We start from the raw sequence: 112,074 nt of genomic DNA, 5'->3' as shown, positions 1-112,074 counted from the left end.
ATGTCGATTGCCGAGCTCTCCGTGACCGTGGGGCGCACCAAGAACGCTCTTCGCCCGGTCCTCCGCCATCTCGTCGAACATGAGGGGGATGCCACCGCCGCCACCCTCCGCTACGGTCCCGCCGGCGCCGAGCGAGGGGACCTTCTTGAGGAGTTGGACCAAGGCCTGATTCCGGCACCGGGACACCCCGTCGCCGATCGTGTCCTTGGTCTTCTGCCACAGCCCGCCAGGGCTGGTGACGGTGATCCGGTCAGGGTAGACGTCCACCGCCACGGCCTGTCCCAGAAACATGGGGTGGTACTCCCGATGAAGGACGGCGTTGCCAATGGCTTCGCGAAGAACTCTCTCGGGAACCTCGAGCTCGTCCCTGCGCCCGGTGTCCTCGATGACCGAGTAGGTGCGCAGGTTCTTCCGCACCGCCTGTACTGCCTCGTGGACGGCCTCGGACAGCGGCCCGGAGCATTCGACACGGTCGGAGAACCGCAGTTGTGTGGAAGCAGACGACTTCTCCACGGTCGGGTGAACACTAACGTCCACGAAGAGCTGCGGGAAGTACTGCTGCGGATATTGTCCGACGGTGAGCAACCCGGCCAGCCGGACGTTGCCGCTGCTGTCGGTGACATTGAGCCTGTTCAGCTTCCCGATGGTCGAATCGACGCCCTGCAGTGCCTTGGAACCCTCGCGGGCCGAAAGCAGCGTGCTTACCAGCGTGTCGTCGAGGTCTCTCACGCTGCACTCGGCCACCACGGCGCGGTCCGCCTCCGACGGAGTGCATGCGGTTTGCAACTCGAAGATCTCGGTTCGGCTCAGCCGAATGTCGTGATCGTCTTTCCGCTTGAAGCTTCCGGTTTCGACGCCCTTGCTCCTGATGTAACACGGCTTGGCATCGATGGAATTCTCCGCGATCTCGATCGCGAGTGCCTGGCCGCCATCCAAGGCGAACCGGCGGACTGTGTACTCCGGGGGCAGGGCAAGAAGCGCACCTCCGGAATTGCCATCCCCCATCCCGTCGATGAACTGATTGCACACGCGGTCGATCTCGAAGTCTTCGACTGCGGTGAATCCGCGGTCCTCACTGACGCCGAGAACGATGAGCCCGCCTGCCGTGTTGGCAAAGGCGCTGACCGACTTCCATACGGACGCACCGAGTGCATTTCCGGTCTCTTTGACCTCGGTGAACGCGTCGTCCGTGCCCTGGGCGCGCAGGCGTGCGATCACTGCGTCGAAGTCGGACTGATCCACAGTGTTTCCCTTCACTGTTACTCACTGCAGAACAGTGTAGAACACTGTAGAACAGTGAGGAACAGTGAACTGCAGTGAGCAACAGTGAAAGCCTCAGTGACTCCGCCTGCGGCCGCCGCATCACCCCCGGAAGGATGACCATGACTTACGGCTGGTCCGAGGCCCAAGCCGAGCAGGGCATCCTCGACGCCCTCGCCGAGCGCGAATGGGAGCACCGCTCCGGCCCGTCCCTGGCGCCCGGGTCGGGGGAGCGCGACTCGTGGCACGACATCGTCCTGCGGGGCACCCTCCTGCAGTCGCTGATCAACCTCAACCCGGACGTGCCAGAGGAGTACCTACAGCAGGCCATGGTCGAGGTGACCACCCCCAAGTCGCAGGATGCCGTCACCGAGAACCATCGGCTCCACCACATCCTGCTCGACGGCTACAAGGGCCTGACCTACATCGACGACGACGGCCGCGAGGTCGCCCCGGTCATTCGCTTCCTGTCCGCCGACGCCTCCCGCAACCGGTACCACGCCGTGGACCAGGTGACCGTCCGCAGCCGCGAACACGAACGACGATTCGACGTGGTGGCCTACGTCAACGGACTGCCGCTCGCGATTTTCGAACTCAAGAAGCCGAGCGCCAAGAACGCCACCGCCGAGCTCGCGTACAACCAGCTGCGCACCTATCTCCACGAATTCCCCATGGCGTTCCGCTTCGCCGTCGTCGTCGTCGCCACCGACGACCTCTCCGCCCGCTACGGCACGCCGTTCACCCCGTGGAACCACTTCGCGCCCTGGAACGTCGACGACGACGGCCGCCGCATCACCCCATTCACCAGCCTCGACGGCTCCGCTGAACCCATCACCGAACTCGACCTCCTCATCGACGGCGTGTTCAACGTCGAACGATTCGGCCAGCTCCACCGCGACTTCACCGCCTTCGACGCCACCGAGTCCGGGCTGGTCAAACGCATCGCCAAACCCCACCAGTACTTCGCCGTCACCAAAGCCGTCGGTGCCACCGTCCGCGCGGTGGACTCCGACGGCCGGGCCGGCGTCGTGTGGCACACCCAGGGCTCCGGCAAGTCCATGGAGATGGAGCTCTACACCGCCAAGATCATGCGGCACCCGCGACTGGCCAACCCCACGGTCATCGTCATCACCGACCGCACCGAGCTGGACTCCCAACTGTTCGACGGCTTCCAGATCTCCGACCTGCTCCCGGAGCAGCCGGTGCAGGTCCGCACCCGCGACGATCTGCGGACGCAGCTGGCGGACCGCCGCTCGGGCGGCATCTACTTCACCACCCTGCAGAAGTTCGGCCTGAGCCAAGCTGAGCGCGATTCCGGAGCAACACACCCGCTGCTCTCGGACCGGCGCAACATTGTCGTCATCGCCGACGAGGCCCACCGCAGTCACTACGACAACCTGGACGGGTACGCCGCGCACCTCAAGAGCGCGTTGCCGCACGCGACCCTCATCGCCTTCACCGGGACCCCCATCACCGAAGGGGAGCGCGACACCCGCCGCGTCTTCGGCGCCGACATCGACGTCTACGACCTGCACCGGGCGGTGGAGGACGGCGCCACGGTTCCCGTGGTCTACGAACCGCGGCTGATCAGCCTGGCCCGCCTCCCCGGCGTGGACGACGAGTCGCTCGACGACGCCGCGGAGGAGGCGCTGAGCGGCCTCGACGCCGCGGACGCCGAACGACTCCAGCGCGCGGTGGCCAAGCTCGACACCGTCTACGGCGCCCCCGAGCGGATCCGCACCCTGGCCGCCGACCTGGTGACCCACTGGGAAACCCGCCGCGACGCCATGCGGCCCTTCCTCGGTGTCCCGGGCAAGGCGATGATCGTCTGCGCCACCCGATCCATCGCCGCGAACCTGTACCAGGAGATCGTTGCCCTCCGCCCTGACTGGCACTCCGATGCCGACGACACGGGCAAGGTCAAGGTGGTCTACACCGCCGCTCCGGGCGACGAGGAGCACGTCACCAGGCATCTCCGGCGTCCGAGTGCGATCGCCGCGGTGAAGCAGCGGGTGAAGAACCCCGACGACGAGCTCGAGCTGATCATCGTCAAGGACATGATGCTCACCGGCTTCGACGCCCCGGCGCTGCACACGCTGTACGTGGACCGGCCGCTCAAGGGCGCGCTGCTCATGCAGACGCTGGCCCGCGTCAACCGAACCTTCCGCGGGAAGCAGGACGGGCTGCTCGTGGGCTACGCGCCGCTCACCGACAACCTCTCCAAGGCATTGGAGGAGTTCACCCGCGAGGCCCCGGAGGGCGGTGACCGGCTCGTCGGCCGCACCTCCGAGGAGGCCGCGCAGATCGTGCTCGACCTGCTCGCAGGCGTGCGCGAGCTCATCGGCGACGCGTGGAAGGCGCAGTGGCACGGCAACGCCAAGACCGGCTGGCGTGATGCGCTCCTCACCGTGGTCACCCGCCTGCGGTCGCCGGGCACACCGGGAAACCGCGACGACGACGACCCGGACGCGCGCCCTCTCGCCGACCGCTTCCGCGACCTGTCATCCAAACTCGCGCGGGCGTGGGCCCTGGCGGCCGGCAACGACTCACTCGAAACGGTCCGGCCCGAGGTGCGGTTCGTCGAAGAGGTCCGCGTCTGGATGCTCAAGCTCGACGCGCAACAGAAGATCGGCGCCGGAGAACTGGTCCCGGACGAGATCAAGCGCATCCTGGGCGAGCTGATCGTCGACTCCGCCGCGAGCACCGGCGTCGTGGACATCTACCGCGAGGCCGGCCTGCCCCTCCCGAGGCTCGACACGCTCACGCCGCAGTGGGTCGAGGAGGCGCAGAAGCCGTCCAAGGCGCACCTGGCGATCGAGGCGCTCAAAGCGACGTTGCTGGAGGAGGCCGCGACGGTCACGCACGGCAACGAGGTACGGCGCAGGCTGTTCTCCGAGCGCGTCAACGAGTTGATGGTGCGCTACACCAACCAGCAGCTCACCGCCGCCGAGGTGATCGCCGAGCTCGTGGAGCTCGCCAAGGAGGTCAGCGCGGAGGCCGACCGTGGACAGAGCTTCGAGCCGCCGCTGGAGAGTTTTGAACTCGCGTTCTACGACGTAGTCGCCTTGAACGAGTCCGCGGTCGACGTCCTCGGCGACGACGTGCTGGCCGAGATCGCCCGCTCGATCGTCGCCACCATGCGTCGCGACATCCGCACCGACTGGACGGTCCGTGAGGACGTCAAAGCCAAGCTCCGCGCATCGGTCAAGCGGAGCCTGCGCAAACACGGCTACCCGCCGGACCAGCAGCCCGAGGCCATCCAGCGGGTCATGCAGCAGATGGAGGCGCTCGCGCCCCGGTACGCCGAGGGCGACATTCTCTGAACGCACCCGGTGCCGCGTCGGGGCCCGTGGACGTAGTCTCTGCGCATGAGATACGCCACCTCCAAGACTGTCCGGTACTGGGCCATGCCCGCCGCGCTCGGCACGATGGGCGTGCTGCACTTCGTGGCGCCCAAGCCGTTCGACGGGCTGATCCCGCCCGAGCTCCCCGGCAGCCGCCGGGCCTGGACGTACGGCTCCGGCGTGGTCGAGCTGGCAGTGGCCGGGCTGCTGGCCAACCGCGGCACGCGCGCGCTCGGTGGTGCTGCCGCGACGGCCCTGTTCGTGGGCGTGTTTCCGGGCAACCTGCAGATGGCGCGGGCGTGGCGGGGTAAGCCGGCCTGGCCGTACCAGGTGATCGCGTGGGGGCGGCTGCCGCTGCAGATACCGATGATCATGGCCGCCGACAAGATCCGCCGCGACGCGTGAGCGACCCCGGCGCGGGCGGGCGCCGGGGCCCCGGCGTGGGTCTGGTCCTGGCGGCGGCGGGCTCGGCGATCCTGGTCGTCGGGCTGGCCGTGGTGATCCTCCTGATGGTGCGCGGCCCGGCCGGGGACGGGGCCGAAACGGTCGCCACATCGACGTCGGGGACCGCCACGACGAGCGTCGTGGACGGGCCGCCGGGATTCATCGAGGAGTGCAGCGACTCCGGCGAGGCGGTCCTGCCCCGGTCGGGTCGGGGAACCGAGGCCACCAGCTGCGCGTTCGCCGTGGCTGTGCGCGACGCCTATTTCCGCACCGCCCGCCCGGGGGATCCCGCGATGGTCGAGGCGGTCAGCCCGACGACCGGCCAGAGCTACGAGATGGGCTGTATCGACAACCACAACAGCGGGGGCATCATCTGCCGCGGGGGCGACAACGCGGTGGTCTACCTGTACTGAGCGTCAGGCCAGCCGAGCGAGGGCGTCGCGCTTGATCTCATCCGGTGCGAACGACGCCTCGACCGACGACCGTGCACACTCGGCGAGATGTGCCGACGCGATCCCCATCCGCTCCTCGGCGAGCACGTACTCGTCCACCACGTCCACGCCGAACAGCAGCGGGTCGTCGGCGCCGATCGAGCACCGCACGCCCGCCTCCAGCAGGGTCGGCAGCGGATGCTGCTCCAGCGAGGGGTACACGCCCAGGATGACGTTCGAGGTCGGGCATACGTCCAGGCAGGTCCCGGTCTCGGCGAGCAGGTCGAGCACGCGCGGGTCCTCGACGGCCCGCACCCCGTGCTGGATGCGGTCCACGCCCAGCTCGACCGCCGCCCGTACCTCCTCGGGGCCGGCCAGTTCGCCGACGTGTGGCACCACCCCGAGCCCGGCGTCGCGCGCGATCGCGAACGCCTCCGCCGCCGCGGTCACCGAGCTGTCGCGCTCGTCGTTCACCAATCCCACGGCCACCACGCCACGGTCGGCGAAGCGTGCGGCCAGGCGGGCGCCGGCGAGTGCGTGATCCGGCCCGGCGCCGCGGTCGATGCTGAGGATCGCCCCGGTCCAGACCCCGTGCCGACGCCCCGCCTCGGCGGCCGCGGGCAGGATGAACTCCAGCGCCTCCTCAGCCGTGGCGAACGCCGCCGCCTTCTCGGGGATCGACGCGTACTCGAGCGCCACCACGCCCTGCGCGGCGGCGTCGGCCACCACCTCGTCGAGTAGCCGCCCGACCCGCTCGGGCGTGTGCAACAGCCCGATCAGCACACCGTAGGCGTCGAGGAACCGCGTGAAGTCGCTGAATTCGACCAGCGGTGGCACCGCGATCCCGTCCTCGGCACACCACTGTCGCAGCGTCGTCTCGCGCATGGCGGCCTCGAGGTGGACGTGCAGGTGCGCCTTCGGTAGCGCGACGTAATGGTTCCGGAAGGGATCGGTCATCCGTCGTCCCGGAGCCCCCGCGCGTCGTCGGCGACGTCCTGGTGGGTGAGGGGATCGGAACCGTCCCAGCAGGAGATGTTCTTGGCCTGCGGCAGGTCGTCGCGGTGGAAGACAGGGTTGTGGCCGGCCGCCTTCTGCTTGAGGTAGTGGTGCAGCAGCGCCACCGAGAGGCCGCCGAGCGGGATGATCGCCACGAGGTTGATGGTGGCCATGAAGCCCATGAACAGGTCTGCCAGGCCCCACACGAGGTCGACCGAGCCGAACGCGCCGCCGATCACCGCGAGCAGCACGAGTGCGCGGAAGGCGGTGATGCTGCGGGGGCTGTCGCGCAGGAAGTTGATGTTGGCCTCGCCGTAGTACGAGTTGCCGAGGATCGAGGAGAAGGCGAGGAAGAAGATCACGACCGTGAGGAACGGGACGCCCCAGTCGCCTACCTGCGAGGCCAGGGCGTTCTGGGTGAGGGAGATGCCCTCCCTGTCGCCGCCGAACTCGGGGTCGGAGAGCAGGATGATGAACGCGGTGGCCGAGCACACCACGAGGGTGTCGAAGTAGACGCCGAGGGACTGGACGAGGCCCTGCTTGACGGGGTGGGAGACCGAGGCGGTGGCCGCGGCGTTGGGGACCGAGCCCATGCCGGCCTCGTTGGAGAAGAGGCCGCGCCGCATGCCCTGCATGATCGCCGCGCCGATGGTCGCACCGGCGACCTCCTTGAAGCCGAGCGCCTGGCCGACGATGAGGGTGACCATCTCCGGTACTTCGGTGATGTTGATGGCGACGACGACGAGGGCCACCACGACGTAGGCGGACGCCATGACGGGGACCAGGATCTCGGTGACCGCGGACAGGCGGCGTACTCCGCCGAAGATGACGAGGCCGGTGACCACGGCGAGCGCGATGCCGATGATCAGGCTCGAGGTGCCGCCGTCGAGGCTGAACTGGTTGCGGATGGACTCGGAGATCGAGTTGGCCTGCACGGCGTTGAACACGAAGCCGTAGGTGACCGTGATGATCACCGCGAAGGCCACGGCCAGCGGTTTCCAGCCCAGCCCGTCACGGATGTAGTAGGCCGGACCGCCGACGTAGGAGTCCTTGCCCCTGACCTTGTACAGCTGGCCCAGCGTCGACTCGATGAACGCCGTGGCGCCGCCGATGATCGCGATGAGCCACATCCAGAACACGGCGCCGGGGCCGCCCACGGTGATGGCGATGGCCACGCCCGCCACGTTGCCGGTGCCGACGCGGGACGCCGCGGAAATGGTGAACGCGCGGAACGCCGAGATGCCCTTCTTGCCGGTGTCGATCTCCGAGGGCTTCTCGGTGATCGTGCGCAGCATCTCCGGGAACATCCGGATCTGCACGATCAGCGTGGTGGCGGAGAAGTACAGGCCGGCGAACACCAGGAGGGCGATCACGCCGTACCAGTAGATGTCGTTGACATTCGCGACGAGGTCGGTGAGGTGGGTCACGAATCGACACTAACGGATGGTTCGCCGCGATATCCCGGGTCCGCACCCGCTTGTGGGGAGGAGGGCGCGTCGGCACGTAATCTGGGCGGGTGGCTGAAGTCGAATCGAGCGTCGGTGCTGACAGCGACCTGGCGCCCACCGCGCCGGAGGTCGCCCTGCTCTTCGAGGGTGGCGGCATGCGTGCCGTGCACACCGCCGGCGTGGTGGAGGCGCTCATCGAGGCGGAGATCCACGCCGGGCTCGTGGCGGGAATCTCGGCGGGCTCCACGCACCTGGCCAACTACCTGTCGAGGGACGCGGTGCGTGCGCGCAAGAGCTTCGTGGAGCTCGCCGGGGACCCCAACTTCGGCAACTGGCGCAGCTTCGCCCGGGGCAAGGGGCTGTTCAACGCCGAGTACATCTACGAGCAGACCGGTCTGCCGGACCAGGTCCTGCCGTTCGACTTCGACACCTTCGCGGCCAGCGGCACCGCCGCGCGGATCGGGACGTTCCGGTGCTCCGACGGCGAGACGCTGTTCTGGACCGAGGACGACGCCGCCACGATGCCGGAGTTGATGAAGATGGTGCGATCGTCCTCGACCATGCCGGTGTGGATGCCGCCGGTCCTCATCGACGGCGAGTACTACGTGGACGGCGCACTGGGGCACGACGGCGGCGTTCCGCTGTCCGCCGCTCGCGACGCCGGGTATGAGAAGTTCCTGGTGGTGCTCACCCAGCCGGAGGGCTTCCGCAAGGTGCCGCCCCGTCGTCTGACGCCGTTCTATCGGTCGTACTTCCGCCGGTTCCCCGCCGTCGGCGAGGCGCTGTTGCATCGGTGGGCGCTCTACAACGAGACGCTGGACGAGATCGACGCGCTCGAGGAGGCGGGGCAGGCCGTGGTCTTCCGCCCGGAGCAGGTGAAGATCCGCAGCTACGAGCGCAAGGTCGACCGCCTCGCCGAGGCGTACTCCCTGGGCAGGGAGCAGGCCCGGCGAGAGGTCGATCTGTGGCGGGAGTTCTGCGGGCTCTAGGACCCGAAGAGCGCCGCGCCCCCGGCGAGGGTGCTCAGGATATATGCCGGCAGGTGGAGGAATCCGTCGATCGCGGCGGAGCCGAACGGCCCCGGGGTGATCTCTGCGGACCCGCTCGCGAGACTTCCCCAGAAGTCAGAGAACATCACGTGTCCTTCCACGTTATGCCCACCCGGTGTGGGCTGCGTCACACATCCTCCTCCCGTGGGGGCGCCGTGTCCACCGGGCGAACGAACGGATCGACCGGCACTTAGGCTTGCCTCAATAGACAGACTGGTCTGTTCTAAATTATGGTCGCGGGCATGACCGACACCGCCGCCCCGTCTCGCCCCGCTCGTCCTGCGCGCGCTCCCAAGCCCAAGGGTCAGTGGAAGATCGACGGCAAGCTCACCCTGAACCACAACGAGGAGTTCAAGGCCGAGGACGACGCGCTCAATGTCAAGCAGCGCATCCTCGACGTCTACTCGCGTGAGGGGTTCGCCTCGATCCCCTCGGACGATCTGTCCGGCCGGTTCCGCTGGATGGGCCTCTACACCCAGCGCAAGCAGGGCATCTCGGGGGCACGGACCTCGAAGCTCGAAGCCGATGAGCTGCAGGACGAGTACTTCATGATGCGTGTCCGCATCGATGGTGGCGCGCTGACGACCGATCAGCTGCGCGTCGTCGCCGGCGTCTCGACCGAGTTCGCCCGCAACACCGCGGACATCTCCGACCGGCAGAACGTCCAGTATCACTGGATCCGGATCGAGGACATCCCGGAGATCTGGCGGCGCTTCGACGAGGTCGGCCTGACCACCATGGAGGCGTGCGGCGACTGCCCGCGTGTCGTGCTGGGCAGCCCGGTCGCCGGTATCGCGGCCGACGAGATCATCGACCCGACCCCGGCGATCGAGGAGATCAAGGCCAGGTACATCGGCAGCCCCGAGTTCTCCAACCTGCCGCGCAAGTACAAGTCGGCGTTCACCGGCCACCCGAGCCTGGACGTGGTCCACGAGATCAACGACATCGCCTTCGTCGGCGTGGTCCACCCCGAGCTGGGCGCCGGTTACGACCTGTGGGTCGGCGGCGGCCTGTCGACCAACCCGCAGCTCGCGCAGCGTCTCGGCACCTTCGTCCGGCCCGAGGAGGCCGTCGAGGTGTGGCACGGCGTCACCAGCGTGTTCCGTGATTACGGCTACCGCGCCCAGCGCACCCGCAACCGCCTGAAGTTCCTCATCAAGGACTGGGGCGTGGAGAAGTTCCGCCAGGTCCTCGAGGACGAGTACCTCGGACGCGCGCTCAACGATGGACCGGCCCCCGCCAAGGCAACGGCCCCCGGCGACCACATCGGCGTGTTCGAGCAGAAGGACGGCCGCTACTTCGTGGGCGCCACCACGACCGTCGGCCGCGCCGGCGGCGACGTGCTCACCAAGGTGGCCGACCTCGCCGAGGCCGCCGGGTCGCAGCGCATCCGCTTCACGCCGCACCAGGGCGTCATCGTCCTGGACGTCGAGGAGGACAAGGTCGAGGAGCTCATCGAGGGACTCGCCGCGGTCAACCTGCACGCCCGCCCCAGCTCGTTCCGCCGCTGGACCATGGCCTGCACCGGCATCGAGTACTGCAAGCTCGCCTTCGTCGACACCAAGGACTCGGCCACCGAGCTCGTCGCCGAGCTGGAGAAGCGCTTCGCGGGTGACGCCCCGTTGGAGACGCCGTTGTCGATCCACCTCAACGGCTGCCCCAACAGCTGCGCCCGCATCCAGACCGCCGACATCGGGCTCAAGGGCCAGCTGCTCGACGGCGACACACCGGGCTTCCAGGTCCACCTCGGCGGCGGCCTGGCCGCGAGCCACCGCGAGGAGGGTGGCCTCGGCCGCACCGTCCGCGGCCTGCGGGTGAAGACGTCGGACCTGGCCGACTACGTCGAGCGTGTCATCCGTAAGTACGTCGAGTCCGGTGAGTCCGGCGAGACCTTCGCCGAGTGGGCACACCGGGTGGATGAGGAGGTCCTCGTATGACCGCAGTGGGCCTGGAGCTGCTGCCCCGCAGCACCGTGCTGACCCCCGGCCCCGGCCGGAAGCGCAGCGCCGACGAGCTCAAGGCGATCGCCGAGGAGGCCTCGCGCCGCTTCGACGACCGCGGGCTCTACGGCAACCACACCGAGATCGACCCGGCCGAGGTCCTGGCCTGGGCCGGCGAGACCTTCGGAGACGCCCTGGCCGTGGCCTGCTCCATGGCCAACACGGTCGTGCCGGAGATGACCGCGCCCCACGCCCCCGGCGTGGACGTGCTGTTCCTCGACACCGGCTACCACTTCTCGGAGACCGTCGGCGTCCGCGACGCACTGGCGGCCACGCCGGGTCTCAACGTGGTGGACGTCCGTAGCCCGGCGAGCATCGCCGAGCACAAGGCCGTCCTGGGCGACAGGCCGTTCGAGACCGATCCCGAGCTTTGCTGCCGCCTGCGCAAGGTCGAGCCGCTCGACGCCGCGCTGTCCGGCTACGAGGCCTGGATCACGGGCGTCCGCCGCGTCGACACCGATCACCGTGCCGGCGCGGGCATCGTCGAGTGGGACGCCAAGCACGGCATGGTCAAGATCAACCCGCTGGTCGCGTGGACGCTCGAGCGCGTCCACAACTACGCGGACGAGCACGGCTGCCTGCTCAACCCGCTGCTCGACGACGGCTACCCGTCGATCGGCTGCGAACCGTGCACCCACCGCGTCGAGGCCGGCGCGGACCCGCGTTCGGGCCGCTGGGCGGGCTCGTCCAAGACCGAGTGCGGAATCCACCTGTGACTGCCGCCCTCGCTGTACCCACGGCCGCGCCCGCCCCGGCCCTGGACGGCCTCCCGCTCACCGTGGGGCTGGCCGGCCGCGAGGTGCTGCTCGTCGGCGCCGGGCCGGTGTCGGCCCGGCGGGCGCGGACGTTCCTCGAGGCCGGCGCCCACCTCCGGGTGGTCGCGCCGGCCCTCGCGCCCGAGATGGCGGACGTGATGGCGGGCGCGGGCGACGGCGTCGTCGTCGTTGTCAGGCCCTTCACCCCCGCCGACCTGGACACGCCCTGGATGGTGCACGTCGCCACCGGCGATGCGCAGGTCGACGCGGAGATCGCGGCGTTGTGCGAGGCGCGACGCATCTGGTGCGTGACCGCCGGCGACGCCGCGCTCGGCTCGGTGCGGGTGCCCGCGCGCACCGCGGTCGCGACCCCCGCCGGGCTGGTGCGTATCGCCGTCGACTCGGGCGATCCGCGCAGGTCGGTGCGGGTCGGCCGGCACGTCGCCCGCTCCCTGGCCACCGCGCCCGCAGGTCTGCGCGCCCGCCGCCGCCCCGAGGCCGGCTGGGTGGCACTCGTCGGTGGCTGCGGCGACGGCGACCTCCTCACCGTCCGCGCGCGTCGCCTGGTCCACGCCGCGGACGTGCTGGTCGTGGACGGTGCCGCCGACGTGGGGCTGGTGGCGGAGCTCGACGACGACGTCGAGGTGGTCGAGGTCGGCCCCGGGCTGCCCGCCGCCCGGGTGGCCGACCTGATCGCGACTCGACGTGCAGCCGGCCACGGGGTGGTGCGGATCGTCGCGGCTCCGACACTCGCGGCGGCGGCCCTGGACCTCGAGGGCGCCGGGGTCGAGTTCCAGCTCGTGCCCGGCGTGGTCTAGGCCCAGGCTGTGGTGAGCGCCGCGTCGATCCCGTCCCGGACGGCCGCGCGCACCTCGTTGACGGTGGGGGCCGCCCCCGAGTCCCACGTGATGACCGGGCCCGCTGCGGCCACGGCCCGTCTGGTGGGCAGCGTGTTGTGCTCGCGGCCGTGGTAGGACAGGCCGAGCGGCAACACGGCGACAGGCGCGCCGGCCTCGCGGACAGCCCGCACTATCAGGCCCACGCCCTTCTTCACCGACTCCAGGCGCAGGGTGCGCAGGTCGTCGGCGGAGGAGTTGGTCCCCTCGACGAACGTCAGCACCACCCCGCCCTCGACGATCCGGCTCACACACACGTCGATCAGGCGGGCCGCGGCACCGTCATAGATCTCGGACGCCGTCCCTTCGTAGTTCTTCGCGCGAAACACCGGGATGGTGCCGGTGTACTCGAACAGCGGCCGCAGCGGGCTCCGAAAGAGCGGGTCCTTGGTCAGGCCGGTGCCGGTGCACAGGAACCGGATCCGCTTGTCGAACAGGCTGGCGGCCAGCACCATCGGGTCCTGCTTGGACGGATGGTTGACGGCCACCAGCACGCCCACTCCCGCCCGGTGGAGGCGGTGGAGCTCGGCGACGGTCTCCTCGGGGATGCGGACCCGGGGACGGTAGATCGCGTCGATCACCCGCAGGAGCGGATACGTGAACCAGTCGCGCCGACGGCCGGGGCCGTAGAAGTCGTAGACGGCGTCGTAATTGGCCACGGTCACCTCGGGCCGTCGAGGCCGCCGTGCCCCGTCGGTACTCATGCCCACCAGTCTCGCCCAGCGGATGCGGAACTGCATACGGATTGCGGCATGCTCGGGGGTATGACGACGCGACCACGCCTGCTACTGGTGGCGCACGGGACCCGTTCGGCGACCGGCCGGAGGGTGGTGGGCCGACTCCTGCTCGAGGCCCGAAAGCAGCTCGACGGGGTGGATTGCCGGCTGGCCTGGGTCGACGTCCAGGCGCCCGGCCCGTCGCGGGTGTTGGCCGACGGGGTGCCGGCGGTCGTGGTCCCGGTCTTCCTGGCCCGCGGATTCCATGTCACGAACGATGTTGCGCAGGCCTGTCGGAACGCGCCGGGGCCGGTCGTCCAGACCCCGCACCTGGGCGACGAACCGGAGTTCGTGCGCGCGGTCGTGCAACGTCTCGCCGAGGCCGGCGCGGTGGGGGCGTTCGGCGCCGACGCGGTGGTGTTGGGCGCGGCGGGAAGCCGGGACGAGTCGTCGCTGGCGGAGACCCGGGAACTGGCGCAGACCCTGAGTCGGCTTCTCGGCGTTCCGGTGACGGCGGCGTTCGCGTCGACCGCGGCCCCCACCGTGGCCGATGCGGTGGCCGCGTACCGGGCGGGCGGGCACACGAGAGTGGCGGTGGCGACGCACCTCCTGGCTCCGGGATTCTTCGCGGACCGGATCGCCTCCGCCGGCGGGGACCTCACCTCTGAACCGCTCGGGGCGCATCCGGAGATCGTCGAGTTGATCGTCCGGAGATATCGGGAGTTCTCCGCACAACTGGTCCGGTGAATTGTCCCGGTAATCCCGGCCACAATCCGGGCGCGCATATCCCGGTATTGCCACGTCAATGAGATCTGCATTGAATTAGTAAGGTGCATTCGATGATGGATGGGTGCATAATGACGTCCCGAAGAGGGAAATCGGGATAGGGGAGTGTGAGATGGCGCAGCAATTTCAGGTTCAGTACATCGACGATCTGGACGGATCGGATCTCGGAAGTGTGGCCAACACCATTTCGTTCGCATTCGATGGCAGGGAGTACTCCATCGATCTGAGCGATGAGAACGCCGATAAGTTCCGCGAGGTCATGGCGCCTTATGTGGAGAATGGCCATCGGGTGACCGGGACCAAGGCCAAGCCGGCGCGCAAGTCGGCCTCGCGTTCGTCCTCCGGCGAGACCAAGGCCATTCGGGAATGGGCCCGCAGCAACGGATACGACGTATCCGACCGCGGCCGTATCCCCGCCGACATCATGGATGCCTACGCTGCCGCCAACTGAACCACGAACCGGCTGGCCCGCACTTTCCGAGAGGAAGTGCGGGCCCGCGGTCTTTTCCCGGCCACGATGATCACATCGCCACAGACCAAACGGTGTTTCAGACCACGTTCCACATCCGTGATCGCGGTGGGACAACAGCGTGATGACACAGCCGTCGACCGACACGCCACGGTGCTATGACGCCATTTCGTCGTCGTCGTCGTAATCTCACCCGGGTGACCCCCGCCTCGACCCGCGCCAGCCGCGACACCGCACCCGCCTCCACGCACGCGCAGTACGACGCCGCGCTGAGGCGGGGGATTCTCGACGAGGCCATGCACCGGCTTCGCGACGGGGGACCGGAGAACCTGGGGCTGCGGCCGCTCGCGTCGTCGCAGGGCACCTCGACCACCGCGATCTACACGATGTTCGGCGGTAAGGCCGGACTTCTCGCGGCGGTCGCCCACGAGGCCGACCGGCAGCTCGCCGGGGAACTGCGCGGCTCCCTGCGCCACGACAGCGTGGAGGGCGACATGCGGTCGCTGTGCCGCGCCTACCGGCACTGGGCGCTCGAGAACCAGGGCCTGTACGGGCTGGTCGTGGGCGAGCCGGTGCGCTCGCCGCGGCCGGGCGTCGGGGGAGGAGCGGGCGACGCCGACGCCGACCAGCAGTGGCGGGAGCCGCTACTCGAAGTGGTCGACGCCCTGGTCGACGAGGGGGTGTTCCGGACCGCTGACGTGCACGAGACCGCCACCGCGATCTGGGCGTCGCTGCACGGCGTGGTGTCGCTCGAACTGAGTGTCTGGCGCGACTCGCCGAGCGCCGAGCAGTACTTCGAGACCCAGCTCGCGGCCATCCTCCGGTCGTGGGCGGCGGGCGGTGCCGGCGAGTCGCGGCTGCGGTCGTCGGTGGCGGGGTGAGCGACGTGGCCGACAGGAGCGAGTTCGCCTTCTTCACACTCGGGGAGGGCGGCGCCTACGTCCCCACCCGCTACGCGCGCAGCGCCTGGTCGGAAGGACTGCTCAACGGGCCGTCGGTGGTGGCGGCCGCGGCGCGGTCGCTCGAGATCGAGCACGGCGTCGAGGGCTTCCAGCCGTCGCGGCTGACCGTCGACCTGTTCGCCCAGGTGCGGTTCGAATCCATGACCGTCCGCACCGAGGCGGTGCGCAGCGGCAACCGCATCGTGGTGTCGGACGCGTTCGTGGAACAGGGCGGCAAGACCGTCGCGCGCGCGACGCTCGTGCAGTTGCGCCGGGGCGAGCAGCCGCCGGGCGAGGTGTGGCTCTCGGGCCGGGAAATGGGCCCGCCGCCGGGAGTGGAGAGCGTGACGCTGGGCGCCGGGACCCGCGCATGGTTCGGCAGCGACGGGGCCGAGGAACCGTGGAGCCCCTCGATGGGCCCCCACCAGGGCGCCGGACGCAAGCGGTTCTGGATCCATCCCCTGGATGTGGTCTCGGGTCAGGACGCGACGCCGTTCCAGCGGGCCGTCACCACCGGTGAGTCCACGAGTCTCATGGCGCACTGGGGGACCGAGGGGATCGGCTTCATCAACGCTGACCTCACCGTGGCGTTGGCCCGGCTACCTCGTAGCGGCGACATCGGGATCGAGGCCGACGAGCACATCAGCGACTCCGGGGTGGCCGTCGGTACGGCGACCCTGTTCGACCGCGACGGCATGTTCGGCACCGGCACCGTCGTGGCGGTCTCCAACGCGGGCCGCCAGATCGACTTCTCCAAGCGCGGCCTGGTCAAGGGCCGGAGCGACGGCGGATCGGGTTCCGGCTCGGGTGCGGACCCGGAGAAGGGAACGCGGGTATGAGCACGGAACTGAGCCGCGAGCGGCTGTTCGACGCGATCGAGGCGCAGGCCGGGTTGGTCCGGTTCGCGCTGGAGGGCGCCGGTGGCGAGGGCGCCGACCTGTCCGCGCCCGTCGCGGCGTGCCCCGGCTGGACGGTGCACGAACTGGTGGCCCACCTGGGGACCGCCAACTGGTGGGGCGGCGCCAACGTCCGCGAGGCGGATCCCGAGGCGCGGGCCCGGGGGATGCGCGCGGTGATGGAGTCCGCACCGCCGGCCACCGAGGGAGCCGGCGCGCTAGCCCGGTGGTACGCCGGGCTCGCGGAGGGCGCCATCGAAACTTACGCCGAGACCGAGCCGGACGCGCCGGTCTGGACCTTCGCCGGGCCCGGCCGCGCGGACTACTGGCTGCGCCGGCAGCTGCACGAGACGGCGATCCACCGCTGGGATCTCGAGTGCGCGCTGTCGGGCGAGGCGGGCACGACGCCGCTGATGGACGACGTCGCCCTCGACACCATCGACGAGTTCTGCACCGCGTTGCGTCCGATCATGTCCGCCGCGCTGCCGCCGCTGCCGGTGACGATCCGCGTGCGCGCCGGTGAGCGCGAGTGGGTGCTGCCGGGTGCCGAGGGCGAGGACGGTCAGGCCGCGCCCGAGGTCGGGCTGACCGGCCCACCCGAGGCGCTGGCTCTGCTGCTGTGGGGGCGCGTGGGGCCGGAAGCGGAGGGCCTGGAGATCACCGGCGACCGCGGTGGCCTCGACGCCGCCCTGGAGGCCGGGCTCTCGATCTGATGCGCGCGGCCGTGTCGGCACTGCTGCTCGTCGCCCTCGGCGGGGCGGCCGGATCGGCGGGGCGCGCCGCGGTCACGCTCGCCCTCCCCGAGACACCGCTCGCCGCGACGCTGCTGGTCAACGTGGTGGGGGCGTTCGTGTTGGCCGCGCTGGTGGCGGTGCTGGACGGGGCGGGGCCACGACGACGAGACCGTCAGCGCCGGGCCCGGCTACTCCTCGGCACCGGCCTGTGCGGAGGGTTCACGACCTACTCGGCGGTCGCGCTCCAGACGGCCGAACTCGTACGGGATTCGGCGCCTCTCAGCGCGGCCGGGTACGCGCTGGTCACGCTCGTGCTCGGGGCACTGGCCTCGCTCGCCGGGCTCGCCGTGGCAGAGGTGGCCGTGTCGCGGCGCGACGCTGCAGAGCGGACCGCGTGAGCACCGCGGTGCTCGTCGGCTGGGCCGCGCTCGGCGGCGGGGTGGGCGCGGCCGCCCGCTACGCGGTGGACGAGTGGGTGACCGCGCGCTGGCACCGTGACTTCCCGCTGGGGATCTTCCTGGTCAACATCACCGGCTCGCTGCTGCTCGGTGTACTGGTGGGACTCACGACGCCCTCGGTCGCGTCCGCCGCCGCGCCCGCCGGGTGGGTGGCGCTGGTCGGCACCGGCGTCCTGGGCGGGTACACGACGTTCTCCACCGCGAGTCTGGATGCGGTGCGGCTGGCCCTGGCCGGCCGGGGCGTCACCGCGCTCGCCTACGCGGTGGGCACGATGCTGGCCACGATCTGCGCCGCGTTGCTGGGGTTGTGGCTCGGCGGGTTGTGAACCGCGTCCCGGTGGGCCACGGTAGGGGCATGGGGCATCGGATGTTCGTGGCGGTGCTGCCGCCGGAGGAGGTCCGCGAGCAGCTCGAGCGGTTCCTCGAGCCTCGGCCGGGTCTGACGTGGACCCCGCCGTCGCAGTGGCACCTCACCCTTACCTTCTGCCCGGATGTGGACGACTGGAGGCTCGACGAACTCACCGAGCGCCTCGGCGCCGTGGCGCGCAAGCACGAACCGTTCCGCCTGCGGCTGGCCGGGGCCGGAGCCTTCCCTTCGGTGGAGCGGGCCAAGGTGCTGTGGGCCGGCGTCGACCAGCCCGACCACAAGCCGCTCCACGCTCTCGCCGCCGGCGCACGATCGGCCGCGAACGCCTCGGGCTGTGTGCCGGACGGTGCTCGGTTCAGGCCGCACCTCACCCTGGCCAGGCTGGGCGGCCGCGACGACGCCACCGCCTGGCTGCGTGTCCTCGACACGTTCGGCAGCACCGACTGGGAGGTCACCGAGATCGCGCTCGTCGACTCGTTCCTCGGCGAGGGACCCCGCGGCCGGGCCCGCCACGAGGTGGTCGCCCGGCTACCGCTCGGTCCCGAGGATCATCGCTGGTGGGCCAGGCCTCACAGGGCAGCGCACTGACCCTCGCGCTCGCCGGCGACCTGATTGCCGCCGCCGGTCGGGACGTGGGCGTTGTCCTCGCATTCGAGATCGCCGCCGATGGTGTTGCCCTCGAAGCGCTGCGGGCCGGAATTCTGTTCCGACTCCAGGGTGCCGCCGATGCGGACGTTCTCGACGACCGCCTCGCCGCCCTGGTCGAGCTCGATCGACCCGGACACCTCACCGCCGCTGACAAGGACGAACGCGTGGCCCTCGGCCTCCACGTCCTCCGTCACCCGAACGCCCCGCAGCTCAACGCTGCCGCCGTGGTGGACGTCGAGGTCGCCGTTGACCGTGAGATCGGCCAGCAGGCAGGTCTGTCCGCTACGGACGACGATGTCACCGGTGATGTCCTGGCCGGTCCGGTCGGTGTCGCAGTTCGCGGGGTCGAAGCCGTCGGTGGCAGGCGCGTTCCCGGTCTGGGTGTTCTCGGTCGGGGTGTTCTCGGTCGGGGTGCTCCCGGTCGGAGCGGTCACGGTCGCGGTGACGGTCTGCTGCTCGGCACCGGTGGCCTGGTCGGACGCCTGGTCGTTCGAGCCGGAGGCGCAGCCGGCTGACACGAGCAGTGCGGCCACCGGCAGCGCCAGCAGGGCTCTGCGGTGTGCGGCCCGGTCGGTGCCGGGTCGGACGACACTGGGGCGGGGATGGGCGGACATCATCTCGATCACCTCGGGGCTCGGCGGGGGCTCTGTGGCCATCTGGCAGCAGGCTAGCGTGGACGCCGTGGAACTCATAGGCACTGTTGACCCGGCACATCCGCTCGTCGTCGTGGCACTCGAGCAGGAGGCCCGGCACTTCGTCACCGACTTCCCGGTCCTGGTGACGGGCGTCGGCAAGGTGCGGGCGGCACTGGCGGTCGCGAACGCCCTCGGCGGCGGCGCGCGCCCCCGCGAACTGGTCAACGTCGGGACCGCCGGCGGCCTGCACCCCGGGATGGAGGGGACGCACGAGATCGCCACCGTCTTCCAGCACGACTTCGACGACCCGGCCCTCCACGCCGTCACCGGTCGGCATGACGGGCCGCCCCTGGAACTGTCCGCGGTCAGCGCGGTTGTCCCGGCGCCGCGATCGCTGCTGCCGTCGTCTCCCGGCGGCACGACCGCGCCGGTGCTCGCGACCGGCGACCGCTTCGTGGCGGGCGGGCCGCTGCGGGATCGGCTCGTCGCGATCGCCGACCTGGTCGACATGGAGGGTTACGCCGTCGCGGCGGCGGGAACGGCCCTCGGGGTGCCGACGCGACTGGTCAAGTACGTGTCCGATCCGGCCGACGAGGGCGCCGGCGACACGTGGGTCGAAGGCGTCGACGCGTGTGCGCGCGTGCTGGCTGAATGGGTCGGAACGCGGCTCTGATAGCGCCCTCCTCCGCCCCGGTGCCCGATCTGATTCGAACACTTGCGCGATCGTGGAACGGTGGGTCCGGTCGTACGTACGTTCTACTAGTGCGCGGCGGGGGTGGCGATGTTGACGACGATGTCGGCGGGTTCGTTGTCTGCGGTTCCAGAGTCCTCCTGCTGCGAGGATCTTGCCGCTGTGAGCGAGGCGGCGCGGTCGGCGACGTTGGCGCAGAACCGGGCCGGGGCCACGCGGTTGGAGGCTGCTCATCTGTTGGTGCGGCAGATGGCTCGGGCTGCTGAGGCCGACGATTCGGGGCGGCCGGGGTATGCGCGGTTGGATCCGCAGGCGCGGGCGCGTGACCATATGGCGGCGGCGTGTCAGCTGACGTGTTGGCATGCGGGCCGGTTGGTGATGGCCGGGGTGCAGATCCACACCCGGTTGCCGCGGATGCTGTCCATGGTCGGGCGGGGGCTGGTGCCGGAGCAGTTGGCTATCGATATCGCGTGCCGGCTGGCGCAGGTGCCGGATGGGATCGTCTCTGATGTGGAGGATGCGGTCATGGCCCGCGTCGGGCACGATCTGGACGGTGGTGACCGGCCGTCGCGGTCGGCGGTGGACGCGATGATCGACCGGGCCGTGGAGCGTCTGGATCCCGGGGCGGCGCAGGACGCGGTCGATGCGGCCGCAGAGTCGCGCACGGTGCGGTTTCGCCCGGGCCGGGGTGGGATGGCCTCGATGTGGGCCACGCTGCCGATCGGGGACGCGGAGATGCTGCGCCGCAGGATCGAGACCGATGCCGCCGCGGCCGCCGCCGACGGGGTGCCGCGGCCCATGGACCAGCTACGCGCTGACGCACTGTCGGCGTTGGCGGTGTACTCCCCGGCCGGGCCTGCCGAGGTCGTTGATGGTATCGAGCTCGGCCAGGTGCAGGTCGGGGCGGACCTGCCGCGCCCGACGGTCGGTAACGCCGCCGCCGCTGGCGGTCAGGCGATCCGGATCAGTGTGATCGCCGCGGCCGCGCGGGGGCTGCCGGATCGGGTGGAGTTCGTCACCGGCGCGTACACCAGCTTCGACTGGCTGTGTCAGGAACTGCTCGAGGGCGATGACGCGCGGGTGCGGTTCGAGATCATCGACCCGGCCCCCGGCGCCCTGGACGCCCCGGAGCGGGCACTGCGGTACGTGATCTCCCCGGCGTTGGCCGAGCGGATCCGGCTACGTGATGGCACCTGCCGCCACCCGGGTTGCTCGGTTGATGCCCGGGACTGCGACATTGATCATGTGATCGCGTTCGACCGGGCCAGCCCGGAGTTGGGCGGGCCGACCCTGGAGTGGAACCTGGTGTGCCTGTGCCGCAAACACCACCGCGAGAAGACCTTCGGCACCAACTCCTACCGGCCCGGGCCCCTGGGCGAGCTGATCATCACCACCGACACCGGACACCAACACCGAACCAGACCCAAAGGCCCACTGGCCCGGGCACGCGAAGGCATCCAGGAACAAGTCGACATCATCCTGGCCGACAGACTCTTCTCACCCGACGGATACCTCACCAACCCACCCGGCACCGACAGACACGACCGACCCGCCTGAGACGTCAGCAGTCGCCGACGCCCACCCATTCCGACAGCCCGTCGGAGAACAACTGCCGCTTCCAGATCGGCACCCCGTGCTTGAGCCGTTCGATCAACTCGGAGCACGCGGCGAACGCCTCCGCGCGGTGGGGCGCAACCGCCACCACGACCACCGCGACCTCGCCGACCGGCAGGACTCCCACCCGGTGCACGGCGCCCACCCGCACCCGGCCGGCCGGCCCGCTCGTCTCGGTGGCGATCTCCTCGCACAGTCGGCCGAGGATCTTCGCGGCCGTCGGGTGCGCCGAGTACTCGATGTGCTGGACGTCGGAGCGCCCCCCGTCGTGATCGCGCACGATCCCGGAGAACGTCACCATCGCGCCGTCGGCGGTGGTCCACACCTCCTGCTCGACCGCACGCGGGTCGATCACGCCGTCGGTGATCCGGGCCAGCGGCACAGATGTGGTCATCAGTGCCCACCTCCATTCGCATGTACCTCGAGCAGGTGCTCGAGCAGGTCGTCCAGCACGGCGAGGCCATCGCGCACGCCTCCGGTCGAGCCAGGCAGGTTCACCACGAGCGTACGGCCGGCGAAGCCCACCACCCCGCGACTCATCGCGGCCGTCGGCGTGGCGGCGATGCCGCGTGCCCGCATCGCCTCGGCCACACCGGGCAGCTGCAGCGTGAGGTGGGGCGCCGTGGCCTCGGGGGTGCGGTCGTCCGGGGCCACGCCGGTGCCGCCGGTGGTCAGTAGTGCAGCCGGAGAGCGGCGGACCTGCTCGGTGACGGCCACCTCGATCTCCGCGTCGGCCACCACGTGCACCTCGACCGGGGAGAAACCGCGGTCGACCAGCCAGGACTCGATGGCGGGACCGGTGGAGTCCTCGCGCTCACCGCGCGAGGCGGCGGTGGAGGAGACGACGACGACGGCGCTCCGGTCCTCATCGATCGCGGCGGGTTCTGCCGGGTGGGCGTTCTGGTCGGTGGCGGCGTTGTCGTCGTCGGACTCCCGGGTCCAGTCGCCCCGCTTTCCACCTGATTTGGCTGCCAGTCGGACCCCGTCCATCGTGGCGAGGGGATCCACGGCCTTGACCATGTCGTGCAACGTCAGGCCCGCCACCGACACGGCCGTGAGCGCCTCCATCTCCACGCCCGTCCGGCCGGTGGTCTTGGCGGTGGCGGAGACGCGGATCTCGCCCGCGTCGGCGTCGAGGTCGAAATGCACCTTCACCGAGTTCAGCGGGATCTGGTGGCACAACGGGATCAGCTCGGAGGTCTTTTTGGCGGCGCCGATCCCGGCCAGACGCGCGGTGGCCAGCACGTCGGCCTTGCCCAGCGCGTCGCCGTCGACCATCTTCACCACCTCGGGGCGGGTGCGGAAGACGCCCTCGGCGGTGGCGGTGCGGGTGGTCACGGCCTTGTCGCCGACGTCGACCATGCGGACGCGGCCCTCGGCGTCGAGGTGGGTGAGCTGCGGGTCTGCCATGGCCTCCACGGTAGTCGTCCCGGTGCAGGTCGGGGCGGCGCGTCGGTCAGTAGACGAGCGGGGGTGCCACCGGCGGCGTTCAGGCGACCGAGGGTTTAATCGCGGGCATGGCGCAGCTCTTCGACCCGATCCGTATCCGTGACCTCGAGATCCGCAACCGTGCCTGGCTCTCGCCCATGTGCCAGTACTCGTGCGACGCCCGTGACGGCGTGCCCACCCCGTGGCACTTCGTGCACCTCGGGGCGCGGGCGCAGGGCGGGTTCGGGCTGCTGATCGCCGAGGCGTCCGCCGTGGTGCCGGAGGGGCGCATCAGCCCCGAGGACGCCGGGCTGTGGAACGACCGGCAGCGGGATGCGTGGGCGCCCATCGTGGATTTCGCCCACTCGCAGGGCGCGGCGATGGGGATCCAGCTGGCGCACGCCGGGCGGAAGGCATCGACCTACAAGGCGTTCCCCGGCCAGCCCCCCGGCTCGATGCCCGTGTCCGAGGGCGGCTGGCCCACCGTCGCGCCCTCGGCGATCCCGTTCGGCGACATGGCGACCCCCGAGGCGCTGGACGCCGCCGGCATCCGTGAGGTGGTGACGGCGTTCGCCGACGCCGCCCGGCGCGCCGACGAGGCCGGATTCGACGTGGTGGAGATCCACGCAGCCCACGGGTACCTCCTCCACGAGTTCCTCTCGCCGCTGTCCAACGAGCGGACCGACGCCTACGGCGGCTCGCGCGACAACCGGGCCCGACTGCTGTTGGAGGTCTGCGACGCCGTCCGCGAAATGTGGCCGGGCGGCAAGCCCCTGTTCGTCCGGATCTCGGCGACGGACTGGGTCGAGGGCGGCTGGAAACCGGAGGACTCGCGCTGGCTGGCGGGCCGACTGGCCGACCACGGCGTCGACCTGGTCGATGTCTCCTCCGCCGCCAACACCCCCGACCGGCCGCCCGTGCCGCTCGAGCAGGGCTACCAGGTGCCGCTGACCGAGGAGGTCCGGGCGTCCGGGGCGGTGCTGGCCGGGGCGGTGGGGCTGATCAGCGACCCGGAGTACGCCGAGAGCCTGCTGGTCGACGGCCGCGCCGACGTGGTGTTCCTCGGCCGCGTCGCCCTTCGCGAGCCGGCCTGGCCGCAGCGGGCAGCCGCCGAGCTCGGCCTGGATTGGCGCGAGGCCCCATACCCGCCGCAGTACACGCGAGGGAAGTGGGACTGAGCTACAGATCCAGCTCGATGTCCGAGGAGGCCAGCGAGTTGCAGACCGTGATCCGCTCCCGCTGCACACCGGGCTGCTCGGCGCTGGTGGTGCCGGCGAGCTTGGTGGTGACGCACGCCTTGCACAAGCCCCGCTCGCAGCCGGTGGGGACCGCGATCCCGGCGCGGTCGGCAGCCTCGAGCAGCGTGGTGCCGCCGTCGATCTCCACCGATGTCCCCGTGCGGGCGAAACTGACGGTGTAGCGGCTGCCGTCGTCGGCGGGGCGGTTCAGCTCGGGCGCGGTGAACGACTCGGCGTGGCAGCGCTCTACGGGCTGCCCCAGCTCGCGCAGCCAGCCGCGGGCCAGGTCGATCACCGCCACCGGGGCGCAGACGTAGGTCTCGCGCTCGGCCAGATCCGGCACCAGCTCGGCCAGCAGCTCCGGGCCGAGCCGGCCGGTGCGCAGGTCGTCGCGGGTGGCCGGGGCGTCGGTGAACAGGTGCAGCGTGATCCCGGCGTCGCGGGTCAGCTCGCGGAGTTCGGACTCGAAGATGATCGAGCGTTCGTCGCGGTTGAAGTACAGCAGCGTCGCGTCCGGGCCGGCCCCGCCGGGGGAGTCGGCGGCGTCGCGGGCGAGGCGGCGCAGCAGCGCGATGATCGGCGTGATGCCCACGCCGCCCGCGATGTGCAGGGTGGGGGCCGGGCGGGCAGTGACAGGCTCTGCTGGCAGCGCGAAGTCACCGGTCGACTGCGGTACACCCACCAGCGTCACGTAGTCGCCGGCACGCAGTGAGTCGGCGATCCGATTGGAGACGCGGCCATCGACCACGCGCTTGACGCAGAACTCCAGGTCGGACAGCTCGGTCTGCCCGACCGAGTCGTGGACCAGGCTGTACTGGCGGACCAGCTCGTCGTCGTCGACCATCTGGCGCACCGACACGTACGCCCCGGCGTCCCACCGCACGTCCTCCCATCCGCGCGGGCGGGCCAGGCGCACCGACAGGGCCTGCCCGTCCGCGACAGGGGTGGCCGCCACGACCCGCGTCGGCACGTTGTGGAACTGCGGCTTGTCGAGGTAGGGCGACTCGGGCAGTTTCCGGTAGCGCAGCCCCGCGGCGATGCGCCGCGCCAGGCCGGCCGGGTCGCGCAGGAGGCGGCCGGGCCGCGGGAACTCGCGCTCGCCGAACGGCACCGACAGTCCCGTGAGCGTCTTGGCGATGAGCGGCACCGTCTCCAGCAGCGGCGTCTCGTGGTAGGGCAGCCCGTGCCGCGCGGCGATCTCGCGGACCTCCGGCGCGATTGCGCGTTGCATCGACGGCGGCAGGTCGGGGAACAGGTGGTGCTCGACGTGCGTGTCCAGGCCGCCGTAGAAGATGCGAAAGTCGGGCCGGCCGGAGAACGGCACCTCCTCCTCGAGCAGCCGCGCGAGGGCGTCGTCCATCTTCGCGCTGGGCAGGAAGTTGCGGGTCGCGCGGATCTGGCGCTCGTAGTACTGGTCGGCGGTCTCGTCGGGGCCGGGGTCGGTGAACAGCTCGAGTTCGCCGGCGTGGTGCTCGATGAACACCAGGAACAGGACCGACATGTAGCCGGTCACCCCGCCGAGGTAGTTCGCGGCGAGCGTCTGCAGCGGCTTCCAGCCCGAACGGAACGGCTCGTCGACGAACCGACGCCGGGCGTCGCGGCCGGCGATCCGGGCGGGGGACCGCAGCATGTACGAGCTGAAGAGCCCGTGTCCCTCGACCTTGCGCGCGATGTTCGCCAGGAAGAACGGCGCCGCGATCGGGGCCATCGCGGCCAGTGCCGAGATCATCGCGACCTGCCCGAGGTGATGGCCGTACCAGTCCTGGCCGGCGCTGCCGCGGAACAGGCTGTACCCCAGGTCGTGGTCCTTGCCGACGATGTTGGTGTTGGGGTGGTGGCCCACGTGGTGCATGGTCTTCCACTGGTCGGTGTCGACGTTGAAGTCCCAGTGGTAGCGGTCGGAGTGATACTCGCCGCAGTCCGGCAGGTGGTCGTAGCTGCCGTGGATGATGTTGTGGCCGAGCTCGGAGAACTGCATGAGCCGGTACGCCATCTCCAGTGCGGTGGCGCGGCGGATCGCGCGCGGGCCGCCCTCGCGCAGCAGTTCGCGACGGCGGGCGTCGATCGCCTCGCCGTAGGCGGTGACGTTGCGGATGTGCGCCAGGTCCTCGGCGCCGACCGCGGCCTTGGCGCGGAGGTAGAGGGCACCGAGCTCGGCCGCGAGCCCGGTGTCGGTGGCGGTGTCAGGGGAGCCTGCGAGCGTCATGAATGTGACCGTAGCCACGCATCCGCGCCGGCGGAATGGCGCTTTCGGTCGGGAAGTTGGCACTTTCGGACATACGCACCGTCGGACAACCGGGTGTGTGGGTTGATAGGTTCGGGCGATGTCCGAGCCGTCGTTGTCGTCGTCGCGGTCGTCGTCGGGGTCGCCCGTGTGGGCCGTGCCGCGCGGCACGGAGGGCGTGCGGATCATGGTGGAAGGCGCCGTGGCGCAGGGGATGACGACGACGACGAGGTGCCTCGCCGGCACTGGAATTCAGCCGCCCGATCTCGCGGATGAGAACGCGCAGATCTGGGCACATCAGGAGTTCGCGGTGATCCGCAATCTGTTGGCCGAGCTCGGGGACCTGCCCGGGCTGGGGGCCGGCATCGGGGCGTATTCGACGATCGGACGGACCGGCGTGATCGGGTTCATGATGCTCGCCGGACCGACCGTGCGCGCGGCGCTCGAGCGGGCGATCCCCTACCTCGCGTTGTCGCCGACGCACCTGCGTTTCGCGCTGGAGGAGGCCGACGGGGTCGTGTACGCGGTCGCCGCCGACGACGAGATCCCGCCCGACGTGCGCGCCTTCGTGGTGGAACGGGACCTGGCCGGATTGGCGGCGGCGTTTCGTGGAGCGCAGATCGACCTACAGCTGGCCGGGATCGAGACCACGCTCGGGCCCGCGGGCGCGGCGCTGCTGGCGGAGGCGTGGCGGCTCGAGTCGGCGGCCGTGGCTCCGAACTGTGCGACCAACCGGCTGGTCATCCCGCGCGAGCGCCTGGACGAGCGGCTGCCGCAGGCCGACGAGAACACCGCGCGACTGTTCGAGCAGCAGTGCCGGGAGGTGCTCGACGCCCGGGTAGCCCGCGTCGGGGTGGCCGGGCAGGTGCGCAGCCGATTGCGACACGAGCGGGGTGACTGGCCGTCCATGGCGGGCGTGGCCGCTGACCTGCATTTCGACGAGCGCACGCTCCGGCGCAGGCTGACCGCGGAGGGCACGTCGTTCCGGCGACTGGTCGACGAGGTGCGGCACGGCAGGACCCTGGAACTGCTCGGCCAGGGCGCGGCGGTGGCGGAGATCGCGCGAGATCTCGGGTACTCCGAGACCGCCACCTTCACCCGGTCGTTCACCCGCTGGGAGGGCGTGCCGCCGAGCCAGGCCCGGGAGCGGGGCCTGTGACGCGGGAGGCGCGCGAGGCCTACGCGCGGCGGGCGGGGGAGTACATCGAACACCTCGGGGCCATCTCTACCGTCCACCCCGCCGACCTCGAGCTGGTGAGCCGCTGGGCGCGTCAGGTGGGCGGTCCGGTCCTCGATGCCGGGTGCGGGCCCGGGCACTGGACGGCGCATCTGGCGAGAGCGGGAGTGGACGTCCGCGGCGTCGACGGCGTCAGCGAGTTCGTGGATCACGCCCGCGCGGCTCATCCCGGGTGTCGTTTCGAGGAGGCCGACCTGGATGCGCTGCCGCTCGGGGATGCGAGTATGTCCGGAGTCCTCGCCTGGTACTCGCTCATCCACCACGAACCGGAGGGGATCGGTATACCGCTCGCTGAGGTCGCCCGGGTCCTGCGGCCGGGCGGGCAACTGCTGCTCGGGTTCTTCCACGGCGAGCCCGTCGAGCGTTTCGACCACGCGGTGACCCCCGCATATCGCTGGTCGATCGGGGCGCTGACCGAGCGGGTGCGGGCCGTGGGGTTCGATGTCGTGGAGACCGCCACGCGGACGGGCCGTGGGTACCGGCCACACGGGGCGATCGTCGCCCGCGCTGATTAGCTGCCTCATCAGGCATTTCCTGAGGAAACCGTCATCTGTGACTGGGGCCACCCGGGTCATGTAGCTTGCGTCACATCGGATCAAGGGGGAGACGAATGAGGCTCAGTGTAGGGGCGCAGGCCGTAGTGGTGGCGGTGCTCGCCATGGGGATGGCGGCGCCGGTCGCGAACGCGCAGAGTGTGCAGACCGAGTCGGTGGGCGGGGTGTGGGACTCGGTCCGGCCCGTGGTGGACCACACCGCGCCGCACGATGACCAGTCGTTCTATGAGGTTCCGGACGGAGTCGACCTCGCCTCGACGGCGCCGGGCACGGTGCTGAGGGAGCGGCAGATCAGCTATCACGTCGCCGCTCTGCCCACGCCGGTACAGGTCACCCAGATCCTCTACGCCACGACCAACGCACGTGGCGGGATCGAGGAGAACGTCACCAGTGTCATCCACCCGCCCGGACCGGCGACGGGGAACGTGGTGTCGTACCAGTCGTTCTACGACTCGCTGAACCCCCTGGACAATCCGTCACGGATGATCGCGGGTAATCGGTCCCTGGGCGGTCTCATCCCCGCGTTCGAGACCACGTTCATCGCTCCGTCACTCCTCGCCGGGCACACGGTGGTCCTGGCTGATACCCAGGGCCCGGACGCGGATTTCGCCGCGGGGCCGGGATACGGCGCGGCCACCTTGGATTCGTTGCGGGCGGCGACCGCCTCGCCGACGGCCGCCGTCGGGGCGGACTCCCGGATCGGGCTGTTCGGCTACTCCGGTGGTGCGATCGCCTCCAACTGGGCGGCCATCCTTCTCGCCGACTACGCCCCGGAGCTGCGTGACCGCATCGTGGGTGTGGCGCAGGGCGGGCTGTTCGTCAACCCGGTGACCAACCTCCGATACGCGGGCGAGGGGCCGCTGTGGAGCGGCGTGGTGGGGATGGCGCTCGTAGGGCTGTCCCGCGCCTACGAGATCGACGTGGACCAGTACCTCACCGAATACGGTCAGCGGGTACTGGCCGATGTACGAGAACTGTCCATCATCGAGGCGTTCGGGCGCTACGAGAATCTGCGGTGGTCGGACATCGTCCGGCCCGAGTACCCGACCCCGCAGGACGCGCCGGAGATCATGGAGGTCATCCGAGAGATCAACATGGGCACCCGGCCGGCGCACGCGCTGCCGATGTTCGTTTTCCAGGGGGCCGGTGGGTTCCTCGAGGGCACCCCGCCCGGTGGCCCCGGCGTGGGCGACGGCGACGGCGTGATGGTCGCGGGCGACGTGCGAACCCTGATGCGGGACTACTGCGCCGGCGGAACGCAGATCGAGTACCGCGAGTACCCCTACCTCAGTCACGTGCTCGCGGCCGTCCCGTGGGTGGTTGAGGGTCAGATGTGGCTCGAGGGTCGGTTCGCGGGCGCCCCGGTGACCAACAACTGCGAGACGATCCCGCCGGGGAACGACCTGTCAGGGAACTGATCCGGACCAGTTCCTTGTGGAAGTCAGGATCTCGGGGAAGATGAGCACGCACCGCCCTGGTCTGACCGCGGGTGCCCCTGAGACGCCAGAGCTCACTACCGAGGAGAAGTCGTTGAGTTTGTTCGAGACCCTGAAGACGCGCTGCGCCGCCGAATGGGACGCCTACACCCGGCACGACTTCGTGGAGAGGCTCGGCGCCGGCACCCTGCCGCTGCCGGTTTTCCAGGACTACCTGATCCAGGACTTCCACTTCCTCGTCCAGTTCACCCGCGCGAATGCCCTGGCCACGTACAAGAGCCGCACGCTGGCCGACCTCAAGGCCGCGCACGCCGCGACCGGCGCGATTCTCGCCGAGACCGAGCTGCACCTGACGCTCACCGAGCGCTGGGGCATTCCGCGCGCCGAGCTCGAGGCCGCAGCGGAGAAGCAGGCCACCGTCGCCTACACCCGCTACGTCCTGGACTCGGGGATGGCCGGGGACCTGCTGGACCTGAGCGTGGCGCTGGCCCCGTGCACGATCGGCTACGCCGAGATCGGCGCCAGGCTGCAGCCGCGGCTGGCCGAGCACGTCGGGCAGGGCGGCGAGCACCCGTACCGCGAGTGGATCGGCGAGTACTCCGGCGAGGAGTTCACCGCCGCGTCCCGCGCCGCGGTCGCACAGCTCGACGCGCTGGCCGAGGGCGGGCTGTCCGATCGCCGGCTGGACGAGCTCACCGAGGTGTTCCGCACGGCCACGCGCCTGGAGGCCGACTTCTGGCAGCAGGCCCTCGACAGCGCGGACTGAGCGCGGGGCCGACCGGTCAGAAGAGCTGCCGAAGGTTCGCCTTGGCCAGGTCCACCAGCTCGTCGCCGCGGCCGGACAGCACGGTGCGCAGCGAGTAGAGCGTGAATCCCTTGGCCTGGGCGGCGCTGATGGACGGCGGGATCGTGAGCTCCTGACGCTCCACCTCCACGTCGAGCAGGGCGGGCCCGTCGTGGGCGAGGAACTGCTTGACGGTCTTCGGTAGATCCTTTGACTTGTCCGCCCGGAACCCCGCGAGCCCGCAGGCCTCGGCGACCTTCGAGAAGTCGGGGTTGGACAGTTCGGTACCGAAGTTCACGAAGCCGTCGGCCTTCATCTCCACCTCCACGAAGTTGTACGAGGAGTTGTTGAACACCACGACCTTCACCGGCAGGTCGTGCTCGACGAGCGTGAGCAGCTCGCCCATCAGCATGGACAGCCCACCGTCGCCCGCGAGCGCGATCACCTGTCGGCCGGGCGAGGCGGCCTGGGCGCCGATCGACTGCGACAGCGCGTTGGCCATGGACCCGTGGGTGAACGACCCGACGATCCGTCGGCGCCCGGTCATCGTCAGATAACGGGCCGCCCAGATGACGGGGCTGCCGACGTCGGGCAGGAAGACCGCGTCGTCGTCTGCAGCCTCGTCGATCAACCGCGTCAGGTACTGCGGGTGGATGGTCCGCTTCGACGGCGTGGCGAGGTCGTCCAGCGTGCGCCGCGTCTTGGCGTAGTGCTTCGTGGCGTCGTCGAGATGCTTGCGGCCCGAGTGCGCACGCAGCTTGGGGAGCAGCGCCCGTATCGTCTCCGCGATACCGCCGACGAGCGGCACCTCGACCGGCGTGCGTCGCCCGATCCGCTCGCCCCGGATGTCGACCTGGATCACCGTGGCCTCGGGATAGAACTGCTGATAAGGCAGGTCGGACCCCAGAACCAGAAGGGTCTCGGCGGCCATCATGGCGCGGTAGCCCGAGGAGAACCCGAGCAGGCCGGTCATCCCCACGTCGTAGGGATTGTCGTGCTCCACCCATTCCTTGCCGCGCATCGCGTGGACGATCGGCGCCTTGAGCGTCTCCGCGATCTGCAGCAGTTCGTCGTGGGCGCCCGCGCAGCCGGCGCCCGCGAGGATCGTCACGTCCTCGCACCCGTCGAGGACCCGGGCGGCGCGAGCGAGATCCTCCTCGGCCGGGACCACCTCACTGGTGGTGGGGCGGACGGCGGCCACCTCGGCGGTGATCTCCTCCAACGCCACGTCACCGGGTAGGACGAGCACGGCCACCCCGCGCCTCTCGATGGCCGCACGCATCGCGATCCGCAGCAGCCGCGGCGCCTGCTCGGCCGACGAGACATGCTCCACGTAGACGCTGCACTCGCGGAACAGTTCCTGCGGATGGGTCTCCTGGAAGTAGCCCGTCCCGATCTCCTCCGACGGGATGTGCGCGGCCAGCGCGAGGACGGGGACCCCGGAGCGCTGGGCGTCGAACAGGCCGTTGATCAGGTGCAGGTTGCCCGGGCCACAGGAGCCGGCGCAGACGGTGAGGTCCCCCGTCAGCGCGGCCTCTGCGGAGGCGGCGAACGCGGCCGCCTCCTCGTGCCGGGTGATCATCCAATCCACGCCGTCGACCTCGCGGATGGCGTCAGTGACGCCGTTGAGCGAGTCGCCGGGTAGTCCGTAGACCCGCCGGACCCCCGAGGCGCTGAGCGTGTCGATGATGTGTCGAGCGACCGTGGTACGTGCCATGCCGCCGACCCTACGACCTCCGCGCGCGTGCGGACACCGATCGAGGAACGCGCGTCACGAGCCGGGCGGGCCCGTCGGTGTGGGCGCGGTCGCGGTGGTGGCGTCGTCGTCGTCGACCTCGGCGCCGGGTGCCGCGCCCTCCGTCGGTCCCTCTTCCACGAGGGTGCCGTCGTCCCACACGGCCTCGCCGCGCGCGATCATGCCGGCCTCGGTGCTGAGCGTGACCTGGGGGAGAAAGAACGCGAAGAGCAGGGCGACGGCGAGGACCGGCACCACGAACCAGAGCGCGGGAGCCAACGCATTCGCGTAGGAGTCCACGATCCCCTGGTGCAGCGGCTCGGGGAGGTTCGCCACGAAGGCCGGAGTGACGGCGCCCGGGTTCAGCCCCGAGGCGATCGCCTGCTCCGGGTTGGCGGCCACCGTGTCGGTGAGGTTCTCGATCAGCCGGCCCGTGAACAGCGAGCCGAACCAGGCGGTGCCGATCGCCGCGCCGATCTCACGGAAGTAGTTGTTCGAGCTCGTGGCCACGCCGACCTCGCGCGGATCGACCGCGTTCTGAACCGCCAGCACGATCACCTGCATGACCAGGCCCAGGCCGGCGCCGAAGAACAGCAGCAAGCCCATGATCTGCCAGATCGGGGTGGAGCCGGTCATCTGGGTCATCACCGCGACCGTGGCCGTGGTCAGCGCCATGCCGACGATCGGGTAGATGCGGTAGCGGCCCGTCTTGGTGATGGCGATACCGGAACCGATCGAGGTGGCCATGAGGCCGACCATCATGGGGATCATGAGCAGGCCCGAGCCCGCGGCCGAGGTGCCGGTGGCCATCTGCAGGAAGGTCGGGATGAAGCCGATCGCCGCGAACATGGCCACACCCAGCACGAACGCGATGGCGGTGGCCACGATGAACACGCGGCCGGTGAACAGGTGCAGCGGCAGGATCGGCTCCTCGGCGCGACGCTCGACCACCACGAGGGCGACGATGCTGGCGATGGTTCCGGCGATCATCACGATCATGCCCGGCGAGTCCCAGGCCAGCTGGTCGCCGCCGAGGTCGGTGACCAGGACCAGACCCGCGGTGCCGAGGACCATGAACAGGATGCCGAGGTAGTCCACCTTGGCCGTGCTGCGCTTGGTGGGCAGCTTCATGTACTTCCACGCCAGCGCGAACGCGATGATGCCGACCGGCACGTTGATCCAGAAGCACCACCGCCAGTGGGCGGTGTCGGTGAAGAAACCGCCGAGCAGCGGGCCGGCGACCGCCGAGATGCCGAAGACGGCGCCCATCGGGCCCATGTACTTGCCGCGCTCGGAGGCGGGCACGATGTCGGCGATGATCGCCTGAGACAGGATCATCAGGCCGCCGCCGCCCAGACCCTGGACGCCGCGCCAGGCGACGAGTTCCCAGAAGCCCGCTTCGGTGGCCGGGTCGGTGAAGAAGCCGGCCGAGCCGGAGCCGATCGACCCGAGGGTGAAGATCGCGATGGCCAGCAGGAAGAGGTTGCGACGGCCGATGAGGTCACCGAATTTGCCGTACAGCGGCATGGTGATGGCCACGGCGAGGATGTAGATCGTGATGATCCATGCCTGGTGCTGGACGCCGTTGAGCTCGCCGACGATGGTCGGCAGGGCCGGGCCCAGGATCGACTGGTCGAGGGAGGCGAGGAACATGCCCGCCATGAGGGCGCCGAAGATGATCCAGACCGAACGCGGGGTGAGCGTGATCGGGTCGTCCCCGGCAGGCGCGGGTGGCGCCGTGGAGGTGCTGGTCAAGGAAGTGGCCTTTCATCGGTGAATGCGGTGTGTAGGAGATCGAAGTAGTGGGTGACCAGCTCCGCGAGGGGGGCGTCGGTGAGCCCGGCGCGGGCACTCTGCATGGCCGTCTGGGTGAGGCCGAGCGCGACGCTCAGGCCCACGCGGGCGAGATCGCGGTCGGCCTCGGAGGCGTAGTGCGCGGTCAGTGCGGCCTCGAACTCGGCGCCGACCGCTGCCATCGACGTGTGCAGCGTTCCGAACAGGGAGGGATCGCGTTCGAGGGCTTCCCGGACGAGGTCGTCATCGGCGGAGGCGTCCGGGTCGGACTCGGACTCGCGGAGGAAGTCCAGCATGACGTCGCGGATCCGCAGGACCGGATTGGCGGCGGGGGGCGCGATGGCCTCGGTTGTGTCGGCGAAGAGGCGCAGCATCAGCCGGCGGAACCGATCGGCACCGAGGTGAACGACCGCCTCGTCCTTGGAGTCGAAGTAGTTGAAGAACGTCCGGGGTGAGACGTCGGCGCGGGCGGCGATCGACTCGACGGTCGTGGCGTGGAGGCCTTCCTCGGCGACCAGCTGCAGCGCGGCGCGGGCCAGACCGGCACGGGTGCGGGCTTTCTTCGCCTCACGCAGGCCGGTGGGCGCCGGCTCGGTGGAGGAATCCTCGGTGTTCACCAGACGATGATGCGCCACAAGTTGCAGTCTGTGCAAGTTTGCAGACAATGCAAAAGCGTGTGCTTGGTCACGCGCTTTCTGGCCGTACCGGAGTTCTGCTCCCGCCAGCCGCATGAGGCCCGCAAATCGGTCGCATTCCTGCAGGTATCGGCCGAGAGAAGGCCTGCAGGAACGCGACCGGGTTTCACGAATCGCGACGTGATCTCACGGATCGCGACCACTTGGTCGAGCGGGATAGGCAGGGCCGGAAGTGGACTGGAGCTACGCGCCCAGAATGTCGCAATATGGGTGCGCAGGTGCCGCGGAACTGCGCAAAGAGGGTGCGCGAGTCCCCTGGGTGGTCGGGCAGGGCGGACCCTACAGAGGAATCGCCTCGATCTCGGTCCCGGCGGCCAGCGAGGTCACGTCGGCGGGGATCTCCACCAGCACGTCAGCGCGGGCCATCGAGGCCACCAGGTGTGAGCCGGGGCCGGAGACCGGCTCGGCGACGGGGATGCCAGCACCGGAGTCCGGGCCGAGCGCCGCCCGCAGGAACTGGACCTTCCCGGCGGGGGAGGTGACGTCACGCGAGAGCCGGGCCCGCACGGGCTGCACCGGCGACCGGCCCACCGCCTCGAGGATGACCGGCCGCAGCAGCACCACGAACGACACCAACGCGCTCACGGGATTGCCCGGCAGGCACACCACGGGCGTGTCCCGCCACGTCGACATCCCCTGCGGGCCACCGGGCTGCATGGCGATCGGCGCGAACCGGGATCCGTCGCGTCCGTCGAGCACCTGCCGCACCACCTCGGCGTCGCCCATCGACACCGCGCCCACGGTCACCACCAGGTCCGCGTCGGAGACCGCGGAATCGAGGGCCGCGGTGAACTCGTCGCGGTCGTCGCCGCTGGTCAACGTCGCGGTCACCTCGCAACCACAGGCCTTGAGCGCGGCCGTCAGGGTCAGCGAGTTGGACTCCCAGATCTGCCCCAGCCCCAGCGGCCGCCCGGGCGCGACCAGCTCCGAACCGGTGGCCACCACCCCGACCCGGGGTCGCGGCCGCACGTCCAGCGCCGACTCCCCCAGCGAGGCCGCCGCCGCCAGGTGCCGCGCCCGGAGCTGTACGCCCGCCGGGATCACCACGTCGCCGGCACGGACGTCGTCGCCGGGACTCCGGACGAACTCGCCCCGCGCGCGAGGTGCCCGCACCAGCACCACCGAGTCGTCGTCCGGGTCCGGCGAGGTGTCCTCCACGGGAACGACACAGTCCGCACCCTCGGGGACGGGCGCCCCGGTCATGATCTTGCAGGCCTCGTCGTCGTCGACCCCTGGCCCCGGCCCCTGGCCGGCGTACACCGCCCCCACCACCCGCAAGCGCGCGGGCACGTCGGGGCTCGCCTCGGCCACATCCGCCGACCGCACCGCGTACCCGTCCATCTGCGAGTTCACGAACAACGGCAGGTCCACCGCGGCGCGCAGGTCGCGAGCCAGCACCGAATCGGGGCACGCCACCAACGGCAGTCGGGTGGACTGCGCGGCGCGGGCCAGCATCGGCGCCAAGTGCGTGCGCACGAGGTCGCGGTAGCCGTCGGGGGACGGACGCGCTGTGTCGCTGTGGGAGGAAGCCATGCCACCACGGTAACCGCGTTGTAGTGTGCCTAAGGCCCGCGCGCGGCGGTCCGCGGACGGTGAAGGGTGACGGGTGGGACGTGGCGGAGAAGAAGAACGACGGTAGGACGACGACAACGCCAGCTACGACGTCCGCCCGCACCGGCCTGTGGTCGGTCCACGGGGACGGCAAGAACATCCGTCCCGGCGAGGTCGTGGCCCCGATGGAGCGGCTGAGCTGGCCGCGCACGATCGGCATCGGCGCGCAGCACGTCGTCTCGATGTTCGGCGCGACGTTCGTGTTCCCCATCATCATGGGGCTCAACCCGCAGCTGGCGATCCTGTTCTCCGGCGTCTGTACGCTGCTGTTCCTCGCGGTGGTCAAGGGGCGGGTGCCCAGCTACCTCGGCACGTCCGTGGCGTTCGTCGGCGCGGTCGCCGCGATCCGGGCGCAGGGCGGCACCAGCGCCCAGGTGACCGGCGCGATGCTCGTGGCCGGCGCGGCGCTGCTGGTGGTGGGCCTGGTGGTGCACTTCGTGGGCGGCCGGGTGGTGACGGCCGTGCTGCCGCCGGTCGTCACAGGCGCCGTGGTGATGCTGCTCGGCTTCAACCTCGCACCCGTCGTGGCGGAGACGTACTGGCCGCAGGACCAGTGGGTCGCGTTGGTGGTGATGATCGTGTTGATCGGGATGACCGTCGGGCTCAAGGGCTTCGCGGGGCGGATCGCGATCTTTCTGGCGCTGATCTTCGGCTACGTCCTGTCCTGGGTGCTGGACGTGCTCACCGGGCCCATCACGTCGTTCAGCGCCACCGCCGGCGAGGTGGCCGAGCACCTGCGCGTGGACTGGTCCGGGGTGGCCGACGCCGCCTGGATCGGGCTGCCGCCCATGACCGACGAGGCCGCCGGCGTGGTGGGTATCCACGCGCCCGACTTCTCGCTGGCGTTCGTGCTGCTGGTGGTGCCCGGCGTGATCGCGCTGATCGCCGAGAACGCGGGGCACGTCAAGGCGATCGGCGAGATCACGCGCACCGAGACCGACGGGCTCATGGGGCGGGCGTTGGCCGCTGACGGTGCCGGCACCGTGCTGGCCACCTCGTTCGGCGGGTCGGCCACCACGACGTACGCCGAGAACATCGGCGTGATGGCCGCGACCAAGGTGTACTCCACCGCCGCCTACGTGGTGGCCGCGCTGACCGCGATCGTGCTGGGATGTTCCCCCAAGCTCGGCGCCGTGATCTCCGCGACCCCGGGCGGCGTGCTGGGCGGGATCACGGTGGTGCTCTACGGGATGATCGGCCTGCTCGGCGCCAAGATCTGGAAGGAGAACCGGGTCGACTTCGGCAATCCTCTCAACCTGGTGCCGGTGGCGGCGGGCGTGGTGATCGCCGTGGGTGACACCACGTTGCACATCACGGACTCGTTCCAGCTCGGCGGCATCGCCCTGGGCACCCTCGTCGTGGTGCTGGGCTACCACCTCGGCCGGGTGATCGCGCCGCAGCTGCGCGCACAGGCTGAACGGGACGAGACCCACGAGATGACCCTGCTCGGGCCCAACCCGGAGGTCGAGGATCCGGGTCCGGCCTAGACTGGCCGCAGCGACCGAAGATTGGAGGTGTCGCCGTGGCAGAGTCCGAGATCGGAACGCGCTCACCGCGCCCCGCCACTCCGCTGCTCGTCGACTCGTTCGGGCGAGTGGCCCGGGACCTCCGGGTCTCCCTCACCGAGAAGTGCTCGCTCCGCTGCACCTATTGCATGCCGGAGGAGGGGCTGCCCCCGATCCCCGATGAGGCGAGGATGACCACCGAGGAGGTCATCCGGTTGGTGGCCCTGGCGCACCGCGAGCTGGGCGTCCACGAGGTGCGGTTCACCGGCGGGGAGCCGCTCATGCGGCAGGACCTCGAGCGGATCATCGCCGGCACCCGCGTCGAGTGTCCGGACCTGCCGATCGCCATGACCAGCAACGGCGTGGGCCTCGAACACCGCATCGGTGGGCTCGTCGACGCCGGTTTGGACCGCATCAACATCTCGCTGGACACCGTCAACCGGGCCGAGTTCGCCGAGCTGACCCGGCGCGACAGGCTGCCGTCGGTGCTGCGCGGCGTGCGGGCGGCGGTGGCCGCGGGGCTCGACCCGGTCAAGGTCAACGCCGTGCCCATGCGGGCCACGCTGCACGGTGCGCCCGACCTGCTGGAGTGGGCGCTCGCCGAGGGCGTCCAACTGCGCTTCATCGAGGAGATGCCGCTCGACGCGGACAACACCTGGTCGCGGGTGGAGATGGTCACCGCGCAGGAGGTGCTCGACTCGCTGTCGACCCGGTACGAGTTGATCCCCGCGGGGCGCGACGACCCGTCGGCGCCGGCCGAACTGTGGGAGGTGTCCGGGCACACCGTGGGTGGCCGGCCCGCGACGGTCGGCGTGATCGCCACGGTCACCCGGAACTTCTGCGCCGCCTGCGACCGCACGCGCCTCACCGCCGAGGGCACGGTCCGGTCGTGCCTGTTCAGCGACGACGAGACGGACGTGCTCGGGGTCCTGCGCTCCGGGGCGCCGGACCGCGAGGTCGCCGACGCGTGGCGCGGTGCGATGTGGGGCAAGCAGGCCGGCCACGGGATCGGCGGCACGGCGTTCCACCGGCCGCGGCGGTCGATGGGAGCTATCGGTGGGTGACGTGTCCGAGTCAGGCGATAACATCGGCGATGTGAGCAGTAATCCGAGAGTGATCACCGTGGGCTATTACGCCGCGGCGGAAGACGCGGCGGGCACGGCACGCGAACGGCTGCACACGCACGCCGCCACTGTCGGCGAGCTGGCCCGCGAGGTCTGCGAGCGCCACGGCGAGCCGCTGGCGAGCATCGTCACCGTGTCCTCCTTCCTGGTCGGCGAGGAGACCACCCGGGACCCGCACGCCTCGATCGCCGGTGTCTCGGATGTCGACGTACTGCCGCCGTTCGCCGGGGGCTGACTCGTGCGCCAGCGCCCGGCCCTCGCCGTCCTGACCGCAGTTCTCGCCTGCTCGGGCGCCGCGGCCTGCGCGAGTGGGGGAGTCGAGGAGGAGGCCGTCACCATAGGCGTGGCGGCCGCACCGTCGCTGTCTGCGGCGTTCACGGAGATCATCAGCGTCTTCGAGGCCGACAATCCCGGGGTGCGGGTCAGCATCGAGCTGGGCAGGTCCAACGAGATCGCGAAGAGCCTCGGCTCACGTTCGGACATCAACGTGTTCGCCTCCGCGAGCGAGGAGGCCATGCAGAAGGTGGTGGCGGAGGGGGCGGCGGTGGACCCGCGCGTCTTCGCGCGCAACCACGTGGTGCTGGCGGTGCCGTCGGGCAATCCCAAGGACGTCTCCGGCCTGGGGGATCTCGACCGGGAGGGCCTGCGGGTGGGGCTCTGCGATGTGGAGGTGCCCTGCGGTCAGGCCGCCGACATCCTTCTGACGGCGGCGGGCGAGGACCCGGTCGACGTCGAACGGATCGCCGGGTCCCGGGCGCTCGCCGCCCAGCTCGCGGACAACGACGCCGACGTGGGGATCATCTACCGGACCGACGTGGCCAGCTCGCACGGCTGGGTCGAGGAGGTGGACGTCGACCCGAGGGACCGCGAACTCCAGCAGGCCTCAGGCACGACCAGCTATGTCCTGGCCAGGGTGCCCGGCGGCGAGGACGGCCAGTCCTCCGAGGTGAAGGCGGCCGCCTCGGACAGATTCGTCGAGTTGGTGCTCTCCAGTCGCGGACGCAGCGCGCTCCTCAACTCGGGGCTCGAGGCGGTCTCCGGCTGAGCCGGTATCAACGAGAACTTAGACTGGGGGCCCATGAGCACCGCTGAACCGCAGGCCGGGTCTCGGCGTAGGGGATCGTGGCACCGGCGGGCGACCCGGCCGGTCCAGTTGTGGATGATCGCCCTGGTGATCCTGGGCGTGGTCCACCGCTGGGTTCCGGCCTCCCCGTGGGTCCTCGTCCACATGTTCACGCTGGGTCTGATCACCAACTCGATCCTCGTGTGGGGGCAACACTTCACCGAGATACTGCTGCACCGGCGGCCCCCGGAGAGTGCCCGGGGCGTCCAGGTGCGCCGGATCATGGTGCTCAACGCCGGGATCGTGGTGCTGGTGGCGGGCATGATCGCCGCGTTCCCGGTGGCGATCATCGCGGGCGCGGCCGTCGTCGGCGGGGCGGTGTGCTGGTACATCGTGGACCTGGCCCGGCAGATTCGGGCCGCCGCCCCGTCCCGCTTCCGGCCCATCGTGAAGTACTACGCCATCGCGGCGGCGTTCCTTCCTGCCGGTGCGGTGGCCGGCGCGTTCATGGGGGTCGGCGTCCCCGCGGAGTGGTCCGTCCGGCTGCACGCGTTCCACCTCGCGGTCAATGTGCTGGGCTTCGTCGGCATCACCGTGCTCACCACCCTGGTGACCTTCTGGGCGACGGTCCTGCGGGCGCTCATGGCGGAGGGCCAGGACACTGCGGCCACCCAGTCACTCGTCGTGCTGTCGGTCTCCGTCGTCGCGGTGGCCGCGGCCTCGCTGGCCGGTGCGTGGATCGTCACGGCCGCGGCGATGGCCGTGTACCTGGGGGCCGTCCTCTGGCACCTCTATTATCTCGTCCGCATGGCGCGCCGGACGCCGCCGCGGGAGTTCGCGTCGATGAGCATCGGCTGCGGCCTGATCTGGTTCCCGGTCGCGGTGGGCTGGGCGGCCCTGCTGGTCGCGGCCGACCGCGTCGAGGACCTCGGCGCCGTGACCGTGCCGCTCCTGGCCGGGGCGGCCGCCCAGATCCTGTTCGGGGCGATGAGCTTCCTCATGCCCACCGTGATGCGAGGTGGTCCCGCCGCGGTGCGGGCCGGCATGATCGAGATGAACCGCCTGGCCGTGTTCCGGCTGGTGCTGGTCAACGCCGGCCTGCTTGTGTTCCTCGCCCCTGGCGGAACGAGCTGGACCCGGGTCGTGGGTTCGTCCCTGACATTCCTGGGCTTCGTCCTGTTCCTGCCGGTGATGATCCGCGCGGTCCGCGCCCAGCTGCGGGTCATCCGCGAGACCGCGGCGGCGCGCGAGGCGGGGGAGAAGCCCGCCCGGGTCAGCGCGGACACGCCCCGGCCACCGATCGCGCCGGGGAAGCAGCGCAATCTGACCGGCGCGTTGGCCGCGGTCCTGGTCGTGGTGCTCGCCACGGGTGCCGCCGTCGTCGTCGACCCCTCTTCCCCGCTGCGCCGCGGCGGCGAGGCCGTCGCCGTGACCCCCACCGGCAACACCACGTCGGTCGAGGTCACCGCGGACGGGATGCGGTTCCTTCCCGACACCGTGACGGTCCCCGCCGGGGACCGGCTGGAGATCACCCTCACCAACCGCGACGAGACCAACATCCACGACCTGTACCTGACCAACGGCGCCGACTCGGGCCGGGTCGACCCGGGCGAGACCGTCACGTTCGACGCCGGGGTGATCGGTCGCTCGATCGAGGGCTGGTGCACGATCGCCGGGCACAAGGCGATGGGCATGACGTTCAGTGTGCTGGTCGAGGGCGACGATCCGGCGGTGACCGGTGACCACGGTGACCATGTCGCCTCCGGCACGACCGGCCCGACCGACGCCATCGACGTGATGGCGCCGCCGTCGGCCGCCGTCGTGACCCGCGACCCCGCTCTGGCCGCCGCCCCGCCCGGGCGCGTCCACCGCGTCACGCTCACGGTCACCGAGACCACCGACGAGCTCGCCCCCGGGGTGGTGCGGCCCGTGTGGACCTACAACGGCGGGCTACCGGCGCCGACGCTGCGTGGCAGGGTCGGCGACGAGTTCGTGGTGACGCTGCGCAACGAGGGCACGATGGGGCACTCGATCGACTTCCATGCCGGCGACGTGAGTCCCGACGAGGTGATGCGCACGATCCCGCCCGGGGAGGAACTCGAGTACCGGTTCACCGTCAACCGTGCCGGTGCCTGGCTCTACCACTGCGCCAGCATGCCGATGACCGGACACGTCGCCGCGGGGCTGTTCGGCGCGCTCATCGTGGATCCGCCGGATCTGCCGCCGGTCGACCGTGAGTACGTGCTGGTGCAATCCGAGTCGTACCTCGGCGGGCCGGACGAGCCGTTCGACATGGACAAGATCGCCGCCCGGCAGCCGGATCTGGTGATGTTCAACGGGCACGCCACCCAGTACCGCCGCGACCCGCTCACCGCGCGCGTCGGCGACACCGTGCGGATCTGGGTGGTGGCGGCCGGGCCGAGCGACGGCACGAGTTTCCACGTGGTGGGCTCGCAGTTCGACACCGTCTACAAAGAGGGCGGTTACCTGCTGCGCGACGGCCGTGACGCGTTCGGCGGCCGCAGCGGCGGGGCGCAGGCGCTGGACCTGTCGCCCGCGCAGGGCGGGTTCGTGGAGATGACCTTCGTCGAGCCGGGCCGCTACACGTTCGTCGACCACTCCTTCGCCGACGCCGAGAAGGGCGCCACGGGCTTCATCGACGTCACCGGCTGACCCGACAGCGGCATCCGCGCTCGCGACTGCGCGGCGGCAGCATCGACCCGCGCGACGACAGCATCGATAAGCGGGTTTCGCACGTCGGCACTCGGGCGATGCGTGCGGAAGTCTCTGCTCGATGGGCGACTCGGAAGTTTCGTGCGCCGGGAATAGGCGGGGCGGGGGCGCCGGTTGTATTAGGTGATACGTCATCAAAAGTCGCAGTCGTCCGTAACGCAGGAGTTGTCATGCCCGTCTTCGTCCAGAACCCCGATCCGCGCAGCCTCGTCGAACGCCCCGCCGACCGCCTGTTGCCCGCCGATGCGCGCATGGGCGCCGTGGAACTCCTGGTCCGCGACCTCGACGCGATGATGGCCTTCTACTCCCGCGGCGTGACCCTGGACGTGCTCGAGCACGTCAGTGATACCGCGGTGCTCGGCCGGGGCGGGCAGCCGCTCGTCCGCCTGCGCCGGGCCCCCGATCTGCCGCCGCGGCGACCCGGGGAGGCGGGGCTGTTCCACACCGCCGTGCTCTTCGGGGACCGTCGGTCGCTCGCGTTCGCCGCGGCGTCGGTGGCCCGTCTCGCGCCGCGGTCGTTCACCGGTAGTTCCGACCATCTCTACAGCGAGGCCTTCTACTTCGACGACCCCGAGGGCAACGGCGTCGAGCTGTACGTGGACCGCCCCCGGGAGACCTGGCAGCGCGACGGCAACGGCCTGCTCCAGACCGCGACCAACGCCCTGGACCCCGACGCGTTCCTGCGCGCCCATCTCCCGCAGCAGCCGGTCGCGCCGCCGCCGGCCACTCTCGGGCACGTCCACCTGCAGGTCGGCGACATCGGCGTGGCGCGCGACTTCTACGTGGACGCGCTCGGCTTCGAGGTCATGAGTGACCTCGGGACGGCGCTGTTCATCGCGGCCGGCGGGTACCACCACCATGTCGCCGTCAACACCTGGGGCACTGCCGGAGCCGGGCCCCGCGCCGCTGCCCTGGGTTTGGGGCAGGTGAACATCGACCTGCCCGATGACGACGACGTCGCCGCGCTGCAGCAGCGTCTGGTCGATCATCGGATCGAGGTGCGGCACGACGGTCACACACTGCGCTTCGATGACCCGTGGGGCACCCTCATCCAGGTCGCTCCCGCGGGTGCCTGAGCTCGAACCGGCCCCGGGACAGGCGTTCTGACCTAGCGTCGGGGGAGGACTGACTCGGCGTCCGGCCGGTCGGCGGCGCAGAGAGGTGATGTCGGGTGAACGTCCATCGACGTGGTGTCGGGGTAATCGTGAGTGGCAGGGCACAGGTGGCGGCGGTACTCGCGGCGATCGTGAGCACCCTCGCGCTCGCGGTGTCCATGCTGCTGTCCGGGGCGGGGACCGCCTCGGCGCAGGAGACGGAGGAGCCGGCTCCCACGCAGGGCGTATTCGAGTTCTCCGCCGACGGGATCACATGGTCTGAGGACCCGAACGCCGTGCTGCCCCCGTTCAGCGGGGGGAACCTCTCTCCGGGAAAGGTGATCGAACGCGAGTACTTCGTCCGCAACGCCGACTCGGTGCCCGGGAGGTTCGAGACGTTCATCGGTGACTGGTCCTCGTCCGCCAACTCGCTGTTCACCGTGCAGTCGGACTTCGGGGACGATGTCGGTGTGCGCTACACGTACTACGGGGAGGACTTCCCCGAGCACACCTACGGCCCGGCGGTCGAGGTGGGCACCGTCCTGAATTCGGTGGAGCTGGCGCCGCGGGAGCAGGTGCGGATCGTCGACGGCGTGGGGCTGCACCCCGATGCGGGTAGGGAGGCCCAGGGGGCGCGTGTCTCGACGGCCATCGAGTGGCGGCTCACCGTGCCGGAGCCGCAGCCCGAGCCGGAGCCTGAGCCCGGCGAGTGCGAGGGCGGGATCCCGATGAGCGGCCTGTTCAGCGCCGCGGGCAGTACGGGCAGCGAGTCGACCGGCAGCATGGCCGGCAGCGCGGCCGGGTCCACCGCTTCGGCCTCGCTGGACGGCGGGTGCGCGGCCGAGTCGTGACCCCGGGGCGCAGCTCCGGATGCGGGTCGCGGCGCGGGGTGGGCGTCAGGCGCGTCAGCCGCGCACGGCGTGGAGTCGTTTCACCCCGGACCAGGCCATCGCGAGATAGGTCAGAGCCCACACGGCGAGCGCCACCCACATCAGTTCCCGGCCGATCCACGTCGCGAGCGGAACCCGGTCGGTGCCCCCGAGCGACATGCCCGAGGCGGCGAATATGCCCAGGGGGAAGACGATCGACCACAGCATGGGCGTGTAGCGCAGGGGCACACGCTGGAATCCGTGCCGCCACACTCCCAGCGCCACCATCACGGGCAGCAGCCATGCCGCGACGCCCCAGAACAGGACCAGCAGACCGGAGACGAGTCCGCGGACGTCGTCGACGAGGGGCGCGTCGGTCATGCCCACGATGTGCGAGCCGGCCACCACGACGAGCGCCGACAACCCCATCAGGATCCAGTACGGCGGGTCGATGTCCTCCGGTCCGACCGGCAGCATGATCAGCCGCATCATCACGAGTACGGCGGTGGCCACATAGAGGACGACGCCGACCGACCACGAGATCACCGCGACCGCGGCCAGGACGTCCTCACCGGCGGTCGCGTGGTGCTCTAGGAGCGCCGCGCCGATCGCCACGGAGTGCAGGGCCACCGACCAGAGGAACCAGGTCCCGTTCACCTCCGGCAGCACCGAGCGGGGCCCGCGCGCCAGGAGCACGAGCCACGGGATCACGTAGCCGAGCACGGTCACGGCCCCCACGCCGACGTACAGCAGGACGGTGGCCGCCGTGAGGTGTCCGTGGGCCGCGAGGGCGGCCGCGAGGACGTTGGTGCCGGCGACGAATGTGAAGAACTGGAAGGAGGCGCGGGGGTTCCGGAGGTCGACGACGACGAGGTCCGTGTACGCGCCGACCCTCCACAGGCTGAGCAGCACCAGCACGGCGTACTCGAGGGCGGTGAGGGTCAGCAATAGCTCGGCCAGGGTGTGCCAGCCGCGCTGGCCGGCGCCGATGGTGATGATGCCGGTGCCCATGACCAGCGCGAAGTACCCGGGGGACATGTGTGCTGGCGTGGGCCATCCGCCACGGTGTCGACTCCTCGGTTCCGCCCCCGTCATCCGTCCTACCTTCGCCGGAGACGGGACTGGATCATCCAGGCGAACGCGATGATCCACGCCGTGACCGCGACCCACATCCAGGCCTGACCGATCCAGGCGACGATGGGCAGCTGATCGGCGTGACCGAGGTACATGCCCGCCACTGCGTACATGCCCAGCGGGAAGACGATCGACCACCAGGTGGGCTCGAAGCGAAATGGCACGCCGCGCACGCGGTGCCGCCAGTAGCCGACCGCCACGAGGACGGGGATGAGCCAGGTGGCGAAGCACCAGAAGACCACCACGAGGCCGGCGACCAGGCCGCGTACGGCGTCGACCATCGGCGCGCTGGACATCTCCACGATGCGTGCCCCCGCGACCACGGTGATGGCCACCGCGCCCATCGACACCCAGTACGGCGGGTCGAGTTCCCGCGGGTCGAACGGGTAGACCATGAGCCGCAGCGACACGTAGACAGCGCAGGCCACGTAGAGGACGACGCCGACCGACCACGCGGCTACCGCGAGGATCGCGAGCGCGTCGCGGCCGGCCTCGAAGTGGGGTTCCAGGGTGGCCGCGCCGACCGCCACGGACTGGGCGGCCACCACCCAGATGAACCAGGTGCCGTTCGCCTCCGTCAGCACGGACCGTTCCGTGCGGGCCAGGACGGCGACCCAGGGGACGGAGTAGCCGAGGATCAGCCAGGCGAGGGTGGCGACGACCAGCAGGACCGCGGCCACAACGTAGAGACCTTGGCCGGCGAGCCCCGCCGCCAGGACATTGGTCCCGGCCACGAAGGTGAAGAACAGGAAGGCCTGGCGGGAGTCGTGGAGGTCGGCCGCGACCTCGGTGCGATAGGCGAGCAACCGCCACAGCGTGAGTACGACGAGGACGACGTACTCGACCGCCGTGAGGACGAGCAGGATCAGGGACAGCGTGTGCCACCCGCGCAGATCCGCCCCGATCGCGACGATGCCCGTCGCCATGACCATCGCGAAGTAGCCGGGGGACAGCCGCTCCGGTGTCGGGAAGCGTCGGCCGGGCGATGTCCTAGTGTCGTGCGGCACGGCTCGAACCCGACCGGGCCCGGCCCTCGCCGACCTGTCGGCTCACGTCGCCGACGTCCTCGCGCATCCAGCCGCGGCGGTAGGGGCGGTTGCCGAACTGGCCCGACGGGCGCGAGCGGTACACGACATAGGGCCGCCACAGGTACCCGACGGGCGCGGAGAACACGTGCACCAGACGGGTGAACGGCCAGATCGCGAACAGCAGGAACGCCAGGATCGCGTGGGCCTTGAACGTGAAGGGCGCGTCGGTCATGAGTACGGGGTCCGGGTGCAGCCAGAAGATGCCGCGGAACCACACGGCCAGGTCGGCGCGGTAGTTGTAGCTGCTGAGGATATTGCCGACGACCGTGTTGGCAAGTCCGAAGAGGATCGTCACGGTGAGGAAGAAGTACATCAGCTTGTCGTTGGCGGTGGTCGCGGAGAAGACGGGCCCCACCGTGCGACGGCGGTAGATGAGGATCGCCAGGCCGACGAGCGTGCAGAACCCGGCGACGACCCCCAGCGACACCGCCATCCAGTGGTAGCCGGTCTCGGTGATGCCGATCGCGTGCGTCCACGATTCCGGGATCACCAGCCCGATGAAGTGGCCCGCGACCACGGCCAGGATGCCGAAGTGGAACAGGGGGCTCCCCCACCGCAACAGGCGGGACTCGTAGAGCTGGCTCGAGCGGGTCGTCCACCCGAACTTGTCGTAGCGGTACCGCCACCAGTGGCCGACCACGAAGATCGCCAGGCACACGTACGGCAGGACCACCCACAGGACGATGTCCAGGATCGTCGCGTCGACTGTGGTCGTCTCGGTCATGGCCGGGCCCCGCTTTCCAGGTAGGACGAGGAGGTGAACGCTTCGAGCCCGACCTCTTCGTCGGGCGGCCCCTGGGCGACGAGTCGGCGGACGGCATCGCGGTCGTCGCCGCCGATCGGCGGGAGCGTGCCCGAGACCGCCTCGAGGGCGCCGGCCCAGGCGGACCCCCGGTCGGTCAGGGAGATCCTGAGCAACTCCAGACCGGGGCGGTGCCGGACGAGCAGGGCCCGGCACCGGTCGAGGTCGTGCTGGGCCCCGAACTCGAGGAGCACGCCCAGGTGGTCGGGCAGTTCCGCGGCGTCCAGCCGGGCCCCGGCCGACTTGTAGGCCTCGACGAAGTCCACCAGCGCCGTGCCGCGCTTGCGGGTGTCGCCGTAGCGGAAGTAGGTCAGGTACAGGCAGCAGCGACGACGCAGGTCGAACGTCTCGACGTACTCCTCCTGCGCCTCGCCCAGCGGCGTCGACTCGAGGTGCTCGACCAGGCCGAGCAGCGGCCGCGCGGCCTCACCCCGGTCGTCGACCAGCTCGCGGATGAGCGGCAGCCGTTCGAGGAGCTCGGGGGTCGGGTAGTCCAGCAGGAGCGAGACAGCCTGATAGAGCGAGCGGTCCTCCGGCGACCCGCGGCCGACGGCCGGGGAGGAACCGGGCATCACCGCCCTGCGGACCCGGGAGAACAGATCGGTGCCGAAGCCGGTCCCGGCGAGGAACTGCGACGCCACGGCTCAGCCCTTCTTTCCCGGGAAGAGGCCGCCGGTGCCGAGGCCGTCCCAGTTGAGCAGGTTGACCCGCCGGCCCTTGTCCGCGGGGGAGGCGATGGTGTCCGAGGTCTGGCGTTGCTTCAACGCGTGGAAACTCTCCACCGCGATGGGCAGCGCCTGATCGCCCGAGCCCTCCCCGAACGGGCCGGAGTCGCCCATCATCCCGGGGCCGCCGTTGTAGTCGAGGCTGCAGTCGGTGACCAGCTCCTCGAGGGAATGCGCCTGCTCCTGGTGGGCGGTGGGGATGACGTACCGCTCGTCGTAGTGGGCCAGGGCCAGGAGCCGGTACATGTCGTACACGTCCTCCTCGCTCATGCCCACGGCCTCACAGATCTCGCCCCGCGGCTCGCGGCCGAGGTTGATGTCACGCATGTAGGTGCGCATCGCGGCGAGTCGGTTGAGCACCGTCTGGATGGTGTCGACGTCCCCGGCGGTGAACAGCTCGGCGAGGTACTCCATGGGGATGCGCATCGTGTCGATCGCGCCGAACAGCGTGTCGGAGTCCTCCCCGTCGCCGCCGTCCGCGGCGACGCGGTCGACGATGGGCGACAGCGGCGGGACGTACCAGACCATCGGCATGGTCCGGTACTCCGGATGCAGCGGCAGGGCCACCTCGAACCGCGAGATGAGCTGCCAGATCGGCGAACGCTGCGCGCCCTCGATCCAGTCCTCCGGGATGCCCGCCTCGCGGGCGGCCTCGATGACCTCGGGGTCGTTCGGGTCGAGGAAGCACTCGCGCTGGGCGGCCAGCAGGTCATGCTCGTCCGGCACCGACGCCGCCTCGAGCACCCGGTCCGCGTCGTAGAGGACCAGGCCGATGTAGCGCAGCCGGCCGACGCAGGTCTCCGAGCACACGGTGGGGATGCCCACCTCGACGCGCGGGAAGCAGAACGTACATTTCTCGGCCTTGCCCGTGCGGTGGTTGAAGTACACCTTCTTGTACGGGCAGCCGGTCACGCACTGGCGCCAGCCGCGGCAGCGGTCCTGGTCCACCAGCACGATTCCGTCCTCGACGCGCTTGTACATCGCCCCGGAGGGGCAGGAGGACACGCACGACGGGTTGAGGCAGTGCTCGCAGATCCGCGGCAGGTAGAACATGAAGGTCTCTTCGAACTCGGCCTTGATGTCCTCGCCCACCTTGGCCAGGATCGGGTCGCCGGACATGTGGGTCGGCGACCCGCCGAGGTCGTCGTCCCAGTTGGCCGACCACGAGATCTTCATCGGCTCGCCGCTGATGAGCGAGTACGGCCGCGCGACCGGGGTGTGCTCCTGCAGCGGGGACGAGACCAGCATGTCGTAGTCGTAGGTCCACGGCTCGTAGTAGTCGTCCAGCGACGGCATGGTGGGGCTCGAGAAGATCTCCAGCAGCTTCTTCATCCGCCCGCCGGCCTTGAGGCGCAGCCTGCCGCTCCGTCCGAGCTCCCAGCCGCCCTTCCACCGCTCCTGGTCCTCGTAGGTTCGCGGATAGCCGAGGCCGGGGCGGGTCTCGACGTTGTTCCACCACACGTACTCGGTGCCGGACCGGTTGGTCCAGGCCTGCTTACAGGTCACCGAACACGTGTGGCACCCGATGCATTTGTCCAGGTTCATCACCATGGACATCTGGGCCATGACGCGCATCAGTACTGCACCTCCTGCGAGCGACGGCGGATGACCGTCACCTCGTCGCGCTGGTTTCCGGTGGGGCCGATGTAGTTCCACGCGTAGGTGAAGTGGGCGTACCCGCCGATGAGGTGGCTGGGTTTGATGAGGATCCGCGTGGCCGAGTTGTGGATACCGCCGCGCTTACCGGAGGCCTCCGCGATCGGCACGTCGACCGTGCGGTCCTGGGCGTGGTGCATGTAGACCGTGCCGGACGGCATCCGGTGCGAGACCACGGCGCGGGCGACGACGACGCCGTTACGGTTGACCGCCTCCACCCAGTCGTTGTCGACCACCCCGATCAGCTCGGCGTCCTCCCTGCTCATCCAGATGGTCGGCCCGCCGCGGGACAGGCTGAGCATGAGGAGGTTGTCCTGGTACTCCGAGTGGATGGACCACTTGTTGTGCGGGGTGAGGTAGCGGACCGTCAGCGCCGCGCCGGCGCCACCGGATCCGTCGGTGCTGCCGAGCACCGGCTCGCCGTACAGCTCGTGCATGTTGAGCGGCGGGCGGTAGACGGGGAGCTGCTCGCCCACCTCGGCCATCCAGTCGTGGTCCATGAAGAACTGCATGCGGCCGGTGAGCGTGTGCCACGGCTTGAGCCGCTCGACGTTGATGACGAACGCGCTGTACCGGCGGCCGCCGTGCTCCGAGCCGGACCACTCCGGGGAGGTGATGACCGGCTGCGGGCGGGACTGGGTGTCGGCGAAGCTGATGCGCTTGCCGGACTCACCGCGGGACAGATCGGCGAGCTCCCGGCCGGTGCGGGCCTCGAGCTGCTCGAAACCCTGGGTCGCGAGTCGCCCGTTGGTGGTCCCGGACAGGGTGAGGATGGCCTCGCACATGCGGATGTCGGTGTCCAGGCGCGGGCGGCCCCGGCCGGCGCCCGTGCGGGTCTCGCCGTTGGCCCCCCGCAGGATGCCGATCTCCTCGTCCGGCTTGAGCAGCAATCCCTTGACCGGCATCCCCGCCTTCTCGGCGAGTGGCCCGAGGGAGCCGAACTTCTCGCCGATCAGCCGGTAGTCGCGCTCGACCGTGACGATCTTGGGGAAGTTCCGCCCCGGCACCGGCTCACACGAGCCGTCCTTCCAGTCCGACACTGTGCCGCCCGGGTTGGCCAGGGCATCCGGGGTGTCGTGCGCCAGCGGGACCGCCACGACGTCGGTGCGGGTGTCGAGGTGCCCGTGGCTCAACTCCGACACCTTCTCGGCGAGCAGCCGGAAGGTGTCGAAGTCCGTCCGGGTCTCCCACGGCGGGTCGATGGCGGCGTTGAACGAGTGCACGAACGGGTGCATGTCGGTCGAGGACAGGTCGTGCTTCTCGTACCAGGTGGCCGCCGGGAACACGAGGTCCGAGAACAGCGTGGTGGAGGTCATCCGGAAGTCGAGCGTGGCGAGCAGGTCGAGCTTGCCGTCCTCCGCGTCCTCGCGCCACACCATGTCCCGACCCCGGTGCCCCTCCGGGGCCTGGTCGGCGCGCAGTGACGAGTCGGTGCCCAGCAGGTGTTGGAGGAAGTACTCGTCACCCTTGGCCGACGAGCCGAGCAGGTTCGATCGCCACACGGTGAGGACCTTGGGGGAGTTGCCGGGGCCGTCCGGGTCCTCGGCGGCGAAGCGCATCGACCCGTCCTTGATCCGGTCCACCACGTGCTCGGCCGCGGACACGCCCGCCTCGGCGACCTCATCCCCCAGGTCGAGCGGGTTGGCCGAGAAGGTCGGGAACGAGGGCATCCAGCCCAGTCGCGCCGACATCGCCACCAGATCCGGGGTGCTCATCCCGGCGAAGCGGTTCTCGCCGGTCGGGGAGGCGAGGGTGTCCGCGCCGTACGCGTCGTACTTCCACTGCCCGGTGTGCAGGTAGAAGAACGCGGTGGCGATCATCTGCCGCGGCGGCCGGGACCAGTCCAGGCCCATCGCGACCTGCTGGAACCCGGTCAGCGGGCGGACCTTCTCCTGGCCCACGTAGTGCGCCCAGCCGCCGCCGTTGACGCCCTGCGTGCCCGTGAGGATCGTCAGCGCGAGGAACGCCCGGTAGATGAGGTCGGAGTGGAACCAGTGGTTGGTGCCCGCCCCCATGAGGATCATCGAGCGCCCACCGGACTCCAGCGCGTTGCGGGCGAACTCCCGCCCGATCCGCTCGGCCTGCGCGGCCGGGACGCCGGTGTGCTCCTCCTGCCAGGCAGGTGTGTACGGCTGCGGGTCGTCGTACCCGGTCGGCCAGTCGCCCGGCAGCCCCTCCCGGCCCACGCCGAACTGCGCCATCATCAGATCGAGGACGGTCGTGACGCGGAGGTCCGTGGGGTTGTCGTCGTCGCGGCCCCTGATGGTCCGGTAGGGCACCCCACGGGTGATGGTGCCGGCGTCGCCGCGCGTGGTGTCGAAGCGCGGCAGCACCACCTCCGTGGTTCCCTCTCTCTCCTCGAGCAGGGACAGGGCCGGGTCGACCTCGCCGAGATCCAGGTTCCAGTCGCCCGCGCCCTGCTCGCCGAACCGGTGGCCCAGCGTGCCGTTCGGGACGACCGGCCGACCCGTGACCGCGTCGAGCAGGACGGTCTTGTTGGCCGCGTTCTCGCCGGGATCCTCCGCGAGCACACCCGCACCGACCATGTCCGCGGTGACGAATTTGTGCGGCAGGACCGTCCCGTCGGAGCGCGTGCGCAGCGTGACCAGGAACGGCAGGTCCGTGTACTGCTTGGCGTAGCGCTCGAACTCGGGCGTGGCCCGGCGGGCGTAGAACTCGGTGAGCACCACGTGGACCATCGCCATGGCCAGCGCACCGTCGGTGCCCGGGTGCGGGTGCAGCCACTCGTCGGCGAACTTGGTGTTGTCCGCGTAGTCGGGCGAGACCACCACGACCTTCTGGCCCTTGTAGCGGGCCTCGGTCATGAAGTGGGCGTCCGGGGTGCGGGTGACCGGGACGTTGGAACCCCACATCACGAGGTAGGAGGAGTTGAACCAGTCGGCGGACTCGGGGACGTCGGTCTGGTCGCCGAACACCTGCGGCGAGGCCACCGGCAGGTCGGCGTACCAGTCGTAGAACGAGAGCATGGAGCCGCCGAACAACTCGATGAACCGCGAGCCCGCCCCGAACGAGGCCATGGACATCGCCGGGATCGGGGAGAAGCCCGCGACCCGGTCCGGGCCGGCGGTCTTGGCGGTGTACACGTGGGCCGCGGCCGCGATCTCGACTGCGTCCTCCCAGCGGCAGCGGACCAGGCCGCCCTTGCCGCGGGCGCGCTTGTACCAGGCGGTCTTGGCGGTGTCGGAGACGATCGACCCCCAGGCGTCCACCGGGTCGGCGTGCTCGGCGCGCGCCGCCCGCCACAACTCGAGCAGGCGACCGCGGATGTACGGGTAGCGCACCCGCGTGGGCGAGTAGGTGTACCAGGAGAAGGCGGCACCGCGCGGGCAGCCGCGGGGCTCGTACCCCGGCATGTCGTCACCGATGTCCGGGTAGTCGGTCTGCTGCGCCTCCCAGGTGATGATCCCCTCTTTGACGTACACCTTCCATGAGCACGAGCCCGTGCAGTTGACGCCGTGCGTGGAGCGGACCACCTTGTCGTGGCTCCAGCGGTCGCGGTAGAACACGTCCGCCTCGCGGCCGCCCTCGATCGTCACGGTGCGCAGATCGTCGGAGGCCGTGCCGCGGCGGAAGAACCGGCCGGCCTTGAGGATGGCCTCGGAGGCGGGGCCGTCCAGGCGGGGGTCTGTGCTGGTCATGCCGGAGTCCTTTCCGTGGCGGTGGACGCGCTGCGACTGGTGCGGAGGAACCACAGCCAGGTGAGTGCCGCGGTGATGACCGAGAGGGCGAACAGCAGCAGCAGGCCGGTGCGGTAGTTGCTGTCGGCGGTCCAGAAGTAGCCGAGCAGGAGCGGCGGGACGAACCCGCCGAGCCCGCCCACGGCGCCGACGATGCCTGTGACCGACCCGACCGAGGACGGCTCGACCAGTTCGGCGACCAGGGCGAACACCGCGCCGGAGGCGACACCCAGCGAGGCGGCCATGACGAGGAACACGGCCGTGCCCACCGGGTAGAAGCTGCCGTCGTCGATCCCGATCAGGGGCATGCGCTCGGACGCGGCCGCGGCCATGAGGCCGGTGACCACGTAGCTGATGACCAGGACCCACCCGCCGTCGAACCGGTCCGCCAGCGCACCGCCGAGGGGGCGGCACGCCACGGCGACCACCACGAAGATCGCGGTGCGCAGCGCGGCGTCCTCGATGTCCAGTTCGTAGAAGTTGTGCAGGTAGGTGGGCAGGTACACGGAGAACGCCACGAACCCGCCGAAGCCCATCGCGTACATCCACGACAGTTTGAGCGTCACGGGTCGGGCGAGCGTCCTGGCGGCCTTGACCACCCAGTTGCCCTGGGCCGGTGCCCAGGCCGGCGAGTTCTGCAGCAGCATCCGGGCTGTCACGGCGTAGATCGCCAACAGGACCGCCACCAGGATGAACGGGGCCTGGTCGCCGAGAGCGTCGCGGAGCCGCAGCGTGGTGAACGCCGCGACCGCGGTGCCGCCCATGCCGGCGCCGAAGATGCCGATCGCCGTGCCGCGCCGGTTCGGCGGGAACCACGAGTTGACGGTGGGGACGCCCACCGCGAAGGAGGTGCCGCCGATCCCGAGGAAGAAGCCGCCGATGAGCAGGACGATCAGGCTGCTGTCGACGAAGCCGACGAAGAGCGTGGGGATGATCGTCAACGCCGCGACGAGCGGGAACATCGTGCGGCCGCCGAGCCGGTCGGTCAGCGCGCCCACCGGGATCCGGCCGAGCGATCCCACCACCACGGGCAGCGCCACCACCAGGGACTGCTGGAACGAGGAGAGCCCCAGGTCTTCTTTGTAGGTGGCGCCGAGGGGGCCCATGAGCGCCCACGCCCAGAAGGTGAGCAGGAACCCGGCGAAGCACAGGGCCAGGGCGAGGTTAGCCTTCTTGGGATCGATGGCGGGCGCGCCGGAGGGGTCGGTGGTCACGGGGTCGGAGCCTGAGGACACGGGTGGCCCTTTCACGTCAGAGTCTCGCGGGTCGGGCACGGACGACAGGGGAACGGGCCCGAATCCCGAGTGTGCGACAGTCCGTCACCGCGCCGTGGGCGGTTCGGCGAATGTGGCGGGGTTCGTTACCGGACAAATATTCGCCGCAGCAATGTTTTCAGCGTCAACAGAGAGTGGCTCAGACGAGCCAGTCATTGGGGGCGAACAGCTCGGCGTGGAGCCGATCCTCCGGGATGCCGGCCGCCAGGAAGGCCGGCCGTACCGCCTGCAGGAACCCGGCGGAGCCGCACAGGAAGACGTGCGCGTCGGCGGGCAGCGGCACCGCGGACAGGTCCATGAGCCCGTGGTGGACGGTGCCCGGGCCGGAAGCGGTGTCGGCGCCGTCCTCGTACCAGGAGTGCACCTCGGCGTCGGCGAGCAGGGAGGCCTCGCCGGCGACCTCGCCCGCCAGGACGTGCTGGTCGGGGGAGCGGTCCGCGTGCAGGACGAGCACGCGACGCGAGGTCTCCTCCGCGGCGAGCTGGGCGAGCATGCCGAGCATCGGCGTGATGCCGATGCCGGCCGAGCACAGCACCACCGGGGCGGAGGCGGTCTCGGCGTCGGCCTGGTCCAGGACCAGGTCGCCGAACGGGAGCGTGACCTGCAGTGTGGTACCGACCGCGGCCGTCGCGTGCAGCCAGCCGGAGACCTCGCCGGCGGGACAGCCGCCGGCGGCGGGGTCCACGCGGCGTACGCCGATCCGCCAGGTGCCGTCGCCGGAGGCGGTCGAGAGTGAGTACTGGCGCAGCTGGCGGGCGCCGTCGGGCAGCACCACGCCGACCGAGGTGTACTGGCCGGGGCGGAAGTCGGGGAGGCGTTCGCCGTCGGGCCCGGCGAGGGTGAAGACGGCGACCGAGTCCGTGACGTCCTCGCGGGCGACGACGGTGGCGGTCCGGAACACGTCACCCGGCTCGACCTGCGCCTCGGCGTACAGCCCCTTCTCGAAGTCGATGAGGACGGAGGCCATGATCCAGTAGACCTCGTCCCACGCCTCGGCGACCTCGGGGGTGACGGCGTCGCCGAGCACGCGGGCGATCGCGGCGAACAGGTTGTCGTGGACGATCTGGTACTGGTCCGGGGTGATGCCCAGGCTCGCGTGCTTGTGTCCGATGCGCGAGAGCAGGTCGACCGGGCTCTTGCCGTCCACGAGCATGGTGGCGAACGTGGCGATCGAGGCGGCCAGGGCGCGCTGCTGGGCGCCCAGCTTCTGATTGCCGCGGTTGAAGGTGTCGCGGATCAGTTCGGGGTGGTTGTCGAACATCGTCGTGTAGAACAGCGGCGTGATCTCGTCGATGTGGGCCCCGATGACCGGCAGTGTCTCGCGGATGACCGGGACGTTGTGCGGGGACAGCGCCCGGGGGCGGGCGAGGATCGACTCGAGGGAGATCAGTGACGTGGTCATGGCAGCCTTTCCGGACCGGCCCCTACGGGTGTGGAGGCGTTGAATCCGAGCCTGCCAGAATGCGACCTCGATATGCGCATTCACGCCGTGTGAGTTCGAATACCCACCTGAACTGGATATTTGTGCTCTACGTACGTAGTGCTGAGGAAGTGCACGTCAGGGGCTGTCCGCGACCGTCGGGGCGAATCTCGGCTCCAGTGTGAGCAGGATCTGCCGTGTGGGGGAGTGGACGATGTCGTTGACGGTGAGCGGATCGAGGGTGGCGAAGAATGCCTCGCGGGCCTCGGCGAAGGCCCGGCGCAGTCGGCAGTTCCCGGCGAGCGGGCAGGGCTGCTCGCCTTCGCAGTCGACCGCCTCGCCCGGGCCCTCGAGGGTGCGGAGCAGGGCGCCCACGGAGTGGTTCCGTCCGGCGTCGGTGATCCGTAGCCCTCCGCCGCGGCCGCGGCGCGAGGCGATGACCTCGAGATCCACCAGGCGGGAGACGATCTTGGCGACGTGGCTGGGGGAGGCGTTGACCGAACCGGCGATGGCGCCCGCGGTCATCCGTTCGCCGTCCCGGTCGCCCACCGCGAGCAGCATGAGGGTGCGAAGCGCGAGGTCGGAGTGGCGGGAGATGTTCACCCGTCCATGATCCCATAATGCGAATTCGGACAACGCATTTTTTGGGGTCAGATCCAGTCGATCAACTCGACCAGCTCGGCCCCGGCCCCGGCCCCGTCCTCGGGGATCAGGGCAAGCGACGGCGCCCCCACGAGATCGGCGAGGTGCGCGGTGCGGACCCGCTCGTCCACGGACCAGCCGCCGGAGCCGTCGGGTCGCGCGGGCAGGATCCGGGATCGGGTCGGGGCGGCCAGTTCCGCAAGGTCGGGGACGGGCGCGAGCACAGGCGTCCGCCGTCGACCCGTGAGGGCGTCGACCAGCGCGCGGCCGGTGGTGGCGGCAGCGCACACCGCCGCCAGCGGGTTGCCCGGCAGTCCCAGCAGCACGCCACCGCCGGGTAGCGCTGCGACGATCTGCGAGCCGCCGGGTCGGACCCGCACGCCGTCGAGCACGATCCGGGCGCCGGCCCGCTCGAGTGCCGGTCGCAGGTGGTCGGCCACCCCGCGGCCGGTGGCCCCGACGAGCACCAGCACCTCCCCGGCCCCGCGCGGCCGGTGCAGCAGCGCCTCGAATTCGGCCTCGGTGTCCGGACAGTGTTCCACCGCGGCGGTGGCGGGTCCGAAGCCGGCGCGCTCGAGCACCGCGCCGAGCAGCGGCCCGATGGTGTCGCGGATCCGCCCGTCGGGCAGCGGGGGCGGGGTGTCGGCGGGCAGTACCTCGTCGCCGGTGGTCACGACGGTCGCCCGAACCGGCCCCCGCGCCACGACCCCGGTCAGTGCCGAGGACAGCGCCGCCGAGGCCAGCGCGGCGTCGAGCGTGGCGCCCTCCGGCGCGAGGACGTGCCCGGCCGGCCAGTCCTCGCCGACCGGCCGCAGGTCGTCGATGCCCTCGGCCGCGCCCAGGGCGGTGACCAGTGCCGGTCCGCCGTCGGAAGGCGAGACCTCGACCAACTCATGGCGCAGCACCCGGTCGGCTCCGGCGGGGGCGAGCGCGCCGGTCGCGATCGGCGCCGCGCATCCGGGCTCCAGGGTCGCCGCGGAACCGTCGCCGGCCCGCCGCGCGGCCCCGGTCAGCCGCCAGTCGCCGGGCCCGGCCAGCGCGTACCCGTCCATCGCCGACACCCGCCCGCGCGGCATCGGATCGGCCGCGATCAGCGGCGCCGCCAGCACCGCGCCCACCGCGTAAAGCGGCGCCAGCCGGGCCGCCGGCACGGCATCCAGGCCCGCGGCCAGGATCGCGCCGACGTGCGCGAGCGCCACCGGCCCGCGCCCGGCCAGGTCGGCCCATGTGTCGACGTCGAGTGCTTGAGCGCCGACGGGCACGTGGACGAACCCGGCGGCGACGGTGTCGTCGTCGTCATACAGGGCGCGCACCGCTCGACCGGCCACGCCGCCCGTGGCCTCGAGCCGCGCCAGGCGCGCGGCGAGCGCGCGACGGTCCCACGCGGCGAGGAGGTACTGCTCGTGACCGGCGGCGTCCACGCCAAGCGCGGCCGACGCGCCCGACGTGCGCACGGTGTCGACGAGCGCGCGGAGGGTGCCGGAGTCGAGTTGGGGCAGGTCACAGGCCACGACGACGACGACGTCGACACCGTCCGGAAGGCACGCCAGTCCCGCGGCGATCCCCGCGACCGGTCCGGAATGGGGCGGGTCCTCGCGGGCGTCACCACCCGGTCCCACCGTGATGGCCGGCCCCGCGACGGCCCGGGCGGCGCCGAGCACGGTCTCGACCATTGGCCGACCGGCCACCGGGAGCCGGGCCTTGTCCACCCCGCCGAGCCGGCTGCCCCGGCCGCCACTGAGGATGATCGCGCCGACGGTGCCCCTCACTGCAGGCTCTCCTGTCGCCGTTCCGCCGGGGCGGCCAGGCGATCGCGCAGGAAGTCGTCGACGAGTCGCTCGACATCCGTCTCGGTGAACGGGCGCAGGCCGATGATGCGGGCCAGCACCACGGGGCCGGCGAGTTGGGCCACGGCGAGGTCGCGGTCGCCGGGGGTGAGCGTGCCGTCGGCCTCCGCGGCGGAGAGGACCTCGTGGAGGGGCGCGGCGTAGGACTCGACCACGCTGCGGCGCAGCTCGCCCACCTCGTCGTCGTCGGAGGCGCCGCGCCCCATGGCGAGCCAGCCGAGCATCGACTGTTGCATGGGCACGGTCTGGATGAGCCGGGTCAGGGCGGAGCACAGGTGGACCAGCTGCTCGCGCACCGGCAGGTCCGCCGGCGGCGGCTCAGGGGTGGGCAGCAGGCGCCGGAACGCCGCGGCGATGAGCGAGTCCGTCGAGGGGAAATTGCGGTACAGCGTGGTCCGCGCGACGCCCGACAGGCGCGTGACCGCCTCCACCGTCACCGCAGCCGCGCCGCCCGAGACGAGGAGGTCCGCGGCGGCGTCCAGGAGCTTGCCGCGCGAGCGGGCGCGTCGGGGATCGGTGGGGGAGGGCATGGTGACCATTGTGGCCCGCCGCGTCGGTCGGCTCGTGCGTTACGGTGTCCGGAAGGAAGCGATACCATCGGTAGCGTTTCCGCGACGACCCCGGGAGGGCCCGTGCTCGAACTGTCCGCAGGACGGCGGCGTTGGCTGCTGTTCGTCAGCCTCGTGGCCGTCTCGATCGTCGTGGCCACGATGTCCGCGCTCTATACCTCGCTGCCCGACATCGCGGTGGCGATCGGCGCCACCCAGGCCGAGCTCACCTGGATCGTCGACTCCTACACGCTCGCCCTGGCCGCACTCGTGCTCACCGCCGGCGCCCTCGGCGACCGATTCGGACGCCGCGCCACCCTCATCGTGGGGCTCGCCCTGTTCACGGTGTCCTCCGCGCTGCCACTCCTGCTCGACTCGCCCACGTGGCTCATCATCCTGCGCGGCGTCGCCGGGCTGGGCGCCGCGTTCGTCATGCCGTCCACGTTGTCGCTGCTCACCGCCAGTTTCCCTGTCGAGCGGCGCGGGATGGCCGTCGGCATGTGGGCGGGCTTCGCCGGGATCGGCGGCATCGTGGGTCTCGTCGGCTCCGGGCTGATGCTGCAGGTGTGGTCCTGGAAGTCGATCTTCCTCGTCTATTCCGTGATCGGCCTCCTGGTGTTGCTCGCCGCGTTCACGATCGGGGAATCGGTCGCGGCCAGGCACGGTCGGCCGGACGTCGCGGGCGCGATCTTCTCGGCCCTGGCCGTGGGCGGCGTGGTGTTCTGGCTCATCGAGGGCGCGCAGACCGGCTTCGGCGAGCCCTTCGTCGTGGTGGCCCTCGTCGTGGCCGTGGTGAGCCTCGTCGCGTTCATCAGCGTCGAGCTGCGCGCCTCGGACCCGCTCCTGGACGTGCGCTATTTCCGGCGCCGCGGCTTCTCCGCCGGGTCGGTCTCGGTGGCGCTGCAGTTCCTGGTGATCTTCGGGTTCTTCCTGCTCATCGTGCAGTACCTCCAGCTGGTACAGGGCTACGACGCGCTCGGCGCCTCGATGGCCCTGGCGCCCATGGTGGTGCCCGTGATGGTGCTGTCGGTCATCGCGCCCAGGATCACCGACGTCGTGGGACTGCGCGTCGTGTCCGTGGTGGGCGTCGGCGGGATCGCCGTGGGCATGCTCCTGCTCTCGAGGCTCACGGTGGACTCCGGGTATTGGGATGTCCTGTGGCCGCTGTGCATCGCCGCGGCCGGGCTCGGACTGTCCACCGCGCCAGCGACCTCGGCCATCGTGTCGGACATCCCCGCTGACGAGCAGGGTGTCGCGGCAGCCGTGAACGACGCGATGCGGGAGATCGGCGCGGCGATCGGCATCGCGATCGGCGGCAGCATTCTCGCCGGGCGGTACGCCTCCGACATCGTGGAGGTGCTGCCCGGCGTGCCCGAGGAGGGCCGGCCGGCGGTGGAGGGCTCGTTCGCCGGGGCCATCGAGTTCGGCAACGCAGCCGGGCCGGCCGCCCGGCCGATCGTGGACGCCGCCGCCGAGATCTTCGCCGCCGGCATCTCCGATTCGCTGGTCGCGCTGGGGCTGGTCGCGGCGGGGGCGGCGGTCCTGCTGCTGTTCGTGGCCCCGGGCCGCGGGTACGTGCCGCAGGGTGACGTGCAGCGGGCCGGTGTCGGATCTGCGCCTCGTACCTGACCATCCCGACCGACCTGGTGGACCTGACCGACGACGCCGCGCTGCGGGGGATCGCCCGCCAGTTCCCGGTCCCGATGCTCGACTACCAGGCGTCCTGAGCCCCGCGGTCGGCCCAGGGGTGCGAGGGATCCATCCGGCTGACGGACTCGCGCAGCCAGTCCCGACGGGACGCGTCCAGTAGCGGTAGATGCGTGTGCGCATCCGACACGTCCTTGTCCCGGACCTGGGCCGCCTTCATGAACAAGACGATTTCAGGCTGGAGATAGCGCAGCCCGTCGTCGTCGACCCAGGTCGCCCGCTCCAACGGCATCACCTGCTCCGGCAACTTCTTGTTGACCCACAATCCGTCGCGGAACGGAGTCAGCGGCACGTCCAGGACCCACGGGGAGCGGGCGTCCGCACGAACCCAGATCCCGCTCGCCGGTCGGATGTCGCGAAAGCGGTGGTCAAACGGCCGCAACCAGCCCGAATCCGCGTTCCATGTGGTCCACCCCCGGTTGGCGAGGAACACCCTGAGGTTCTCAGCATCGCCGGCATCGATCGAGATGTCCATGTCCTCGTGCTCGCGGGAGACTCCGGTGAACTTCTCGAGCGCCCACCCACCGACGATCCACCACGGACGGTCGAATCCGTCGAGGAAGTCCGAGATTGTCGAGGGATCGAGTGGATCCCAACCGCCATACCAACGTCGAAACTCGTCGGGTGGTAGCGGCCCGGCGTCCGAGGGCTGCGGCAGGGGAGGCGGCATTCGACGATGGTACGGCCGACCCGGCAGCTGCACCGGGTGCCGCTACGCCCCGGGCCTCGAGATCACCACGGGCATCGGGGTGCACCAGCCAGTCGCGGAGGTGGTCAGGCGCGGATGCGCTCGGAGTGGGCGTAGACGGTCGCCCTGTCGTCGCGGCTGAAGCCGGCGAGCGTCACGCGCGCGTCGACCGCGAGATCCACCGCGAGCGACGAGGGCGCGCTGACCGCGGACAGTACGGGGATCCCCGCCATCGAGGCCTTCTGTACCAGCTCGAACGACGCCCGGCCGGACACCTGGAGGACGGTGTCGCCGAGCGGAAGTCGATCCTCGCGGAGGGCCCAGCCGATCACCTTGTCGACCGCGTTGTGTCGACCCACATCCTCGCGTAGGCAGAGCAGCTCCCCGTCCGGGGTGAACAGTCCGGCCGCGTGCACTCCTCCGGTCCGGTCGAAGACACGCTGGTGTTCGCGGAGTCGCCGGGGCAGCGACAACAGGACCTCGGCCGCGACGAGCGGCTCGACCGGGCCGAGAGGAAAGTGCGTGGTGCGGCGGACCTCGTCGATCGAGTCCACGCCGCAGACACCGCACGCGCTGGTCATGGTGGTGGTTCGCGCCGACCCGGGCTCGGGCACATCGGGCGAGACGGTCAGGGAGAGCGTGTTGTAGTCCTGCTCGGAGCGCCCGCTGACGGTGGTGCAGTACTGGATCGTGGGCAGGTGCTCGCGATCCCAGATGGCGCCCTCGGAGACGAGGAGGCCGGCGGCCAGATCCATGTCGTCGCCCGGGGTCCGCATCGTGACGACGAAGGGCGCACCGCCGACACGGATCTCGAGCGGCTCCTCGACAGCGAGGGTCGCCACCTCTCGCCTGGTGTCAGCCCCGGCGATGATCCTCAGCGCGGGGTGACGAGTCGTCCGCCGTCCCATAGTCGGCCAGCCTAGCCGTCACCGCCGATCCCTTTCCCAGGTATAGCGCCGTGAGGGCCACCGTGACCAGCCAGATCAGCGGATACACGTTGGTGATCGTGGAGAAGACCACCGACGGGATATCGCCGCCGAGCATGAACAGGCCCATCCCCACCCAGCGGTCGTCGGGGAAGTTGGTGTCCGGGAAACTCTGGACCCAGTTGGCTCCCGCCGCCCACACCAGGGGCGGCAGGAGCCAGACGTACCATCGACCGGCCGAGATCGCGTAGTGCAGCGTCAAAACCAGGAGCGGGACCAGCCAGACCCAGTGGTGACCCCAGGTGAAGGGCGAGACCATGGTCATGGTCATCCCCGCCAGGGTCAGACCGAGGAGTTGATGCCCGGCGCGATGCGTCAACGCCGCGACCGTCAGGCCTACGACCGCCACGAGGACGGCGCCGATCAACCAGGCCCAGGCGGGGGCCATCTCCAGCCCGGCGATACGGGCGATGGCCCCGCGCACAGACTGGTTGGCGACCAGGGAGTCCTGCCCTATCCGTTGCGAATCGAGCAGGGTCCCCGACCAGTATCGGATGGCGTCACGGGGGATGACCAGGAAGCCGAGCGCCACGGTGCCGAGGAACGTGAGCCCGGAGACCGCGGCCATCCGCCACCGGCCGGTGAGCACCCAGTGAGCCCAGAAGAACGCCGGGGTGAGCTTGATGCCGGCGGCGATCCCCGAGCCGATGCCCGCCCAGCGGCGACCGGACCGCGAGGCGAGCTGGTCCGCCAGTACCAGCACCAGGAGTAGGACGTTGATCTGGCCGAGCCACACGGTGGTGCGCACCGGCTCCAGCGAGAGCGAGATCAGGGTCAGACACACCGCGACCTGCACGGTCACGCGGTCGGACCGGTATCCCAGGGTGCGCAGGCACATGCGGATCGCGAGGTAGAGCAGCCCCACCGTCAGCGCGGTCCAGCCGGCTTCCATCAGGCCGGGCGTGACCTGGGTCAGCGGGGTGAACAGCAGGGCCGAAAACGGTGGATACGTGAACGGCATCGGGGCGTAGAACCGCCCCGAGTCAGCGCCGGACAGCAGACCCTCATACAGCGGGATGGATCCGAGGACCGCATGCCCGCCCCATCGGTAGACGTTGACATCGAGCAGATTGCCGTAGATGCCCCACCACGGCGTCCGCTCATCCGGGAAGCGAAGCACCATGAAGACCGAGGACAGCGCCAGGATCGCCAGCGGCCCCCGGAGCCACACGGTGGTGGGTAACGAGCGCATCGGGGCTGAGCCTAGACCAGCGGTACGAGAAAATGTGGAGGGAATAATGAGGCCGTCACCGCCGGAGCGCCCCGCGCTGATGTGCGGGGCGGCGGCGTGACGGCCTCATCGGGACTGGACGGTGTAGGTTCCGCGTCCCTCCCGGGCCGGGGCCCGGGACTCAGATATAGATGGCCGGGTCGATATAGAACTGCGCCTCGCGCAGCTCCTCTTTGGTCGACCTGGCGGGCTTGGCGACGCCCGGGATGCCCACGACGATCGAGTCGGCGGGGGCGTCCTTGACCACCACGGCGTTGGCTCCGACCGACGAGTCCGCGCCGATCTCGACCGGCCCCAGGATCTTCGCCCCGGCCCCGACGGTCACGCGGTCCCCCAGCGTGGGGTGCCGCTTGACCTGCTTGAGCGAGACGCCTCCGAGGGTGACCCCGTGATAGATCATGCAGTCGTCGCCGATCTCCGCGGTTTCACCGATCACGACGCCCATGCCGTGATCGATGAAGAACCGCCGGCCGATCACCGCGCCGGGGTGGATCTCGATCCCGGTGAGGAAGCGGGCGAACTGCGACAGGACACGCGCGGCGGTGCGGCCGGCCCCGCCGGAGTGCCACATGCGGTGGGACAGTCGGTGGATCCAGATGGCGTGCAGGCCGGAGTAGACGACGGTGTTCTCGACGTCGCCCCGGGCTGCCGGGTCGTGTGCACGCGCCGCGGTGAGGTCCTCGCGCAGAGTGCGCACGAGCCCCACCGGGCGGTCGGAAGAACCTGACATCAGTCGCGGTAGTCCTCGAAGAGCATCGTCGAGACATAGCGCTCGCCGTAGTCACACACGATCACGACGATGGTCTTGCCCGCGTTCTCGGGGCGCTTGGCCACCTCGAGCGCGGCCCACACGTTGGCACCCGAGGAGATGCCGGCGAGGATGCCCTCCTCCTTGCCGAGGCGCCTGGCAACCTCCAACGAGTCCTCGAGAGTGGCGTCGATGACCTCGTCGTAGACCTCGCGGTCGAGGATCTCCGGCACGAAGTTGGCGCCCAGTCCCTGGATCTTGTGCGGGCCGGCCTTGCCCTCGGTGAGCAGCGGAGAGTCCTTGGGCTCCACGGCGACGATCTGGATGTCCGACTTCTGAGACTTCAGGTAGTTGCCGGCGCCCGAAATGGTGCCGCCGGTGCCGATACCCGCGACGAACAGGTCGATCTCACCGGCGGTGTCCTCCCAGATCTCCGGGCCCGTGGTGCGACGGTGCACGTCGACGTTGGCCGGGTTGGCGAACTGGCGGGCGAGGACAGCGTTCTCGCGGCTGTCGGCGACCTCCTGGGCCTTGGCGACGGCGCCCTTCATGCCTTCGGAACCCGGGGTGAGGATGAGCTCGGCACCGTAGGCGCGCATGATGGCGCGGCGCTCGACGGACATGGTGTCCGGCATGACGATGACGGCCTTGTAGCCGCGGGCGGCCGCGACCATGGACAGGGCGATGCCGGTGTTGCCCGAGGTGCCCTCGACGATCGTGCCGCCGGGCTTGAGGCCGCCGGAGGCGACCGCATCGTCGATGATGGCCGCGCCGATGCGGTCCTTGACGCTGCTGGCGGGGTTCGCGGACTCGAGCTTGGCCAGCACCGTGGCCTGGATGCCCTCGGTCAGGGAGTTGAGACGGACCAGCGGGGTACGGCCGATGGTCTCGGTGATGTCGGAGTAGATCTGCGCCATGATGTGTTCCGTTCTGCAGAGAATGAACCGATCTGTCTATTGCGCAGTCTACGTGATGCGGCGACAAGGCACGAGGGTGCGATCGGGAAATCCTGAGAGATTGCCACAGGCGCCGTGCCCGGTCGATAATCGACTGCGCTCCATTTCGACGTCGTCCGAAAGGCCGCAACCGGCATGCGCGAGATCACCGTCCCCACCCAGAGAACCTTCACCGGTTCCGACCTGATCCCGGTGGTGGCGCGCGGACGCGCCGCCACGAACCCACGGTCCGTCCCGTTCGAGTATCACGACGGTGACCAGTGGCGATCCGTCTCCAACGCGGAGCTCGTCGCCCGTGTGGACCGCATCGCGGCCGGGCTCGTCGCCTCCGGTGTCGAACCCGGCGACCGGGTCGCGCTCATGGCCGGGACCCGCCTCGAATGGGTCCTCGTCGACTTGGCCGTCTGGACCGCCGGGGCCATCACCGTGCCGGTCTACCCCTCGTCCTCGGCCGGGCAGCTCGAGTGGATCCTCACCGATTCCGAGGCGAAGGTGCTCGTGGCCGAAACCGACGCCCACGTCGTCGTCGTCGGCGATACCGACGTCCCCGCCACCTGTACCCGCGTGCTCTACCTCGACGACGGCGGGCTCGAGGCCCTCGAGGCCGACGGCGATCCCGTCGCGGCCGAGACCCTCGAGGCCTCGCTGGCCACCCTCGACCCCGACGCCCCCGCGTCGATCATCTACACCTCCGGCACCACCGGACGGCCCAAGGGCTGCGTGATCACCCACCGCAACCTCCTGTCGGAGTGCCACGCGCTGCTCGACCACCCCATCGGCACGATGGCGCAGCACGGCAAGAAGACGCTCATGTTCCTGCCGCTCGCCCATGTGCTCGCCCGCGCCGTGACCTACACCGTGTTCCTGGGCGAGGCCACCGTCGGGTTCTGGGACGACACCTCGACCATCCTGCCGCGCTTCGCCGACTTCCGGCCGCACATGATCCTCGGTGTCCCGCGCGTGTTCGAGAAGGTCCGCGACGGGATCGCCGCCAAGGCCGGTGCGAAGGGTCGACTGCAGAAGGAGATCTTCGGCCGCGCGGAGGCGATCGCCGTCGAGGCCAGCGAGCTGCGCGGCGGCGACGGGCTGGGCGACGCCCGCCGCCCCTCGCTGGTGCACACCATTCAGTACAAGGCTCTCGATGTGGCGGTCTACAAGGCCGTCCGTGAGGCGCTCGGAGGCCGGTGCGAGTACGCCATCTCCGGCGGCGGCGCCCTGCCCGACCGCATCTCGCATTTCTTCCGCGGACTCGGCGTGCCGATCTACGAGGGGTACGGCCTCACCGAGAGCACCGCCGCCGCCACCGTGAACGGGCCCGGTTGCCAGCGCATCGGCACCGTCGGTCGGCCGGTCGCCGGCACCAGCGTCCGGATCACCGACAGCGGGCAGGTGGAACTGGCCGGGCCGCTGATCTTCGACCACTACTGGAACAACCAGAAGGCCACCGCGGAAGCCCTCCGCGACGGCTGGTTCGGCACCGGCGACCTCGGATCGCTCGACGAGGACGGGTACCTGACGATCACCGGCCGCGCCAAGGAGATCATCGTCACCGCGGGCGGGAAGAACGTGGCCCCGGGCCCGATCGAGGACGGGATCCGGGCGCACCGCCTGGTCGGTCACGCCGTCGTGATCGGCGAGGCCCGCAAGTTCGTCTCCGCGCTGATCACGGTCGACGAGGCCGAGCTCGAGGCATGGGCCGCGGAGAACGGCCACGGTGGCAAGCCGGCCGAGGACCTGGTGACCGACCCCGCACTGCAGGCCGAGATCCAGTTCGCCGTGGACGACGCCAACCGGCAGGTCTCGCAGGCCGAGGGCGTCAAGAAGTTCACGGTCCTGCACCGGGACTTCACCGAGGAGTCGGGGGAGCTGACCGCGACGCTGAAGGTCAAGCGGCACGTGGTGGCCGAGCGCTACGCCGAGCAGATCGAGGGCATGTACGCCTGATCTGACCAAAGCGAGAGCGCCCGGGCCCTGGAAAGGGTCCGGGCGCTCCGGCGTTCGGGGGTCCTACGTGGCGTAGAGGTTCTCGATGTCGCCCGCGAACCGCTCGTGCACGACGTTGCGCTTGAGCTTCAGCGTCGGGGTGAGCTCGCCGCTCTCGACCGAGAACTCGGCCGCGAGGATCTTGAACTTACGGATGGACTCGGCGCGGGAGACGGACTTGTTGGCCCGGTCCACGGCGTCCTGCACGGCGCCCACGAGGTCGCCGTCCTGGATGAGATCGGACACCGAGCCGGTCTTGCCGTGCTTCTCGGCCCAGCCCGGGAAGGTCTCCGGGTCGATGGTGACGAGGGCCGCGATGTAGCTGCGGTTGTCGCCCACGACGACGGCCTGGCTGATCAGCGGATCGGAGGAGAGCAGGTCCTCGAGCTGCGACGGCGAGACGTTCTTCCCTCCGGCGGTGACGATCAGGTCCTTCTTCCGGCCGGTGATGGACAGGTAGCCGTCCGGGTCGAGCTCGCCGATGTCGCCGGTGTGGTACCAGTCACCGGTCCACGCGTCCTCGTTGGCCTGCGGGTTCTGCCAGTAGCCCTTGAACAGGGTCTTGGCCTTGGCCAGGACTTCGCCGTCCTCGGCGATCTGGATGGTCACACCCGGGATCGGCTTGCCGACGGTGCCGATCTTTGCCGCGTTGATCGGGTTGACGGTGAGCACGCCCGAGGACTCGGTGAGACCGTAGCCCTCGAGCAGGTCGAAGCCCGCGCCGCGGTAGAAGTGGCCGAGCCGGGCGCCCAGGGGGCCGCCGCCGGAGATGACGCGGTTGCACTCGCCGCCGAGGGCCTCGTGCAGCTTCGAGTACACGAGCTTGGCGAACAGCTTCTGCTTGAGGGCCAGGCCGGTCGACGGCTTGCCGCCGTTCTCGAGGGCCATGGAGTAGTCGATCGCGGTCTGGACGGCGGCCTTGAAGATCTTGGCCTTGGCGCCGCCCGCTGTTTCGGCCTTGGCGGCGGCGGAGTTGTAGACCTTCTCGAGCACGCGCGGGACCGAGACCAGGAAGGTCGGGTGGATCTCGGACAGGCGCTCGACGACCTTGGTCGTGTCGGGCTCGTGGGCCACGGCTACGCGCTTGTAGAAGCAGGCCACCTCGAGGATGCGGGCCAGCACGTGGGCGAGCGGGAGGAAGATCAGGGTGCGGCTGTTGGGGACGAACGCGTCCTGCAGGCGCTCCTCGACGGAGACGACGACACCGCCGAAGCCGCCGTGCACGATCTCGCAGCCCTTGGGGTTGCCGGTGGTGCCGGAGGTGTAGATGATCGCGCAGGTGTCCTCGTGGCCCGTGGACAGCGAGGCCGTTTCGAGCTCCTCGTCCGAGACGCCGGCCCCGGCCTCGCTGAGCTGGGCGATCAGGTCGTTCTCGATGACGAGGATGTCGCCCTTCCAGTCGGTCTCCGCGGTGAGCACCTCGCGCAGTTCGAGGTCCTCGACCACGGCGAGCGAGACGCCGGCGTCGGTGAGGATCCAGTTGCACTGGGCGGACGAGGAGGTCTCGTAGATCGGGACGGTGACGGCGCCGACGGCCCACGCGGCCCAGGCGATGAGCGACCACTCGTAGCGGGTGTGGCTCATGATGGCGAGGCGATCACCGGTCTTGACGCCCTTTGCGATGAGGCCCTTGGCCACGCCCTTGACCTCCTCGAGGTACTGGGCGCAGGTGACTTCCTTCCAGTCGCTGCCGACCAGCCGCAGCACGGCGACGTCGTTCGGTGCCTCCGCGGCGTTCGTGAACACGATTCGGCCGAGGTTCTGATCGGGGAAGGGCTTGGCGGGGGGCGGGCTGGCGAACTCGGTCGTCATCGCGATCCTTTAGGTCTTTGTGGCCTGTGTCACTGGCAAGTGTAGAGGCCCGCTCACGATCTGTGTCGAGCACGGTCTATCGGAAACCTTTTATGAGGCGCGCATCATGTTGTTGTGACGACGGTTACACTGGCGACATGTCCGCAGGTGTACGGCCCGCGACCGCCACGATGGTGGCCCGGTCATGGGAGCGAAGCAGGCGACTGGGGATCGATCCGGAGCGCTCGGACCCGGTCGTCGACCTCCAGGGTGCCGCGCTGTCCGCGCATCGGGACGGCAACCGGATGTCCACAGTGCTGCCGATCGTCGAGAAGGTCCTGGTCTCGGGGGTTGTGGACAGTGGCCATCTCGTGGCCGTGGCGGATGCCGACGGGCGCCTGCTGTGGATGTACGGCAATCGGGGCGTCCGGACGAGGGCCGAACGCATGGCCTTCGTGCCCGGGGCACTGTGGAGTGACGAGGTCGTGGGTGCGAACGCGCCCGGCCTGGCGCTTCGTCACGACGTCCCGGTGCGGGTCCGGGGCGAGGAGCACTACCTGGCGCCCGCCCATTCGTGGAGTTGTTCGGCGGCGCCGGTGCACGACCCGATCACCGGCCGGGTGATCGGCGGCATCGATGTCACGGGCCGGGATTCCGCTGCGTCGGACGAGATGTTGGCCCTCGTCAGGGCGACTGTGCTGCTCGTGGAGTCGGAACTGCGGGCCGTGATGTCGGGAACACTGGCGTGGACCGGGCGTATGTCCGGATCGTCGCGTCGCCTGTCCGTGCTCGGCACCTACCGGCCCACGCTGGAGGGCCACGGGCCCGTCACCGGCCGCCACGCCGAGATCCTGCTTCTGCTCGCGGCGTACCCCGAAGGTCTGTCCGGCGGGGCGCTCGCGGAACTGCTCGCGGAGGGCAGGTTGGACGAGGTGAGTGTCCGCGCGGAACTGTCCCGGCTGCGGCGCGTGCTGGGTCCGGAGTCGATCGACTCGCGGCCGTACCGGCTCGACCCGGGGCTGCTCGGCACCGATGCCCATGAGGTCGAGGACCTGCTGGGGCGCGACGTCTCGGCCGCGGTGGCCGCCTACCGCGGGCCCCTGCTCCCGGCCTCGGATGCGCCCGGGGTGGTGGAGCTGCGCGAGGAGTTACACGCCCGGGTGCGGGCGGCGGTGCTCGCGGTCGGGTCGACGGGGGACCTGAAGGACTGGGTCGCGGGACCGGGTCGCGACGATCCGGAGGCGTGGCGGGCCCTCTCCCTCGCGCCGGGAACGCCCCTGGCGAGCAGGTCGGCGGCGGCGTCGATGACCCACATTCTGGACGGACGTTTGGGAGCGTGATCCGGCGCCCGGCACGGTGAGTGCAACGTCGGTGCAACCCCGCCGGGAATAGTGTCGTGGCTCACAGTCGTCGACCGCAGGGGTCGGCGTCCCGAAGAACGCGAGAGGTGCCGACATGCCCGTCTTCTCCCAGCCCGGTTCCGCCGACGCGGTGATGTCCTACGAGAGCCGCTATGACCACTACATCGGCGGCGAGTGGGTCGCGCCTGTCAAAGGCGAGTACTTCGAGAACGTCGCCCCGCAGACCGGACAGGTCTTCTGTGAGGTCGGCCGTGGTACCGCGGAGGACATCGAGGCCGCGCTGGACGCGGCCTGGGCCGCCGCGCCGGCGTGGGGCGCGAGCTCCGCCACGGAGCGGTCGCTGGTGCTGCTCCGGATCGCAGATCGTATGGAGGCCAACCTCGAGAAGATCGCGCTCGCCGAGTCGTGGGACAACGGCAAGGCGATCCGCGAGTGCCTGGCGGCCGACATCCCGCTGGCGATCGACCACTTCCGCTACTTCGCCGGCGCGATCCGCGCCCAGGAGGGCGGCATCTCCGAGATCAACGGGGACACCGTCGCCTACCACTTCCAGGAGCCGCTCGGCGTGGTCGGCCAGATCATCCCCTGGAACTTCCCGATCCTCATGGCGGTCTGGAAGCTGGCCCCGGCCCTGGCCGCCGGCAACTGCGTGGTGCTCAAGCCGGCGGAGCAGACCCCGGCGTCGATCCTGTACCTGATGTCGATCATCGGCGACCTGCTGCCGCCGGGCGTGATCAACGTGGTCAACGGCTTCGGCACCGAGGCCGGAAAGCCGCTCGCGTCCAACCCACGCATCCGCAAGGTGGCCTTCACCGGCGAGACCACCACGGGCCGGCTGATCATGCAGTACGCGTCCGAGAACCTCATCCCGGTGACCCTCGAGCTCGGCGGCAAGAGCCCCAATATCTTCTTCGAGGACGTCATGGACTCCGACGACGATTTCCGTCAGTCCGCGCTCGAGGGCTTCGCGATGTTCGGCCTCAACCAGGGCGAGGTGTGCACGTGTCCCTCGCGCGCGCTGGTGCAGAAGTCGATCATCGATGACTTCACCGACCTCGCGATCGAGCGGGTCAGGCAGATCAAGACCGGAAATCCGCTCGACACCGAGACGATGATGGGCGCCCAGGCCTCGACCGACCAGCTCGAGAAGATCCTGTCCTACATCGACATCGGCAAGCAGGAGGGCGCCGACGTGCTCACCGGCGGCGGCCGCGCCGAGCTCGACGGCGATCTCGCCGGCGGCTTCTACGTGGAGCCGACGGTCTTCCGCGGTCACAACAAGATGCGCCTGTTCCAGGAGGAGATCTTCGGTCCCGTGCTCTCCCTGAGCTCGTTCACCGACTTCGACGACGCCATGATGATCGCCAACGACACCCTCTACGGTCTCGGCGCCGGCGTGTGGTCGCGCAACGGCACGACCGCCTACCGGGCCGGCCGCACCATCCAGGCCGGCCGGGTGTGGACCAACACCTATCACCAGTACCCGGCCCACGCGGCGTTCGGCGGCTACAAGCAGTCCGGCATCGGGCGCGAGAACCACCGGATGATGCTCGACCACTACCAGCAGACCAAGTGCCTGCTCGTGGGCTACTCGGGCAAGCCGCAGGGCTTCTTCTGATCCAGCGCTTCTTCTGAGAGGAGTCCGGCCATGGACGACGTCTGCGGATTGCCCTCGGGCGGGAGCGTGCCGATCGCGGCGCGGGCCCTCCCACCCGAGGGCGCGCCGGCCGAGCTGCCCGCGCGGGTCGTGGTCACCGAGCCGGCCGCGCAGCTGATCCGCGAGCTGGTCGAGCGCCACGGCCCGGTGATGTTCCACCAGTCCGGCGGGTGCTGCGATGGTTCGGCGCCCATGTGCTACCCGGACGGGGAGTTCCGCGTAGGTCAGCGGGATGTCCTCGTGGGGGAGGTGGACCTGGCGCAGGGCGACCGGGACGTACCGGCGGGCGACGACGACGAGGCGCGCCTGAACTCGTCGTCGTCGTCGACCCGGGTGCGCTTCTGGATCTCGGGCTCACAGTTCGACACCTGGAAACACACGCAACTGGTGCTGGACGCGGTCCCGGGCAGGGGCTCGGGGTTCAGTCTCGAGAACCCGACCGGCAAGCGGTTCCTGTCGCGGGCGCGCACGTTCGACGAGCGGGAGCTGGCACTGCTGGAGGAGTTCCCGCCGAAGCTGGGCGGCGAGCTGGAGGACTGAGAGCCCCGTGCCGCGGCCGCCGGGGGCGCACCGGCCCGGGCCGATCCGCCCGGGCCGGGCGGCTTCCGGCGGTAGAGTCCATTCATGGATACCGACCGAGTGAACGCTGCCGACCCGCTCGACGTCGATGTCGAGTTCCTCACCGCCGACCTGCGCGCCGACCTGCTGCGACGCTGGAACGACCCGCAGCGGCGCTACCACAACGAGACGCACCTGCGTGCCGTGCTCCGGGCGATCGACGCCCTCGAGGCGGACGGCGAGTCCTTCGACGGGACCGCGGTCCGCCTGGCCGCGTGGTGCCACACCGCGGAGTTCGATCCCACGGAGTCGGAGAACAACGAGAAGTCGGCGGTGTGGGTCGAGCGGCAGCTCGATCCGGCCGCGCCCGTCGAGGAGGTCGCGCGGCTCGTGCGACTGATGGGCGGGCACCGCGTGGAGGCCGGAGATCCCAACGGCTCGGTCCTGTCGGATGCCGACCTGGTCGTGCTGGGGTCGGACCCGGAGACCTATGACGCCTACACCCACGACGTGCGGCACGAGTACGCGCACGTACCGGGGGAGCGGTTCGTCGCGGGGCGGATCGCCGCGCTGGAGGGCCTGCTCGAACGCAGGTCGGTGTACCTGACCCGGGCGGGGCGCGACGCGTGGGAGCGCCAGGCGCACGCCAACCTCAATCGCGAGCTCGGGCTGCTGCGGGCGGGTCTCGGCGAGGACTGATCCCAGCCAGCGCATGGCTGCCGTCGAGAAGAGGCTTTCGTACACTCGCTTCTCGGGAAACGCGTGCAAAAGACTCTTCGCGACGAATGGCTGCGGGATCCCGGCCGCCGGTCAGACCCCGGGCGGCCGGGCTGCGTCGATGTACTCGGCCACGCCGTTGGCGACCATGATCTCGGTGATGGCCTCCGCGTCGGCCTCGCTGGGCAGCCCCCAGTCGTCCTGGTAGCCGTAGATCTCGGCGAGAGTGGTGGAGTCGCGGGTGCCGCGCGCGAGCTCCACGTCGGTCGGGCCGATCAGGGACGGATGTGGAACGCCCACTGCACCGGCGACCTTGATCAGCTCACGGCGCAGGGAACGGATGTAGTTGGCGCAGCGCTCGGCCATCGAGGTGGGATCGACGCCCCGGATGAGCCACGGGTTCTGGGTGGCCACTCCGGTCGGGCACCCGCCGGTGTGGCACTGCTGGGCCTGGATGCACCCCACCGAGAGCATCGGCTCCCGGGCCACGTTGATCATGTCGACGCCGAGCGCGAACGCGACCACGGCGTTCTCGGGGATGCCGAGCTTGCCCGAGCCCATGAACACCACGTCGTCGGTGAGCCCGGCCTCGGCGAAGATCGAGTAGACACGGGGGAATCCGAGCCGGAACGGCAGTGACACGGCGTCGGAGAACACGAGCGGGCCGGCGCCGGTCCCGCCCTCGCCGCCGTCGATGGTGATGAAGTCGACGCCACGCTCGCGAGGGATCATCGCGTCGGCCAGATCCTCCCAGAACCCCGTGTCGCCGACCGCGGACTTGATGCCCACCGGCAGCCCGGTGCGGTCGGCGATGTCCTCCACCAGGTCGAGGAGCGAGTCCACGTCGTGGAAGGCGGTGTGGCGGGACGGGCTGGCGCAGTCCTCGCCCATGGGGATCCCGCGCAGCTGCGAGACCTCCTCGGTGATCTTCGCCGCCGGCAACAGCCCGCCGAGGCCCGGCTTGGCCCCCTGGCTGAGCTTGATCTCGATCGCCCGGATGGGGTTCTTCTCCGTGACCGCGACGAGCTTGTCGATGTCGAAGCGCCCGTCGGCGTCCCGGCAGCCGAAGTACGCGGTGCCGATCTGATAGATGAGGTCGGCGCCGTTCTGGTGGTACGGGCTCAGCCCGCCCTCTCCGGTGTTGTGCAGGGCTCCGGCGAGTGCGGCCCCGCGGTTGAGCGCCTCCACCGCGGGGGCGGAGAGGGCGCCGTAGCTCATGCCGGAGATGGTCACGAAGGAGTCGGGGCGGAAGGCACGGGCGCGGCCGCGGGCCCCGCCGAGGATCTTGGCGGGCGGGGTGGGCAGGAACTCGCCGGAGTGGATGTGGGCGGACAGCGAGACGTCGCTGAAGGTCCGCTGTTTGACCAGGGGATAGCCCTCGAGGAACTCGACGTCGTTGTCCGTACCGAATCCGAAGGTGGTGGCCCGGCCCTCGGCGGACTCGTAGACCCAGTCCCGCTGGTTGCGGGTGAACGGCCGCTCCTCGTCGTTGCCCGCGACGATGTACTGCCGCAGTTCCGGTCCGATCGAGGTCAGTGCCATGCGGGCGTGGCCCAGGATCGGGAAGGTCCGCAGGATCGGATACCGCGTCTGCCGCAGGTCTGCGGCCGCGACCGCGGCCAGCGCGGCCAGCGGGGCGCCGAGGAGCCACTTGCGCAAGGGAGCCTCCTGGAGGGGGGTCCGGGAACGACGAGCCCTCATTCTGGCCCACTCGGAGGGGCCCTGTCCGGCGGCTCGCGGGACCGGCTCGGCGAGCTTCAGGGTAGGACGCGGGAGACGACCTCGGAGGAGACGGCCTCAAGCAGCGGACCGGCGTTGGCTATGGAGCGCTTGATGTCCGGCTCCTTCTCTGTGAGCGCGGCGGCGGTGACGAACCCGGCGGCGGCCACGCGGTCGGCCTCGAGATCCAGGCGGCCGCACACCGCCACGACGGGCACGCCGTGGGTGCGGCAGAGCGCGGCCACGCCCAGCGGGGTCTTGCCGTGCATGGTCTGGTCGTCCAGTCGTCCCTCGCCGGTGACCACCAGGTCCGCGGCCGAGACCACGTCCTCCAGCCCGGTGAGGGTGCCGAGCACCTCGAATCCGGGGTCGAGTGATGCCCCGAGCAGCTCGCGGGCGATGAACCCCACCCCGCCGGCGGCACCGGAGCCGGGGGCGTCCGGGTCGACGTCCAGGCCTTGGTTCCGCAGGACCTCGACCAGCCGGGCGAGCCCGGCCTCCAGGCTGTCGACCTCCTCGGGGGAGGCGCCCTTCTGCGGCGCGTAGACGCGGGCGGCGCCCAGTGGGCCGAGCAGGGGGTTGTCGACGTCGCAGGCCACGAGGACGCGGGCGGCCCGCACCGCGGGGTCGAGGCCGTCCAGGTCGACGGTCGCAAGCCGCCGGAGCGCGCCGCCGCCGTCGGGGAGCTCGTTTCCGTCTGAGTCGAGGAACCGCACGCCGAGGGCGGACAGCATGCCGGTGCCGCCGTCGGTGGAGGCGCTGCCACCGATGCCCAGGTGGATGTTGCCACGGCCGGAGCGCAGGGCTTCCAGCATGACCTCTCCGACGCCACGGCTGGACGCCTTGAGTGGTCGGGGGACGCCGCCGGGCAGTCGGAGCAGCCCGCAGGCGTCGGCCATCTCCACGAACGCGGTATCCGGGTCGATGGCGGCGAACGAGGTCTCCACGGGATCCCCGGTGGGCCCGGACGCCGTCACCGGCATCGGCCGAGCACCGCCGGCGACCATCACCTCGAGGCTGCCCCCGCCACCATCGGCGACCGGGCGTTCGACCACATCCGTGTCGGGGTGCGCACGGCGGGCGCCCTCGGCCGCGTGATGGCAGGCCTCGATAGCGGTGAGTGAGCCCTTGAAGGCTCCGCAGGCCACGACGATCGTCACCCCTGCATCATCCCCCATGCGTGTCGGCGGACACACGACGGCCCGGGATCGTGACCGAAAGTGGAGGTCGCGATCCCGGGCCGTGTGGCACCGGGGAAGTGCGGGGATGAGGTCGGCCGAACCGGCCGGTGGTCGTCTTAGACCGCGACCTCATCGGCACCGGAGCTCAGGCCGGCGAGCGAGCCGGTGTCGATCGACCCGGTCTCCTCCGCCTCGTCGTCGGTGGCCGTGGTGTCGTTCTCGGAGGACGCGGCGGAGCCGGTGTCGGCCTCGGCCGCGGTCGCGGCGGCCACGTCGGCGTTATCCTCGCTGCTGCCCGGCAGCGAGCCGGTGTCGAGCGAGCCGGTCTCCGCGGCGTCGTCGTCGGTGGCGTCCTCGTCCGCGGAGCCCGAGCCGGTGCCACCGTCGACCAGGTCGCTGCCGGTGTTCGGGGAGACGCCGAGGCTGCCGAGCTCGACCGAGCCCGGGTTCGGGGTCTCGGCGTCGAGATTGACATTGAGGGCCAGGCTGCCCGCGTCGAGTGCGAGGTCCGTGCCGAGGGCGCCCTCGAGGCTGCCGTCCTCACCAGTCAGGTCGGACAGGCTGCCCTCCTCGCCGGCGAGGTTCTCGAGGCTGGCGGTGGGGCCCTCGGGCGTGGTGGCGTCCTGCGCGGCGGCGAGGCCCGGGAATGCGATGGCGGCACCGATGCCGAACGCGCCGACGGCGGCGATCTTCGCGGTGGTCCGGTTGGTGGTCTTGCGGTGGGTGTTCGTCACTGCTGAACGTCTCCGATCTGCATTGACCACGATGTGTCTCATCGCGGGCACCCCGGCCGTGTGGCTGGGGTGCGTCGGCGACCCTACAAGTGACATCAGGCCATGTCAGCCCCCGATTTGTTCAGTGGCGCTTCAGGTAACAGTTCGGTGATGTGGTGCCTTGTAGCGTGTGCCCCAACCGGCGGCGGGAGGCGTCGCGCCTGCCTAGGGTGGGTCCATGGACACCTCCGATCGTCCGGACCGCCAGTCGTGGGGGCCTCCCGTCGTGGTGGAGACCCACGGGGCGCTCATCTTCCTCTGTGGTGACAAGGCTCACAAAGTACGCAAACCGATCGATCTGGGCTTCCTCGACAACCGCACCGTGCAGGCGCGCGCGGAGCAGAGCCACCGGGAGGTGGAACTGGGCCGTCGGCTCGCCCCGGACGTGTATCTCGGTGTGTTGCAGGTGCGCCGGCCCCGCTCGTCCGATGGGCAGGACGACAACGACGACGAGGTCATCGACCACGTCGTGGAGATGCGTCGACTCCCGGAGCGGGAGAGCCTCGCCTGGCTGGTGCGGGAGCGGGAGGCCGGCGCGTCCCGGGTCGGCGATACGGACATCGTTGGCGGCCTGGGCGAGGTGGCCCGGCAGGTCGCGCGTCTGCACGCGGACAGCCACCGCACGCCGGAGATCGACGCGGCGGGCGACCCGGGCGTGGTGGCCGGTCTGTGGACGGAGTCGCTCGAGCACCTGCGCGGACTGAGCGTGGGCGAGGACGCGCCGGGGATCGTTGACGACATCGCGGAACTCGCCGGCATCTACCTGCGTGGCCGCGGTCCGCTGCTGCGATCGCGGATCGAGGCGGGCCGGGTCGTGGACGGCCACGGGGATCTACTGGCCGCGGACGTCTATCTGACCGGCGACGGCCCGCGGATCATCGACTGCCTCGAGTTCGACGACCGGCTCCGTTTCGGGGACGCCGTGCTGGACATCGGGTTCCTGGCCATGGATCTCGACCGGTCGGGGGCGACCGACCTCGCCGTCGTCGTCCTCGAGGCCTATCGCGAGGCCTCCGGCGACGACGCGCCGGCGTCACTCGTGCACCACTACATGGCGTATCGCGCGCTCGTGCGCGCCAAGGTCGCCGCGATCCGCGCCGCGCAGACGGACTCCGGCGGCGCTGACGCCCGCCTCGCGGTGGAGTTGGCAGCCCGGGCCGTCGACGGCCTGCTGCGGGCGCGCGTGCGGCTGGTGCTGGTGGGCGGGGCCTCCGGCTCCGGTAAGTCGACGGTCGCCGCGCCCCTCGCGGCCGCGCTGAGCGCCGAGCTGGTGCGCTCGGACCTGGTGCGATCGGACGTGGCGCGACGCGAGGGCGCGGAGGGCCGCTATTCGCCGGAGGCGATCGCGGCGGTCTACGCCGAGATGCTCGACCGCGCGGCCGGCCACCTCGCGCTGGGACGCAGCGTGGTGCTGGATGCCACGTGGCTCGAGCCGCGGCGGCGGGCCGAGGCCGAGACCGTGGCCGCCGACGCCCACGCCGAGCTCGTGGAGATCTCGTGCACCGCACCCCGCGACGAGCTCGCGCGCCGGGTCACCGAGCGCGCCCGGGCGGGAACGGACCCGTCCGAGGCGACTGTCGAGGTGCTCGACGCCCAGCTCGCGGACAGGGCGCCGTGGCCCGACGCCATCGAGCTGGACACCACCGCGCTGGACGGCCGCGACGGCGACGCGGTCCGACGGTGGGCCGAGCGCGAGTTGGGTCCGCTGCCCTGGGCGTGATCCGCCGGGTCAGACGATCTGCCGCCGGTGCCCGTCAGGGGGACGGCGTTTGGCCGGGCGGGCGGGGGATGGATGTCACGAACTGCATGGACCGGTACGGCCAGCCGGCCGGCCCGGCCGCCGAATCGTGGGTGTTCCACTGGCTCACCACGACGTGCCACTGCTCCGGCGTGGAGCCCGGGATCGGGCAGCCGCAGTACAACTGGGCCACGCGGGCGGGGCCGGAGGCCGGGTCGGTGCCGTCGGACTCGTCGCCCCACGCGCTGCCCGGCAGCAGCGTGGCGTGGGCCGTCACCGAGCGGTCCAGCAGGTCCGCCCCGATCCGCGGGAACGTCAGGCAGTCGATCCGGTAGTGCTCGGCGTTGAAGTAGGTCAGGGTCCAGAAGTCCTCGCATCGCCGCAGGTACATCTCGCCGATGCGGCCCGGCAGGACGATGGTGGTGGGGTTGCCCCAGTCCCAGTGGCCGTCCTTGTAGCCGTAGGTCTGCCAGCGCCCGGTGCTCGGGTCGTCGAGGTGCTCCTCGCGGACGCGCATGAGGATGGCGCCCTTGTCGCGCTGGAAGCCCGTCGACATGACGTACACCCAGCCGTCGCCGCCCCGCTCCCACGTCCACAGCTGGCGGTGTCCGCCCTCGAGTCGGGGCGAGAACTCCGCGCCCGTCGGCTCCCACGTGCGGCCGTCATCGGTGGATCGGTGGATCTGCGTGCGGGTGACCGTGCCGAGTCCCTCGTTCACCATGACGTGCAGGTACATGGTGTCGTCGATGGTCAGCACGTCGCTCGGCAGGACGGTCGAACAGCCGCGGCCGTGCACGTAGCCGAGGAGCTGCGACGCGTAGTCGCGCGGGCCCGGGCCGGCGGCGTCCGCCCACTCGATGCCGGCGGCCGGATCGGTGGTGTCGGAGAACAGCCCGACGGGGGAGCGCCAGTCCGGGTTGCCGGGCCCGGGCCGGTCGTCGGTCGTGGGCGCGCACTGCGCGATCCCCGGATGCGGTTTGCCGACGTGCGGGGCGCCCATCCCCGCACCGGCGAAGGTGTCCCCGAACACGGCGAGCAACCGCCCGGCGGGGGTCCGGGCGACGATTCCCAGGTCTGTGCCCTCCATGCCGAACCGGGTGGTGATCCCCGGCCCGCTCAGGTCACGGACCTTGCGGGTCGCGGTCGAGGGCGCGGCGGGGGCCTGCGGCGTCTCCGTCATGGAGCAGACGCTACCGCGCCACGGCGTGACGGGGACCGACACCGGCCGAGGTCCGGCGGGGGTGGTCGGCGGGGCTGCAGGCGTCGAACGGAGACCTCCGAGGCCGGAGGCGGGGGTCGTTGTCGGGTCACAGAAATTTTCAGTGCAGTCCACACATGTCGATTGCGGAGGCGTATGGTCTTGCTCGTGACCCACCCATTCGCGCGGGCCGGGAGGGAACTCGTCCCCGGCCACTGGTTTGGCTCCGCCGCCGTGCTGGCCCTCGGGTGCGCGCTCGCTCTGACCGTCGTGGGGTTCGGGCACGGCGTCCCGCTGGCGATCGCGGTCTTCGCGGCCATTGCCGCCGTGGCGCTGTGGAATTCCCCGCTCCGGGCGACCGGGCACGTGCCACTGGATTCGGTGCGAAGCCGGGCCGATTCCAACTCCGAGAAGGCCGTCGTGGTGCTCTGGCGTCCGGGTTGCGCCTACTCGTCGGCGCTGCGCCGCCGGGCCGCCCGCGAGGGCCTCGAGGTCCATTGGGTGAACATCTGGCGCGACGAGGACGCCTACGAGCTGTGCCGCAGCATCAACCGTGGCTCCGAGGAGACACCCACGGCCATGGTGCTGGACCCCAGGGTCGGCGGCCCCGTCGTCATCCCGGCCTCGGTCCCCGGGATCCGCGAGGCCACCGTGACCCGCTCCCTCCAGTCCCGCGCGGTGCGCCGCCGCTGAGTAGGCCGGGGCGGCCGCGGCGACGGTGTCGACCACCGCAGTCGCCGCCCGTTCCCCGTTTCTCGCTGCCGGCCGCTGCCCGCCGCCCTCGGCCGTTTTGTCGCCATCAGCGTGGATCTTGTCGGCGTCACTGCGATGTTCTCGTGAAATCCTCGCAGTGAGGCCACCAAGACGCAGGGCGGCGAGCGGGCAAGCTGCTTAAGCGCTAGCTGCGAGGAGACTGACCGTGCGAGGGGGTCAGGCCCCCGCCCCGGCGACCTCGTGGCGCAGCTCGGCCCCGTCGCCGAGCTCGGCCTCAAGACGCAGCGCGGCCCCGTCGGCGACGAGGGCCGCGGTCTTGCGGTGGGCCTTGATGACCGAGGTCCCGTCGCGCAGCGGCAGCGGGATCACCTCCTCGGCCTCGACACCGGCGAGCAACAGGCGCGCGCGAATGAGCTCGGAATCGATCTCGGCACCCAGCAGCAGCGCGTTGTTCGAGATCCAGATCAGGAACAGGAAGATGATGGCGCCGGCCAGCGAGCCGTAGGTGGCGTTGTAGTTGCTGAAGTGGGATGCGTAGAAGGTGAAGCCCCAGCCGCCGGCGATGGTCACGACCAGGGCGACGATCGTGCCGGGGGACAGGTAGCGGAAACGCGGCCGGCGGACGTTCGGGGTGAGTTGGTAGAGGATCCCGATCACCAGCACCACGATGGCCACCAGCGCCGGCCACTTGAGGAATGACCACACCGTGAGCGCGAGATCACCCAGCCCGACGAATCTGAAGACGCTCTCGGCCAGCCCGCCGGTGAGGGTGAGGATGAGGGCCGCGCACGCCAGCAGCGCCACGAGAAACGCGGTGAGCAGCACGAACGCCGGTCGTCGCCACCAGAACGGGCGACCTTCCCCGACGCCGTAGATGCGGTTGAGGGCGCGGCCGAACGCGCCGACGTAACTCGAGGCGGTCCAGAGCGCGCCGAGCAGGCCGACCACCAGCGCAAAGCCGGCGGCCCTCGTGCGCACGAGGCTTTCCACGGGGCCGCGGAGGAACTCGACGGTCGCCTGCGGAACCGAATCGTTGAGCAGTTGCATCACCGCCTGGACCGTCTCGTCGCCGCGGCCGAAGACGCCGAGCAGGGAGACCAGCACGATCATCGTCGGCAGCAGCGACAGCACCGCGTGGTAGGTCAGCCCGGAGGCCATGTCCATGCAGTTGTCCGAGTTGAATTTCGGCAGGGCGCGTCTGAGCGCGTACACGGCGCCGCGGCGCGCCAGCGTGCCCGGGACCTCGGACGCCCCCTCCCTCTCCCGCAGATACCCGATGCCGCGGCGATGCAGTGTCTCGTCGCCTGCGATGAGTTCGGCCGCCCTGGCGTCGGTCACCGTCGTCCCGCCTCCCCGGTGCCGGGGCACCGCCTGCTGATCGTGGGGATCGGGCTCCGCGCCGCGGTGGGTGGCGGCCCCGATCCTCCCCACTCTGGCAGGACGACGACGACGGCGATGCCCGGTTGACGTGCACCGGCCCCGGTCGGCGGCGAACAGGTCTGGAACTGTGATCTGGATAACAGTAGGCTGAGAGGGTGAAGTCCTCCGTTCCTTTTCGCCGCCTCGCCGTGGGCCGGGTCCGTGGGGGTCCCGGGCGGGACCGCCGCGGCATTCTTCGCTGACCCGGGTCGCCGGGGACGGCCGTCGGGCCCCGGAGTACGTGCCAGCCCTGAGAGAAATCTCACAAGGTGGAATTTTTTTCCCACGTCAGGGGCGGTGGTTTGACTTGCGCGACTTGTGTGGGTAACCCCTTCTCCCCATATTATTTTCCAGCCAGAGAGCCTCGGTTCTCTGTGTGCGGGTGTTCCGACAACCACGGAGTCGACCCGTCGACAAGCGAAGGCGAACAGATGACGACGAATCCCGGCCCACAAGGCCTGTACCGCCCGGAGTACGAGCACGACGCCTGTGGCGTCGCGTTCGTGGTGGACATGTACGGACGTCAGTCCCGGGACATCGTCGAGAAGGCGATCGCCGCGCTGGTGAACCTCGAGCACCGCGGCGCCGTGGGCGCCGAGGTGAACACCGGCGACGGCACGGGCTTGTTGATCCAGATACCTGACAGGTTCCTCCGCGAGGTGTTGCGTGAGGAGCAGAACAGAGAACTACCCGAGGCCGGTGCGTATGCAACCGGCCTTTGTTTTCTCCCGCAGTCCCGGATGCTGGCCATGGACGCCATGCGGATGGTCGAGCGGATAGGCGCCGAGCAGGGCGTCAGCGTGATCGGTTGGCGCGAGGTCCCGGTCGACGACTCCTCGGTCGGTGCGATCGCCCGCGACGCGCAGCCCACGATCCACCAGATCTTCGTCAAGGCCGCCGGCCCGGACGGACGGCTGCTCACCGGGCTCGAACTCGAGCGCAAGTGCTTCGTCGTCCGGAAGCGGTGCGAGCACGAGCTGGGCAGCAAGGGCCCCGGCCGCGGCGACATCGGCTCCGAGACGGTCTACTTCCCCTCACTGAGCCCGCGGACCATCGTCTACAAGGGTATGCTCACCGAGAAGCAGCTCCCGGACTTCTACGTCGACCTCCGGGACGAGCGCGTCGAGTCGGCGCTGGGCATCGTGCACTCCCGGTTCTCCACCAACACGTTCCCGGCGTGGCCCCTGGCCCACCCGTTCCGCTACGTCGCGCACAACGGCGAGATCAACACCGCGCGCGGCAACGAGAACTGGATGCGGGCCCGCGAGTCGCTCATGTCGAGCGAGCACATCGAGGACCTGTCGGCGGCGCTGCCGATCTGCACCCCCGGCGGATCGGACACCGCCCGCTTCGACGAGGCGCTCGAGCTGCTGACCCTGGCAGGGCGGCCGCTGCCGCACGCCGTGCTCATGATGGTCCCCGAGGCCTGGGAGCGGCACGCGACCATGGACCCCGCCAAGCGGGCGTTCTACGAGTACCACGCCTCGCTCATGGAGGCCTGGGACGGACCGGCCTCGATCACCTTCACCGACGGCACCGTGATCGGCGCCGTGCTCGACCGCAACGGTCTGCGCCCCTCGCGCATCTGGGTGACCGACGACGGCCTCGTCGTGATGGCCTCCGAGGTGGGCGTGCTCGACATCCCGCAGGACAAGGTGGTCACCAAGACCCGCCTGCGGCCGGGCCGGATGTTCCTGGTCGACACCGAGCAGGGCCGGATCATCGACGACGAGGAGATCAAGACCTCCCTCGCCGCCGAGCACCCGTACCGCACCTGGCTCGACGAGGGCATCACCCGCCTCGAGGACCTGCCCGAGGTCCGACACGAGATCATGAGCCACGAGCGCGTGGTGCTGCGCCAGCGGGTCTTCGGCTACACCGAGGAGGAGCTGCGGATACTTGTCTCGCCGATGGCCGCAACGGGTGCCGAGGCGATCGGATCCATGGGTACCGACACCCCGCTGCCGGTGCTGTCCCAGCGGTCGCGGATGCTGTTCGACTTCTTCGCCCAGCGATTCGCCCAGGTCACCAACCCGCCGCTCGACGCCATCCGCGAGGAACTGGTCACCAGCTACGGCGTGACCCTGGGCCCGGAGGGCGATCTCATCAACCCGGGGCCGGACTCGTGCCGGCAGGTCCGACTGGACAACCCGATCCTCAGCAACACCGACCTCACCACGCTCATGGCGGCCGGTCGGGTCCGGCCCGGCCTGCAGTCGGTCGTCGTCCGGGGCCTGTACAACGTCGCCCACGGCGGTCGCGGCCTGCGCATCGCGCTCGACCGGATCCGCCGCGAGGTCTCCCGCGCCATCGAAGACGGCGCGTCGATCATCGTGCTGTCGGATCGCGAGTCGGACGAGCGCAACGCGCCGATCCCGTCGCTGCTGCTGACCTCGGCCGTCCACCACCACCTGGTGCGGGAGAAGACCCGGACCCGCGTCGGCCTGGTGATCGAGTCCGGCGATGCCCGCGAGGTCCACCACATGGCCGTGCTCTTCGGCTACGGCGCCGAGGCGATCAACCCGTACATGGCGTTCGAGTCGATCGACGAGCTCGTCAAGACCGGCGACCTGACCGGCGTCGAGACCGAGGTGGCCTACGCCAACTACCGCAAGGCGGCCGCCAAGGGCGTGCTCAAGGTGATGTCCAAGATGGGCATCTCCACCCTCGCCTCGTACACCGGCGCCCAGCTGTTCGACGTCACCGGTCTGTCGCAGGAATTGTGCGACGAGTACTTCACCGGCTCGATCAGCCCCATCGACGGCATCGACCTGGACGAGATCGCCGAGGACGTGGCCCGCCGTCACCGCTTCGCCTTCCTGCCGCGGCCCGAGGAGGCCGCGCACAGGGAGCTCGAGATCGGTGGCGAGTACCAGTGGCGCCGCGAGGGCGAGTACCACCTGTTCAACCCGGACACGGTGTTCAAGCTCCAGCACTCCACGCGGTCCGGCCGCTACGAGATCTTCAAGGAGTACACACGCCTGGTCGACGACCAGTCCGAGCGACTGGCCACCCTGCGCGGCCTGTTCGAACTCAGCAGTGACCGCCCGCCCATACCGATCGACCGGGTCGAGCCGGTCTCGGAGATCGTCAAGCGGTTCTCCACCGGTGCCATGAGCTACGGCTCGATCTCCGCCGAGGCACACGAGACCCTAGCGATCGCCATGAACCGGCTCCACGCGCGGTCCAATTCCGGCGAGGGCGGCGAGTCGACGGACCGCTTCACCCCGGACGCGAACGGCGACTGGCGACGCTCGGCCATCAAGCAGGTCGCCTCCGGCCGGTTCGGCGTGACCAGCCACTACCTCGCCAACTGCACCGACATCCAGATCAAGATGGCCCAGGGTGCCAAGCCCGGTGAGGGAGGCCAGCTCCCGCCGAACAAGGTGTACCCGTGGGTCGCCGAGGTCCGGGGCTCGACGCCGGGCGTCGGCCTCATCTCGCCGCCGCCGCACCACGACATCTACTCGATCGAGGACCTGGCGCAGCTCATCTACGACCTGAAGAACGCGAATCCGCAGGCGCGGGTCCACGTGAAGCTGGTCGCCGAGCAGGGCGTCGGCACCGTGGCCACGGGCGTGTCCAAGACACACGCCGACGTGGTGCTCATCTCCGGTCACGACGGCGGCACCGGGGCCTCCCCGCTGACCTCCCTCAAGCACGCCGGTGGGCCGTGGGAGCTCGGCCTGGCCGAGACCCAGCAGACCCTGCTGGTCAACGGCCTGCGTGATCGCATCGTCGTGCAGGTCGACGGGCAGCTCAAGACCGGGCGCGACGTGATCATCGCGGCCCTGCTCGGCGGGGAGGAGTTCGGCTTCGCCACCGCCCCGCTCGTGGTGGCCGGCTGCGTCATGATGCGCGTCTGCCATCTCGACACATGCCCCGTCGGCGTGGCCACCCAGAACCCGGTGCTGCGCGAGCGGTTCAACGGCAAGGCCGAGTACGTCGTGAACTTCATGGAGTTCATCGCCGAGGAGGTCCGCGAGTATCTCGCCGAGCTGGGCTTCCGCTCCCTCGACGAGGCGATCGGCCACTCGGAGTGCCTCGACAAGTCCCGGGCGTTCGCCCACAACAAGCGCATCGCGGGACTCGATCTGGAGCCGATCTTCGCCCAGGCCGATTCGCCGTTCATGCACCAGGACCTGCGCTGCACGAAGAAGCAGGACCACAAGCTGGGGAAGGTGCTCGACCGGACGCTGATCGACGACTGCCGCGACGTCGTCGTCGACCCCTCGCGCGGGCCCGTCACCGGCGCCTACCCGATCGCCAACGTCAACCGCTCGGTGGGCACGATGCTCAGCCACGAGATCTCCAGGGCGCACGGCGCCGCCGGACTCCCCGACGGCTCCATCGACCTGTCCTTCACCGGATCGGCGGGCAACTCCTTCGGCGCGTTCCTCGCCTCCGGCGTGACCCAGCGCGTCTTCGGTGACGCCAACGACTACGTCGGCAAGGGCCTGTCCGGCGGCCGGATCGTGGTCCGCCCGGCACACGACGCGGCCCCCGATTTCGTGGCCGAGAACAACATCATCGCCGGCAACGTGATCTGCTACGGCGCCACCGCCGGCGAGGTGTTCCTGCGGGGGATCGTGGGCGAGCGGTTCTGCGTGCGCAACTCCGGCGTCACCGCGGTCGTCGAGGGCGTGGGCGACCACGCCTGCGAGTACATGACCGGCGGAAAGGTCGTGGTGCTCGGCTCCACCGGCCGCAACGTCGCCGCCGGCATGTCGGGCGGCGTGGCCTACTTCTACGACCCCGACGGCGCGCTGGCCGAGAACCTCAACGGTGAGCTCGTCGACATCGAGGAGCTCGACGCCGACGACGTGAAGTTCCTCCACGACATCGTGGAGCGGCACGTCGCCGAGACCGACTCGGCCCGGGGCCGGGACATCCTGGGCGGCTGGGCCCAGAACGTGAATCACTTCGCCAAGGTCATGCCGCGCGACTACAAGCGCGTGCTGCTGGCCATCGAGCAGGCGGAGAAGGACGGACGCAACGTGGACGAGGCGATCATGGAGGCCGCAAATGGCTGACCCGAAGGGCTTTCTCAAGCACACCGAGCGCGAGCTGCCGAAGCGCCGGCCGGTCGACCTCCGGATCATGGACTGGAAGGAGGTCTACGAGTCCACGACCCTGCCCGAGGACCACCTGAGGACGCAGGCCTCCCGGTGCATGAGCTGCGGCATCCCGTTCTGTCACCAGGGCTGCCCGCTGGGCAACATCATCCCGGAGTGGAACGACCTGGTGCACCGCGGACGCTGGGACGCGGCGGTGGACAGGCTCCACGCGACCAACAACTTCCCCGAGTTCACCGGTCGGCTGTGCCCGGCGCCGTGCGAGGGGTCGTGTGTCCTGGGCATCAACCAGGAACCGGTCACCATCAAGCAGATCGAGGTCGAGATCGCCGAGGCCGGGTGGGCCGAGGGCGGGATGGACCCGGTCGTGCCGTCGTTCCGTACCGGGCAGACCGTCGCCGTGGTGGGCTCCGGCCCGGCCGGGCTGGCCGCCGCCCAGCAGCTCACCCGTGCCGGGCACGCCGTCACGGTCTTCGAGCGGGACGACCGCATCGGCGGGCTCATGCGGTACGGGATCCCGGAGTTCAAGATGGAGAAGGCGGTCCTCGACCGCCGCCTGGCGCAGATGGAGGCCGAGGGCACGGTGTTCCGACCCGGCGTCAACGTCGGCAAGGACATCACCGCCGCCCAGCTGCGTGCGCAGTTCGACGCGATCGTGCTGTGCGGCGGCGCCACCCTGCGCCGCGACCTGCCGGTCCCCGGCCGTGAGCTCGACGGGATCCACCAGGCGATGGACTTCCTGCCGCTGGCCAACAAGGCCGCCGCGGGGGATCCGGTGGTGGACGCGGACGGGCTGCCGGAGGTCCACGCGCGCGACAAGCACGTGATCATCATCGGCGGCGGCGACACCGGCGCGGACTGCCTCGGCACCGCCACCCGCCAGGGCGCGAGGTCGGTGAAGAGTTTCGAGATCATGCCCCGCCCGCCGGCCACCCGCGCGGCCTCGACGCCGTGGCCGGTGTACCCGCTGATGTTCCGCACCGCCTCCGCGCACGAGGAGAACGGTGAGCGGGTGTACAGCGTGTCGACCGCCGAGTTCGTGGGCTCCGACGGGCATGTGACCGCGCTCAAGGGCTCCGAGGTGAAGATGGTCGACGGCCGGTTCGAGCCCGTGCCCGGCTCCGACTTCGAGTACCCCGCCGACCTGGTGCTGCTCGCGATGGGGTTCACCGGTGCGCAACGCTCCGGCCTGTGCTCGGACCTGGGCGTCGACTTCACCGACCGCGGCAACGTGGACCGGGACGGCACGTGGGCGACCAACGTCGACGGCGTCTTCGTGGCCGGCGACATGGGCCGCGGCCAGTCGCTCATCGTGTGGGCCATCGCGGAGGGCCGCTCGGCGGCGGCCGCGGTGGACCGGTACCTGATGGGCGAGACGGCGCTGCCGTCTCCCGTCCGACCGACGGACCTCGCCCAGCGCTGACGGCGACACGGCGCCCCTGAGCACTGCGACTCGAGGGGCGCCGTGGCGTAATACCTGAGGCGAACCTAAGATTGGGCGCATCACAATTCCAGGCCGCCCGGCCGCCGTCACGGAAGGCAGGTTATGGTCCGCCGTCGCCCTCTCGCCGTGATCGGTGCACTCTGCGCCGTGATCGCGCTGCAGGGCGCCCCGGCGGCGACGGCGCAGGTCCTCGAGCCGGGGCCGCGGGTGGTGCTCACCGACCTGCCGGCGCTCAGCCAGTTGCCCCCGCTGCCCGCCGGGGGAGAGGACGTCGTGGAGGAGAAGGCGCCCGATGAGGGGACCTTTGGCATGTCGGCGGTGCAGATGGTGGCGCTCGTGCTGGCCGTGGGCGCCCTCGTCGCAGGCGGGACAGGTCTGGCGCTGGTCACGCGGCGCGGCCGGGGGACCCTGCCGGAGGAGGCGCCGCGGCGCGCTCCGACCCCGCCGCCGGTCGCCCGATAAGCTCAGCGGCATGAGCCGCCACATCGCAGGACGAGGACGCGCCGGCCGGTCCGCACCCGCGCCGGCCGGTCCGCCGGTCGACGCCGTCGAGTGCGACCTGAGCCGCAAACTGACGCTGGGCCAGTTCCTCAAGCTGTCCTCGCTGCTGGACTCCGGCGCCGACGCCAAGGACGCCGTCGCCGCCGGCGAGGTCAGTGTCAACGGTGAGGTCGACCTGCGGCGCGGCCGCGGCATGGTCGACGGGGACGTGGTGGCCACCGGTGGTCGCGCGGCCCGCGTGGTGGCCCGGTCCGGGGCGGAGGGGAACCGATGAGCGTGGGGGCACAGGGGTCGGTTCCGGCCCCGGTGATCTTGCATGACGACGACGCCGGCGCCCGTCGGTATGCCGAGTGGTTGGCGGAGGACTTCGAGACGCGGGCCACCCGTTATGACGAGGCGGACCCCGGCGAGATGGTGGTCGCCGGCACGGTCGTGCTGTTCACCGGCATGCAGCCCGGTGGTGGTCTCGGCGGCTCGACGTTCATCACCGACAACTGGGAGGCGCTGGTCGAGGCAGGTCGCCGGGTCTCGGTGGTGATGGTGGGCGGCACGCCCGTCACCGACGACGCGCGGATCGAGCTGATGTCGACCGAGTTCTCCGCGGACCAGCTCAGCAAGCTCAAGCTGTTCCAGCTGCGCGGGGTGGTGACCCCGGACCAGCTCGGCTTCCGCCAGCGCCTGGGGATCAAGACAGCGCTGGCCGCACTCCGCCGGAAGTCGGACCGTACTCCGGAGGAGGACGCGATGCTCGAGCTGGGCGGGCTCGATCTCACCGACAGGGTCTCGCTCGGTCCGCTGCTGCGCTGGATTCGCCGGGAGGCCTGAGCTGACTCCCCTCGCGGGCAGGCTGTGCCGGTCCGTCCGGCCGGCCGGGGTGCAGCGCACAATCCGGATGAAAGAGAGTTAACATACGCTGCGTAGTCCCGCCGTGGCGCGGGCCAGCGACTCCGGAGGATGCCCCCATGCGCAAGACCGCCCTCGTCTCTGCCGCGTCGGCTCTGGCCGCGGCCACGATCCTCGCCGCAACCGGGGCCGCTCACGCCGAGGAGGGCGAGCCGGCTCCCCCTGTCGATCTGGACACCCCGGCAGGCTGTGTGTTCATCCACACCTACACCGGCGTGGTGCGGTGCATGACCCTCGACGCGGCGACCGCCGCCCTCGCGGCCGGGAGTTTCGGATACGGCTCGCTGGGCACCGGCTCTCTGGCGGACCTGATCAGCGGGCTCATCAACACCGGATCCGTGGTGCTGTCGGTGGGCGTGCCCAACTCGACAGGGTCCTACGCGCCCGGATCGACCGGTAGCTACGGGCCGGAGGCGTCGGTCGGGCAGCTCCTCACTGCGCCGCTCGCGAGCCTCGGCGGGGCCTTCTGACGAGGCCGTCAGCGCACCACGATGCCGTCGGTGTCGGCGTAGAGCATGTCGCCGGGCACGAAGTCGACCCCGCCGAAGCTCACCGTGACATCGCGCTCGCCCGCGCCGGTCTTGGTGGACTTGCGCGGGTTGGTGCCCAGGGCCTTGCAGCCGAAGTCCATGCCGCCGACGACCGCCGAGTCGCGGATCGCGCCGTTGACCACCACACCGGCCCACCCGTTGGAGCGGCCCAGCTCGGCGATGAGGTCGCCCACCAGGGCGGTGTGGACGCTCGCGCCGCCGTCGATCACCAGCACCCGGCCCTCGCCGGCCTCGCCGAGCACGCTCTTGAGCAAGGCGTTGTCCTGGAAGCACCGGACGGTGGAGACGGGGCCGAAGAACTCGGTGCGTCCGCCCAGGTCGCGGAACTGGGTGTCGCAGCTGCGGACGTCCTCGCCGATCTCGTCGACGAGGTCCGCCGTGGGGACGAATCCGGTGGGGCTGTCGGTCATGCGTGTCCTCCTGAACGATGCGGTCAACACCCCTCACGCTATCCGGCCAGCCGACCACGGGTCGGCCCACCCGTGGGGGACAATGGCCGGAGAACAGCGCCGCCCGATGTCCGCACTACGGGGAGGAACCTGCCGTGGCCCAGTACGAACTCTTGATTCACGCCCGCCGGGCCGTGGTCGACGACCGCATCCAGCAGGCGGCGGTGACCGTGGACGGGGGCGTGATCTCGTCGGTGCGCACGGGGTCCGAGGCGCGGGACATCGGTCTGGCCGGCGATCACACGATCGATCTGGGTGACGACGTGGTGCTCGTGCCGGGACTGGTCGACCCGCACGTCAGCACCGAGGACGTGGCCGTGGGGACCCGCTCGGCCGCGCAGGGTGGCATCACCTCGGTGATCGACTACGGCACGGACGGCGAGCCGTCCGCCACCACTCCGGCGGAGGTCGACACCTGGCGGGACGAGGTCACCGGGGAGGCGGCCGTCGACGTGGGCCTGTGGGGCGCGGCGGTGCCGGGCAACGTGGGTCGGCTGGGCGAGTTGCTGGACCGGGGAGTGTTCGGGGTGTCGGCCGTCGCGGAGGGTAAGGGCGTGGCGGGCGCGCCGACGCTCGACCGGGCGCGGCTGGTCGCGGCCGCCGAGGAGGTCATGGGCCGCGGTGCCCTGTTCGCGGTGGACGCGGGTGTGGAGGTGCTGCCCGACCTGCTCGATGTTCTGCGCCGGACCGGCGGCCGGATGCATGTCCGCTCGGTGGCGGACCACGAGGAGCTGCCGATGCTTCGGGCGGCGTCGCGGGACGGCCTGGCCGTGACCGCCTCGACGAACCCCCACATGCTGGCGTTGGTCTCGGAGATCACCCGGGGTGCGGCCGCCGCGGCGACCCTCGACCCGCCGGTCCGGGATGCCGCGAACCGGGAGTTGCTGTGGGAGGCGCTGCGTGACGGCACGATCGACGCCGTCGCCTCGGCCCGGCTGGGTCTGTCCGTGGTGTGGACGGAGGCACGGCGACGCGGCTTCGATCTGGCTGACGTGGCGCGGTGGATGTCCGGCCGGCCCGCCGAGATCGTGGGTCTGGACGACCGCGGGGGGATCCGGCAGGGTCTGCGGGCCGACTTCGCCGTCGTCGCGGACGACGAGGCGTTCATCGTCCTGCCCGGCGCCCGCGAGCTCGGTCGGGCGGATTCGGTCTACACCCAGCGGGCACTCGCCGGTGTGGTGCGGTGGACCATGCGTCGCGGCGGGGTGATCGACCCACGCACGCTGCCCGTGGGCGCGGTGCTGAGCAAGGCGGACGGGTGAACACAGGAACCCAGGAACTCGCGCTCCTGCACATGCCCGAGGGCCTCACCTCGGCCATCCTCATCACCGAATACGCGATCAAGATCCTCGCTCTGGGCATGGTCCCGGAGAACCGCCAGCCGGGGTCGTCGCAGGCCTGGCTGCTGGCCATCCTGTTCATCCCGGTTGTCGGCGTGCCGCTCTTCCTGCTGTTCGGTAACCCGTACATCACGGGACGAAGGCACGTCATCCAGGCCCAGGCCAACCAGCTGTACGAGGGCGCGCTGAAGAACCGCCCCACGGTCCCGGTGGGAGTCCGGGTCGCGCCGGGGGTGCACACGATCCTCGAGATGAACCGCAAGCTCACCGAGATCCCGTGCATGTCGGGTGAGTTCGTGGCGCTGTACTCGGACTACAAGCAGTCGCTCGCGGCCATGACCGAGGCCGTCCGTGCGGCGACGGACCGGGTGCACATCGAGTTCTACGCCCAGTCCTGGGACGACGAGACCGACGAGTTCTTCACCGCCGCCGTGGAGGCCGCCGAACGCGGGGTGACGGTCCGCGTCCTGGCCGACCATCTCGGTTCCGGGAAGTACAAGGGGTTCAAGGTGCTGCGGCGCCGCCTGCGGAACACGCCGGTCGAGTTCCACCTCATGCTTCCGATCAACCCGTTCGTCGGCCGTTTTCGTCGCCCGGACCTGCGCAACCACCGCAAGATGCTCATGGTGGACGGTGACCACGGGTTCGTGGGTTCACAGAATCTCATCGAACGGCACTACGGCAGCGCGCGCAACGCCAAGCTCGGGCGGGAGTGGGTGGACCTGATGATGGAGGTCCGCGGCGAGATCGTCCACTCCATGGACGCCGTCTTCGCCGTGGACTGGTACTCCGAGTGCGGGGAGATCATCGAGACCGTCGGCGAACTCGCCAAGGGGCTGCCGGCCACCGCGGGGTCGATGGGGGGCGACCCCACGGCCGGTGATCCGGTGAGTGCTTTCCAGCTCGTGCCGTCGGGGCCGGGGTACCGCACGCAGCCCAATCTCCGGATGTTCACCCAGCTCATCTCGCAGGCACGCGAGCGACTGCGGATCGTCAGCCCCTATTTCGTCCCTGACGAGGCGCTGCTGCACGCATTGACCTCGGCGGCCTACCGGGGCGTGGAGGTGGAGCTGTTCGTGCCGGACAAGGCCGACCAGTTCATGGTCCACCACGCGCAGCGGTCCTACTTCCGGGCGCTGCTCGAGGCGGGCGTCATCATCCACAGATTCCGGTCACCGGCCGTCCTGCACACCAAGATGATGCTGGTGGACGACTACGGCGGCATCGTCGGCTCGAGCAACATGGACCTGCGCTCGTTCAACCTGAACTTCGAGGTCAGCATGCTCGTCCTGGGCGGCGCGGCGGTGGCCGACCTCAACGACGTGGTGGAGAGGTATCTCCTGGAGAGCAGCACTCTGGATCTCGATACCTGGATGAATCGACCGTGGCCGGGACGTTACGTGGACAACGTTGCCCGGCTCACCTCCGCGCTGCAGTAGTACCCTGCTGGAATGCACGGACCATCGGAGTCCGAGGTGTAACGAGAGGCCTTTCACGATGTCCCTGAACCGTGTCGTCGGAACCCGAGTCAAGCGCCTCGGCGCAGCGTTCGCGGCCATGACGCTGACGATCGTCGGCGTTCCGGCCATCGCCCATGCCGACACCGAGGCGGGCGCGCTGTCGGTCGAGCAGATCGGCCAGGGCTCGGGCGAGGGCAGCGTCGACACGCTGATCGAGCAGGTTCCCGACGAGATCGTCGTGGGCGGCCCGGCCCTCGGCTCCGCGGGGCTGGAGGCGGCCGGTAGCGGCGAGCTCGTCGGCACGGCGCTGTCGGTCGGCCAGACGCTGGGCTCGGTGGCCCCGCTCGAGGCGGTCGGTTCCGCGGGCGGGTCCGCGGTGGCCTCGGTGGCCTCCTCGGGCCTCGTTCCGGGATCGACCTATGTCAACGCGGTCGGCTCGCTCGGTTCGGGCACCATCGGGCTCGGCTCGGTGGTCATCCCCGAGTACGTCTTCCCGGTGCTCAGCGTGCAGGTCGCCGGCATCGTCACCGCGGAGATGGGCGCGCGCCAGGAGCGCGGGGAGCTGAACGAGGGCGAGCTGAACTTCTGGCACGGGGTCGTCGAGGGCTCCGCCGAGGGCGGCACCATGATCGAGGACGCGGCCAACGCCGCCGGGGCGGAACTGCCCGGTCCGCTGACCGGGAGCATCGATGCGGTGCAGATCGCCGCCGAGTCGGATCCCCACGCGGACAACGAGCGCCGCCGCGTGGAGGCCGAGGCAGCCGCGGCGGCCGCCGAGGCGAACGGCGCTGCCGAGGGGTGATCCCGCGCGGCGGCCCTCCGTCAGCGACCCGGGCGGGCGCCTCGGCGCGGAGTGCCGTCAGGCCTGTGTGGTCATCTCCTCGCAGCGGTCCCACAGTGCGGCGGCCACGGCCTCGTCGCGGGACGTGCGCGTGGAGCCGACGATCTTCGGATAACCGGTGAGCTCGCCCGGCCCGTCGGGGCCGATGTAGGCGCCGCCCGGCACGTCGCGAACGGTCGCGGCGTAGAGCTCGGGGAGGGCGCCCCGCTCAGCGGGTTGGACCAGGAACGGGATCTTCTCGGCTGCCCGCATGAACAGGTCCTGGATGCCGCTGCCGCTGTGGTACTGCAGGTTGGTGGCCGAATAGCCGGGATGGGCGGCCACCGCCTTGAGGTGTGACCCCTGTGCGTCGAGCCGGCGCTGCTGCTCGTAGGCGAGCATCACGCACGCGAGCTTGGAGGCGGCGTACGCGGCCATCGGGATGTAGCGGCGGCGGGTCCAGTCCAGGTCGTCCAGATCGATCGAACCGAAGCGGTGCATGGCCGAGCCCAGCCATACCACCCGGTCGGACAGGGCCGGGGCCAGCTTCCGGGTGAGCGCGAAGTGCCCGAGCACGTTGACGCCGAACTGCATCTCGTGGCCCTGCGGGGTGCGGGCCAGCGGGATGTTCATGACGCCGGCGTTGTTGATCAGGACGTCGGGCTCGCGCGCGGCCAGCAGCTCACCGGCGGCACGGACCGAGTCGAGGTCGGCCAGATCGAGCTGGGCGACCTCGGCCCGCTCCGGCTGCGCGAGCCCGGCGCGTGCCGACTCGGCGCGGGCGGTGTCCCGGCAGGCCATGATGACCCGGGCGCCGGCGGCGGTGAGCGCCTCCGTGGCCTGCAGGCCCAGGCCCGAGTTGGCGCCCGTGATGACGACCGTGCGCCCGGTCTGGTCGGGGATCTCGGCGGTGGTCCATCGGCTCATGCGAGCCAGCGTACGGACGCGACGCCGACCGATGTGGTGCCAACCGCCGCCGAGCTCCCGAACCCGCCCGCCTTACTCCCAGGTCGCCGTCTCCGGGTCGACGCCGTGCGCGCGGGCATTGGCCTCGATGAGCTCACGCAGCCATACGGCCAGGCCGGGCTCGACCTTGTCGTACGTCTCCGTGAACCGCGCGTCCTGCGTGTACATCCGGGCCAGGCACACCTGCATCGAGTGCGTGCAGTCGTAGAACTGCGCGATCGAAGCCCGATGCCGCTCGGCCATGGCCGCCGCCTCCGGCGAATCGACGGCCACACCGGCCCGCTTTGCCGCGGCCAGGTCGGCGTTCAACTGTTCGCCCTCATTCTTGATGCGCTGCCAGTCCTGCTTGGACATGCCGTCGGCACGCCGCTGCGACTGCTCCCACTGCGGGGTGTTCCCCCACCGCTCGGCAGCCTCGTCCTGATACTCCTCGTTCCAGTCCGTGCCGAAGATCTCGGCCCGGTCCTCGGGGGTCAACGGAGCGTTCATGGTGATCGCCTCCTTCAGGCGGTCTACTGCGGAGACCATCTCCTGCAGGTGAGAGATCTGCCCGAGGAGCAACTCGCGCTGGCGGACCAGATGGGCGTGTTCGTCCACCGCGGGATCGTCGAGGAGCTCGCCGATCTCAGCCAGTGCGAATCCGAGCTCCCGGTAGACGAGTACGCGGTGGATGCGGGCGACGTCGTCGTCGTCATACACCCGGTAGTCCGACCACGTCCGCCCGCTCGCCGGTGCCAACCCGATCCGGTCCCAGTGGTGCAGGGTCCGGACGCTCACGCCTACGAGCTCGGCGACCGCGCCCACGGTGAGGCCCTCGCCAGTCGTCATTCCTCCAGCATCTCTCACATCAACGAGGTTCGGGCCTGACGCGACGTCAGGGTCAAGGCCGCAAGCGGCGCGCCCACGTGACCTCGGACACGCATCCGTTGCTACTCGCCGGTAGCCTCGTGCGCATGAGCCGACCCACCACCCGCGTGTACGACCGTCTTCTCGACCTTGTCGCGATCCCCGAATTCCGTACCGACCCCACGAGCCGCCCCGTCTCGGCGATCAACGAGGTCTTCACCGGCGACCCGCTCGCCGAGATCCCCGCCGGCACGGCCGATGACGTGGTGGCCGCCGTCGAGCGGGCCCGCGCCGCGCAGGTGGCGTGGGCAGAACGCGACCCCAAGGACCGCGTCGCCGTCCTCGAGCGGTTCGCCAAGCTGGTCATGCGGAACCGCGACGAGCTGATGAACATCGTCCAGGCCGAGACCGGGAAGAGCCGCGCCTCCGCGCAGGAGGAGGTGCTCGACTGCCTCATCACCGCGCGTCACTACGCCAAGGTCGCACCCGGCCTGCTCGCGCCCAAGCGCGTCCAGGGCATGCTGCCGGGCCTGACCAAGGCCGTCGTGCACCGCCAGCCCAAGGGCGTCGTGGGCGTGATCGCGCCGTGGAACTACCCGCTCAACCTCGCCGCCACCGACGCCCTGGCCGCGCTGGCCGCCGGCAACGCCGTGGTGATCAAGCCCGCGTCCATCACCCCGTTCTGTGCGCTCGCCGCGGCCGACATGTTCTACCGGGCCGGCCTGCCCCGGGACCTGTTCCAGGTCGTGCCCGGATCGGGCGGGACCGTCGGCGGCGCGATCGTGGAGAACGTGGACTACCTGATGTTCACCGGTTCCACCGCGACCGGCCGAGTGCTCGGGCGTCAGTGCGGCGAGAGGCTGATTGGTTACTCCGCCGAACTCGGCGGCAAGAACGCCATGATCGTCACCGCCGGCGCGGACCTCGACGAGGTGGCCGAAGTTGCCACCCGGGCGTTCTACTCGAACTCCGGGCAGCTGTGCATCTCGGTCGAGCGCGTGTACGTGGAGAAGTCGATCGCGCCGCAGCTCATCGAGACGCTCACCGCGCGGGTGCGCGCGATGAGCGTCGGGCCCGGCTACGACTTCGAGGCCGAGATGGGCAGTCTCATCTCCCGGGACCAGCTCGATGTGGTGACCACGCACGTCGACGACGCCGTGGCCAAGGGCGCCCGCCTGCTGGCCGGTGGGCGTCCCCGCCCGGATCTGGGGCCGCTGTTCTACGAGCCGACGCTGCTCACCGATGTCCCCGAGGACGCCACCTGCTACGAGGAGGAGACCTTCGGGCCGGTCGTGTCGATCTACCCGGTCGACTCGGTCGAGGAAGCGATCGCCAAGGCCAACGACACCGAGTACGGACTCAACTCGTCGGTGTTCGCCGGCTCGGATGCCGAGGGCGAGCAGATCGCCGCCCGGCTGCGGACCGGCACCGTCAACGTCGGTGAGGGGTACGTCGCCGGCTGGGGCTCCGTCGCGGGTCCGATGGGCGGCATGGGCGTCTCGGGCGTCGGCCGCCGCCACGGCGACGAGGGCCTGCTCAAATACACCGAGGCGCAGACCATCGCCACCCAGCGTCTGATCAACATGAGCGGGCCGGGCTTCGTGCCGCGCAAGCGCTGGCAGCAGATGCTCGCGCCGGCCACCAACGCGATGCGGTTCCTGCCGACCCGGTGACCTGAGGGCTTGCTGACTTGCGCTGGGAGAATGCACCCTTTTGCAGGGGTTACGCGCCCGAAATGGACCATTGAGGCAGCGCAAGCCAGAGGGGCAGCGTAACCATCGCCGGTTGCGCTGCCCCTCTGCTCTATTCAGGTTCTGCAGCCGCAGCCACGCAGCCACGCAGCCACAACGTTGGCCGGACGGCCTCAGTCGCCGCGGCGCAGGAGGAAGAACGCTCCGCCGATCAGCACGACCGCCAGGCCGGCGACCACCCAGATCACCGGGTTGACGCCCTCGTCGGACGCCGACTCCTCGGCTGCGTCGACCTCGGCCTCTCCGGCCTCGGTCTCCGCGCTCCGGTCACCGCCGCTCCCGGGCTGCGCCTCGCTCCCGGCGGCGCCCGTGGAGTCGGCACCCTCGCCGGTGCCCGAGTCGATCACGCTGAAAACCGAGGACCCGCTCACGACGTGCCCGTCGGCCGACGTCACGCGGTAGCCGACGGTGTAGTTGCCCGGCGCCAGGTCCTCGACCTGCGCGGTCACGGTCTCGCCCGCGACGGTCGGCTCGCCGGACACCCGATTGGTGGTGTCCTCCGCGGACGTCACGGCGACGGTCACGAAGTTCTGGTTGATCTCCTCGTTGAAGGTCAACACGATCTGCTCGGGTGAGTCGGCGACCTCGCTACCGTCCTCCGGATCGACGGAGAGCAGCACCGAGTGAGCCGCCGCCACCGGCGCCATCATCACGGCCGGGACGCTCGCCCCTCCGAGCAGGGCCGTGGCCGCCGCGACGGCCCCGAGCCTCCTACGGAATCCGCTCACGGCTTCACCCCGAGACGCGCGAACACGTCCTTGTTGATCCGGTCGAGCTCCCCGGAGATCGAGGAGTGCACCTCGCGACGCTGTGAGGTGGGCGTGGTCTCGGCGGCCTCGACGGCGGCACGCAGATCCCGGAGCCGGGTGCGGGTGGACGCGACGAAGTCGGTGACCTCCCGCTCGCCGCCGCGCGTCACCTCGAGCTGGTCGAGGGTCTGCTCGAGCCGCACGATGCGCACACCGAGCGCCGCACCCGGGCCGGTGGCGTTGATGCCGGCCGACTTGAGGTCCACGGCGCCGGCGGTCGAGCCCGAGTCGGAGGACTGCGCGTTGGAGACGAGCTTGTAGATCATCGGCAGCAGGACCGGGGTGGCGATCTTTGCCAGGCCCAGCCAACGCTGCAGGTCCTCCTTGCCGATCTTGGTGCCGTCGAGCTTCTTCAGCTCCATCTCGGCGAGCTGGTACTCGTGCTTGCGGCCGGCGGCGTCGATCTTCTCTGCCAGCTTGCGGTCCTTGGCCAGCACCTTCCCCTCGCGCTTGAGGGTGGCGCGCTCCTGCTTGGCCAGCGCCTTCTCGGCCTTACGGTCCAGCTTGGAGGACTTCTGGGACAGCTTGTCCATCTTCTTGGCGCGCTTCTCCTCGCGCCGGGCCTTGCGGTCCGCGTTGCGCCGGGCGAGCTTGGCCCGCTCCTTGGTCTCGGCCAGGTCGACGCGGTGGGCCTCCCGGGCCTTCTCGCGGGTCTCCTTGGCGGCGAGCTTCGCCTCGGTCATCGCGGTGGACTTCAGGGCCCGGGCGTGGGCCTTCAGCTCGGCACGCTTGTCGCGGTAGGTCGTCAGCTTGCCCATGGGCGTCGATCCTTCTCTCGTCGCGAACATCAGGCCACCAGCCTAGGCGAACTGCCGGTGCCGCAGGACCGGACGGTCGCCCGGAAGCGGGAGTTCGGCTCTGTCTGGTCCATGATGGACCGTGATGGAGGATGCCGCGAACGCCACGCCAGGGTCCCCCGACGATGCGGTGGTGGGGCCGGCGTCCGGGGCCCGCTGTCTGCACCGCGTGGCGCGGGAGCGGGACGCGGGCCCGGGCTGGTGGCGGTGGGCGCCGGTGGACGAGGGCGTGCGGCTGCGTGCGATGGCGGCCGCGGATCGCCGCGCGGGTCTGCGGGAGCGGGCGCTGCGCGGAGCGGGTCCGGGCGACCAGGCCTCGGACGCGTATGTGGTGGATGTGGTGGGGGACCACTGGACGGACCTGCCGGGGGATCAGCCCGACGACGACGACGTCGCCGCGACCCTGCACGCGCTCACCGACGGGGCGACATTGGTGTGGGGTGCCGCCCTGCCCGCTGATCCGGTCACCGGTCGGGAGGGCATGCGCTGTGCGTTGGCGGCGGTGCCCGGGGGCGGGTACGCCCCGGTGCTGGTGGTCAATCACAAGGTGGTCGACCCGCGACGCGGCGGGAGCTCCTCGCGGGCGCTGGTCACCCGGCTCCTGGACTGGCATCCGGCACCGGATCCGACCCTGCGGGTGCGGCGGCACCCCGGGGACCTGGACCGGCTGGTCCACGCCTGGCACCTGCTGGAGGCGGTCGGCCACGCCGCGGCGGAGCCGGTGGGGGCGGTGCTCGGGCTGGGGTCGTCCCGGTCGGTGGTGCACGACCTGCGGCCGGTCCTCGAGTCGGCGGGACGCGCGCATGACACGCGGCTGGCGGTCGTGCGCGGCGAGCTGGACACCGTCCCGAGCCGGATCGGCGAATGTCGCACCTGCCCCTGGTGGGAGGGATGGGCGGGCCGGGACGGGCCGGTGACGGGCTGTCGCGACCGGCTGGTCGTGGCGGATGACGTCAGCCTCGTCGTCGGGGGCGGACAGGTCGGCCCCCTCCACGCGGTGGGGATCCGCACCGTGGCCGAGCTCGCGGACGCCGGTCCCGACCGGCCGGCCGACTGGAACGGCGAGCCGTTCGCGGACGCCGTGTTGCGCGCGCGGGCGCACCGGGACGGCGAGGTAGTGGTGCCCAAGGTCGCCCGGCCGTCCATCCCGCGCGCCGACATCGAGGTCGACGTGGATCTCGAGAGCCACCTCGACGACGGCGCCTACCTGTGGGGCACGCTGCTGACGCTGCGCGACGGGCGGCCGCTCGAGGAGGAGGGGTACCGCCCGTTCGCCACATGGGCCCGCCTGCCCGATCCGGACGAGGGCCGGTCCTTCGCCGAATTCTGGCGCTGGCTCACCGCGATCCGGGACCGGGCGGCCGGGCAGGGGCGTACGTTCCGGGCCTACTGCTACTCCAAGTCGGCGGAGAACGGCTGGATGCTGTCGACGGCGTCGAGGTTCGGGCCGGAGGGCACGCGGGCCGTCGTCAAGGGGGTGCCGTCGGTCGCCGAGGTGCGGCGGTTCCTGTCCTCCCCGCAGTGGGTCGACGTGCACGAGGCGGTGACCGGCCAGTTCGTCTCCACCTCGGGGCTCGGCCTCAAGGTCGTGGCGCCGGTCGCCGGGTTCACGTGGCGCGACCCCGAGGCCGGCGGCGAGGCCTCCATCGGCTGGTACCGCGACGCACAGGCTGCGCGGGGTGTCGAGCGCGACTCGGGCCGGGCCCGGATCCTGGCCTACAACGAGGACGACGTGCGGGCCACGCGGGCGGTGCGGGAGTGGATTTCGCGGATGCCGTGATCCGCCGCTGCCCGCTGCCCGCTGCCCGCTGCCGCTGTCCGCTGTCGCTTGGCCCGCCGCGTCAGCCACCGCCCGGACCGCGCCGCGGGTTGCACGACATCGCCCTCGGGCTGCAAGACAGAATGCGCGAGATCCCGGCTGGAATTCGCGCATTCTGTCGTGCAACTGCGGTGACACGTCGTGCAACCCGAGGCGGCGGCGCGCCACGCGGCCGCGGGGGGCCTGCGAGCGACGCTTATCGCGGGGCCATGCTGCTTAGCGCGGGGCCATGCGCAGGGCGCCGTCCATGCGGAAGCTCTCGCCGTTGAGGTAGTCGTGCTCGACGATCGCGTTGGCCAGCTGCGCGTAGTCCGACGGACGGCCCAGGCGCGACGGGAACGGGATCGCGGCCTCCAGCGACTTCTGGAACTCCTCGGTCAGGCCCTTGAGCATCGGGGTCTCGATGGTGCCCGGGGCGATGGTGTTGACGCGGATGCCGAACTGGGCGAGGTCACGCGCGGCACAGATGCCCATCGAGTAGACGCCACCCTTCGAGGCGGCGTAGGCGATCTGGCCGACCTGGCCCTCGTAGGCAGCGACGGAGGCGGTGTTGATGATGACGCCGCGCTGGCCGTCCTCGTCGACCGTGTCCTGGGTGGACATGGCCTCGGCGGCCAGACGCATGACGTTGAAGGTGCCCACGAGGTTCACCGAGATGCAGGTCTGGAACAGGTCGAGGGCGTGCACGCCGCGCTTGGAGACGATGCGGGCGGCCGGGGCGATGCCGGCGCAGTTGACCACGACGCGCAGCGGGGCGGCCTCGGTGGCGCGGGCGATCGCGGCCTGGACGTCGGACTCGCTAGTGACGTCGGCGGCGATGAGGGTGATGCCCTCGTCGATGCCCTGCTCGACGGCCTTGTCGATGGACTGCTGCAGGTCCAGGCCGAAGACGGTGGCGCCCTTCTCGGCGAACGACCGCGCGGTGGCGTTGCCCAGACCGGAGGCGGCGCCGGTGACGATGACGGATGCACCCTTGATGTCCACGGGCGATGTCCTTTCCTTGGGGGGGTCAAGCACTGGGGAAGTGCAATTACTAGGCAGTGCAAGTGATTACGCCCACCAGTGTCCCAGAACCGCCGTCAGCGGACGTGGAAGGCCTGGCTCTCCCCCCGCACGGGGAAGAGGCGGCCGTCGATTCCACGGCCGGAGGCGGTGTAGACGATCCGGTATTCGCCGCCCGGGGTGCCCTGCGGGATATCCCAGGTGATCAGGGCGTTCGTGACGGTGAGCAGGCCCTCGAACACGATCATCGTGGACCAGTCGCCGTCGTCGTGGACCCGCACCCAGCGGCCGCCGTCGTTGCGCTCGACAGCGAGGTAGGTGTCGCCGCGGCGCAGGTCGGAATTGGGATGGGTGCCGCTGAACCGGACCGTCACCCGCTGGCCGATCCGGTACTCGGTCTGCGGCGGATCGAGCACGTCGCCGAAGTTCCGCAGCGGGGCCGGGGTGTCCACGAGCGGGTTGCCGAGCGGCGAGGTGGGGACCCGGCCGGTGAGGTCACGCTCCGGGGAGCCGGGGTCGAGCGGCGTGCCCGCGCGCATGGAGCGGGCCAGGTCGGCGGCGACCTGCTGGATCGCCGGCAGGGTCCACGGGCCGAAGATGGTCGCGCCGCCCTCGTAGTTCTGTGCGGCGTACTCCTCGGGAGTGGTGACGTAGTGACCGTAGGCGTTGGAGTAGCCCTGCACGGTGACGTGATCCTCGGGCACGCGCAGTTCCGCGGCGAGTGTCCGCCGCAGCCGCAGCCCGGCCACGATGGTGGGTTCGAACCCGAGGGCGAACAGATGGTGCCCGCCGAGCCGCACCAGGTGGAACGGGAAGACGCGCTGGATGGCGTTCGGGACCAGCCCCATGGGGAGCAGGACGTCCTTGGGGGCGTGCGCCTCGCGGAGCCAGGCCGGGATCACCACATCGGTGATGGACTTGATCGCGGGGTTGCCGCCGCGATCACCCTCGGCGAAGGGCAGTTCGTCGCCACCGCCGCCGTCCTCCTGGCTGCCGGAGGCGAACGATGCGCCCAGCGCCGCGACGGCGGTCCGGTGTGTGCGGCCGTCACCGGTGAACTCGGGGCGCACCTCCACCGAGGACATGTCGACCCACGTGTGCCGCACGTCGATGCCGCCGCCGAGTCCGCGCACGCCGCGGCCGATCTGGTCCCGCGCCGCGGCGTACTGCCGCTCGCCGTTGATACGGGTGTTGAGCCACTCGTCGGCGGTCGGCCCCTTACCTGGCTGGAGGTCGAGGTTGGGGCTGATGTCGCCGGGGTTGGTCTGGGCGAACGCGGTGATCAGGCCGGGGGTGCCGCCGGCGAGGTAGTCCTGCCCGGCGACCTCCCGCTCCCAGTGCCAGGCGGCGTAGCCCTTGTTGTCGGAGGACGCGAGCAACGAGTGCGAGGTCATGGAGGTGGCGTGGGTGGCGAACCAGTTGAGCACGCCGACGAGCCGGCCGCCGCGGGTGATCTGGAGAGACTGGGAGCGCGGGTCGATGCCCTCGGGGAAGTGTGCGCGCTCCTCGTCGGTGTCGCGGTCGAACGAGCCACGCGAGCGGTTGACGCCGGCGTCGTGCAGGGCGCCGGTGCTCACCCCGACGGTCGACGGGGCGAGGTCGTGGTGCGCCATGCGGACCGCGTCGACGATGCCGGCGCAGTTGGCCTCGAAGGTGACCGGGCGGAAGCCCAGCATCGACAGGTCGACCATCGGGTGGCCGGAGGTGCCGCCGGGCGCGACGTGGGTGTGCGTGGCCGTGATGACCACGTTGCCCTCGTGGTAGGTGCTGCCGAACTCGGCCGCCAGGCGGCGCAGGACCTCCTGTTGGATGGACTGGAAGACAAGCCCGATCTCCGCCGTGACGTGGAGGAACCGGGGTGACGACGACGAGTCCGCGAAGACGAATGCCCGCGCGCGCTGCCGCAGATGCAGGCCGACCGAGATCTGCTCGGTGTCCGCGTACCCGTTGAAGCCGGCACCCAGTGGCTCTCCGGTCATGTCGCCGATACCGCGGCCGACGTACATAGCGGTGGGCTGAGCGTTCGCCAGGGGTGGCAGGACGGATTGCAGGGCTGCGACCCCGCCGAGCGCTGCCGCCCCGCCGAGTACTGTGCGGCGGCTGACCGCGCCCGGGCGTGCGGGTATCGGGTCGGCGGTGCTCGGGCTGCCGTGGGTCTGGTCGGCGGTCATCGGGGCTCCCCGGGTGCGTGGGCGGCAGGTGACCCGGGTCCGGCGATCGAGGTCACGTCGTTCAGGGCGACGGTACCCAATCGGACGCTCGTCCGGCGGTTCTCTCTGCAGGTCGACTGGCCTGCAGCCCCCTGTCAGGGCTTGCCTTCCACACGGCCGGAGGCCGGGGTAGGAGCATGTCCTACCCCGGCCTCCGGGGTGCTCGATCGTGCGCGGGGCGTCGCCGCCCGGGTCAGGCGAGCGGTGTCAGCCCTTGGCAGCGGCGTAGCGCTGGGCGACGTCCTCCCAGTTGATGACGTTCCACCAGGCCTTGACGTAGTCCGGCTTGACGTTCTTGTACTGGAGGTAGAAGGCGTGCTCCCACATGTCCAGCATGAGCAGCGGGGTGATGTTGACGGAGATGTTGCCCTGCTGGTCGGTGAGCTGCTGGATGACCAGCCGCTGCCCGATGTGGTCCCAGCCCAGGACGGACCAGCCCGAACCCTGCAGCGTGGTGGCCACGGCGTTGAAGTGGGTCTGGAACTTGTCGAACGAGCCGAACTCGGCGTCGATCGCAGCGGCGAGCTCACCCTCGGGCTGGCCGCCGCCGTTCGGCGACATGTTCTTCCAGAACACCGAGTGGTTGGTGTGGCCGCCCAGGTGGAAGGCCAGGTTCTTGCTCAGCAGCGGGGCCTTGGCGGCGATGGTGCCGTCCTCGCGGGCCTCGGCGAGCTGCTCGAGGGCGTCGTTGGCGCCCTTGACGTAGGTGGCGTGGTGCTTGGAGTGGTGGAGCTCCATGATCTCGCCCGAGATGTGGGGCTCGAGAGCGCCGTAGTCGTAGTCGAGATCGGGAAGAACGTACTCGGCCATAGTGGAGTGTCCTTTCAATTGGGTGACGCGCTGCGCTCGGGTCTCGCCCGTGTCGCCCGTCACGACGTCCGCTACCCACCATAGTGATCCGGCAGCCGTCGCGTCGGCCCCGTCCCCGCGGTTTCCGGCTCCCTCCGCCGGGCGGCGCCCCGGCCCGTCGGTGTGCGGGTTCGCGGATGCGGGACGAACTGCCATGATCGGGGGCGTGAATCACTCGGATAGGTCAGCCGGCCGTGTCATCACCGTTTCAGCGGTGGTGCTGACCCGACCCGACGGCGCGGTGGTGACGGTGCGCAAAGCGGGCACCGACCGCTTCATGCTCCCCGGTGGGAAATGGGAGCGCGACGAATCTCCGCTCGAGTGCGCGATCCGCGAGCTCGACGAGGAGCTGGGGGTGAGGCTGTCACCCGGGCAGCTCACGCCGCTCGGCCGGTTCACCACGGCCACCGCCAACGAACCCGGTTTCCGGCTGGTGTCGGAGGTCTTCGCGGCAGGGGTCGACGGACATCAGCGACCCAAGGCCGAGATCGCCGAGGCGAGGTGGGTGACGACCGGTCAGATGGCGGAGATCGCCGCGCGCGACGAGTCGGACTGTGCGCCGTGGGCTCCGCTGCTGGTCCGCGTGGCCCGCGACCACCTCACGTAACCGCCGTGTCTGCCGGCCGTGGTCAGACGGCGAGGAGCGCGACGAGGAGGACCAGGAGGACGAGGGCGGCCGTCACGGTCATCCGCAGGTTGCGGCGCCGGACGTGGTCGCTGCATCCCGAACCCTCGAACGGCTGGTTCTGTTCGCCGTCGAGGATGTCGCGCAGTTGCTGCGCGACGGGTTTGGAACCTGACACGTCGGGACCCCCTCGCTCGTACTTGCGTCAGCCTAACGCGAACTATGGCACTCGTCACATCTCATCCGGGTCACGATCGCGGAACAGGGTTACCCTGGCGACATGGGCTGGCTACAGGATGCGATCCGACTTTCCGCGATGCGTACGGCGACCGAGGTCATCGACGCCGAATCGGCGTTGCCGGGCCGGCATGAGCCGGTCCCGGTCGCGCCGGCGAACATCGTCACCGGCAATCCCATGACCCCTCCGTTCCCGGACGGGCACGAATCGATCGTGCTCGGGCTGGGCTGCTTCTGGGGTGCGGAGAAGGTGCTCTGGGAACTCGACGGCGTCTGGACCACCTCGGTGGGGTACGCCGGCGGCTGGACCCCCAACCCCTCGTATCAGGAGGTCTGCACCGGCGGGACCGGCCATACGGAGGTCGTCCGGGTGGTGTTCGATCCCCGGGTGCTGTCGGTCGAGAAGCTGCTGGCGACGTTCTTCGAATGGCACGATCCCACCCAGGGGATGCGTCAGGGTAACGACATGGGCACGCAGTACCGCTCCGCGGTCCTGACCTCGACCCCGGCACAGCTCGAGGCGGCCCGCCGGATCGCCGACGCCTACGGCGAGAAGCTCGCCGATGCCGGCTTCGGGTCGGTGACCACCGAGCTCGGCATGCTGGACGAGGTCAGGTCGGGGCGGTACTTCTTCGCCGAGGACTACCACCAGCAGTACCTGGTCAAGAACCCCGGCGGCTACGACTGCCACGTGCGCAGCGGGGTCGCCTGCCCGGCCTGATCGCGGCCGGAGGGATGCAGAAGGGCCCCGCCGGGAGAATTCCCGGGCGGGGCCCTTCTGTCGGATCCTGCGAGTTCAGCTCACCGTGAGGTCACGGGGCCGGATGCTCGGATCAGATGACGGTGATGTTCTCCGCCTGCAGGCCCTTGGCGCCCTGCGCGACGTCGAAGGAGACCTGCTGGTTCTCCTCGAGCGAGCGGTAGCCCGAGCCCTGGATGGCGGAGAAGTGGGCGAAGACGTCGGCCGAGCCGTCGTCGGGGGCGATGAAGCCGAAGCCCTTGTCAGCGTTGAACCACTTCACGGTACCGGTAGCCATAGTGGCGTCCTTTCGAGAGTCGGTGCCCCGCTTGTCGGGACACCAGGTGATGCAGCAGAGAGCGAGCTGTGTTTCCCTGCGGTGCCGCATCATCCCCGAGAGGACGGTGGTCTACAGAAATACAACGTACTGTTTCAACTACTGGCAATGACACTACATACCAAGAGGCGCTACGTCACGTCTTCGTGATGACGCGTACATGAACTAGTGGTGTCGGCCTCCGCGGGCGGCCGCCCGCACCACCTCGGCGAGGACCAGCGCGTGGTTGTGCTCGGTGTCCTTGGCGGCATATGCCAGCACGACCCCGGGATCGGCGGCCAGCCCGGCCAGGTGGTCGACGGCCTCCGCACCCTCGCCGCTGTCGAGCTCGGCCCGGTAGCGCTCGGAGAACTCCGCGAAATCGAGGTCCCCGCCGTGGAACTCCGTGCGCAGCTCCGGACTCGGGGCGGCGTCCTTGCACCACTCGTCGTGGGCGAAGGCGTCCTTGCGCACGCCCCGCGGCCACAGGCGGTCCACGAGCACCACGCTCGCGCCGCCGGGATCGGCCTCGCCCGAGACGAGGTCGTGGACTCGGATGCACGTCACGGCCATGTGTCCATCCTGCGCCTCCTACCTGCCTCGGGGCCAGCGTCGACGGCGCCAGCCCGCGCTGTGCCAGCATGGGGCGCATGACCACACCGCGACGGCAGGGGCAGTGGCGCTGGGTCGCGCACCCGCCGTGGCGCCCCCCGACTCAGGTGGCCCGCCCGCCGATCCCCCGGCACCGCGCCGGGCCGGCGTGGGGGCAGCGGACGCCCCACTACCCGGCCACCCCGCGCTGGGGACTCCCGCTGGTCGCGATCCCCAGGCAGCTCGAGCCGCCCGCCGCCGCGAGACGGACCCGGATGGCCGACGCGGCCCCCGGCATCGCGGGCGCGGCCATCGCCTGGTTCGTCGCCACCGCCGTCGCGCACGGCCTGCGCTACCTCGCCCTGGCCTGGTACGCCGACCGGGTGGCGCCCTGGTGGATCGAGGCGGTCACCACCGCCCTGGTGTGGGTGACCGGCACCGTCGCGATCGCGATCGCCGTCAGCGCGGCCGTCACGGCCACGGCCTGGCTCGTCGAGGCACGCCGACGGGCGTACGAGCCCGGTACGGACCCCCGGTCGCGGATCGGCGTATGGGCGGGCAGCCTCGTCGTCGTCGTCAACTTCTTCCGCCTCCCCGTCTACCTGGAGGAACTGCGCCGGGCGTCCCCGCGCGCCCCGTCCCGATCCGCACTGCGCCGCTGGTGGGCGGCCTGGGCGGTCAACGTCGGGGCCGTCGCGGTGGCCTACTGGAGGAGCACCGGTGACGGGCCCCAGGCCGCCGCGGACACCGTCCTGCTCACCGTGGTCGCGGCGCTCACCGCCGCCTGGGCGTTCCGCGAGACACGGGGTGTCATGCGGAGTTTCAACGACCCTTCCCCTCGGTTCACCCGCCGGTTCATCGCGGCGGGGATCGTGGAGCCGGAGTCCGCATCCCGGAAGGAGTGAGACGTGACGGTCCACGAGGCCACCCACCTGCCGTCCCCGGTGCCCACGCGCAGCGGGGTCGTCGCCCACCGTGGCGCCTCCGCCGAGTTCCCCGAACTCACCCTGATCGCCTACCAGCAGGCGCTCGAACAGGGCGCCGAGGCGCTCGAGGTGGACGTCCGACTCACCGCCGACGGCGTCCCCGTGCTGCTGCACGATCCGCGGACCACCCGCGTCGGTGACCGCGATTTGTGGGTGCACTCCAGCACCCTCGAACAGCTCTCCGGCCTCGACGTGGGGTCGTGGCACCCCGTCCACTCCTCGCCCGAGCCCGTGTTGACGCTCCGCAGCTTCCTCGTGCTGGCCGAGGCGTACCCGAACGTCAGGCTGTTCGTCGAGACCAAGCACCCGGTGCCCTCCGGCGGGAGGGTCGAGGTCGCGCTGCGCGACGAGCTCGCGTACTTCGGCCTGGACCGGCCCGCCTCCTTCTCCGACTCGCGGGCCGTGATGATGAGCTTCTCCGTGATGGCGGTGCGACGGTTCCGGCAGCTCGCGCCCGCGGTGCCGACGGTGCAGCTGCGCGAGCGCCGCAACGTGCTCAAGTCGTGGCCCGCCGAGGGGTTCGGGGCCCAGCTGATGGGGCCGAGCATCGCGGCGATCCGGGCGCGGCCGTGGTTGGTCGATTACTGGCGCTCGCGCGGGATGGGTACCTACTGCTGGACCGTCGACGACCCGGCCGACCTGCTGCTGTGCCGGGATCTCGGCGTGGACTGGGTGGGCACCAACGTGCCGTCGCGGGCGCTCGCCGTGCTGGACGGGCCCGGGCGGGCCGGACGGAGAACTCCGAGGTCCGGGGGCGCGGGAAGCGGTGGCGCACCGTATCGTGGTGGCCGTGGGTAGAAGGAATCGCCATAACGAGCCCAAGTCCGGCGGCAATCGCCAGGCCAAGATCGCCGCACGCGCGGCCGAGCGGGAGGAACTGAGCGTCGATCCGCGTCCGTTCGTCGGCTTCGCCGGCGAGTGCGACATGGTCGCCATGCGCGAGTTCGTGCCGTCGGCCACCGGGCGCCTGACCACGGTCGCGGACGGCCGCGATGTCACCATCGCGACGGTCCTGCCCGGCGCCATCGCGGGCCTGGTCCGCGACGAGGAACTGGGTGGCGAGGCGTTCGTCGGACTGCAGGTGCAGGTCCACGGCCCCGATGTCGCCGCGGACCTCGCGTACGCCGTGGAGTGGGCCACGCGCGCCGGCCACGGCGAGACCCTGAGCGCCGCGCATCCGGACGGCTCCACCCCGGCCCTGGGGGACGTCGTGGTCGCCGACGCCCCGCTGGAGATCGAGGTCCACAACGACTTCTCCTGGTGGGTCGCCGAGGGCGTCGAGGTGCGCCCGGAGATCGAGCAGGCGATCCGCAACGCCAACGAGGTCATGATGCCGTCGGCGCGCGTGTCGGCCGAGGGTATCGAGGCGGCGTGGTGGGTCGACGCCGGCGAGAAGGCCCACATCCGCTGGGTGCGCCCGGAGGACGAGGAGGCGCTGTTCGAGGCCCTCGCCCGCGTGCACTCCGCGGGCGCCCTCGACCTGGGGGAGGGCTCGCGCTTCGCGGGCTCGTTCCGCACCCACGGCCTGCTGGTCCCGGTGTTCGACCTGGATCCGGAGATGCACCACCAGGAGTGGGCCGACGGGCTGAAGGCTCTCGACGCGCGTCTGGGCGAGGCGCTGGCGAACGAGGCCCCGCTCACGTCCGAGGAGCGCTCCTCGCGCGACGGCCTCCGGGCTCGGCAGGTCACTCTCCGCTGACATCCCGCCGGCCCCACGGGCCGGCCCCGGGCCGCGCCGACCATCGTGTCGGCGCGGTCCGCTCGTATATGCGGCCCCCGGCGGGGCGCGTCGCCGCTTAGGATCCTCACGGATCACCGCGTCACCCGGCGTGGGACGAGTCGGGCGGGGAGGGCGAGGACGTGGCTGGTCGACCAGGGTCGGACGACGACGACAACGCCCCCGTCCTCCCGGAAGTGACCGTTCCGCCGTGGCTGCGTTCCGGTCCGGCCGCCGACGCCTCGGTCGCGCCCCCGGAGCCCCCGGCCCGGTCGGCCGCGGGGCCCGGGCAGACCGATGCCGAGCGAGCCGGCACGGGGGAGCGGGAGGAGCAGTCGCCGCCGAACCGGATCACGATCGGTGCGCAGGCGCGGGCAGCTACCGGCGGCGGCCCGCCGGCCCGGGGCGAGACGGTTCCCGACGGGCCGTCGTCGGATCGTCAGGACGCCGCGGCCGGCGAGGGCGTGGGGGAGCGGGTGGTCGACGACCTGTCGACGCTGCCGTTGCGTGCCGCCCCGCCGACCTCCGGTCGGGCCGCGGCAGGAGGACATCGTCAACAGGTGGACCTGGATCCCGTTCGGCGCCGGGCGGCACCGGTGCGTCGGCGCGG

General features: G+C 70.6%; 100 protein-coding genes and 1 pseudogene. 54 read left to right on the top strand and 47 right to left on the bottom strand.

Translation table 11 applies throughout. From position 1 onward, the window contains the following. Positions 1–1,242, bottom strand: a 1,242-nt coding sequence (locus tag K3888_RS14305) for an RNA/DNA-binding domain-containing protein (protein WP_230930949.1), incomplete at its 3' end; no start/stop codon positions are given. A 140-nt stretch (positions 1,243–1,382) separates the two neighbouring features. Here K3888_RS14305 and K3888_RS14300 point away from each other — a divergent pair. The 3 genes from K3888_RS14300 to K3888_RS14290 are packed head-to-tail and all read left to right on the top strand — an operon-like array spanning position 1,383 to position 5,461. Then, positions 1,383–4,583 (top strand): type I restriction endonuclease subunit R, encoded by a 3,201-nt coding sequence (locus K3888_RS14300; protein ID WP_230930948.1) that lies wholly within the window; start codon positions 1,383–1,385, stop codon positions 4,581–4,583. 45 nt (positions 4,584–4,628) lie between these two features. After that, complete coding sequence (locus K3888_RS14295; RefSeq protein WP_230930947.1) at positions 4,629–5,009, top strand: DoxX family protein; 381 nt, start codon at positions 4,629–4,631, stop codon at positions 5,007–5,009. Then, a complete protein-coding gene (locus tag K3888_RS14290) occupies positions 5,006–5,461 on the top strand; it encodes a hypothetical protein (RefSeq protein ID WP_230930946.1) in 456 nt (151 codons plus the stop codon). Before K3888_RS14295 ends, K3888_RS14290 begins: the two co-directional genes overlap by 4 nt. A 3-nt stretch (positions 5,462–5,464) precedes the next feature. On the opposite strand, the gene add is transcribed toward K3888_RS14290, so the two are convergent. Together add and K3888_RS14280 are read right to left on the bottom strand one after the other, a co-directional pair. Next, positions 5,465–6,436, bottom strand: coding sequence for an adenosine deaminase (add, locus tag K3888_RS14285; protein WP_230930945.1), 972 nt, complete (start codon positions 6,434–6,436; stop codon positions 5,465–5,467). Continuing rightward, on the bottom strand, positions 6,433–7,902 hold the full coding sequence (locus K3888_RS14280; protein ID WP_230930944.1) for an alanine/glycine:cation symporter family protein: 1,470 nt from the start codon (positions 7,900–7,902) through the stop codon (positions 6,433–6,435). The genes add and K3888_RS14280 overlap by 4 nt, the downstream gene beginning before the upstream one ends. Before the next feature lie 89 nt (positions 7,903–7,991). Here K3888_RS14280 and K3888_RS14275 point away from each other — a divergent pair, with 89 nt between their 5' ends. Then, positions 7,992–8,912, top strand: a complete 921-nt coding sequence (locus K3888_RS14275) for a patatin-like phospholipase family protein (protein WP_230930943.1) — start codon at positions 7,992–7,994, stop codon at positions 8,910–8,912. Here the strand turns inward: K3888_RS14275 and K3888_RS14270 are convergent. Then, positions 8,909–9,103, bottom strand: a complete 195-nt coding sequence (locus tag K3888_RS14270; RefSeq protein WP_230930942.1) for a hypothetical protein — start codon at positions 9,101–9,103, stop codon at positions 8,909–8,911. The genes K3888_RS14275 and K3888_RS14270 overlap by 4 nt on opposite strands. Positions 9,104–9,214: 111 nt before the next feature. Here K3888_RS14270 and K3888_RS14265 point away from each other — a divergent pair, with 111 nt between their 5' ends. Genes K3888_RS14265 through K3888_RS14255 form a run of 3 tightly spaced genes read left to right on the top strand, consistent with a single transcriptional unit; the run spans position 9,215 to position 12,545 of the window. Continuing rightward, a complete protein-coding gene (locus tag K3888_RS14265) occupies positions 9,215–10,909 on the top strand; it encodes a nitrite/sulfite reductase (protein WP_230930941.1) in 1,695 nt (564 codons plus the stop codon). Beyond that, positions 10,906–11,688, top strand: a complete 783-nt coding sequence (locus tag K3888_RS14260) for a phosphoadenylyl-sulfate reductase (RefSeq protein ID WP_230930940.1) — start codon at positions 10,906–10,908, stop codon at positions 11,686–11,688. The genes K3888_RS14265 and K3888_RS14260 overlap by 4 nt, the downstream gene beginning before the upstream one ends. After that, positions 11,685–12,545, top strand: a complete 861-nt coding sequence (locus K3888_RS14255) for an NAD(P)-dependent oxidoreductase (protein ID WP_230930939.1) — start codon at positions 11,685–11,687, stop codon at positions 12,543–12,545. Before K3888_RS14260 ends, K3888_RS14255 begins: the two co-directional genes overlap by 4 nt. On the opposite strand, the gene K3888_RS14250 is transcribed toward K3888_RS14255, so the two are convergent. Next, positions 12,542–13,327, bottom strand: a complete 786-nt coding sequence (locus tag K3888_RS14250) for a lysophospholipid acyltransferase family protein (protein WP_230930938.1) — start codon at positions 13,325–13,327, stop codon at positions 12,542–12,544. The genes K3888_RS14255 and K3888_RS14250 overlap by 4 nt on opposite strands. A gap of 60 nt (positions 13,328–13,387) precedes the next feature. Here K3888_RS14250 and K3888_RS14245 point away from each other — a divergent pair, with 60 nt between their 5' ends. From K3888_RS14245 to thpR, 8 genes are all read left to right on the top strand, one after another. After that, on the top strand, positions 13,388–14,086 hold the full coding sequence (locus K3888_RS14245; protein ID WP_230930937.1) for a sirohydrochlorin chelatase: 699 nt from the start codon (positions 13,388–13,390) through the stop codon (positions 14,084–14,086). Between the two features lie 151 nt (positions 14,087–14,237). Then, positions 14,238–14,576 carry a histone-like nucleoid-structuring protein Lsr2 gene (locus K3888_RS14240; protein ID WP_230930936.1) on the top strand — a complete coding sequence of 113 codons (339 nt, stop codon included), beginning with the start codon at positions 14,238–14,240 and terminating at the stop codon, positions 14,574–14,576. 215 nt (positions 14,577–14,791) lie between these two features. Beyond that, positions 14,792–15,475 (top strand): TetR/AcrR family transcriptional regulator, encoded by a 684-nt coding sequence (locus K3888_RS14235; RefSeq protein WP_230930935.1) that lies wholly within the window; start codon positions 14,792–14,794, stop codon positions 15,473–15,475. Positions 15,476–15,480: 5 nt separating this feature from the next. Beyond that, complete coding sequence (locus K3888_RS14230; protein WP_230930934.1) at positions 15,481–16,374, top strand: acyl-CoA thioesterase domain-containing protein; 894 nt, start codon at positions 15,481–15,483, stop codon at positions 16,372–16,374. Further along, entirely contained in the window at positions 16,371–17,144 is a 774-nt protein-coding gene (locus K3888_RS14225; RefSeq protein ID WP_230930933.1) for a maleylpyruvate isomerase family mycothiol-dependent enzyme, read from the top strand. Before K3888_RS14230 ends, K3888_RS14225 begins: the two co-directional genes overlap by 4 nt. Further along, positions 17,144–17,563 carry a CrcB family protein gene (locus K3888_RS14220; protein ID WP_230930932.1) on the top strand — a complete coding sequence of 140 codons (420 nt, stop codon included), beginning with the start codon at positions 17,144–17,146 and terminating at the stop codon, positions 17,561–17,563. Before K3888_RS14225 ends, K3888_RS14220 begins: the two co-directional genes overlap by 1 nt. Continuing rightward, complete coding sequence (gene crcB / locus K3888_RS14215) at positions 17,560–17,949, top strand: fluoride efflux transporter CrcB (protein ID WP_230930931.1); 390 nt, start codon at positions 17,560–17,562, stop codon at positions 17,947–17,949. The genes K3888_RS14220 and crcB overlap by 4 nt, the downstream gene beginning before the upstream one ends. 29 nt (positions 17,950–17,978) lie before the next feature. Next, complete coding sequence (gene thpR, locus K3888_RS14210; RefSeq protein WP_230930930.1) at positions 17,979–18,578, top strand: RNA 2',3'-cyclic phosphodiesterase; 600 nt, start codon at positions 17,979–17,981, stop codon at positions 18,576–18,578. On the opposite strand, the gene K3888_RS14205 is transcribed toward thpR, so the two are convergent. Beyond that, complete coding sequence (locus K3888_RS14205; protein ID WP_230930929.1) at positions 18,560–19,294, bottom strand: hypothetical protein; 735 nt, start codon at positions 19,292–19,294, stop codon at positions 18,560–18,562. The genes thpR and K3888_RS14205 overlap by 19 nt on opposite strands. Positions 19,295–19,319: 25 nt before the next feature. Here K3888_RS14205 and K3888_RS14200 point away from each other — a divergent pair, with 25 nt between their 5' ends. Further along, on the top strand, positions 19,320–19,946 hold the full coding sequence (locus K3888_RS14200) for a nucleosidase (RefSeq protein WP_230930928.1): 627 nt from the start codon (positions 19,320–19,322) through the stop codon (positions 19,944–19,946). An 86-nt stretch (positions 19,947–20,032) separates the two neighbouring features. On the opposite strand, the gene K3888_RS14195 is transcribed toward K3888_RS14200, so the two are convergent. Beyond that, on the bottom strand, positions 20,033–20,179 hold the full coding sequence (locus K3888_RS14195; RefSeq protein WP_230930927.1) for a hypothetical protein: 147 nt from the start codon (positions 20,177–20,179) through the stop codon (positions 20,033–20,035). Between the two features lie 34 nt (positions 20,180–20,213). Here K3888_RS14195 and K3888_RS14190 point away from each other — a divergent pair, with 34 nt between their 5' ends. Beyond that, the gene (locus K3888_RS14190; protein WP_230930955.1) at positions 20,214–21,521 is read left to right on the top strand and encodes an HNH endonuclease signature motif containing protein; all 1,308 of its coding nucleotides are present in this window, start codon (positions 20,214–20,216) and stop codon (positions 21,519–21,521) included. A gap of 4 nt (positions 21,522–21,525) precedes the next feature. Here the strand turns inward: K3888_RS14190 and K3888_RS14185 are convergent, their stop codons facing one another. Continuing rightward, complete coding sequence (locus tag K3888_RS14185) at positions 21,526–21,972, bottom strand: molybdenum cofactor biosynthesis protein MoaE (protein ID WP_230930926.1); 447 nt, start codon at positions 21,970–21,972, stop codon at positions 21,526–21,528. Then, complete coding sequence (moaCB, locus tag K3888_RS14180; protein WP_230930925.1) at positions 21,972–22,988, bottom strand: bifunctional molybdenum cofactor biosynthesis protein MoaC/MoaB; 1,017 nt, start codon at positions 22,986–22,988, stop codon at positions 21,972–21,974. Before moaCB ends, K3888_RS14185 begins: the two co-directional genes overlap by 1 nt. A gap of 107 nt (positions 22,989–23,095) precedes the next feature. Here moaCB and K3888_RS14175 point away from each other — a divergent pair, with 107 nt between their 5' ends. Then, positions 23,096–24,184, top strand: a complete 1,089-nt coding sequence (locus tag K3888_RS14175) for an NADH:flavin oxidoreductase/NADH oxidase (RefSeq protein WP_230930924.1) — start codon at positions 23,096–23,098, stop codon at positions 24,182–24,184. A 1-nt stretch (position 24,185) separates the two neighbouring features. Here K3888_RS14175 and K3888_RS14170 read toward each other — a convergent pair whose 3' ends face one another. Then, positions 24,186–26,450: a fatty acid desaturase gene (locus K3888_RS14170; protein ID WP_230930923.1), complete on the bottom strand. Its 2,265-nt coding sequence runs from the start codon at positions 26,448–26,450 to the stop codon at positions 24,186–24,188. Positions 26,451–26,568: 118 nt separating this feature from the next. On the opposite strand from K3888_RS14170, the gene K3888_RS14165 reads away from it, so the two are divergent. The 4 genes from K3888_RS14165 to K3888_RS14150 all read left to right on the top strand — a co-directional run bounded on the left by K3888_RS14165 (position 26,569) and on the right by K3888_RS14150 (position 30,461). Next, positions 26,569–27,627 carry an AraC family transcriptional regulator gene (locus K3888_RS14165; protein WP_230930922.1) on the top strand — a complete coding sequence of 353 codons (1,059 nt, stop codon included), beginning with the start codon at positions 26,569–26,571 and terminating at the stop codon, positions 27,625–27,627. After that, a complete protein-coding gene (locus tag K3888_RS14160) occupies positions 27,624–28,220 on the top strand; it encodes a class I SAM-dependent methyltransferase (protein ID WP_230930921.1) in 597 nt (198 codons plus the stop codon). Before K3888_RS14165 ends, K3888_RS14160 begins: the two co-directional genes overlap by 4 nt. Before the next feature lie 95 nt (positions 28,221–28,315). Beyond that, entirely contained in the window at positions 28,316–29,677 is a 1,362-nt protein-coding gene (locus K3888_RS14155) for a lipase family protein (protein WP_230930920.1), read from the top strand. A 112-nt stretch (positions 29,678–29,789) separates the two neighbouring features. After that, positions 29,790–30,461, top strand: coding sequence for a TenA family protein (locus tag K3888_RS14150; protein WP_230930954.1), 672 nt, complete (start codon positions 29,790–29,792; stop codon positions 30,459–30,461). A 16-nt stretch (positions 30,462–30,477) separates the two neighbouring features. Here K3888_RS14150 and poxB read toward each other — a convergent pair whose 3' ends face one another. The 4 genes from poxB to K3888_RS14130 form a co-directional block, all read right to left on the bottom strand. Next, a complete protein-coding gene (gene poxB / locus K3888_RS14145; RefSeq protein WP_230930919.1) occupies positions 30,478–32,196 on the bottom strand; it encodes a ubiquinone-dependent pyruvate dehydrogenase in 1,719 nt (572 codons plus the stop codon). Between the two features lie 54 nt (positions 32,197–32,250). After that, positions 32,251–33,969, bottom strand: a complete 1,719-nt coding sequence (locus K3888_RS14140; protein WP_230930918.1) for an MDR family MFS transporter — start codon at positions 33,967–33,969, stop codon at positions 32,251–32,253. Beyond that, a complete protein-coding gene (locus K3888_RS14135) occupies positions 33,966–34,625 on the bottom strand; it encodes a TetR/AcrR family transcriptional regulator (RefSeq protein ID WP_230930917.1) in 660 nt (219 codons plus the stop codon). The genes K3888_RS14140 and K3888_RS14135 overlap by 4 nt, the downstream gene beginning before the upstream one ends. Before the next feature lie 357 nt (positions 34,626–34,982). Next, positions 34,983–36,236: a molybdopterin molybdotransferase MoeA gene (locus K3888_RS14130; protein WP_230930916.1), complete on the bottom strand. Its 1,254-nt coding sequence runs from the start codon at positions 36,234–36,236 to the stop codon at positions 34,983–34,985. Positions 36,237–36,439: 203 nt separating this feature from the next. Here K3888_RS14130 and K3888_RS14125 point away from each other — a divergent pair, with 203 nt between their 5' ends. The 7 genes from K3888_RS14125 (at position 36,440) to K3888_RS14095 (ending at position 44,684) form a co-directional block, all read left to right on the top strand. After that, complete coding sequence (locus K3888_RS14125) at positions 36,440–37,801, top strand: uracil-xanthine permease family protein (RefSeq protein ID WP_230930953.1); 1,362 nt, start codon at positions 36,440–36,442, stop codon at positions 37,799–37,801. 35 nt (positions 37,802–37,836) lie between these two features. Next, positions 37,837–38,883: a GTP 3',8-cyclase MoaA gene (gene moaA, locus K3888_RS14120; protein WP_230930915.1), complete on the top strand. Its 1,047-nt coding sequence runs from the start codon at positions 37,837–37,839 to the stop codon at positions 38,881–38,883. A gap of 31 nt (positions 38,884–38,914) precedes the next feature. After that, positions 38,915–39,178, top strand: a complete 264-nt coding sequence (locus K3888_RS14115) for a ubiquitin family protein (protein WP_230930914.1) — start codon at positions 38,915–38,917, stop codon at positions 39,176–39,178. A gap of 3 nt (positions 39,179–39,181) precedes the next feature. Then, the gene (locus tag K3888_RS14110; protein ID WP_230930913.1) at positions 39,182–39,988 is read left to right on the top strand and encodes a molybdate ABC transporter substrate-binding protein; all 807 of its coding nucleotides are present in this window, start codon (positions 39,182–39,184) and stop codon (positions 39,986–39,988) included. A 33-nt stretch (positions 39,989–40,021) separates the two neighbouring features. Further along, positions 40,022–42,679, top strand: a complete 2,658-nt coding sequence (locus K3888_RS14105) for a multicopper oxidase domain-containing protein (protein WP_230930912.1) — start codon at positions 40,022–40,024, stop codon at positions 42,677–42,679. Positions 42,680–42,909: 230 nt separating this feature from the next. Further along, positions 42,910–43,815, top strand: a complete 906-nt coding sequence (locus K3888_RS14100; RefSeq protein WP_230930911.1) for a VOC family protein — start codon at positions 42,910–42,912, stop codon at positions 43,813–43,815. Between the two features lie 128 nt (positions 43,816–43,943). Next, positions 43,944–44,684 carry a hypothetical protein gene (locus tag K3888_RS14095; protein WP_230930910.1) on the top strand — a complete coding sequence of 247 codons (741 nt, stop codon included), beginning with the start codon at positions 43,944–43,946 and terminating at the stop codon, positions 44,682–44,684. A gap of 54 nt (positions 44,685–44,738) precedes the next feature. On the opposite strand, the gene K3888_RS14090 is transcribed toward K3888_RS14095, so the two are convergent. The 11 genes from K3888_RS14090 to K3888_RS14040 all read right to left on the bottom strand — a co-directional run bounded on the left by K3888_RS14090 (position 44,739) and on the right by K3888_RS14040 (position 59,518). Next, positions 44,739–45,740 carry a tellurite resistance/C4-dicarboxylate transporter family protein gene (locus K3888_RS14090; protein ID WP_230930909.1) on the bottom strand — a complete coding sequence of 334 codons (1,002 nt, stop codon included), beginning with the start codon at positions 45,738–45,740 and terminating at the stop codon, positions 44,739–44,741. Between the two features lie 62 nt (positions 45,741–45,802). Continuing rightward, complete coding sequence (locus K3888_RS14085) at positions 45,803–46,843, bottom strand: tellurite resistance/C4-dicarboxylate transporter family protein (RefSeq protein ID WP_230930908.1); 1,041 nt, start codon at positions 46,841–46,843, stop codon at positions 45,803–45,805. Then, positions 46,827–47,648: a respiratory nitrate reductase subunit gamma gene (gene narI / locus K3888_RS14080; RefSeq protein ID WP_230930907.1), complete on the bottom strand. Its 822-nt coding sequence runs from the start codon at positions 47,646–47,648 to the stop codon at positions 46,827–46,829. The genes K3888_RS14085 and narI overlap by 17 nt, the downstream gene beginning before the upstream one ends. Then, on the bottom strand, positions 47,645–48,367 hold the full coding sequence (gene narJ, locus K3888_RS14075; RefSeq protein WP_230930906.1) for a nitrate reductase molybdenum cofactor assembly chaperone: 723 nt from the start codon (positions 48,365–48,367) through the stop codon (positions 47,645–47,647). Before narJ ends, narI begins: the two co-directional genes overlap by 4 nt. 3 nt (positions 48,368–48,370) lie before the next feature. Then, positions 48,371–50,026, bottom strand: coding sequence for a nitrate reductase subunit beta (gene narH, locus K3888_RS14070; protein ID WP_230930905.1), 1,656 nt, complete (start codon positions 50,024–50,026; stop codon positions 48,371–48,373). Then, positions 50,026–53,766: a nitrate reductase subunit alpha gene (locus tag K3888_RS14065; RefSeq protein WP_230930904.1), complete on the bottom strand. Its 3,741-nt coding sequence runs from the start codon at positions 53,764–53,766 to the stop codon at positions 50,026–50,028. Before K3888_RS14065 ends, narH begins: the two co-directional genes overlap by 1 nt. Continuing rightward, positions 53,763–55,019 (bottom strand): MFS transporter, encoded by a 1,257-nt coding sequence (locus tag K3888_RS14060; RefSeq protein WP_230930903.1) that lies wholly within the window; start codon positions 55,017–55,019, stop codon positions 53,763–53,765. Before K3888_RS14060 ends, K3888_RS14065 begins: the two co-directional genes overlap by 4 nt. Positions 55,020–55,218: 199 nt before the next feature. Then, positions 55,219–56,481: a globin domain-containing protein gene (locus K3888_RS14055; protein ID WP_230930902.1), complete on the bottom strand. Its 1,263-nt coding sequence runs from the start codon at positions 56,479–56,481 to the stop codon at positions 55,219–55,221. A gap of 156 nt (positions 56,482–56,637) precedes the next feature. Beyond that, the gene (locus tag K3888_RS14050; RefSeq protein ID WP_230930901.1) at positions 56,638–57,102 is read right to left on the bottom strand and encodes an RrF2 family transcriptional regulator; all 465 of its coding nucleotides are present in this window, start codon (positions 57,100–57,102) and stop codon (positions 56,638–56,640) included. Positions 57,103–57,149: 47 nt separating this feature from the next. Continuing rightward, positions 57,150–58,910: an NTP transferase domain-containing protein gene (locus K3888_RS17910; protein WP_230930900.1), complete on the bottom strand. Its 1,761-nt coding sequence runs from the start codon at positions 58,908–58,910 to the stop codon at positions 57,150–57,152. Continuing rightward, positions 58,907–59,518: a TetR/AcrR family transcriptional regulator gene (locus K3888_RS14040; RefSeq protein ID WP_230930899.1), complete on the bottom strand. Its 612-nt coding sequence runs from the start codon at positions 59,516–59,518 to the stop codon at positions 58,907–58,909. Before K3888_RS14040 ends, K3888_RS17910 begins: the two co-directional genes overlap by 4 nt. 102 nt (positions 59,519–59,620) lie before the next feature. On the opposite strand from K3888_RS14040, the gene K3888_RS14035 reads away from it, so the two are divergent. After that, positions 59,621–61,165 (top strand): MFS transporter, encoded by a 1,545-nt coding sequence (locus K3888_RS14035; protein WP_230930898.1) that lies wholly within the window; start codon positions 59,621–59,623, stop codon positions 61,163–61,165. Between the two features lie 82 nt (positions 61,166–61,247). Here the strand turns inward: K3888_RS14035 and K3888_RS14025 are convergent, their stop codons facing one another. From K3888_RS14025 to cysK, 5 genes are all read right to left on the bottom strand, one after another. Beyond that, positions 61,248–61,913, bottom strand: coding sequence for a nucleotidyltransferase domain-containing protein (locus K3888_RS14025; protein WP_230930897.1), 666 nt, complete (start codon positions 61,911–61,913; stop codon positions 61,248–61,250). A gap of 104 nt (positions 61,914–62,017) precedes the next feature. Further along, entirely contained in the window at positions 62,018–62,839 is an 822-nt protein-coding gene (gene fdhD / locus K3888_RS14020; RefSeq protein WP_230930896.1) for a formate dehydrogenase accessory sulfurtransferase FdhD, read from the bottom strand. Further along, positions 62,787–64,109, bottom strand: coding sequence for a glycosyltransferase 87 family protein (locus K3888_RS14015; RefSeq protein WP_230930895.1), 1,323 nt, complete (start codon positions 64,107–64,109; stop codon positions 62,787–62,789). Before K3888_RS14015 ends, fdhD begins: the two co-directional genes overlap by 53 nt. A 160-nt stretch (positions 64,110–64,269) precedes the next feature. Beyond that, positions 64,270–64,878 (bottom strand): serine O-acetyltransferase EpsC, encoded by a 609-nt coding sequence (gene epsC, locus K3888_RS14010; RefSeq protein ID WP_269075207.1) that lies wholly within the window; start codon positions 64,876–64,878, stop codon positions 64,270–64,272. Further along, positions 64,878–65,813 (bottom strand): cysteine synthase A, encoded by a 936-nt coding sequence (gene cysK, locus K3888_RS14005; RefSeq protein ID WP_230930894.1) that lies wholly within the window; start codon positions 65,811–65,813, stop codon positions 64,878–64,880. The genes epsC and cysK overlap by 1 nt, the downstream gene beginning before the upstream one ends. A 174-nt stretch (positions 65,814–65,987) precedes the next feature. Between cysK and K3888_RS14000 the strand changes: the two genes are divergently transcribed. After that, positions 65,988–67,796, top strand: a complete 1,809-nt coding sequence (locus K3888_RS14000) for an AMP-dependent synthetase/ligase (RefSeq protein ID WP_230930893.1) — start codon at positions 65,988–65,990, stop codon at positions 67,794–67,796. 63 nt (positions 67,797–67,859) lie between these two features. On the opposite strand, the gene K3888_RS13995 is transcribed toward K3888_RS14000, so the two are convergent. Then, positions 67,860–69,647, bottom strand: a complete 1,788-nt coding sequence (locus tag K3888_RS13995; RefSeq protein ID WP_230930892.1) for an AMP-dependent synthetase/ligase — start codon at positions 69,645–69,647, stop codon at positions 67,860–67,862. Positions 69,648–69,784: 137 nt separating this feature from the next. Between K3888_RS13995 and K3888_RS13990 the strand changes: the two genes are divergently transcribed. The 4 genes from K3888_RS13990 (at position 69,785) to K3888_RS13975 (ending at position 73,901) form a co-directional block, all read left to right on the top strand. Continuing rightward, positions 69,785–70,966, top strand: a complete 1,182-nt coding sequence (locus K3888_RS13990; RefSeq protein WP_230930891.1) for a GAF domain-containing protein — start codon at positions 69,785–69,787, stop codon at positions 70,964–70,966. Between the two features lie 115 nt (positions 70,967–71,081). After that, entirely contained in the window at positions 71,082–72,605 is a 1,524-nt protein-coding gene (gene exaC / locus K3888_RS13985) for an acetaldehyde dehydrogenase ExaC (RefSeq protein WP_230930890.1), read from the top strand. A gap of 30 nt (positions 72,606–72,635) precedes the next feature. Beyond that, positions 72,636–73,184, top strand: coding sequence for a DUF779 domain-containing protein (locus K3888_RS13980; protein ID WP_230930889.1), 549 nt, complete (start codon positions 72,636–72,638; stop codon positions 73,182–73,184). 84 nt (positions 73,185–73,268) lie between these two features. Next, entirely contained in the window at positions 73,269–73,901 is a 633-nt protein-coding gene (locus tag K3888_RS13975; protein ID WP_230930888.1) for an HD domain-containing protein, read from the top strand. Between the two features lie 111 nt (positions 73,902–74,012). On the opposite strand, the gene K3888_RS13970 is transcribed toward K3888_RS13975, so the two are convergent. The 3 genes from K3888_RS13970 to K3888_RS13960 form a co-directional block, all read right to left on the bottom strand. After that, positions 74,013–75,620: a glutamate synthase-related protein gene (locus K3888_RS13970; protein ID WP_372459578.1), complete on the bottom strand. Its 1,608-nt coding sequence runs from the start codon at positions 75,618–75,620 to the stop codon at positions 74,013–74,015. A gap of 56 nt (positions 75,621–75,676) precedes the next feature. Then, the gene (locus tag K3888_RS13965) at positions 75,677–76,798 is read right to left on the bottom strand and encodes a glycerate kinase (RefSeq protein WP_230930886.1); all 1,122 of its coding nucleotides are present in this window, start codon (positions 76,796–76,798) and stop codon (positions 75,677–75,679) included. Positions 76,799–76,935: 137 nt separating this feature from the next. After that, on the bottom strand, positions 76,936–77,553 hold the full coding sequence (locus K3888_RS13960) for a hypothetical protein (RefSeq protein WP_230930885.1): 618 nt from the start codon (positions 77,551–77,553) through the stop codon (positions 76,936–76,938). A gap of 217 nt (positions 77,554–77,770) precedes the next feature. Between K3888_RS13960 and K3888_RS13955 the strand changes: the two genes are divergently transcribed. Further along, positions 77,771–79,312, top strand: coding sequence for a bifunctional aminoglycoside phosphotransferase/ATP-binding protein (locus K3888_RS13955; protein ID WP_230930884.1), 1,542 nt, complete (start codon positions 77,771–77,773; stop codon positions 79,310–79,312). Positions 79,313–79,346: 34 nt separating this feature from the next. Here K3888_RS13955 and K3888_RS13950 read toward each other — a convergent pair whose 3' ends face one another. Further along, entirely contained in the window at positions 79,347–80,510 is a 1,164-nt protein-coding gene (locus K3888_RS13950; protein ID WP_230930883.1) for a glycoside hydrolase family 183 protein, read from the bottom strand. Between the two features lie 186 nt (positions 80,511–80,696). Here K3888_RS13950 and K3888_RS13945 point away from each other — a divergent pair, with 186 nt between their 5' ends. Further along, positions 80,697–81,221 carry a thioredoxin domain-containing protein gene (locus K3888_RS13945; protein ID WP_230930882.1) on the top strand — a complete coding sequence of 175 codons (525 nt, stop codon included), beginning with the start codon at positions 80,697–80,699 and terminating at the stop codon, positions 81,219–81,221. Positions 81,222–81,458: 237 nt separating this feature from the next. Here the strand turns inward: K3888_RS13945 and K3888_RS13940 are convergent, their stop codons facing one another. Beyond that, on the bottom strand, positions 81,459–82,580 hold the full coding sequence (locus K3888_RS13940) for a YihY/virulence factor BrkB family protein (protein WP_230930881.1): 1,122 nt from the start codon (positions 82,578–82,580) through the stop codon (positions 81,459–81,461). Positions 82,581–83,092: 512 nt separating this feature from the next. Here K3888_RS13940 and gltB point away from each other — a divergent pair. The 6 genes from gltB to K3888_RS13910 all read left to right on the top strand — a co-directional run bounded on the left by gltB (position 83,093) and on the right by K3888_RS13910 (position 91,054). Further along, the gene (gene gltB, locus K3888_RS13935; protein ID WP_230930880.1) at positions 83,093–87,694 is read left to right on the top strand and encodes a glutamate synthase large subunit; all 4,602 of its coding nucleotides are present in this window, start codon (positions 83,093–83,095) and stop codon (positions 87,692–87,694) included. After that, positions 87,687–89,159, top strand: coding sequence for a glutamate synthase subunit beta (locus K3888_RS13930; protein WP_230930879.1), 1,473 nt, complete (start codon positions 87,687–87,689; stop codon positions 89,157–89,159). The genes gltB and K3888_RS13930 overlap by 8 nt, the downstream gene beginning before the upstream one ends. Before the next feature lie 147 nt (positions 89,160–89,306). Then, a complete protein-coding gene (locus K3888_RS13925; protein WP_230930878.1) occupies positions 89,307–89,642 on the top strand; it encodes a hypothetical protein in 336 nt (111 codons plus the stop codon). A gap of 10 nt (positions 89,643–89,652) precedes the next feature. Beyond that, complete coding sequence (locus K3888_RS13920) at positions 89,653–89,955, top strand: RNA-binding S4 domain-containing protein (protein WP_230930877.1); 303 nt, start codon at positions 89,653–89,655, stop codon at positions 89,953–89,955. Next, positions 89,952–90,506 carry a hypothetical protein gene (locus K3888_RS13915; protein ID WP_230930876.1) on the top strand — a complete coding sequence of 185 codons (555 nt, stop codon included), beginning with the start codon at positions 89,952–89,954 and terminating at the stop codon, positions 90,504–90,506. Before K3888_RS13920 ends, K3888_RS13915 begins: the two co-directional genes overlap by 4 nt. Before the next feature lie 137 nt (positions 90,507–90,643). Further along, entirely contained in the window at positions 90,644–91,054 is a 411-nt protein-coding gene (locus K3888_RS13910) for a hypothetical protein (RefSeq protein WP_230930875.1), read from the top strand. Positions 91,055–91,062: 8 nt separating this feature from the next. On the opposite strand, the gene rraA is transcribed toward K3888_RS13910, so the two are convergent. Beyond that, complete coding sequence (gene rraA, locus K3888_RS13905; protein ID WP_230930874.1) at positions 91,063–91,545, bottom strand: ribonuclease E activity regulator RraA; 483 nt, start codon at positions 91,543–91,545, stop codon at positions 91,063–91,065. 134 nt (positions 91,546–91,679) lie between these two features. Here rraA and K3888_RS13900 point away from each other — a divergent pair, with 134 nt between their 5' ends. The 3 genes from K3888_RS13900 to K3888_RS13890 are packed head-to-tail and all read left to right on the top strand — an operon-like array spanning position 91,680 to position 95,186. Continuing rightward, positions 91,680–92,846, top strand: coding sequence for an amidohydrolase family protein (locus tag K3888_RS13900; protein WP_230930873.1), 1,167 nt, complete (start codon positions 91,680–91,682; stop codon positions 92,844–92,846). Between the two features lie 32 nt (positions 92,847–92,878). After that, entirely contained in the window at positions 92,879–94,363 is a 1,485-nt protein-coding gene (gene cls, locus K3888_RS13895) for a cardiolipin synthase (RefSeq protein ID WP_230930951.1), read from the top strand. Positions 94,364–94,421: 58 nt separating this feature from the next. Then, positions 94,422–95,186: a hypothetical protein gene (locus K3888_RS13890; protein ID WP_230930872.1), complete on the top strand. Its 765-nt coding sequence runs from the start codon at positions 94,422–94,424 to the stop codon at positions 95,184–95,186. Positions 95,187–95,243: 57 nt separating this feature from the next. Here K3888_RS13890 and K3888_RS13885 read toward each other — a convergent pair whose 3' ends face one another. Together K3888_RS13885 and K3888_RS13880 are read right to left on the bottom strand one after the other, a co-directional pair. Then, complete coding sequence (locus tag K3888_RS13885) at positions 95,244–96,131, bottom strand: oxidoreductase (RefSeq protein ID WP_230930871.1); 888 nt, start codon at positions 96,129–96,131, stop codon at positions 95,244–95,246. 72 nt (positions 96,132–96,203) lie between these two features. After that, positions 96,204–96,998, bottom strand: coding sequence for a MerR family transcriptional regulator (locus K3888_RS13880; protein WP_230930870.1), 795 nt, complete (start codon positions 96,996–96,998; stop codon positions 96,204–96,206). A 125-nt stretch (positions 96,999–97,123) separates the two neighbouring features. Here K3888_RS13880 and K3888_RS13875 point away from each other — a divergent pair, with 125 nt between their 5' ends. Then, on the top strand, positions 97,124–98,689 hold the full coding sequence (locus tag K3888_RS13875) for a succinic semialdehyde dehydrogenase (RefSeq protein WP_230930869.1): 1,566 nt from the start codon (positions 97,124–97,126) through the stop codon (positions 98,687–98,689). A 191-nt stretch (positions 98,690–98,880) separates the two neighbouring features. Here K3888_RS13875 and K3888_RS13870 read toward each other — a convergent pair whose 3' ends face one another. Next, on the bottom strand, positions 98,881–99,495 hold the full coding sequence (locus tag K3888_RS13870) for a copper resistance CopC family protein (RefSeq protein ID WP_230930868.1): 615 nt from the start codon (positions 99,493–99,495) through the stop codon (positions 98,881–98,883). Continuing rightward, positions 99,492–100,334 (bottom strand): DUF6474 family protein, encoded by an 843-nt coding sequence (locus K3888_RS13865; protein WP_230930867.1) that lies wholly within the window; start codon positions 100,332–100,334, stop codon positions 99,492–99,494. Before K3888_RS13865 ends, K3888_RS13870 begins: the two co-directional genes overlap by 4 nt. A 124-nt stretch (positions 100,335–100,458) precedes the next feature. Between K3888_RS13865 and K3888_RS13860 the strand changes: the two genes are divergently transcribed. Further along, entirely contained in the window at positions 100,459–102,153 is a 1,695-nt protein-coding gene (locus K3888_RS13860) for a TM0106 family RecB-like putative nuclease (RefSeq protein ID WP_230930866.1), read from the top strand. A gap of 255 nt (positions 102,154–102,408) precedes the next feature. On the opposite strand, the gene K3888_RS13855 is transcribed toward K3888_RS13860, so the two are convergent. The 3 genes from K3888_RS13855 to K3888_RS13845 all read right to left on the bottom strand — a co-directional run bounded on the left by K3888_RS13855 (position 102,409) and on the right by K3888_RS13845 (position 106,214). Continuing rightward, positions 102,409–103,176 (bottom strand): SDR family NAD(P)-dependent oxidoreductase, encoded by a 768-nt coding sequence (locus K3888_RS13855; RefSeq protein WP_230930865.1) that lies wholly within the window; start codon positions 103,174–103,176, stop codon positions 102,409–102,411. 95 nt (positions 103,177–103,271) lie between these two features. Beyond that, the gene (locus K3888_RS13850) at positions 103,272–105,365 is read right to left on the bottom strand and encodes a neutral/alkaline non-lysosomal ceramidase N-terminal domain-containing protein (RefSeq protein WP_230930864.1); all 2,094 of its coding nucleotides are present in this window, start codon (positions 105,363–105,365) and stop codon (positions 103,272–103,274) included. Positions 105,366–105,611: 246 nt separating this feature from the next. Further along, on the bottom strand, positions 105,612–106,214 hold the full coding sequence (locus tag K3888_RS13845) for a superoxide dismutase (protein ID WP_230930863.1): 603 nt from the start codon (positions 106,212–106,214) through the stop codon (positions 105,612–105,614). Between the two features lie 253 nt (positions 106,215–106,467). On the opposite strand from K3888_RS13845, the gene K3888_RS13840 reads away from it, so the two are divergent. Further along, on the top strand, positions 106,468–106,860 hold the full coding sequence (locus K3888_RS13840) for an NUDIX hydrolase (protein WP_230930862.1): 393 nt from the start codon (positions 106,468–106,470) through the stop codon (positions 106,858–106,860). Between the two features lie 22 nt (positions 106,861–106,882). On the opposite strand, the gene K3888_RS13835 is transcribed toward K3888_RS13840, so the two are convergent. Then, positions 106,883–107,056 carry a hypothetical protein gene (locus K3888_RS13835; RefSeq protein WP_230930861.1) on the bottom strand — a complete coding sequence of 58 codons (174 nt, stop codon included), beginning with the start codon at positions 107,054–107,056 and terminating at the stop codon, positions 106,883–106,885. A gap of 102 nt (positions 107,057–107,158) precedes the next feature. Here K3888_RS13835 and msrA point away from each other — a divergent pair, with 102 nt between their 5' ends. After that, positions 107,159–107,836, top strand: coding sequence for a peptide-methionine (S)-S-oxide reductase MsrA (gene msrA / locus K3888_RS13830; RefSeq protein ID WP_372459576.1), 678 nt, complete (start codon positions 107,159–107,161; stop codon positions 107,834–107,836). Between the two features lie 112 nt (positions 107,837–107,948). Here the strand turns inward: msrA and K3888_RS13825 are convergent, their stop codons facing one another. Next, on the bottom strand, positions 107,949–108,152 hold the full coding sequence (locus K3888_RS13825) for a cold-shock protein (RefSeq protein WP_230930860.1): 204 nt from the start codon (positions 108,150–108,152) through the stop codon (positions 107,949–107,951). A 204-nt stretch (positions 108,153–108,356) separates the two neighbouring features. Beyond that, positions 108,357–108,743, bottom strand: a complete 387-nt coding sequence (locus tag K3888_RS13820) for a DUF488 domain-containing protein (protein WP_230930859.1) — start codon at positions 108,741–108,743, stop codon at positions 108,357–108,359. Positions 108,744–108,820: 77 nt separating this feature from the next. On the opposite strand from K3888_RS13820, the gene K3888_RS13815 reads away from it, so the two are divergent. The 4 genes and pseudogenes from K3888_RS13815 to K3888_RS17730 all read left to right on the top strand — a co-directional run. Further along, complete coding sequence (locus K3888_RS13815; RefSeq protein ID WP_230930858.1) at positions 108,821–109,666, top strand: DUF4328 domain-containing protein; 846 nt, start codon at positions 108,821–108,823, stop codon at positions 109,664–109,666. A gap of 3 nt (positions 109,667–109,669) precedes the next feature. Continuing rightward, the gene (locus K3888_RS13810; protein WP_230930857.1) at positions 109,670–110,545 is read left to right on the top strand and encodes a glycerophosphodiester phosphodiesterase family protein; all 876 of its coding nucleotides are present in this window, start codon (positions 109,670–109,672) and stop codon (positions 110,543–110,545) included. Continuing rightward, on the top strand, positions 110,538–111,446 hold the full coding sequence (locus K3888_RS13805; RefSeq protein ID WP_230930856.1) for a DUF5926 family protein: 909 nt from the start codon (positions 110,538–110,540) through the stop codon (positions 111,444–111,446). Before K3888_RS13810 ends, K3888_RS13805 begins: the two co-directional genes overlap by 8 nt. Positions 111,447–111,607: 161 nt before the next feature. Next, positions 111,608–112,074 (top strand): annotated as a pseudogene (locus K3888_RS17730) (hypothetical protein); the annotation flags it as partial.

This window comes from Dietzia aurantiaca, from assembly GCF_021033825.1.
Lineage (GTDB): Bacteria > Actinomycetota > Actinomycetes > Mycobacteriales > Mycobacteriaceae > Dietzia > Dietzia aurantiaca.
Note: the sequence above shows the minus strand (reverse complement) of the source record. Positions and strands in the feature narration are given on the sequence as shown.

Coding starts and splice junctions, on each gene's coding strand:
- K3888_RS14300 (WP_230930948.1), top strand. CDS start 1,383: ATGACTTACGGCTGGTCCGAGGCCCAAGCCGAGCAGGGCATCCTCGAC.
- K3888_RS14295 (WP_230930947.1), top strand. CDS start 4,629: ATGAGATACGCCACCTCCAAGACTGTCCGGTACTGGGCCATGCCCGCC.
- add (WP_230930945.1), bottom strand. CDS start 6,436: ATGACCGATCCCTTCCGGAACCATTACGTCGCGCTACCGAAGGCGCAC.
- K3888_RS14265 (WP_230930941.1), top strand. CDS start 9,215: ATGACCGACACCGCCGCCCCGTCTCGCCCCGCTCGTCCTGCGCGCGCT.
- K3888_RS14260 (WP_230930940.1), top strand. CDS start 10,906: ATGACCGCAGTGGGCCTGGAGCTGCTGCCCCGCAGCACCGTGCTGACC.
- K3888_RS14250 (WP_230930938.1), bottom strand. CDS start 13,327: ATGAGTACCGACGGGGCACGGCGGCCTCGACGGCCCGAGGTGACCGTG.
- K3888_RS14245 (WP_230930937.1), top strand. CDS start 13,388: ATGACGACGCGACCACGCCTGCTACTGGTGGCGCACGGGACCCGTTCG.
- K3888_RS14240 (WP_230930936.1), top strand. CDS start 14,238: ATGGCGCAGCAATTTCAGGTTCAGTACATCGACGATCTGGACGGATCG.
- K3888_RS14225 (WP_230930933.1), top strand. CDS start 16,371: ATGAGCACGGAACTGAGCCGCGAGCGGCTGTTCGACGCGATCGAGGCG.
- K3888_RS14220 (WP_230930932.1), top strand. CDS start 17,144: ATGCGCGCGGCCGTGTCGGCACTGCTGCTCGTCGCCCTCGGCGGGGCG.
- thpR (WP_230930930.1), top strand. CDS start 17,979: ATGGGGCATCGGATGTTCGTGGCGGTGCTGCCGCCGGAGGAGGTCCGC.
- K3888_RS14205 (WP_230930929.1), bottom strand. CDS start 19,294: ATGGCCACAGAGCCCCCGCCGAGCCCCGAGGTGATCGAGATGATGTCC.
- K3888_RS14190 (WP_230930955.1), top strand. CDS start 20,214: ATGGCTCGGGCTGCTGAGGCCGACGATTCGGGGCGGCCGGGGTATGCG.
- K3888_RS14185 (WP_230930926.1), bottom strand. CDS start 21,972: ATGACCACATCTGTGCCGCTGGCCCGGATCACCGACGGCGTGATCGAC.
- moaCB (WP_230930925.1), bottom strand. CDS start 22,988: ATGGCAGACCCGCAGCTCACCCACCTCGACGCCGAGGGCCGCGTCCGC.
- K3888_RS14175 (WP_230930924.1), top strand. CDS start 23,096: ATGGCGCAGCTCTTCGACCCGATCCGTATCCGTGACCTCGAGATCCGC.
- K3888_RS14170 (WP_230930923.1), bottom strand. CDS start 26,450: ATGACGCTCGCAGGCTCCCCTGACACCGCCACCGACACCGGGCTCGCG.
- K3888_RS14165 (WP_230930922.1), top strand. CDS start 26,569: ATGTCCGAGCCGTCGTTGTCGTCGTCGCGGTCGTCGTCGGGGTCGCCC.
- K3888_RS14155 (WP_230930920.1), top strand. CDS start 28,316: ATGAGGCTCAGTGTAGGGGCGCAGGCCGTAGTGGTGGCGGTGCTCGCC.
- poxB (WP_230930919.1), bottom strand. CDS start 32,196: ATGGCACGTACCACGGTCGCTCGACACATCATCGACACGCTCAGCGCC.
- K3888_RS14130 (WP_230930916.1), bottom strand. CDS start 36,236: ATGGCTTCCTCCCACAGCGACACAGCGCGTCCGTCCCCCGACGGCTAC.
- K3888_RS14125 (WP_230930953.1), top strand. CDS start 36,440: ATGGAGCGGCTGAGCTGGCCGCGCACGATCGGCATCGGCGCGCAGCAC.
- K3888_RS14105 (WP_230930912.1), top strand. CDS start 40,022: ATGAGCACCGCTGAACCGCAGGCCGGGTCTCGGCGTAGGGGATCGTGG.
- K3888_RS14100 (WP_230930911.1), top strand. CDS start 42,910: ATGCCCGTCTTCGTCCAGAACCCCGATCCGCGCAGCCTCGTCGAACGC.
- K3888_RS14090 (WP_230930909.1), bottom strand. CDS start 45,740: ATGTCCCCCGGGTACTTCGCGCTGGTCATGGGCACCGGCATCATCACC.
- narI (WP_230930907.1), bottom strand. CDS start 47,648: ATGACCGAGACGACCACAGTCGACGCGACGATCCTGGACATCGTCCTG.
- narH (WP_230930905.1), bottom strand. CDS start 50,026: ATGCGCGTCATGGCCCAGATGTCCATGGTGATGAACCTGGACAAATGC.
- K3888_RS14065 (WP_230930904.1), bottom strand. CDS start 53,766: ATGACCAGCACAGACCCCCGCCTGGACGGCCCCGCCTCCGAGGCCATC.
- K3888_RS14055 (WP_230930902.1), bottom strand. CDS start 56,481: ATGACCACGTCACTGATCTCCCTCGAGTCGATCCTCGCCCGCCCCCGG.
- K3888_RS14040 (WP_230930899.1), bottom strand. CDS start 59,518: ATGCCCTCCCCCACCGATCCCCGACGCGCCCGCTCGCGCGGCAAGCTC.
- K3888_RS14025 (WP_230930897.1), bottom strand. CDS start 61,913: ATGCCGCCTCCCCTGCCGCAGCCCTCGGACGCCGGGCCGCTACCACCC.
- fdhD (WP_230930896.1), bottom strand. CDS start 62,839: ATGGGACGGCGGACGACTCGTCACCCCGCGCTGAGGATCATCGCCGGG.
- K3888_RS14015 (WP_230930895.1), bottom strand. CDS start 64,109: ATGCGCTCGTTACCCACCACCGTGTGGCTCCGGGGGCCGCTGGCGATC.
- epsC (WP_269075207.1), bottom strand. CDS start 64,878: ATGTCAGGTTCTTCCGACCGCCCGGTGGGGCTCGTGCGCACTCTGCGC.
- cysK (WP_230930894.1), bottom strand. CDS start 65,813: ATGGCGCAGATCTACTCCGACATCACCGAGACCATCGGCCGTACCCCG.
- K3888_RS14000 (WP_230930893.1), top strand. CDS start 65,988: ATGCGCGAGATCACCGTCCCCACCCAGAGAACCTTCACCGGTTCCGAC.
- K3888_RS13995 (WP_230930892.1), bottom strand. CDS start 69,647: ATGACGACCGAGTTCGCCAGCCCGCCCCCCGCCAAGCCCTTCCCCGAT.
- K3888_RS13990 (WP_230930891.1), top strand. CDS start 69,785: ATGTCCGCAGGTGTACGGCCCGCGACCGCCACGATGGTGGCCCGGTCA.
- exaC (WP_230930890.1), top strand. CDS start 71,082: ATGCCCGTCTTCTCCCAGCCCGGTTCCGCCGACGCGGTGATGTCCTAC.
- K3888_RS13980 (WP_230930889.1), top strand. CDS start 72,636: ATGGACGACGTCTGCGGATTGCCCTCGGGCGGGAGCGTGCCGATCGCG.
- K3888_RS13975 (WP_230930888.1), top strand. CDS start 73,269: ATGGATACCGACCGAGTGAACGCTGCCGACCCGCTCGACGTCGATGTC.
- K3888_RS13970 (WP_372459578.1), bottom strand. CDS start 75,620: ATGAGGGCTCGTCGTTCCCGGACCCCCCTCCAGGAGGCTCCCTTGCGC.
- K3888_RS13955 (WP_230930884.1), top strand. CDS start 77,771: ATGGACACCTCCGATCGTCCGGACCGCCAGTCGTGGGGGCCTCCCGTC.
- K3888_RS13950 (WP_230930883.1), bottom strand. CDS start 80,510: ATGACGGAGACGCCGCAGGCCCCCGCCGCGCCCTCGACCGCGACCCGC.
- gltB (WP_230930880.1), top strand. CDS start 83,093: ATGACGACGAATCCCGGCCCACAAGGCCTGTACCGCCCGGAGTACGAG.
- K3888_RS13930 (WP_230930879.1), top strand. CDS start 87,687: ATGGCTGACCCGAAGGGCTTTCTCAAGCACACCGAGCGCGAGCTGCCG.
- K3888_RS13920 (WP_230930877.1), top strand. CDS start 89,653: ATGAGCCGCCACATCGCAGGACGAGGACGCGCCGGCCGGTCCGCACCC.
- K3888_RS13915 (WP_230930876.1), top strand. CDS start 89,952: ATGAGCGTGGGGGCACAGGGGTCGGTTCCGGCCCCGGTGATCTTGCAT.
- K3888_RS13910 (WP_230930875.1), top strand. CDS start 90,644: ATGCGCAAGACCGCCCTCGTCTCTGCCGCGTCGGCTCTGGCCGCGGCC.
- rraA (WP_230930874.1), bottom strand. CDS start 91,545: ATGACCGACAGCCCCACCGGATTCGTCCCCACGGCGGACCTCGTCGAC.
- cls (WP_230930951.1), top strand. CDS start 92,879: ATGCCCGAGGGCCTCACCTCGGCCATCCTCATCACCGAATACGCGATC.
- K3888_RS13890 (WP_230930872.1), top strand. CDS start 94,422: ATGTCCCTGAACCGTGTCGTCGGAACCCGAGTCAAGCGCCTCGGCGCA.
- K3888_RS13885 (WP_230930871.1), bottom strand. CDS start 96,131: ATGAGCCGATGGACCACCGCCGAGATCCCCGACCAGACCGGGCGCACG.
- K3888_RS13880 (WP_230930870.1), bottom strand. CDS start 96,998: ATGACGACTGGCGAGGGCCTCACCGTGGGCGCGGTCGCCGAGCTCGTA.
- K3888_RS13875 (WP_230930869.1), top strand. CDS start 97,124: ATGAGCCGACCCACCACCCGCGTGTACGACCGTCTTCTCGACCTTGTC.
- K3888_RS13865 (WP_230930867.1), bottom strand. CDS start 100,334: ATGGGCAAGCTGACGACCTACCGCGACAAGCGTGCCGAGCTGAAGGCC.
- K3888_RS13860 (WP_230930866.1), top strand. CDS start 100,459: ATGGAGGATGCCGCGAACGCCACGCCAGGGTCCCCCGACGATGCGGTG.
- K3888_RS13850 (WP_230930864.1), bottom strand. CDS start 105,365: ATGACCGCCGACCAGACCCACGGCAGCCCGAGCACCGCCGACCCGATA.
- K3888_RS13845 (WP_230930863.1), bottom strand. CDS start 106,214: ATGGCCGAGTACGTTCTTCCCGATCTCGACTACGACTACGGCGCTCTC.
- msrA (WP_372459576.1), top strand. CDS start 107,159: ATGGGCTGGCTACAGGATGCGATCCGACTTTCCGCGATGCGTACGGCG.
- K3888_RS13825 (WP_230930860.1), bottom strand. CDS start 108,152: ATGGCTACCGGTACCGTGAAGTGGTTCAACGCTGACAAGGGCTTCGGC.
- K3888_RS13820 (WP_230930859.1), bottom strand. CDS start 108,743: ATGGCCGTGACGTGCATCCGAGTCCACGACCTCGTCTCGGGCGAGGCC.
- K3888_RS13815 (WP_230930858.1), top strand. CDS start 108,821: ATGACCACACCGCGACGGCAGGGGCAGTGGCGCTGGGTCGCGCACCCG.